The organism is Aeromonas lacus (genome assembly GCF_000764665.1).
Lineage (GTDB): Bacteria > Pseudomonadota > Gammaproteobacteria > Enterobacterales > Aeromonadaceae > Aeromonas > Aeromonas lacus.
The window spans coordinates 1-113482 of the sequence record NZ_JRGM01000129.1; the positions used below are offsets into that span (position 1 = coordinate 1).

The 113482-nt window shown below is 60.7% G+C and carries 105 protein-coding genes, 6 tRNA genes, 2 pseudogenes and 1 riboswitch (1 of these 114 cut by a window edge); of the genes and pseudogenes, 64 read left to right on the forward strand and 49 right to left on the reverse strand.

The window, feature by feature from the left end; translation table 11 throughout:
* Positions 1-306: 306 nt before the first annotated feature.
* Positions 307-394: transfer RNA gene (locus LG31_RS0108060), tRNA-Ser, on the reverse strand.
* 197 nt (positions 395-591) lie between these two features.
* Between LG31_RS0108060 and LG31_RS0108065 the strand changes: the two genes are divergently transcribed.
* Entirely contained in the window at positions 592-1341 is a 750-nt protein-coding gene (locus LG31_RS0108065) for a DsbA family protein (RefSeq protein ID WP_033113971.1), read from the forward strand.
* A gap of 276 nt (positions 1342-1617) precedes the next feature.
* Positions 1618-2520: a sulfite exporter TauE/SafE family protein gene (locus LG31_RS0108070; RefSeq protein WP_033113972.1), complete on the forward strand. Its 903-nt coding sequence runs from the start codon at positions 1618-1620 to the stop codon at positions 2518-2520.
* Here LG31_RS0108070 and LG31_RS20455 read toward each other — a convergent pair.
* Together LG31_RS20455 and hemL are read right to left on the reverse strand one after the other, a co-directional pair.
* Positions 2435-3250: a hypothetical protein gene (locus LG31_RS20455; protein ID WP_084059582.1), complete on the reverse strand. Its 816-nt coding sequence runs from the start codon at positions 3248-3250 to the stop codon at positions 2435-2437. The genes LG31_RS0108070 and LG31_RS20455 overlap by 86 nt on opposite strands.
* A 197-nt stretch (positions 3251-3447) precedes the next feature.
* Positions 3448-4734, reverse strand: coding sequence for a glutamate-1-semialdehyde 2,1-aminomutase (gene hemL, locus LG31_RS0108080; protein WP_033113974.1), 1287 nt, complete (start codon positions 4732-4734; stop codon positions 3448-3450).
* A gap of 244 nt (positions 4735-4978) precedes the next feature.
* On the opposite strand from hemL, the gene clcA reads away from it, so the two are divergent.
* The 3 genes from clcA (at position 4979) to erpA (ending at position 7597) form a co-directional block, all read left to right on the forward strand.
* Positions 4979-6370, forward strand: coding sequence for a H(+)/Cl(-) exchange transporter ClcA (clcA, locus tag LG31_RS0108085; protein ID WP_033113975.1), 1392 nt, complete (start codon positions 4979-4981; stop codon positions 6368-6370).
* 93 nt (positions 6371-6463) lie between these two features.
* Positions 6464-7159 carry a DUF6776 family protein gene (locus LG31_RS0108090; protein ID WP_033113976.1) on the forward strand — a complete coding sequence of 232 codons (696 nt, stop codon included), beginning with the start codon at positions 6464-6466 and terminating at the stop codon, positions 7157-7159.
* Between the two features lie 87 nt (positions 7160-7246).
* Positions 7247-7597 (forward strand): iron-sulfur cluster insertion protein ErpA, encoded by a 351-nt coding sequence (erpA, locus tag LG31_RS0108095; protein ID WP_005340225.1) that lies wholly within the window; start codon positions 7247-7249, stop codon positions 7595-7597.
* A 115-nt stretch (positions 7598-7712) separates the two neighbouring features.
* Here the strand turns inward: erpA and nhaC are convergent, their stop codons facing one another.
* On the reverse strand, positions 7713-9122 hold the full coding sequence (gene nhaC / locus LG31_RS0108100; protein WP_033113977.1) for a Na+/H+ antiporter NhaC: 1410 nt from the start codon (positions 9120-9122) through the stop codon (positions 7713-7715).
* 301 nt (positions 9123-9423) lie between these two features.
* Here nhaC and LG31_RS0108105 point away from each other — a divergent pair, with 301 nt between their 5' ends.
* Positions 9424-9630 (forward strand): hypothetical protein, encoded by a 207-nt coding sequence (locus LG31_RS0108105; RefSeq protein ID WP_033114083.1) that lies wholly within the window; start codon positions 9424-9426, stop codon positions 9628-9630.
* Positions 9631-9636: 6 nt separating this feature from the next.
* Here the strand turns inward: LG31_RS0108105 and LG31_RS0108110 are convergent, their stop codons facing one another.
* The 9 genes from LG31_RS0108110 to rsmC all read right to left on the reverse strand — a co-directional run bounded on the left by LG31_RS0108110 (position 9637) and on the right by rsmC (position 14671).
* Positions 9637-9909 carry a late competence development ComFB family protein gene (locus LG31_RS0108110; RefSeq protein WP_033113978.1) on the reverse strand — a complete coding sequence of 91 codons (273 nt, stop codon included), beginning with the start codon at positions 9907-9909 and terminating at the stop codon, positions 9637-9639.
* A 109-nt stretch (positions 9910-10018) separates the two neighbouring features.
* Positions 10019-10104 (reverse strand) — tRNA-Leu (locus tag LG31_RS0108115).
* A gap of 71 nt (positions 10105-10175) precedes the next feature.
* A tRNA-Leu gene (locus tag LG31_RS0108120) sits at positions 10176-10261 on the reverse strand.
* 45 nt (positions 10262-10306) lie between these two features.
* Positions 10307-10392: transfer RNA gene (locus LG31_RS0108125), tRNA-Leu, on the reverse strand.
* A gap of 44 nt (positions 10393-10436) precedes the next feature.
* Positions 10437-10522, reverse strand: a tRNA-Leu gene (locus LG31_RS0108130).
* 53 nt (positions 10523-10575) lie between these two features.
* Positions 10576-10661: transfer RNA gene (locus LG31_RS0108135), tRNA-Leu, on the reverse strand.
* Between the two features lie 162 nt (positions 10662-10823).
* Complete coding sequence (gene glgA, locus LG31_RS0108140) at positions 10824-12284, reverse strand: glycogen synthase GlgA (protein WP_033113979.1); 1461 nt, start codon at positions 12282-12284, stop codon at positions 10824-10826.
* Positions 12274-13491, reverse strand: coding sequence for a glucose-1-phosphate adenylyltransferase (gene glgC, locus LG31_RS0108145; RefSeq protein ID WP_033113980.1), 1218 nt, complete (start codon positions 13489-13491; stop codon positions 12274-12276). The genes glgA and glgC overlap by 11 nt, the downstream gene beginning before the upstream one ends.
* 151 nt (positions 13492-13642) lie before the next feature.
* Positions 13643-14671 (reverse strand): 16S rRNA (guanine(1207)-N(2))-methyltransferase RsmC, encoded by a 1029-nt coding sequence (rsmC, locus tag LG31_RS0108150; protein WP_033113981.1) that lies wholly within the window; start codon positions 14669-14671, stop codon positions 13643-13645.
* Between the two features lie 280 nt (positions 14672-14951).
* Here rsmC and dapA point away from each other — a divergent pair, with 280 nt between their 5' ends.
* Positions 14952-15824: a 4-hydroxy-tetrahydrodipicolinate synthase gene (gene dapA / locus LG31_RS0108155; RefSeq protein ID WP_033113982.1), complete on the forward strand. Its 873-nt coding sequence runs from the start codon at positions 14952-14954 to the stop codon at positions 15822-15824.
* Between the two features lie 56 nt (positions 15825-15880).
* Here the strand turns inward: dapA and LG31_RS0108160 are convergent, their stop codons facing one another.
* Positions 15881-16849: a CYTH domain-containing protein gene (locus LG31_RS0108160; protein ID WP_033113983.1), complete on the reverse strand. Its 969-nt coding sequence runs from the start codon at positions 16847-16849 to the stop codon at positions 15881-15883.
* A 169-nt stretch (positions 16850-17018) separates the two neighbouring features.
* On the opposite strand from LG31_RS0108160, the gene LG31_RS0108165 reads away from it, so the two are divergent.
* Positions 17019-17699, forward strand: a complete 681-nt coding sequence (locus LG31_RS0108165; protein WP_033113984.1) for a TIGR00153 family protein — start codon at positions 17019-17021, stop codon at positions 17697-17699.
* A gap of 25 nt (positions 17700-17724) precedes the next feature.
* Positions 17725-18990, forward strand: coding sequence for an inorganic phosphate transporter (locus LG31_RS0108170; protein ID WP_033113985.1), 1266 nt, complete (start codon positions 17725-17727; stop codon positions 18988-18990).
* Between the two features lie 68 nt (positions 18991-19058).
* Here the strand turns inward: LG31_RS0108170 and LG31_RS0108175 are convergent, their stop codons facing one another.
* Together LG31_RS0108175 and metB are read right to left on the reverse strand one after the other, a co-directional pair.
* Positions 19059-21518: a bifunctional aspartate kinase/homoserine dehydrogenase II gene (locus LG31_RS0108175; RefSeq protein WP_033113986.1), complete on the reverse strand. Its 2460-nt coding sequence runs from the start codon at positions 21516-21518 to the stop codon at positions 19059-19061.
* Positions 21518-22690 (reverse strand): cystathionine gamma-synthase, encoded by a 1173-nt coding sequence (metB, locus tag LG31_RS0108180; protein WP_033113987.1) that lies wholly within the window; start codon positions 22688-22690, stop codon positions 21518-21520. The genes LG31_RS0108175 and metB overlap by 1 nt, the downstream gene beginning before the upstream one ends.
* Before the next feature lie 222 nt (positions 22691-22912).
* Here metB and metJ point away from each other — a divergent pair, with 222 nt between their 5' ends.
* From metJ to LG31_RS0108195, 3 genes are all read left to right on the forward strand, one after another.
* A complete protein-coding gene (metJ, locus tag LG31_RS0108185) occupies positions 22913-23236 on the forward strand; it encodes a met regulon transcriptional regulator MetJ (RefSeq protein ID WP_005343046.1) in 324 nt (107 codons plus the stop codon).
* Between the two features lie 41 nt (positions 23237-23277).
* On the forward strand, positions 23278-24000 hold the full coding sequence (locus LG31_RS0108190) for an AraC family transcriptional regulator (RefSeq protein WP_050513438.1): 723 nt from the start codon (positions 23278-23280) through the stop codon (positions 23998-24000).
* A gap of 83 nt (positions 24001-24083) precedes the next feature.
* Positions 24084-24422, forward strand: a complete 339-nt coding sequence (locus LG31_RS0108195; RefSeq protein WP_033113988.1) for a tRNA-binding protein — start codon at positions 24084-24086, stop codon at positions 24420-24422.
* 68 nt (positions 24423-24490) lie between these two features.
* Here LG31_RS0108195 and LG31_RS0108200 read toward each other — a convergent pair whose 3' ends face one another.
* The 3 genes from LG31_RS0108200 to nudE all read right to left on the reverse strand — a co-directional run bounded on the left by LG31_RS0108200 (position 24491) and on the right by nudE (position 27658).
* Positions 24491-25762: an aromatic amino acid transport family protein gene (locus tag LG31_RS0108200; protein WP_033113989.1), complete on the reverse strand. Its 1272-nt coding sequence runs from the start codon at positions 25760-25762 to the stop codon at positions 24491-24493.
* A 437-nt stretch (positions 25763-26199) separates the two neighbouring features.
* Positions 26200-27012 carry a 3'(2'),5'-bisphosphate nucleotidase CysQ gene (gene cysQ, locus LG31_RS0108205; RefSeq protein WP_005343054.1) on the reverse strand — a complete coding sequence of 271 codons (813 nt, stop codon included), beginning with the start codon at positions 27010-27012 and terminating at the stop codon, positions 26200-26202.
* Positions 27013-27049: 37 nt separating this feature from the next.
* Entirely contained in the window at positions 27050-27658 is a 609-nt protein-coding gene (nudE, locus tag LG31_RS0108210) for an ADP compounds hydrolase NudE (protein ID WP_033113990.1), read from the reverse strand.
* Positions 27659-27802: 144 nt separating this feature from the next.
* Here nudE and yrfG point away from each other — a divergent pair, with 144 nt between their 5' ends.
* Positions 27803-28483, forward strand: coding sequence for a GMP/IMP nucleotidase (yrfG, locus tag LG31_RS0108215; RefSeq protein WP_033113991.1), 681 nt, complete (start codon positions 27803-27805; stop codon positions 28481-28483).
* Positions 28484-28550: 67 nt separating this feature from the next.
* Here the strand turns inward: yrfG and LG31_RS0108220 are convergent, their stop codons facing one another.
* The 4 genes from LG31_RS0108220 to LG31_RS0108235 all read right to left on the reverse strand — a co-directional run bounded on the left by LG31_RS0108220 (position 28551) and on the right by LG31_RS0108235 (position 31151).
* Entirely contained in the window at positions 28551-28763 is a 213-nt protein-coding gene (locus LG31_RS0108220; RefSeq protein WP_033113992.1) for a hypothetical protein, read from the reverse strand.
* Between the two features lie 114 nt (positions 28764-28877).
* Positions 28878-29216, reverse strand: coding sequence for a DUF1294 domain-containing protein (locus LG31_RS0108225; RefSeq protein WP_033113993.1), 339 nt, complete (start codon positions 29214-29216; stop codon positions 28878-28880).
* Positions 29213-29803, reverse strand: a complete 591-nt coding sequence (locus tag LG31_RS0108230) for a sugar O-acetyltransferase (protein ID WP_033113994.1) — start codon at positions 29801-29803, stop codon at positions 29213-29215. The genes LG31_RS0108225 and LG31_RS0108230 overlap by 4 nt, the downstream gene beginning before the upstream one ends.
* A gap of 85 nt (positions 29804-29888) precedes the next feature.
* Positions 29889-31151, reverse strand: a complete 1263-nt coding sequence (locus LG31_RS0108235) for an MgtC/SapB family protein (protein ID WP_033113995.1) — start codon at positions 31149-31151, stop codon at positions 29889-29891.
* Between the two features lie 219 nt (positions 31152-31370).
* Here LG31_RS0108235 and LG31_RS0108240 point away from each other — a divergent pair, with 219 nt between their 5' ends.
* The 12 genes and pseudogenes from LG31_RS0108240 (at position 31371) to LG31_RS0108290 (ending at position 41696) form a co-directional block, all read left to right on the forward strand.
* The gene (locus LG31_RS0108240; protein WP_033113996.1) at positions 31371-32372 is read left to right on the forward strand and encodes a sulfate ABC transporter substrate-binding protein; all 1002 of its coding nucleotides are present in this window, start codon (positions 31371-31373) and stop codon (positions 32370-32372) included.
* Positions 32373-32434: 62 nt separating this feature from the next.
* The gene (locus tag LG31_RS0108245) at positions 32435-33010 is read left to right on the forward strand and encodes an RBBP9/YdeN family alpha/beta hydrolase (RefSeq protein ID WP_033113997.1); all 576 of its coding nucleotides are present in this window, start codon (positions 32435-32437) and stop codon (positions 33008-33010) included.
* Positions 33011-33280: 270 nt separating this feature from the next.
* A pseudogene (gene cysT / locus LG31_RS0108250) lies at positions 33281-34119 on the forward strand (sulfate ABC transporter permease subunit CysT).
* Positions 34116-35006, forward strand: coding sequence for a sulfate ABC transporter permease subunit CysW (gene cysW, locus LG31_RS0108255; protein WP_033113998.1), 891 nt, complete (start codon positions 34116-34118; stop codon positions 35004-35006). Before cysT ends, cysW begins: the two are co-directional and overlap by 4 nt.
* Before the next feature lie 23 nt (positions 35007-35029).
* Positions 35030-36097 (forward strand): sulfate/molybdate ABC transporter ATP-binding protein, encoded by a 1068-nt coding sequence (locus LG31_RS0108260; protein ID WP_033113999.1) that lies wholly within the window; start codon positions 35030-35032, stop codon positions 36095-36097.
* Between the two features lie 122 nt (positions 36098-36219).
* Positions 36220-37167: an HTH-type transcriptional regulator Cbl gene (cbl, locus tag LG31_RS0108265; RefSeq protein ID WP_033114000.1), complete on the forward strand. Its 948-nt coding sequence runs from the start codon at positions 36220-36222 to the stop codon at positions 37165-37167.
* A gap of 195 nt (positions 37168-37362) precedes the next feature.
* Positions 37363-38574, forward strand: a complete 1212-nt coding sequence (locus LG31_RS0108270; RefSeq protein ID WP_033114001.1) for a threonine synthase — start codon at positions 37363-37365, stop codon at positions 38572-38574.
* Entirely contained in the window at positions 38571-39236 is a 666-nt protein-coding gene (locus LG31_RS0108275; protein ID WP_033114002.1) for an amino acid ABC transporter permease, read from the forward strand. The genes LG31_RS0108270 and LG31_RS0108275 overlap by 4 nt, the downstream gene beginning before the upstream one ends.
* 92 nt (positions 39237-39328) lie before the next feature.
* Positions 39329-39463 carry a hypothetical protein gene (locus LG31_RS21770; RefSeq protein ID WP_274518915.1) on the forward strand — a complete coding sequence of 45 codons (135 nt, stop codon included), beginning with the start codon at positions 39329-39331 and terminating at the stop codon, positions 39461-39463.
* Complete coding sequence (locus LG31_RS0108280) at positions 39444-40106, forward strand: amino acid ABC transporter permease (protein ID WP_033114085.1); 663 nt, start codon at positions 39444-39446, stop codon at positions 40104-40106. Before LG31_RS21770 ends, LG31_RS0108280 begins: the two co-directional genes overlap by 20 nt.
* The gene (locus tag LG31_RS0108285; RefSeq protein WP_033114003.1) at positions 40103-40864 is read left to right on the forward strand and encodes an amino acid ABC transporter ATP-binding protein; all 762 of its coding nucleotides are present in this window, start codon (positions 40103-40105) and stop codon (positions 40862-40864) included. Before LG31_RS0108280 ends, LG31_RS0108285 begins: the two co-directional genes overlap by 4 nt.
* Positions 40861-41696, forward strand: a pseudogene (locus LG31_RS0108290) (transporter substrate-binding domain-containing protein). Before LG31_RS0108285 ends, LG31_RS0108290 begins: the two are co-directional and overlap by 4 nt.
* A 151-nt stretch (positions 41697-41847) precedes the next feature.
* On the opposite strand, the gene gbpA reads toward LG31_RS0108290, so the two are convergent.
* A complete protein-coding gene (gbpA, locus tag LG31_RS0108295) occupies positions 41848-43269 on the reverse strand; it encodes an N-acetylglucosamine-binding protein GbpA (protein WP_033114004.1) in 1422 nt (473 codons plus the stop codon).
* 65 nt (positions 43270-43334) lie between these two features.
* Positions 43335-43420: riboswitch (cyclic di-GMP riboswitch) on the reverse strand.
* 264 nt (positions 43421-43684) lie between these two features.
* Positions 43685-45367, reverse strand: a complete 1683-nt coding sequence (locus LG31_RS0108300; RefSeq protein ID WP_033114005.1) for a methyl-accepting chemotaxis protein — start codon at positions 45365-45367, stop codon at positions 43685-43687.
* 288 nt (positions 45368-45655) lie between these two features.
* Between LG31_RS0108300 and LG31_RS0108305 the strand changes: the two genes are divergently transcribed.
* The 5 genes from LG31_RS0108305 (at position 45656) to LG31_RS0108325 (ending at position 53960) form a co-directional block, all read left to right on the forward strand.
* Positions 45656-47500: a M3 family metallopeptidase gene (locus LG31_RS0108305; RefSeq protein ID WP_033114006.1), complete on the forward strand. Its 1845-nt coding sequence runs from the start codon at positions 45656-45658 to the stop codon at positions 47498-47500.
* A 569-nt stretch (positions 47501-48069) separates the two neighbouring features.
* A complete protein-coding gene (pgaA, locus tag LG31_RS0108310; protein ID WP_238567507.1) occupies positions 48070-50454 on the forward strand; it encodes a poly-beta-1,6 N-acetyl-D-glucosamine export porin PgaA in 2385 nt (794 codons plus the stop codon).
* Entirely contained in the window at positions 50454-52412 is a 1959-nt protein-coding gene (pgaB, locus tag LG31_RS0108315) for a poly-beta-1,6-N-acetyl-D-glucosamine N-deacetylase PgaB (protein ID WP_033114007.1), read from the forward strand. The genes pgaA and pgaB overlap by 1 nt, the downstream gene beginning before the upstream one ends.
* Entirely contained in the window at positions 52409-53659 is a 1251-nt protein-coding gene (gene pgaC / locus LG31_RS0108320) for a poly-beta-1,6-N-acetyl-D-glucosamine synthase (protein ID WP_033114008.1), read from the forward strand. The genes pgaB and pgaC overlap by 4 nt, the downstream gene beginning before the upstream one ends.
* Complete coding sequence (locus LG31_RS0108325) at positions 53646-53960, forward strand: hypothetical protein (protein ID WP_033114009.1); 315 nt, start codon at positions 53646-53648, stop codon at positions 53958-53960. The genes pgaC and LG31_RS0108325 overlap by 14 nt, the downstream gene beginning before the upstream one ends.
* A 151-nt stretch (positions 53961-54111) precedes the next feature.
* Here the strand turns inward: LG31_RS0108325 and LG31_RS0108330 are convergent, their stop codons facing one another.
* Positions 54112-54438 (reverse strand): hypothetical protein, encoded by a 327-nt coding sequence (locus LG31_RS0108330; RefSeq protein ID WP_238567508.1) that lies wholly within the window; start codon positions 54436-54438, stop codon positions 54112-54114.
* Between the two features lie 206 nt (positions 54439-54644).
* Between LG31_RS0108330 and LG31_RS0108335 the strand changes: the two genes are divergently transcribed.
* Entirely contained in the window at positions 54645-55949 is a 1305-nt protein-coding gene (locus LG31_RS0108335; RefSeq protein WP_033114011.1) for a ferredoxin reductase family protein, read from the forward strand.
* Positions 55950-55964: 15 nt separating this feature from the next.
* Here the strand turns inward: LG31_RS0108335 and LG31_RS0108340 are convergent, their stop codons facing one another.
* A complete protein-coding gene (locus tag LG31_RS0108340; RefSeq protein ID WP_033114012.1) occupies positions 55965-59132 on the reverse strand; it encodes a S41 family peptidase in 3168 nt (1055 codons plus the stop codon).
* 280 nt (positions 59133-59412) lie between these two features.
* On the opposite strand from LG31_RS0108340, the gene LG31_RS0108345 reads away from it, so the two are divergent.
* From LG31_RS0108345 to LG31_RS0108360, 4 genes are all read left to right on the forward strand, one after another.
* Positions 59413-59889 (forward strand): L,D-transpeptidase family protein, encoded by a 477-nt coding sequence (locus LG31_RS0108345; RefSeq protein ID WP_033114013.1) that lies wholly within the window; start codon positions 59413-59415, stop codon positions 59887-59889.
* Positions 59890-60053: 164 nt separating this feature from the next.
* Positions 60054-61580, forward strand: a complete 1527-nt coding sequence (locus tag LG31_RS0108350) for a YjjI family glycine radical enzyme (RefSeq protein ID WP_033114014.1) — start codon at positions 60054-60056, stop codon at positions 61578-61580.
* 43 nt (positions 61581-61623) lie between these two features.
* A complete protein-coding gene (locus LG31_RS0108355) occupies positions 61624-62475 on the forward strand; it encodes a YjjW family glycine radical enzyme activase (protein ID WP_033114088.1) in 852 nt (283 codons plus the stop codon).
* A 129-nt stretch (positions 62476-62604) separates the two neighbouring features.
* Positions 62605-62928, forward strand: coding sequence for a DUF1820 family protein (locus tag LG31_RS0108360; RefSeq protein ID WP_033114015.1), 324 nt, complete (start codon positions 62605-62607; stop codon positions 62926-62928).
* A 17-nt stretch (positions 62929-62945) separates the two neighbouring features.
* Here the strand turns inward: LG31_RS0108360 and LG31_RS0108365 are convergent, their stop codons facing one another.
* The 3 genes from LG31_RS0108365 to LG31_RS0108375 all read right to left on the reverse strand — a co-directional run bounded on the left by LG31_RS0108365 (position 62946) and on the right by LG31_RS0108375 (position 65579).
* The gene (locus LG31_RS0108365) at positions 62946-63878 is read right to left on the reverse strand and encodes a LysR family transcriptional regulator (protein WP_033114016.1); all 933 of its coding nucleotides are present in this window, start codon (positions 63876-63878) and stop codon (positions 62946-62948) included.
* A gap of 60 nt (positions 63879-63938) precedes the next feature.
* Positions 63939-65135, reverse strand: coding sequence for an amino acid aminotransferase (locus LG31_RS0108370; protein ID WP_033114017.1), 1197 nt, complete (start codon positions 65133-65135; stop codon positions 63939-63941).
* A gap of 168 nt (positions 65136-65303) precedes the next feature.
* The gene (locus LG31_RS0108375) at positions 65304-65579 is read right to left on the reverse strand and encodes a metal/formaldehyde-sensitive transcriptional repressor (RefSeq protein WP_033114018.1); all 276 of its coding nucleotides are present in this window, start codon (positions 65577-65579) and stop codon (positions 65304-65306) included.
* A gap of 71 nt (positions 65580-65650) precedes the next feature.
* On the opposite strand from LG31_RS0108375, the gene dmeF reads away from it, so the two are divergent.
* Positions 65651-66610 carry a CDF family Co(II)/Ni(II) efflux transporter DmeF gene (gene dmeF / locus LG31_RS0108380; RefSeq protein WP_033114019.1) on the forward strand — a complete coding sequence of 320 codons (960 nt, stop codon included), beginning with the start codon at positions 65651-65653 and terminating at the stop codon, positions 66608-66610.
* A gap of 54 nt (positions 66611-66664) precedes the next feature.
* Here the strand turns inward: dmeF and LG31_RS0108385 are convergent, their stop codons facing one another.
* Complete coding sequence (locus LG31_RS0108385; RefSeq protein ID WP_033114020.1) at positions 66665-67078, reverse strand: hypothetical protein; 414 nt, start codon at positions 67076-67078, stop codon at positions 66665-66667.
* A gap of 265 nt (positions 67079-67343) precedes the next feature.
* Between LG31_RS0108385 and pulA the strand changes: the two genes are divergently transcribed.
* The gene (gene pulA, locus LG31_RS0108390; RefSeq protein ID WP_238567509.1) at positions 67344-70988 is read left to right on the forward strand and encodes a pullulanase-type alpha-1,6-glucosidase; all 3645 of its coding nucleotides are present in this window, start codon (positions 67344-67346) and stop codon (positions 70986-70988) included.
* 201 nt (positions 70989-71189) lie between these two features.
* On the opposite strand, the gene LG31_RS0108395 is transcribed toward pulA, so the two are convergent.
* Positions 71190-73628, reverse strand: coding sequence for a zinc/cadmium/mercury/lead-transporting ATPase (locus tag LG31_RS0108395; RefSeq protein ID WP_033114021.1), 2439 nt, complete (start codon positions 73626-73628; stop codon positions 71190-71192).
* Positions 73629-73857: 229 nt separating this feature from the next.
* Here LG31_RS0108395 and tpx point away from each other — a divergent pair, with 229 nt between their 5' ends.
* On the forward strand, positions 73858-74358 hold the full coding sequence (gene tpx, locus LG31_RS0108400; RefSeq protein ID WP_033114022.1) for a thiol peroxidase: 501 nt from the start codon (positions 73858-73860) through the stop codon (positions 74356-74358).
* Positions 74359-74416: 58 nt separating this feature from the next.
* On the opposite strand, the gene LG31_RS0108405 is transcribed toward tpx, so the two are convergent.
* Positions 74417-75235, reverse strand: a complete 819-nt coding sequence (locus LG31_RS0108405) for a type 2 periplasmic-binding domain-containing protein (RefSeq protein WP_033114023.1) — start codon at positions 75233-75235, stop codon at positions 74417-74419.
* Between the two features lie 146 nt (positions 75236-75381).
* On the opposite strand from LG31_RS0108405, the gene LG31_RS0108410 reads away from it, so the two are divergent.
* Complete coding sequence (locus tag LG31_RS0108410; RefSeq protein ID WP_033114024.1) at positions 75382-76602, forward strand: DEAD/DEAH box helicase; 1221 nt, start codon at positions 75382-75384, stop codon at positions 76600-76602.
* Between the two features lie 2 nt (positions 76603-76604).
* Here the strand turns inward: LG31_RS0108410 and LG31_RS0108415 are convergent, their stop codons facing one another.
* The 3 genes from LG31_RS0108415 to LG31_RS0108425 all read right to left on the reverse strand — a co-directional run bounded on the left by LG31_RS0108415 (position 76605) and on the right by LG31_RS0108425 (position 79730).
* Positions 76605-77390 carry a DNA repair protein RecN gene (locus tag LG31_RS0108415; protein ID WP_033114025.1) on the reverse strand — a complete coding sequence of 262 codons (786 nt, stop codon included), beginning with the start codon at positions 77388-77390 and terminating at the stop codon, positions 76605-76607.
* Positions 77387-78703, reverse strand: a complete 1317-nt coding sequence (locus LG31_RS0108420; RefSeq protein ID WP_033114026.1) for a sphingomyelin phosphodiesterase — start codon at positions 78701-78703, stop codon at positions 77387-77389. Before LG31_RS0108420 ends, LG31_RS0108415 begins: the two co-directional genes overlap by 4 nt.
* Before the next feature lie 196 nt (positions 78704-78899).
* Positions 78900-79730, reverse strand: coding sequence for a CPBP family intramembrane glutamic endopeptidase (locus tag LG31_RS0108425; RefSeq protein ID WP_033114027.1), 831 nt, complete (start codon positions 79728-79730; stop codon positions 78900-78902).
* A gap of 119 nt (positions 79731-79849) precedes the next feature.
* Here LG31_RS0108425 and LG31_RS0108430 point away from each other — a divergent pair, with 119 nt between their 5' ends.
* Positions 79850-80590, forward strand: a complete 741-nt coding sequence (locus tag LG31_RS0108430; protein ID WP_033114028.1) for a substrate-binding periplasmic protein — start codon at positions 79850-79852, stop codon at positions 80588-80590.
* 60 nt (positions 80591-80650) lie between these two features.
* Here the strand turns inward: LG31_RS0108430 and LG31_RS0108435 are convergent, their stop codons facing one another.
* Positions 80651-80947: a hypothetical protein gene (locus tag LG31_RS0108435; protein WP_033114029.1), complete on the reverse strand. Its 297-nt coding sequence runs from the start codon at positions 80945-80947 to the stop codon at positions 80651-80653.
* Between the two features lie 65 nt (positions 80948-81012).
* Entirely contained in the window at positions 81013-81387 is a 375-nt protein-coding gene (locus tag LG31_RS0108440) for a YacL family protein (protein ID WP_033114030.1), read from the reverse strand.
* Between the two features lie 195 nt (positions 81388-81582).
* Between LG31_RS0108440 and LG31_RS0108445 the strand changes: the two genes are divergently transcribed.
* The 7 genes from LG31_RS0108445 to LG31_RS0108475 all read left to right on the forward strand — a co-directional run bounded on the left by LG31_RS0108445 (position 81583) and on the right by LG31_RS0108475 (position 89009).
* Positions 81583-82698, forward strand: a complete 1116-nt coding sequence (locus LG31_RS0108445; protein WP_033114031.1) for a sugar diacid recognition domain-containing protein — start codon at positions 81583-81585, stop codon at positions 82696-82698.
* Between the two features lie 118 nt (positions 82699-82816).
* Positions 82817-84079, forward strand: coding sequence for a GntP family permease (locus tag LG31_RS0108450; RefSeq protein ID WP_033114032.1), 1263 nt, complete (start codon positions 82817-82819; stop codon positions 84077-84079).
* Between the two features lie 9 nt (positions 84080-84088).
* Positions 84089-85222 (forward strand): glycerate kinase, encoded by a 1134-nt coding sequence (locus LG31_RS0108455; protein WP_033114033.1) that lies wholly within the window; start codon positions 84089-84091, stop codon positions 85220-85222.
* 229 nt (positions 85223-85451) lie between these two features.
* The gene (locus LG31_RS0108460; RefSeq protein WP_033114034.1) at positions 85452-86015 is read left to right on the forward strand and encodes an NnrU family protein; all 564 of its coding nucleotides are present in this window, start codon (positions 85452-85454) and stop codon (positions 86013-86015) included.
* Between the two features lie 59 nt (positions 86016-86074).
* Entirely contained in the window at positions 86075-86611 is a 537-nt protein-coding gene (locus LG31_RS0108465) for a glutathione peroxidase (RefSeq protein WP_033114035.1), read from the forward strand.
* An 83-nt stretch (positions 86612-86694) separates the two neighbouring features.
* A complete protein-coding gene (locus LG31_RS0108470; protein ID WP_033114036.1) occupies positions 86695-87630 on the forward strand; it encodes a LysR family transcriptional regulator in 936 nt (311 codons plus the stop codon).
* Positions 87631-87812: 182 nt separating this feature from the next.
* A complete protein-coding gene (locus LG31_RS0108475) occupies positions 87813-89009 on the forward strand; it encodes a NupC/NupG family nucleoside CNT transporter (protein WP_033114037.1) in 1197 nt (398 codons plus the stop codon).
* 101 nt (positions 89010-89110) lie between these two features.
* Here LG31_RS0108475 and LG31_RS0108480 read toward each other — a convergent pair whose 3' ends face one another.
* From LG31_RS0108480 to LG31_RS0108500, 5 genes are all read right to left on the reverse strand, one after another.
* The gene (locus LG31_RS0108480) at positions 89111-89530 is read right to left on the reverse strand and encodes a DUF4426 domain-containing protein (protein WP_033114038.1); all 420 of its coding nucleotides are present in this window, start codon (positions 89528-89530) and stop codon (positions 89111-89113) included.
* Between the two features lie 29 nt (positions 89531-89559).
* Entirely contained in the window at positions 89560-89859 is a 300-nt protein-coding gene (yggU, locus tag LG31_RS0108485) for a DUF167 family protein YggU (RefSeq protein WP_033114039.1), read from the reverse strand.
* Positions 89859-90410, reverse strand: coding sequence for a YggT family protein (locus tag LG31_RS0108490; protein WP_033114040.1), 552 nt, complete (start codon positions 90408-90410; stop codon positions 89859-89861). Before LG31_RS0108490 ends, yggU begins: the two co-directional genes overlap by 1 nt.
* Positions 90411-90421: 11 nt before the next feature.
* Positions 90422-91249, reverse strand: a complete 828-nt coding sequence (gene proC, locus LG31_RS0108495) for a pyrroline-5-carboxylate reductase (RefSeq protein WP_033114041.1) — start codon at positions 91247-91249, stop codon at positions 90422-90424.
* 66 nt (positions 91250-91315) lie between these two features.
* A complete protein-coding gene (locus tag LG31_RS0108500) occupies positions 91316-92017 on the reverse strand; it encodes a YggS family pyridoxal phosphate-dependent enzyme (RefSeq protein ID WP_033114042.1) in 702 nt (233 codons plus the stop codon).
* 39 nt (positions 92018-92056) lie between these two features.
* Here LG31_RS0108500 and tapT point away from each other — a divergent pair, with 39 nt between their 5' ends.
* The 4 genes from tapT (at position 92057) to LG31_RS0108520 (ending at position 95673) form a co-directional block, all read left to right on the forward strand.
* Positions 92057-93091, forward strand: coding sequence for a type IVa pilus ATPase TapT (tapT, locus tag LG31_RS0108505; protein ID WP_033114043.1), 1035 nt, complete (start codon positions 92057-92059; stop codon positions 93089-93091).
* A 28-nt stretch (positions 93092-93119) separates the two neighbouring features.
* Complete coding sequence (tapU, locus tag LG31_RS0108510) at positions 93120-94229, forward strand: type IVa pilus ATPase TapU (RefSeq protein ID WP_033114090.1); 1110 nt, start codon at positions 93120-93122, stop codon at positions 94227-94229.
* Positions 94230-94276: 47 nt separating this feature from the next.
* Positions 94277-95050: a peroxide stress protein YaaA gene (gene yaaA / locus LG31_RS0108515; protein WP_033114044.1), complete on the forward strand. Its 774-nt coding sequence runs from the start codon at positions 94277-94279 to the stop codon at positions 95048-95050.
* 194 nt (positions 95051-95244) lie between these two features.
* Positions 95245-95673, forward strand: coding sequence for a hypothetical protein (locus LG31_RS0108520; protein ID WP_033114045.1), 429 nt, complete (start codon positions 95245-95247; stop codon positions 95671-95673).
* 306 nt (positions 95674-95979) lie between these two features.
* On the opposite strand, the gene LG31_RS0108525 is transcribed toward LG31_RS0108520, so the two are convergent.
* Both LG31_RS0108525 and arfB read right to left on the reverse strand, forming a co-directional pair.
* Positions 95980-96471: a methylated-DNA--[protein]-cysteine S-methyltransferase gene (locus LG31_RS0108525; protein ID WP_033114046.1), complete on the reverse strand. Its 492-nt coding sequence runs from the start codon at positions 96469-96471 to the stop codon at positions 95980-95982.
* Between the two features lie 21 nt (positions 96472-96492).
* Entirely contained in the window at positions 96493-96909 is a 417-nt protein-coding gene (gene arfB, locus LG31_RS0108530) for an alternative ribosome rescue aminoacyl-tRNA hydrolase ArfB (protein WP_033114047.1), read from the reverse strand.
* A 201-nt stretch (positions 96910-97110) separates the two neighbouring features.
* On the opposite strand from arfB, the gene glnK reads away from it, so the two are divergent.
* The 5 genes from glnK (at position 97111) to LG31_RS0108555 (ending at position 102441) form a co-directional block, all read left to right on the forward strand.
* Entirely contained in the window at positions 97111-97449 is a 339-nt protein-coding gene (gene glnK / locus LG31_RS0108535) for a P-II family nitrogen regulator (protein WP_033114048.1), read from the forward strand.
* A 193-nt stretch (positions 97450-97642) separates the two neighbouring features.
* Entirely contained in the window at positions 97643-98650 is a 1008-nt protein-coding gene (locus LG31_RS0108540; protein WP_152598358.1) for a Fe(3+) ABC transporter substrate-binding protein, read from the forward strand.
* A gap of 39 nt (positions 98651-98689) precedes the next feature.
* A complete protein-coding gene (locus LG31_RS0108545) occupies positions 98690-100315 on the forward strand; it encodes an ABC transporter permease (RefSeq protein WP_033114050.1) in 1626 nt (541 codons plus the stop codon).
* A gap of 82 nt (positions 100316-100397) precedes the next feature.
* Positions 100398-101432 (forward strand): ABC transporter ATP-binding protein, encoded by a 1035-nt coding sequence (locus LG31_RS0108550; protein ID WP_033114051.1) that lies wholly within the window; start codon positions 100398-100400, stop codon positions 101430-101432.
* Positions 101433-101535: 103 nt separating this feature from the next.
* The gene (locus LG31_RS0108555; RefSeq protein WP_033114052.1) at positions 101536-102441 is read left to right on the forward strand and encodes a Dyp-type peroxidase; all 906 of its coding nucleotides are present in this window, start codon (positions 101536-101538) and stop codon (positions 102439-102441) included.
* Positions 102442-102756: 315 nt separating this feature from the next.
* Here LG31_RS0108555 and argR read toward each other — a convergent pair whose 3' ends face one another.
* Positions 102757-103227 carry a transcriptional regulator ArgR gene (gene argR / locus LG31_RS0108560; protein ID WP_005340378.1) on the reverse strand — a complete coding sequence of 157 codons (471 nt, stop codon included), beginning with the start codon at positions 103225-103227 and terminating at the stop codon, positions 102757-102759.
* A 201-nt stretch (positions 103228-103428) separates the two neighbouring features.
* Between argR and LG31_RS0108565 the strand changes: the two genes are divergently transcribed.
* From LG31_RS0108565 to LG31_RS0108590, 6 genes are all read left to right on the forward strand, one after another.
* The gene (locus tag LG31_RS0108565) at positions 103429-104169 is read left to right on the forward strand and encodes an ATP-binding cassette domain-containing protein (protein WP_033114053.1); all 741 of its coding nucleotides are present in this window, start codon (positions 103429-103431) and stop codon (positions 104167-104169) included.
* A gap of 24 nt (positions 104170-104193) precedes the next feature.
* A complete protein-coding gene (locus LG31_RS0108570; RefSeq protein ID WP_033114054.1) occupies positions 104194-104931 on the forward strand; it encodes a transporter substrate-binding domain-containing protein in 738 nt (245 codons plus the stop codon).
* A gap of 3 nt (positions 104932-104934) precedes the next feature.
* Positions 104935-105585, forward strand: coding sequence for an arginine ABC transporter permease ArtQ (gene artQ, locus LG31_RS0108575; protein WP_033114055.1), 651 nt, complete (start codon positions 104935-104937; stop codon positions 105583-105585).
* 3 nt (positions 105586-105588) lie between these two features.
* Positions 105589-106251, forward strand: a complete 663-nt coding sequence (artM, locus tag LG31_RS0108580; protein ID WP_033114056.1) for an arginine ABC transporter permease ArtM — start codon at positions 105589-105591, stop codon at positions 106249-106251.
* Positions 106252-106471: 220 nt separating this feature from the next.
* Complete coding sequence (gene mdh / locus LG31_RS0108585) at positions 106472-107407, forward strand: malate dehydrogenase (RefSeq protein ID WP_033114057.1); 936 nt, start codon at positions 106472-106474, stop codon at positions 107405-107407.
* A gap of 410 nt (positions 107408-107817) precedes the next feature.
* Positions 107818-108426: a tetratricopeptide repeat protein gene (locus tag LG31_RS0108590; RefSeq protein WP_033114058.1), complete on the forward strand. Its 609-nt coding sequence runs from the start codon at positions 107818-107820 to the stop codon at positions 108424-108426.
* Between the two features lie 98 nt (positions 108427-108524).
* On the opposite strand, the gene hmpA is transcribed toward LG31_RS0108590, so the two are convergent.
* Complete coding sequence (gene hmpA, locus LG31_RS0108595; RefSeq protein WP_033114059.1) at positions 108525-109718, reverse strand: NO-inducible flavohemoprotein; 1194 nt, start codon at positions 109716-109718, stop codon at positions 108525-108527.
* Positions 109719-109831: 113 nt separating this feature from the next.
* Between hmpA and LG31_RS0108600 the strand changes: the two genes are divergently transcribed.
* Complete coding sequence (locus tag LG31_RS0108600) at positions 109832-110302, forward strand: Rrf2 family transcriptional regulator (RefSeq protein WP_033114060.1); 471 nt, start codon at positions 109832-109834, stop codon at positions 110300-110302.
* Between the two features lie 40 nt (positions 110303-110342).
* Here LG31_RS0108600 and LG31_RS0108605 read toward each other — a convergent pair whose 3' ends face one another.
* Both LG31_RS0108605 and LG31_RS0108610 read right to left on the reverse strand, forming a co-directional pair.
* Positions 110343-111623, reverse strand: coding sequence for an HlyC/CorC family transporter (locus tag LG31_RS0108605; RefSeq protein ID WP_033114061.1), 1281 nt, complete (start codon positions 111621-111623; stop codon positions 110343-110345).
* A 34-nt stretch (positions 111624-111657) separates the two neighbouring features.
* Positions 111658-112446 carry a cytochrome C assembly family protein gene (locus LG31_RS0108610; protein ID WP_033114091.1) on the reverse strand — a complete coding sequence of 263 codons (789 nt, stop codon included), beginning with the start codon at positions 112444-112446 and terminating at the stop codon, positions 111658-111660.
* A gap of 203 nt (positions 112447-112649) precedes the next feature.
* Here LG31_RS0108610 and ffh point away from each other — a divergent pair, with 203 nt between their 5' ends.
* Positions 112650-113482, forward strand: the 5' portion of a protein-coding gene (ffh, locus tag LG31_RS0108615; RefSeq protein WP_005341384.1) for a signal recognition particle protein. The gene runs 544 nt beyond the window's last position; 833 of the gene's 1377 nt are visible here — the first part of the coding sequence; the start codon lies at positions 112650-112652; its stop codon lies off the right edge, out of view.

The following is a 113482-nucleotide window of genomic DNA, read 5'->3' on the forward strand; positions in this document are numbered from 1 at the left end:
CATCGATGGTGAAGCCGAGTCGCTTGGCGAGGGTCACCATGCCGCGATTGCTCGGCATGGTCATGCCCGAGAGCTGGCCAATCCCCTGTTCGCTGGCGTAGCGGATGATCTTTTCCATCATTACCTGCCGAGTTTTAATCTCTCTCCTTCAGTTCAGAAAGCAGTGGGGGTAGAAAACAGTGTGTTTAAGTGGTGGGTTATAGTGAGGCGGCATATGAAACGCCATGAAAGGTAAAGTGACGGGATATAGAGAAGGGGTAAAAACAAAAAGCCCACGCAACTTACGTCGCGTGGGCTCGGAATAAATGGCGGAGGAGGTGGGATTTGAACCCACGGATGGTCGCCCATCGCCGGTTTTCAAGACCGGTGCATTCAGCCGCTCTGCCACCCCTCCGCAGCAGTGCGGCGAATATTACCATGCTGATCAGGGTTGTAAATCCCCGGCTGGTTCGATTGCTGGTTAATTGCACGAAATGACCGATTAAATGGGCAAACTGGTTGGAATGAGTGCTTTTTTGGTCTGATTGCTTGACTTGAAAAGAGAGTCCACCACTATAGTGGCCTCCATCATATCCTCTGCAAGATAACGTTATGACTATTAAAAATGCCCTGTTTTGCGCTCTGGCGGGCGTAACCTTGCTGGCATCGCCGGTGCAGGCGAGCGAGCTGACCAAGAGTGATGTCGAGCAGATCGTTCGCGACTATCTGGTCAAGAATCCCGAGATCCTGGTCGAGATGTCCAATGCCCTGCGTGCCAAGCAGGAGAGCCAGCAGGCCGAGAGTGACAAGGCGCTGATCAAGGCTCACTCCAAGCAGCTTTATGCCAACCAGGATCCCGAGATGGGCAATCCGAAGGGGTCGCTGACTATTGTCGAGTTCTTCGATTACAACTGCGGTTACTGCAAGCGGGCACATCCGCTGGTCGAGCAGCTGATGGCTGAGGACAAGGATATTCGCTACATCTACAAGCAGTTCCCGATCCTGAGCGAAACCTCCTATTTCGCTGCGCGCGCCGCACTGGCCGTTCAGCTGGGTCAGCCCGACAAGTACCAGGCTTTCCATGAGAAGCTCTATGCCCATCAGGGCCCGCTCTCCGATGAAGCGCAGGTCAAGAAGGTGGCAGAAGAGGCCGATGTTAACTGGAGCAAGGTAGAGGCCAAGATCAAGGATGGCAGCATCGATCAGAATCTGGGAACCAACCGGGCTCTGGCTGAAGCGCTCGGTATTTCCGGCACTCCCGCCTTTATCATCGGTGACCAGATCCTGCGTGGTGCACCACGGGATTTGGCAAGCCTGAAAAGCTTCGTCAAGGACGTGCGTGCTGGCAAAAGCATCCAGTAACGTGCTTGTATCCTGACGGAATAAAAAGAGGGTCGGTATTGCTACCGGCCCTCTTCTCTTTATGTCCCGAGTCACAGGTGGTCGTCGCGAAAGGACCATAACAACGTGCGCAGGACTCGACCTCTCGGTCTCAGTAACAAGTATTAGCAGAGTCGTTCGACTTCCATTCGTATTTATTTAAGCGTCCCGCAGTCGCTTGTGAGAGTTGCTTAATTCAGGTCAGGATTTTTTCTGCTGCCTGCCTTAGAATCGCGTCCCTTGCAGGAGAAAACCTCGATGTTAGTTGATATTTTACGGCTTGTTTTTATTGCTGGCGGTTTGGTATTCATCTTTATGCTGGTACAAGCGTGCTGGCAAAAACGATGCAATGGGACTTTTGAGTCTACCCCCTTCTGGCCTGTGGCGCTGATCGGCGGTGTCGCGAACTTTCTCGATACCCTGGGGGTTGGCAGCTTTGCGGTCAAAACAGCCTGCTACAAGCAGTTCAAGCTGATCGATGATCGTCTGTTGCCGGGTACTCTCAACGGCCAGTGCGTGTTGCCGACCGTGACTCAGTCGCTAATCTTCGTCGGCGCAGTAGCGGTGGAGCCGCTGACGCTGATCAGCATGATGATTGCTGCCGCAGCTGGAGCTGCCTGGGGGGCGCGTCATGTCGCCTCGTTTGATCGGCAGACCATCCGGCTGGTGATGGCGGTCTCTCTGCTGGTCGTTGCCGGGCTGATTTTTGCCGGCCTGCTCGGCCTCTTCCCGGTCGGTGGCGATGCCATGGGGCTCAGTGGCTACAAGCTGGTGATCGCCCTGATCGGCAACTTTATCTTCGGTGTCCTGATGAATGTCGGGATCGGTCTGTTCGCCCCCTGCATGACGCTGGTCTATCTGCTCGGAATGAACCCGCTGGCGGCGTTCCCCATCATGATGGGCTCTACCGCGGTACTTAGCGTTTTCTCCGCAGGCACCTTTATCCGCAAGGGGGCATTTGATGCCAAAGCGGTGCTGGCGGTTGCCATCTTTGGCCCGGTTGGTGTGGTGCTGGCGGCCATGCTGGTCAAGTCGATGGATATGGCGATGCTGAAGTGGCTGGTTGCCTTTATTGTCATCTATACCTCCTGGACCATGTACGCCTCCTGGCGGGCTGCTCGTCGCCCCACCGCGCAGCTGGCTGCGGATATCGCTGGTTAGCCTGCACCAGTGCCGCTTCCGCTCTGGCCCCGAGAAAGACATAGAGTCCGAGGGCCAGCAGCAATCCCACCGCACACCCCATCACCCCAATCGCAGGCCAGAGCAGTTCGCTCTGGCCGAGCGACCCTTTGAATAGCAGCAACAGCCCTTCGATAGAGACCGCGATCAGAATGGCGGCGATGAAGCGGGTGATGGTGCGTCTTATGGCGCTGTGGCGGAAGATATCCTTATGCAGCAGCACCTCCTCCTCCAGAATGGTTTTGCCGAGATCGAATACCGCCAGTGCCAGCGTCAGGAAGATAATGGCGCTGAGGGCCCCCAGTCGGTTCTGCTGCGCCCCGCATAGCAGCAGATAGAGCTGTTCCAGTCCATGCCAGATGAGCGTCGCAACGATGAGGAACAGCGCCATGCTGAGCACCACATAGATGGTCTTGAACCAGGGCATGGCGCGGCGCCGCTCTCTGTCTCCCATCAGCCAGGCTATCAGTTGGTTGAGGCAGAGGGTCAACTCTCGTCCCTCCCCACGGGCGATCAGTTGCAAGCGGTTCTGCGTGCTCGGGCGTGGCGACAAGATGCAAGCCGGCCCCTGATAGCGGTCGATGCTGATGATAAAGGGGTACTCCTTGAGCGCAGCGAGAGGCGCGCAGAGCAAACCATGGATCAGTGGCGTCAGCTCAACCTGATACTCCTGATAACGTCGCAATACATCGATGGGGCTCATCTCTGCCATATGGACCTCGGTGACGTGGGCTCCTTTAGCGTGTGTGCAAATAGTGGGCCCGATATATGACAGGCTGAGCGGATGAGGTTGCACCATAGGGTGGCAAATAAGTGGGGTAGGAGGTCGGGGGTGCACCAGAAGCGGGCGTAGATTGCAGATATGGAAAAGGGCCCGTGACGGGCCCTTTTGTGACAAGCAGCGGCGATTTAGCCAGCCAGCTTGGCGAAGCTGCGTTCGGCGGCTGCCAGAGTATGTTCAATCTCCTTGTCGCCGTGAGCCAGCGACAGGAAGCCTGCCTCGTAGGCGCTCGGCGCCAGATAGACGCCTTCTTCGAGCATCAGGTGATAGAAGCGCTTGAAGCGTTCCATGTCGCAGCGAGTGACCTGCTCGTAGCGGGTGATTTCGGGCTCGTCGGTGAAGAAGAAGCCGAACATGCCACCCACATAGTTGATGGCGAGCGGGATGCCGTGTTTGGCAGCGGCCGCTTTCAGTCCTTCCGCAACACGCGCAGTCTTGGCGCTCAGCTGCTCATAGAGGCCCGGCTCCAGCAGCAGATCCAGCATGGTGAGGCCGGCAGCCATGGCCACCGGGTTGCCGGAGAGAGTACCAGCCTGATAGACGGGGCCTGTCGGGGCGATGTGCTGCATCACCTTCTTCTTGCCGCCGAAGGCGCCGACTGGCATGCCGGCACCGATGATCTTGCCGAGGGTGGTGAGATCCGGGTCGATGTTGTAGTGGCCCTGGGCACCGCGCAGGGAGACACGGAAACCGGTCATCACCTCGTCCAGGATCAGCAGGGCGCCGAACTCGTCGCAGATGGCGCGCAGCCCCTCCAGGAAGCCGGGTACCGGCGGGATGCAGTTCATGTTGCCTGCGACCGGCTCGACGATGATACAGGCGATCTCGCTGCCGTATTGGGTGAAGGCTTTGCGCACCGACGCCAGATCGTTGAACACGCAGGTCAGGGTGTGCTTGGCGAAATCAGCCGGTACACCCGGGCTGTTGGGCTGACCCAGAGTCAGGGCGCCGGAACCGGCCTTGACCAGCAGGGAGTCGGCGTGGCCGTGGTAGCAGCCTTCGAATTTGACGATCTTGTCGCGGCCGGTATAGCCGCGGGCCAGCCGGATGGCGCTCATGGTCGCCTCGGTGCCGGAGTTGACCATTCGGACCTGCTCCATGGAGGGGACGATCTGGCGCACTTTCTCGGCCATCAGCACTTCGATCTCGGTCGGCGCGCCGTAGCTCAGCCCTTTTTCCACCGCCTTGATGACGGCGGCCTTGATGGCCGGGTGGTTGTGGCCCAGCAGCATGGGGCCCCAGGAACCGATGTAATCCACATAGGCCTGACCATCCACGTCATAGAGGTAGGCGCCATCGGCGTGATCGATGAAGCGGGGCGTGCCGCCGACCCCATTGAAGGCGCGGACCGGTGAGTTGACGCCACCCGGAATGGTCTGGCGGGCCTGTTCAAACAGCTGATCTGATTTTGACATGGATCATCCTTAATGGGATTTTGGTCGTCACGCAGGAGAAAGCAGTCGATCGAGACTCGGCAGGTAGGGGCATCAGGAGTATGCTTTGCGCTCTCGCCACCCGGACTCTCGGTCTGCTCCCGTGACAAAAATTTAACGGGCCGACTATAGCAGAAAGCCCCAGCCCTGGGCAGCCGAGCAACGCGTCGGGTGATCCTGATCTCAGCTAGCTGACGATATGGTGTTTCCAAGTTGGTGTAACAAGATGGCGCAACAAGCTCTCTCTTCTTCCGAACCGTCCGCCTCGCCGCGTGGGTCGGTTTCCCGAATCATTCGGCAAGACAGGATGCCCTTGCTGGTTCTGCTGCTGGCGGCACTGGTCGGCACCTTGGCCGGACTGGTCTGCGGCCTGTTCGAGTCAGGCGTGCACTGGCTGGCAGAGCAGCGGCTCGCCCTGCTGGCTGATCGCCCATGGTGGCAGCTCGGCCTGCTTGGCTTTGGCTTCAGCGCCATGCTGGGGTGTATCGGCTACTTCCTGACTCATACTTTTGCCCCCGAGGCCGGTGGCTCCGGCATTCCCGAAATCGAGGGGGCGATGGAGGACCTGCGTCCGGTGCGTTGGTGGCGGGTGTTGCCGGTCAAGTTCTTCGGTGGCGTGTGTACCCTGAGCTCCGGCATGGTGTTGGGACGGGAAGGGCCTTCGGTGCAGATCGGCGGCAACCTTGGCAAGATGGTGGCGGATATCTTCCGGCTGCCCAAGGAGCATGGCCACGCCTTGCTGGCAGCCGGTGCGGCGGGTGGTCTGGCAGCGGCCTTCAATGCACCGCTGGCGGGGATCCTGTTCGTGATGGAGGAGATGCGGCCGCAGTTTCGTTACTCCTTCCTGGCCATCAAGGCGGTGGGGATCTCTGCCATCATGGCGACCCTGATGCTGCAAAACATGAAGGGACAGGGGGCGGTGATCACTCTGCCGCACTACGATGCTCCAGCCCTCAAGGCGCTCTGGCTGTTCCTCTTTATGGGGGCCAGCTTCGGCGTACTGGGCTTTGTTTTCAACAAGCTGGTGCTGGCCTGTCAGGATGGTTATCTGGCACTGCACCAGAACAAACGGCACCGTTTCGTGGCCATCGGTATGCTGGTTGCCGGTACTTTCGGCGTGCTGTCGCTGTTTGCCCCCTCGGTGACGGGCGGTGGCACTGAGCTCATTCCCCATCTGATGGGGGGCGAGTATGCGATGGCGACCCTGTTCCTTATCTTCTCCATTCGTCTGGTGGCGACCCTGATCTGCTTCTGCTCCGGTGCGCCCGGCGGGGTGTTTGCGCCGACGCTGGCCCTCGGCACCCTGTTTGGCGTGGTGTTTGGTCATCTGTTCCACGCGGCTTTTCCGGAGCTTGGCATCGAGCCCGGCGCCTTTGCCATTGCCGGCATGGGGGCGCTGTTTGCCGCGACGGTGCGAGCGCCCATCACGGGGATCGTGCTGGTCACCGAGATGACCGACAACTACCAGCTGATCCTGCCGATGATGATCACCACCATGGGAGCCACCCTTGTGGCACAAGCGCTGGGCGGTCGTCCCATCTATTCCCAGATCCTTGAGCGAACTTTACGACTTGCCGCGCGTCAAAAGCGGGGTGATGGCAGCGTGGCCACCAGTTAATTTTCATCATCACCGCCTGTGGCTTCGGTTAGGGCGGTATAGTGAAAGGAGGTCGCAGTTGCCGCTCTGAGGCAAATAACGGGAAAGAGGGCTATGTCCAACCTATTGAAGTTATTGGTGGTGTTCGCAGTAGGTGGGCTGGCCGGTTATTTTGCCGGCAACCATCAGGATCTGGCCCAGAGCAGCTTGCTGGGGGTTCAGCAGGAGACGCTGGATCGCCAGAGCAATGCCATCAGCCAGCTCAAGATGGAGCTCGGTCTCAAGGATACCCAGCTCGCCACCCAGCGAGCCGCCTTCGAGCAGCTGCAGACCACCCTGAAGAGTCAGGAGGCGCAGGTGCAGGAGCTCAAGCGCCAGCTGGCCTTTTTCGAGCGGATCATGCGCCCGACTGGCGAGCAGGTTGGGGTGGTAATCGACAACCTGACTCTGCAGGAGAGCAGCATTCCGGGTCGTTACCACTATCGACTGGCCTTGACCCAGCCCGCCAAGAAGCGCGAGCTGTTTCGCGGTCAGGTGCAGATCCGGGTCGAGGGGAGCCTTGGCGACAAGCCAAAAGTGCTGTCCGGGCGGGATCTGGGCATGAAGGTGAGCGAGTGGCGCTACTCCCTGCGCTATTTCCAGCTGCTGGAGGGGAACTGGCAACTGCCGGAAGGGTTTGTGCCGGATCGGATCCGGGTCACCATCAACAAGGATGGCCGGCAACCGGCGCAGGAGCTGCTGGTTGAGTGGGCCGATGCGCTTAAGCCGCTAGTCGCCGCACCGCCTGCTCCGGTGCCCGCTGCAGGTTAAACGTGGTGAATACTTGAACTGAATGGTCGGGTATTGGATAATTTCGCGGTTTCCATGTTTGTGGATCTAATGGTTGTGAGGTCAGTAATGAGTGCAGTAGCAGAAGCCCCGCTGCCCATCCAGATGACGGATGCGGCAGCCAACAAGGTGAAGAACCTGATCACCGAAGAAGAGAATCCGGAGCTCAAGCTGCGGGTCTACATCACGGGTGGGGGCTGCTCTGGTTTCCAGTATGGCTTTACCTTTGATGAGAAGATCAACGACGGCGATACCGTGGTCGAGAAGAATGGCGTCACCATGGTGATCGATCCGATGAGTCTCCAGTATCTGGTTGGCGGCAGTGTGGATTACACCGAGGGGCTGGAAGGTTCACGTTTTACCGTGACCAATCCCAATGCAACCACTACCTGTGGCTGTGGTTCCAGCTTCTCCATCTGATCGATCCCGACGATCAGACGCAGCGGCTCTCGGCAACGAGGGCCGTTTTTCTTTGTGCAGAGGGTTGGAGTGGAAATAAAAAGGCGCCGATGAGGCGCCTTTTTGATTGGTGCAGTTAGCGGGAGCTTGCTGCCGCTACCAGCGGAACCCTGTTCACCGCCTTGCCCATGTAGGCGAGGGTGATGGTCACAATGATGCAGGTGAAGCTCAGCCACATGTAGGGGAGGTAGTCGAGAGTGGCAACCCCCAGAACTCCGGCCATGAAGATGCCATTGTCGCTCCAGGGCACCATGCCGCAAGTAAGGGTGCCACCAAACTCGGCGTTGCGAGAGAGGTTCTTGCGTGCCAGCCCCAGCCGGTCGTAGTTCTTGGCCATGATCTTGGGGGTCAGGATCAGCGACACATACATGGCGGAGCCGAACACGTTGGCCAGGAAGGCTGTGCCAATGGTGTGGGTAGTCAGGCTACCGGCACTGTTGATGCGCTTCTCGAAGGCGCTGGCGATGACGGAGAGGATGCCTACCTTCTCCAGCAGGCCGCCAAAGCCCAGACCGAAGATGATGACAGCTACCGAGCCCAGCATGGACTCCATGCCGCCACGACCGAGGATGTTGTCGATGAAGTCGATCCCGGAGGTGATGGCAAACGGGCTGTAGGCAGAGTGCATCGCTTTCACCGGATCCATGTCCTGGAACAGGATCGCCCAGATCAGGCCCAGCAGGGCACCGAAACTGATCACCGGGAAGGCAGGTTTGCGGTTGGCCAGCAGGCCCAGCACCAGCACCACGGGCACGATGGCCAGCGGGGTGATGTTGAACTGCTTGTCGAGCGCTTCCATCACCAGATTGACCTGCTCCAGGCTGACGTTGCCCGAATACTGCATGCCGACCACAGTGAACAGCACGGCGGTAATGATGTAGGAGAGCAGGCTGATTGGCAGCATCCCCTTGATGTGCTCCACCACGTCGACGTTGGACATGGTGGAGGCCAGCACGACAGAGTCGGAGAGCGGGGAGAGCTTGTCACCGAAATAGACGCCGGAGAGCACGGCACCGGCAACCAGAGGCGCAGGTACGCCGAGGCTGTGGCCAATCCCCATCATGGCGATGCCGGCTGTGGCGGCCGAACCCCAGGAGGTGCCGGTGGCCAGCGAGGTCAGCGAGCAGATGATCAGGGTCGCCAGCAGGAAGATGGAGGGGTGAATTACCTTGAGGCCGAAGTAGATGATGCTGGGTACGATGCCGCCAGCGATCCAGGTGCCGACCAGTGCTCCGACGGAGACCAGGATCAGGATGGCCCCCATCCCCTTGGATACCCCATCAACGGCGGCTTGCTCCAGGGATTTGTAGTCATGACCGAGCTTGATACCAAGCCCCATGATGACGAACCAGGCGATGAACAGTGCCAGCTGGATAGGCAGATCGAGCACGCTGGTGAACGAGAATGCCAGAGCCAGGAAAATGGCCAGGCAGGCAAACACCTGCAACATGCTCGGCAATCGGATGTGGTTTTGTTGGTTTTGCATAGATACTTCCTAAACTCTTGCTCGCCAAGGTTGGCTCCTCTCATCCTGTGGATACGCATATCCCGAGGGGCCAACCCAAAAAGAGGCCGCAATCTACCACAAAGTAGGAGGGTTAAAGCCTAACCAAATTGGCAAAATTGCACTTTTGATTGAAAAAATCACAGAATTGTTGATCTCATAACCCGTTTTTGAGCGCTTTATTGGCATAAAAGCCTATTTTGAGTCTTGCGCTGGAGGAGGGTTGCATCTTCCACTTATGAACATGATAATTATTATCATTATCTTTGTGGGGAGGCAAAACATGAACTGGGTGGTGCGGGGAGTGATGCTGCTAGCCGGGTTGGTTGTGCTCGGATGGGGCCATGACAAAGAGTACGGCATCTGGAGTCTGGGATTTCTGCTGGCTGCCTGGATGATGCTTGAACCCAGATTGAAACCGGCACTGATCCTGTTGCCAGTGGCAGGGCTGACCGGCGTGGTGGCCCTGCTCTGGCAGCATACCGGCTAGTAGGCCTTATGCGTGTTTGACGGGAGCCTGCTTGATCTTCTGTTGGGCCTGCTTGAGCGACTCAACGACATTTTTCTCCATCTCGCTCCGTTTGGCATCGGTCAGGAAGTAGATCATGTCGACATCGTGGCGAATATAGTGGGAGGGGAGCTGGTTGAGGGTAAGGCAGCAGAGATCGGCCATCTGGTCGCTGCTGAGTTTTTGCTGCAGCCCCTGTTTTTCAATCTCTTTGAGCACCAGATGCTCGTAGAAGTTGTGAATGTCGGTATCCAGTATCATATGCGTTCCTTGGCATGACGATGAGCAGTGAGTCGTCAAAAGCATAGCCATAACAAGGATTAAAAACAAAAGGCCCGTCACTTTCGTGATGGGCCTTTTGCGTAATGAATGGTGCGAAGAGAGGGACTCGAACCCTCACATCCGTGGGACACTAACACCTGAAGCTAGCGCGTCTACCAATTCCGCCACCTTCGCACACTGATTTTTTCCAGCTGGTTTTTAAATGCGGTTGGAGCGCATTGCTCTGTTTTTACATGTCAGAATCATGGTGCGAAGAGAGGGACTCGAACCCTCACACCCGGGGGGCACTAACACCTGAAGCTAGCGCGTCTACCAATTCCGCCACCTTCGCACATCGGGTTATCAGTCTGGATTTACATGCTGTCTGATAAAAGCATGGTGCGAAGAGAGGGACTCGAACCCTCACATCCGTGGGACACTAACACCTGAAGCTAGCGCGTCTACCAATTCCGCCACCTTCGCACATTGTGTTACCAGTTTTGATTTACATGCTGTCTGGAGAAGCATGGTGCGAAGAGAGGGACTCGAACCCTCACACCCGGGGGGCACTAACACCTGAAGCTAGCGCGTCTACCAATTCCGCCACCTTCGCACATTCGGGTTTTCTAGTTGGATTTACATGCTGCTGAATCAGCATGGCAGTATTGGTGCGAAGAGAGGGACTCGAACCCTCACATCCGTGGGACACTAACACCTGAAGCTAGCGCGTCTACCAATTCCGCCACCTTCGCATCCTAGCGCGTCTACCAATTCCGCCACCTTCGCATCACTGCGGAGGGGGATTCTATAGAGTTTTGGGGGAGCGTCAACAGCCAAAGGGGACTTTTTTCGCTGTTGACGCTTAAAGACATACCAAAGGGACAAAACTTCAGCAATCTGCCCGAGTGGCTAGCTCAGTAACGGCCCAATGCGCTCAGATACATCTGCTCGTACTGGGTGACCGAGTCGGGCCAGTTGAAGCGGGTGTTCATGGCATTGCGCTGCACCTTGGCAAATTTTTCCCTGTCTTGCAGGAAATAGAGCAGGCTGCGACGCATGGTATCGAGCAAAATGGCGGCGGTTGGGTCATTGAAGCAGAAGCCTGTGGCATGCTCGGGATCGGCATCCCAGTCGACCACGGTATCTTTCAGTCCACCCACCGCGCGCACCAGTGGCAGGGTGCCATAGGCCAGGCTGTACATCTGGTTGAGCCCACAAGGTTCGAACAGCGAGGGCATCAGGAAGAAGTCTGCTCCGGCTTCAACCAGATGGGCCAGTCGGTCATCATAGGCATTGATGAAGGCGAGCTTGTCCGGGTAATCCCGGGCCATGGTTTGCAGTTGCGTGGCGAGCGCAGGATCGCCAGAGCCGACGATCACCACTTGTACCTGATGGTGGAGAAATTTCTCCAGCGCCGGGATCAGCAGGGGGACACCCTTCTGCTCGGTCAGGCGGCATACCATGCCATAGATAGGCAGGTTTGCGACTGGCAGACCAACCTCTTGTTGCAGGCTCTCTTTGCACACCTGCTTGCCGGTCAGATTGTCGACGCTATAGGTTGCGGGCAGGAGTTCGTCGAACTCGGGATCCCAGTCCTTGTAGTCGCAACCATTGAGGATGCCGCAAAGGTCGGCAGCCCGCTGCTGGAAGATGTGTGCCATGCCGTGGGCACCAAGGTGAGTCAGCAGCTCCTGGGCATAGTTGGGGCTGACCGCATTGATCTTGTCAGCATAAAGAACCCCGCACTTGAGCAGATTGACGTGGCCGTAGTCGTAGTTGATGCGGCGCTCGTAGTCGGCGATCTCGGGCATGGCCCAGAACTGCTCCCGCCCGAATACCCCCTGAAACGCCGCGTTGTGAATACTGATCACGCTGCGGGTCTGCTGGAAGAAGGGGTTATGGGCATGGCGGGTTTTCAACAGAAGCGGCAACAGGCCAGTGTGCCAGTCGTTGCAGTGGGCGATGTCCGGGGCGAAACCAAGTTGCTCACAGGCATGGAGGGCTGCTGCCGAGAAGAAGGCAAAGCGCTCGCCGTTGTCCGGATAAGCCTGATTGTTTTCAGCATAAAGCTGGGGGCGGTCGAAATATTGCTGGCAGTCGATGAGATAGATGCAAACACCATCCAGCCCCATCTGGTAGATGCGATAACCGATATCCGGCAGACCCGGGTGGGTGGGCAGCCAGCGCGATGCCACCAGTTTTGCCTCATCCCGGTGTTTTATCGTCTTGTAGAAGGGGAGCATGATTCTGACATCATGCCCCTTCTGGGCCAGATACATTGGCAGTGCTCTGGCTACATCCGCCAGGCCACCAGTCTTGACCAGCCCCTCGACCTCCGAGGCAACAAACAGGATTTTCAGTGGGTTAATAGCCAACTCTTGCTCCCTTAGGTACCACCACGATACCGCCTTCGGATACGGTAAATCGTTCTCTATCGTGGTCGAGATTTTCACCGATAACGGTGCCTGGCGCAATTTCAACGTTTTTATCAATGATGGCGCGCCGGATGGAGCACCCTTCGCCAATCTTCACATCCCCCAGCAGCACAGACTCACTGATGTGACTGCAGGCGCCGATGTTGCAGCGAAAACCGAGGATGGAGCGCTGGATCTGGCTGCCCTGAATGAAGCAACCGGCGGAGATAAGCGAGTTGGCGATCTTCACCTTGCACTCGTCGCTGTCGATGAAGGTTGCTGGCGGTAGGGCCGGGTAGTGGGTGTGCAGCGGCCACTTGCGGTTGTAGAGAGAGAAGAGAGGGTTGTCGGCCACCAAATCCATGTGCGCCTGCCAGTAGGAGTCCAGGGTGCCCACATCGCGCCAGTAGACGTTGGGTTTTTCGCCCGGGATCACGTTGGTGCTGTAGTCGTAGACATAGACTGGAGCCCTTGGGTAGAGGCTGGGGATCACATCCTTGCCAAAGTCATGGCTGGAGTTCTCCTCTGCGGCATCCCGCTTCAGCTCGCGGCAGAGGGCTTCGGTCTCGAAGATGTAGTTGCCCATGGAGACCAGCGCCTGGGTGGGATCGCCAGGTATGTGTTTGGGCTGTTTCGGTTTTTCCTGAAAGCCGATCATCCGTCCTTCGGCATCCACCTCGATTACCCCGAACGAGCTAGCCTCTGCAATAGGCATGCGCAGGGCTGCGACTGTCATTGCGGCATTTTTCTGCTTGTGGAAGCTCACCATCTGGCTCACATCCATCTTGTAGATGTGGTCGGAGCCGAAGATGCAGACATGATCCGGTTCGGCCCGCTCGATAAAGCCGAGGTTCTGGTAGATGGCGTCGGCGGTGCCGTCATACCAGCGCTTGCCCATCCGCATCTGGGCCGGTATGGGGTCGATAAAGCGGTCAGTGATGCCGACGATATTCCAGCCTTTCTTCATGTGCAGATAGAGGGACTGGGATTTGAACTGGGTGAGGACGTAGATACGCAGAAAGTCTGCGTTGACGAAATTGTTGAGGACAAAGTCGATTAGCCGGTAGCTGCCGCCAAAGGGTACCGACGGCTTGCTGCGGGTGGTTGTCAAAGGCTGCAGGCGAGTACCTTCACCTCCGGCCAGGATCATGGTCAAAATGCCAGCCATCGTATTTCTCTCCCTGAATAAACATGTATGAAAAGGTTTTCAACCTTCGGCATAAAAACACCCCTAAAGGGGTGTTTTTGCTGTGCTTCTAGTACCTTATCAGATTCCGGATGGCGCTCTCTAGCGGTTTTATTGTACTGCTTACACTTATTTACACTTTGCTCAGATAGACCTTGAATTTGGCGTCGCTGTTGCTCACTTCCGTCCGTTTGAAGTGTGCTTCCAGTATAGGCTGATAGCGCAGGAATGCGTTGGCAACTATGGTCAGGCTGCCATGGGGACGTAAAAATTCAGGCGCCTTGGCGAGGAAGGTTTCGGTCGCCGCATAGAAGGTCTTGAGCCCGGCATGGAAAGGGGGGTTGGAGACAATCTGGTCAAACGATCCCGTGATGTCGGAGTAGACGTCAGAGGCATGAACCTCCCCTTGGAGACCGTTGATGGCCAGGGTGCGGCGGCTCGATTCCAGCGCCAGCGCATTGATGTCCACCATGGTGACCTTGAGTCCGGGATTGCGTTTGGCCAGCACGGAGCCAATCACCCCGGCACCGCAACCGAAATCGAGCAGTGAACCCTTCATGGCCGGCACGGTTGCCAGCAGCATCTGGGTGCCGAGGTCCAGCTCGGCCGCGCTGAATACGCCGGGCAACGCCAGCACGGTGAGCTTGGTCTCGCCGGCTTTGCACTGATAGCGGCCAAACCAGCTATCCAGATTGAACGGAGCGACCGGTTTGCTCAGCTCGCCATGATAGAGAGAGCAGCGGCGCGCCGAATCGCGCTTGATCGGCTTGTCGCCATAGGGGGCCAGCAGCTTGTCTGCGCCATTGATGCCGCCACGGTTTTCGCCGGCGAGGAACAGGTCGGCGCCCGCCTCCAGCAGGGGGGTCATCATGGCCAGCAAATACTGCGCCTCGGCTTTCGCCTTGGGCATCAGCAACAACAGGGCATCGAAGCGGGGAGCTCCGCCCAGCTGGTGGTCGAACAGAATGGCCTCGCCGAGGGCTGCCTGCTGGCTGCGGTAGTAGCAGTAATCGGTAGTAAAGACGGTCAGAGATTGGGCCAGAGTGGCCAGCTGGCGGGGGTAGTCATCCTCCAGCGCGCCACAGACAAGTAGCCGCTTGCCGACAAAGAGGGCTTGGTTTCGTTCCAGCATCTGGCTGACGGCACTGATTGGGCAGCTCATCGGGTCTCTCCACGCAATTTTGGGCGGCCATTATACATAGCCCCTTTCGCCTTGACATTTATGCTGTGTTCCCGAAATATGCCCAGACACCATTTTTTGAGCAGAGATGAGTCAATGCGGTTCAACGGGTTGAAACGAAAGCATAAAAAAAGCCTGACATTCGGGCCTGCCGACGTTCGCGCGTAACCTCTCATCCCTGAGAAGATTCAAACCCCGGTTGCGCACATCGAACCGGGGTTTTTTATTGCCATTTGAGCGTCAAACCGGAGAAGGAGATCCCATGTTTCAAGGTTCAATCGTTGCGTTGATTACCCCGTTTCGACAGGGAAAGCTGGATGAAGAGGCGCTACTGCGTCTGGTTGAGTGGCATATCGAGCAGGGTACTCACGGCATTGTGCCGGTGGGTACCACGGGTGAGAGCCCGACCCTGACCCACGATGAGCACTGCCGGGTGGTGGAGCTGGTGGTCAAACAGGTCGCTGGCCGCATTCCGGTGATTGCCGGTGCTGGTTCCAACAACCCGGTCGAGGCGATCGAATATACCCAATATGCCGAGCGGGTCGGTGCAGATGCCACCCTGCATGTGGCCGGTTACTACAACCGCCCCAATCAGGAGGGGCTCTACCACCACTTCAAGGCAGTGCACGACGCGACCAGCAAACCCATCATCGTCTACAACATCCCGCCGCGCGCCATCGTTGATGTGCAACCCGCGACCCTGGCCCGTTTGGCCGAACTGCCACGGATTGCCGGGGTGAAAGACGCCACTGGCGATCTGGCGCGCCCCTGGACCGAGCGCCAGCTGATCAAAAAGCCCTTTGCCTGGCTCTCCGGTGAGGATGCCACCGCTGTTGCCTACAACATCGGCGGTGGTCAGGGCTGTATCTCGGTGACCGCCAACGTGGCCCCCAAGCTGGTGGCCGAGGTGCAAAATCTGGCGCTGGCTGGCAAGTGGCAAGAAGCGCGTGAACTGCAAGACCAGCTCATTCCGCTTCATCAGGCGATGTTTGCCGAGCCGAGCCCGGCCGGTGCCAAATATGCCGCCTCTCTGCTCGGTTTCTGCAGTGAAGAGTGCCGGCTGCCGGTGATGCCACTGTCGGAAGCGACCCGCGAGCGCATTCGCAGCGCCATGCAGCAGCTCAACCTACTGTAATGCAAAACGGGTGAGCCAAGGCTCACCCGTTTTGTTTTCTATATCAGATGGGCCGCTCAGCGTGTGCTGTGCAGCCAGTCGGCGATAGCCAGCTGCAGTGCGACATAATCAGCAGAGAGGAAGAGGTTGCCCAGCTCGGCGGGCCATTGGCGATCAGAGACCGGCGCGGCTTGCAGATGTGCCAGCAGGCTTGCCAGCTCTGAACTCCAAAGGGTCGGCTGCGTCAGCTCGGCCGCTCGGCGTTCAATTAGCGCAATCCCTTCACACTGGGCGGCGAATGCCTGCAGGCGAAGCGTTTCATTCTGCGGATTTTCCAGCCAGAGCTGCTCGTGATGCTGCCAGTGACTCAGGCCGGTGGCGATGGCGGTTGCCACATCCATAGCTTCGCTGGTGGCCAGTGATTGCAGTGCCAGCGGCTTGCCGAGCCCGGCCAGTCGATAACCGCGCTGCGCCTTGGACTGCGCCCCCAAACGAATGCCACCCAGCTGGGCGAGGCGCTGCGCCAGTGCAAACAGCACCGTGGTATCGCCCGATTTGAGCTCCAGTTCCAGCTCGTTGATCGCTGTGCGCCCCTGACTGCCGACTATCTCCCCCTGATCCCAGGCCAGCTCGATTTCGGCACCCTCGAAGGTGATGAGCCAGTGGCGGCGCAGAAAGTCGGTACTGAATTGCGCGACCAGCTGTTGCTGGATGCGGTCACGTTCTGTCACATCGGGCCAGATTTCTGCGGGAAAGGCGCTCAATGTCGGCAGATCGCCACCAATAGGCGCATTGTATTCGGGTCTTGCATGCAGGCCACCCACCGCCTGGCCGCGGCATTTGATGGTCTGTTCGGCGTAGGCGTCGCAGCGGCGAATGCGCAACCCCATGTCCAGACGACGCAGGTTGAGGGTCGGCGTGTCGAAATAGACGTTGCCGAGCTGCTGTTGTGATGATTCTTTAATCTCAAAAGAATTCAACAGGTTGGATAAATCTGCCGCAATGTCGCGGGCGACAAAAAACTTTATCTCGATCTCAGTTTGCATACTCATTCCGGGCTGGCAGGCAACTTTGGGGGGCAGGAATCGGGTCGCGGGGATATAATGCCCGCGAAACGACTAGATTAATTCGCGGTTTAATTGAGGGCGCAGTTCGGTTAACATGCGCGCCTCATAAAATCGTATCGAGTGTTTTTTCACCGACACAGGTTTGGCCATGCCAGTAAATACTATTTTGGGGCTTTTTGCCAAGTCCCCCATCAAGCCGCTGCAGAAGCATATCGTCAAGGTTCACCAATGCTCCCAGCAGCTGGTTCCCTTCTTTGATGCCGTTGCTGAAGACCGTTGGGAAGATGCCGAGAAGATCCGGCAGCAGATCTCCCAGCTGGAAAAAGAGGCGGATATCCTCAAGCGTGAAATTCGTCTGAAACTGCCCCGCGGTCTGTTCCTGCCGGTTGCACGCACCGACCTGCTGGAGCTGTTGACCCAGCAAGACAAGATTGCCAACCGTGCCAAGGATATCTCCGGCCGCATGCTTGGCCGTCGCATGGAGTTCCCTTCCGAAATGCGGGAAGGCTTCATGGCTTACCTAAAACGTTGTATTGATGCGACCGCTCAGGCCGAGAAAGCGATCGGGGAGCTCGACGAGCTGCTCGAGACCGGCTTCAAAGGACGGGAAGTGGAAATGGTTGCCGAGATGATCCACCAGCTGGATCTGATCGAGGACGATACAGACACCATGCAGATCGGTCTGCGCCAACAGCTGCAAGCGGTTGAGCAGAACTACAACCCGATCGACGTGATGTTCCTCTACAAGATCCTCGAATGGGTAGGTGACCTGGCTGATCAGGCCGAGCGCGTTGGCGCCCGTCTTGAGCTGATGCTGGCTCGTTCGTAATCGACTGACTGGGTAAACACTATCAATGGACATTATTGCGAATTACGGCACCACTCTGGTGCTCGTGGCGGCCTTGTTCGGCTTTTTGATGGCCTGGGGCATTGGCGCGAATGACGTAGCCAACGCCATGGGCACATCGGTCGGTACCAAATCCCTGACCATTCGTCAGGCGATTATCATCGCCATGATCTTCGAATTTGCCGGTGCCTATCTGGCCGGTGGTGAAGTAACCGCCACCATCCGTAGCGGTATCATCGACAGCAATGCCTTTGCCGATAGCCCGGATCTGCTGGTGCTCGGCATGATCGCTTCCCTGCTGGCTGCCGGTGCCTGGTTGATCCTCGCCTCCTACTTCGGCTGGCCTGTCTCCACCACTCACTCCATCATCGGCGCCATCGTCGGTTTCGCCGTGGTGAGCATTGGCCCGGAAGCGGTACAGTGGAACAAGTTTGGCGGCATCGTTGGCTCCTGGGTCATCACCCCGGCCATCTCCGGTGTCATCGCCTACTTCATGTTCATCAGCGTGCAGAAGCTTATCTTCAACACCGATGATCCCCTGAACAACGCCAAGCGCTACGTCCCCTTCTACATGTTCCTGACCTCGCTGGTGATTTGTTTGGTGACCATCAAGAAGGGTCTGACTCACGTTGGTTTGCACCTGACCGATGGTGAAGGCGTCATGCTCTCCGTGGCCATTTCCATCGCCGTAGCGTTTGCCGGCTGGATCTATATCCGCGGTCAGAAGTACAACCCGCAGGATGACAGCAAGATGCACTTCGCCAACGTGGAGAAGGTATTCGGCATCCTGATGGTGATCACCGCCTGTGCCATGGCCTTTGCCCACGGCTCCAACGACGTCGCCAATGCCATCGGCCCGCTCTCTGCCGTTGCGTCCATCGTTGCTTCCGGCGGCGAGATTGCCAGCAAGGCCTCCATTGCCTGGTGGATCCTCCCCCTTGGCGGTATCGGTATCGTGATCGGTCTGGCCACCATGGGCGAGAAGGTGATGGCGACTGTCGGCACCGGCATCACTCACCTGACCCCGAGCCGTGGTTTCGCCGCCCAGCTGGCCACTGCCGCTACCGTGGTGATCGCCTCCGGTACCGGTCTGCCCATCTCCACCACCCAGACTCTGGTGGGTGCTGTCATGGGCGTGGGTCTGGCGCGCGGTATCGCGGCGCTGAACCTGGGTGTGCTGCGCAACATCGTGGTCTCCTGGGTCATCACCCTGCCGGCAGGCGCCATTCTGGCCATCGGTATCTTCTACGTGCTGCAGGCCTGCTTCTCCTAAGAGAAACTGCGCCAGCAAAAAGCCCGAGTCACTGACTCGGGCTTTTTTATTGTCGCTATTTCCTGCGCTTAGAGCGACGCGCAGATCTGCCACAGATCGTACTGGATAGCGGCGGCCGTCACTTCCCGACCCGCTCCCGGCCCCTGAATCACCAGCGGGTTGGTGCGGTAGCTGTCGCTCTCGATGGCGAAGATGTTGTCGCACGGCAAGAGGTTGGCAAACGGGTGGTGCGGCTCCAGCGCCTCCAGCCCGACTCGTGCCTTGCCGTCATGCTCGAAGCGAGCCACGTAGCGCAGCACCTTGCCGAGGCGCCGGGCTCCCTCGAAGGCGGTTTGGATCGGGCCATCCAGCTCTTTCAGTCTGTCCATGAACTGATCTGCGGTTACTTTGCGCAGCGAGACGGGCACCAGATTCTCCAACTCGATATCGGCGGAGTCGAGCTCGAAGCCCGCCTCCCGCGCCAGAATAAGCAGCTTGCGACGCACATCCTGACCGGAGAGATCCTCGCGGGGATCCGGTTCGGTCAGGCCGTGCTGCCATGCCTCATCCACCAGCTCGGAGAAGGGGCGGCTGCCGTCGTACTGCTGGAACAGCCAGGAGAGGGTGCCGGAGAAGATGCCGGAGACCCCCTGAATGCGGTCGCCGCTCTGGCGCAGCATCTGGATGCTGGACTGAATTGGCAACCCGGCGCCCACGGTGGCGTTGTAGCGCCACTGCACCTGATGGTCACGGCAGGTCTGCTTGATGCGCTGGTAAAACTCGCTGTCGGCTGCGCCGGCAAACTTGTTGGCAGCGATGATGTGAATGCCGAGCTGGGCGAAGTCGGGGTAGTAGCGGCTCACCGTTTCGCTGGCGGTCAAATCGATGGCGATCAGGGTGTCGAAGCTGTGTTGTTCCAGCTGTGCCAGCAGTTCGGGCCAGATTAGCGCTTTGGGGGCAAAGTTGTCCTGTACTTTGAGCGGATCCAGCCCCTCTTCATCGAGCAGGCCCCCTTCCGAGCTGAACACCCCGTAGAGGGTGATCGCCAGATTGAGTTCATGTTCGAGCCGTGCCTTTTCGCGGGCATAGAGGCTCAGCCAATGGCCGCCGATATTGCCCTTGCCGAACACTACCAGACCGACCCGATTCGGGCGGCTGAACAGGGCGCTGTGCATGGCGATGAGCAGGGGTTCCAGCACCACCTGACGCAGCACCGCCACCAGACTCAGGCCATCTCTGGCCACCTGGACGAACTCCAGCGGCTGATCCGCCAGCAGCTGGTAGAAGCGGTGACACTGCTCGGCGTTGTCAGTTACCCCGGCACCTACCAGCGCTACCAGACTGTATCCCTCCTTCTGAATGAGGCCGGTGAAGCTCCCTTGCAGCTGGAAGTCGCGCAGCAGCTCGAAAGCCCCCTGTGCCACTTCGAGGGTATAGGCGAGGCGTAGCACCCGGCGATCCGGCTGGCGCTGCAGGGTGAGTGGGTTGAGGCGGTGACGGGCCAGATGGGCCTCGATGGTGGCCACCGTCTGCTCATAGTTGGTCTGCGACAGCACCTTCAGCTCGATGAGAGCGATCTGATCCACCGAGGAGACGATGCGGGCACCGCCGGAGCGGGGGGCGCGGCGCAGGATATGGGTGCAGCCCTCATCCGGGTTGTAGCTGCAGCGCAGGGTGAGGCGCTGGCGGCTGTCGGCTACCGGTTGCAGGGTGCGCGAGTGCAATACCGAGGAGCCGAGGCGGGCCAGCTCGTTGGCTTCGGCAAGGCTCAGGCGCTCCAGCAGGCGTGCCTCCTTGACCCGGCGGGGGTCGGCGCTGTAGACCCCGGCCACGTCGCTCCAGATGGTGGTGGATTCGCCGTCCGCCAGCAGCGCCAACAGGCTGGCGCTGTAGTCGGAGCCATTGCGACCGAGCAGCAGGGAGCGGCCTTCCATGTCCGCGGCAATAAAGCCGGTCACTACGATACGACCGGCATGCTCCGCCAGTCGCGCCTTGAGCAGCTCACTGGAGAGCGCAGTATCCACCTTGACCAGAGCGCCATCCTCGGCGCGAAGGAAGCTGCGGGCATCCAGCCAGATAGCCTTGTCGCCGCGGCTGGTAAGCAGGGCTGCCAGCAGGCGAGCCGACCACACCTCGCCAAAAGCGAGCAGGCCGTTACGGGCGAAGCGGTCAAACTGCCCCTCCAGGGTCTTGGCGATGAGCTGCATGTCGTCGGCCAGCTGCTTGCTCAGATCAAGCTGCAGTTCACCTTCCAGCAGGCCGTCGATCAGCCCCTGCTGATAGGCGTGGAGAGCGGATATGGCTTCACCGGCGGCCTCATCACCCGCTTCGGCCAGCTCCACCAGCTGGATCAGCCTGTTGGTGGTCTTGCCGGCAGCGGAGACCACGATCAGTTCATCCCCGCCCACCTGTTGTTCGACGATGCTGGCGACCCGGCGATAACAGACTGGATCCGCCAGACTGCTGCCACCAAATTTGTGGACGTGACGTCGCTTCAAGCCAGTTTCTGTTGCCACCGCGATATCTCCTTGTAGATGCTGCTGTTCCATTACTTCGCTACCTGTTCTGCCTGCTGCGCCAGTTCGAAAGCTTGGGCCAGATCGGCCACCAGATCTTCACCGTGTTCAATACCGACCGACAGGCGCAGCAGCTGGGCACTGATGCCTGCTGCCTGTTGCGCCGCCGGGGTCATGGCCCTGTGAGTCATGCTGGCCGGATGGGCCACCAGACTCTCCACTCCACCGAGGGACTCGGCCACCGAGAAGAGGGTGAGGGCCGCGAGGAAGGCACGAATGCCCGCCTCGCTGCAATCGAGTTCAAAACTTAGCATGGCGCCGAAGCCGGACTGTTGACGGCGCGCAATATCGTGGCCCGGATGGCTCGGCAGGCTGGGGTGATAGATGCGTTTCACCAGCGGCTCATGTTGCAGGAAGGCGAGGATGCGATCGGTATTCTCCTGATGGGTACGCAATCTGGGAGCCAGAGTGCGCAGGCCGCGCAGGGTGAGGTAGGAGTCGAACGCCCCGGAAGTGAGCCCCAGACAGTTGGCCCACCACACCAGCGACTCGGCCAGTGCGGCCTCCTTGGCAATCGCCACTCCGCCCACCACGTCGGAGTGACCGTTGATGTACTTGGTGGTGGAGTGCACCACCACATCGGCACCAAGCGCCAGCGGCTGTTGCAGCAGGGGGGAGAGGAAGGTGTTGTCCACCACCACCTGCGCGCCTGCCTCGTGGGCGGCGCTGGCGATGGCGCTGATATCCACCACCCGCAGCAGCGGGTTGGAGGGGGTCTCGACCCATACCAGCGCAGGCTTCTGGGCCAGCGCGGCGGCCAGAGCGGCCTCATCCCCCTGATCGACAAACTGCACCCGGTAGTGGCCCTTGGCCGCCAGATACTCGAACAGGCGCCAGGTGCCGCCGTAGCAGTCGTGAGGGGCGATCAGCAGATCCCCCGCTTTGAGCAGGGCGGTGGTGACCAGATGGATAGCCCCCATGCCGGTGCCGGTGACCACTGCACCGGCGCCCCCTTCCAGTGCCGCCAGCGCGTCCGCCAGATTGGTACGGGTTGGGTTGCCGGAGCGGGCATAATCGTATTGACGGGGCTCGCCAAAGTCGGCAAAGGTGTAGTTGCTGGAGAGGTAGATAGGCGGCACCACGGCACCGTGTTGCTGGTCTGTCTCAATCCCGGTGCGAACCGCCAGGGTGGCCTTGTGGGTCATATTTCTCTCCTTGAACTGTCTCTGGGCGATGGCCGCTCTTCCTGCCACGCTGCTTTTGCCACACGCAATCGTGCCAATGCTGGCATCATGATGAACCACACTACGCCAGCTTAAAAAGGCCGTCAACACTTCCAGACGTCTAAATGGCTTTGCTGTTGGATTGCCATTAATTTCCTTAAGGGTTAAAATCCGCGCTCACGGCTAAATGAGAACAGGTGAGTCATGGGAACAGAGTGGAACGGCGACTACGTCAGCCCCTACGCGGAACACGGTAAGAAGAGCGAACAGGTCAAGAAGATTACCGTCTCGATCCCGCTCAAGGTGTTGAAAGTGTTGACCGATGAGCGCACCCGCCGTCAGGTGAACAACCTGCGTCATGCGACCAACAGCGAGCTGCTCTGTGAAGCCTTCCTGCACGCTTTCACCGGCCAGCCGCTCCCTTGCGACGAAGACTTGCGCAAGGATCATCCGGACAGCGTCCCTGCCGAAGCGCGCGCCATCATGGAAGCGCTGGGCAAAGAGATCGAAGATTTCGACAAGGAATAACACCCAATGACGCGGCCCTGGCCGCGTCATTGCTATCTGCCATGTCCCGTTTCAGCCTGCGCCACTATCACCACCATGTCTGCAGCCATAGCCACGACTTTGCCCAGCTGGTGATCCCCCTCGACGGCCCCCTCGAGATTGAGGTGCAGGGCCGGGGGCGTTGGCTTGCCCCCGGCTCTGCCTGCGTCATCGCTCCCGGCGAGCGGCACGATTATGCCGCCGATCCCGCGCTTTCGTTTCTGGTGCAGGAGAGCGACTGGCTGCCCGGCGATCTGGCGGCCCACCCCTTTATCGAGCTGGATGAGCCCCAGCGCCACTACCTCGCTTTTCTGTACCGCATGGTGGCCGAGGGGCGGCAGGTGGCTGGCATGGAGCAGGTGTGGCTCTCCCTGCTGGCGGAAGGGCAGGGAATGCAGACCACTGCCACCCCACGTCTTGCCGCCCGGATCCTCAAGGTGCAGCGCCATATCGAGGCCAACCTCGCCGCCCCGCTGACCAATCAGCAACTCGCCACCATCGCCTGCCTTGGCCAGAGCCAGTTCAAGCTCGCCTTTCGCCAGCAGCTGGGGGTGAGCGTTTCCCACTACATTCGCAGTCGGCGCATGGCGCTGGCACGTACTCTGCTTGCCGGCACGCAGCTGTCCGTTGGCGAGATTGCCAGCCGCTGCGGTTACCAGAATCAGGGGGCCTTCAGCGAGCGCTTCCTGAGTGAGACCGGGCTCACTCCGTCCCTCTGGCGCCAGCACAACGGCCGCCTGCCGTAACGAAACGGCTGATTGCCGAAGACGGGATGCTCTCTTTGGGCCATGCTGCGGTCATGCAAGATGCACGATAAACAGGAGCCGAAATGGAGACGATTAGCTGGCAGGATTTTGAGATGGTGGAGCTGAGGGTGGGCACATTGGTGCGGGTCGAGCCGTTCCCCGAGGCGCGCAAACCGGCCTACAAGGTGTGGGCGGATTTTGGCCCTGAACTGGGGATTCGCAAGAGCAGTGCCCAGATCACCGCCCTCTACCAGCCAGAGCAGCTGGTGGGCCGCCAGATCATCGCCGTAGTCAACTTTCCGACCAAGCAGATCGGCCCGTTTCAGTCGGAGTTTCTGCTGACCGGTTTCTACCGGCCGGATGGCGCCGTGGTAATGGCCATCCCCGAGCAGGCGGTGGAAAACGGCGCCAAGCTGGGCTGAGTTCACACCTGAACAGAGACAAGAGAGGCGACCCAAGGTCGCCTCTCTTTTTTGCTTGTTGCTCGCCGTTACTTCAACAGGCTGAAGATCAGCGCAGATACCGCCAGCGAACCGGTCAGCAGGATAAAGCCGTTGGTCCAGCCGTGACGGAAGCGGGCCAGCGCCTCCACCTTGTAGATGGCCACCACCGGCATGATGAACAGGATCATGGCGATGACCGGGCCGGAGAGGGTTTCCATCAGGCCGAGGATCCCTGGGTTGATCACGGCTGCGCCCCAGATTGAGAAGAACATCAGGGCGATGCCGACCTTGTCCGCCTTGGCCAGCGGCAGGCCGGTGGGCTTGGCGATCAGGCTTTTGAGGCTCTCGCGGGCACCGAGGAAGTGGCCAAGGAAGGAGGAGCTGATGGCGATAAAGGCAATGAGTGGCCCCAGAGTCACGATCACCGGGTTGTCGGTAATGTTAGCGAGATAGGAGAGCACAGAGACGTTCTGGGCCTTGGCTTCAGCCAGCTGGGCTGGCGAGAGGCTCAGCACGCAGGAGAAGACGAAGAACAGCACGAAGCCCACCAGCATCACAGTGGTGTTACGCAGGATCAGGCCGCTCTTGGCTTCCGCCTGCTCGCCATATTCACGGCGCTGCACGTTGGCAAAGCCGGAGATGGCGGCGGCGTGGCTGAAGGCGAACACGGTGACCGGCAGCGCCAGCCAGACGGTGTTGAGGAAGCTCCCCCCTTCAAACGCAGTCACTTCCGGCCACTGCCACTGGGGAATGAGGTAGCAGGAGAGCGCCGCCAGAATGGCCGCCAGCGGATAGACCATAAAGGCGAAGGCGCGCAGCATTGCTTTCTCCCCCGCCAGCATCACGGCGATCATGGCGAATACCAGCACGCCGGAGAGCATCACCCGATCCGGGGTCGCCATGCCGAGCTGGTTGACCATGAAGCTCTCCACCGTGTTGGTCAGCCCGACCCCGTAGATGAGCAGGATCGGGAAGATGGAGAGGAAGTAGAGCGCCGAGATGAGGCGCCCGGCCATCTTGCCGAAATGCTCCTCCGCCACTTCGGTGAAGTCGGCGTGGGGGCGTGACGAGGAGAGCACGAAGCGAGCCAGCCCGCGGTGGGCCAGGAAGGTCATGGGGCCTGCCAATACCGCGACGATGACGAGGGGCCAGATGCCGCCCAGACCCAGATTGATGGGCAGGAATAGGATGCCGGCGCCAACGGCGGTGCCAAACAGGCTGATGACCCAGTGGGTGTCGTGACGGCGCCAGCGGGTGATGCTGGCAGTGGTGGAGCAGGAACCGGATAGCTCCTTGGTAGCCTCTACAGATAAACTCATTACCAATTCACTTTTTGTCAGTGTTTTAATCTGAGTTTATTGTGGTTTATCGGGATTTAATTCTCAAAAAGCGAGGCTGAAACATATCACTGCCATTGCGGGGGTTAGCCAGCGAGATTGGGAATGGAATCTGGATCACAGAATGAAACAAAACTGAATTTGGTTTGTTTTGTGAAATATAAAACCAAATTTCGATCTCGGCTCGTTTTTTTATTTTGGCCAATTTGGTGTTTTCAGAATTACGTGAAAAATAGCACCATTTCTCGCCGACCGATTGTGATGTTTCACTATCATTTTGCCGCTTTGCCAGCGTATCACGCTGTTCAAGAGTGCCTTGACCAGCGGATCACACCGGCCATCACCCGGGGCAACTTCCCTGAAAAAGCAGGCGGCCATCGGGCCGCCTGCTTGTCTGTTGTGATGATATCGCTACTCGTCTAGTGGGCCAGAATGTTGCCCCAGGCGAGATCCGGATCCCCCATCACGATAAAGTCCGGGTTCTCCAGCGACTCGGTTTCGTTGTAGCTGAGCGGTTGCAACGCCAGGCTGAGGATGCGGCCACCGGCCGCCTCGACGATGCACTGGGCGGCGGCAGTGTCCCACTCGCCGGTGGGGCCGAGCCGCACGTAGCAATCGGCCGCGCCTTCCGCCACCAGACAGGATTTGAGGGAGCTGGAGCCGAGCGGGATCAGCTCGTAGTTGATGGCCGGGTTGAGGCGGCGGGTGAGCTTCTCCAGCTTCTGGCGGCGGCTGATGGCCACCACCAGCGAATCGGGTTGGTCATGCTCGTGGTGCATGGCACTGATGGGCAGTACCTCGCCGTTCACCTCCTTGAAGGCGCCGTAGCCGCGCACCGCCCAGTAGAGCACGTTGGACTCAGGGGCATAGATGACCCCGAGCACCGGCACATTATCCCGCACCAGAGCGATCAGGGTAGCGAAGTCGCCGCTGCCCGCGATGAATTCGCCAGTGCCGTCGAGGGGGTCCACCAGCCAGTACTGCCGCCAGTTGGATCGCTGGCTGAAGGGGATGTCGGCCGCCTCTTCGGTCAGCACGGGAACGTGGGGAGTGAGCGCCGAGAGCGCCTGTTTGAGGTAGGCATCGGCAGCAAGATCGGCACTGGTGACCGGGGTCGCATCCTCCTTCAGCTGACGCTCGAACTGACCGCCGTGATAGATGTCGTGAAGGATCCTTCCGGCTTCGCGGGCAATCTCCTTGACCCCCGGCACCCAGGCCAACAACTCCTGCATCTCGTTATCCTCTGTCTGTTAACTGCCCGTCTGCGGGCTACTCTGCCTGCTCCGCCAGCCACTTCTGGGCCAAGAGCAGGGCACTGATACTGCGCGACTCGGTGAAGTCGGGCCGCGCCAGCAATTCGTCGATTCGATTGAGGGGCCAGGGGATCACTTCCAGCGGTTCGGGCTCGTCGCCAATCCGCTGTTCGGGGAAGAGATCCCGCGCCAGCAAAATGTCCATCCGGCTGGAGAAGTAACCGGGCGCCAGCGACACCTGTTTGAGCAGGGTCAGGTTGTTGGCGCCAAAGCCCGCCTCTTCCATCAGTTCCCGGTTGCCTGCCTCGAAGGCATCTTCGCCCGGGTCGATCAGCCCCTTGGGAAAGCCCAGCTCGTAGGAGTGGGTGCCGGCGGCATATTCGCGCACCAGCAGCAGGGTCTGCTCATCGAACAGCGGCACCACCATGACGGCGCCACGATTGCCGCCGCGCATCCGCTCGTAGACCCGCTCCTCACCGTTGGAGAATTTGAGGTGGAGGGATTCCACTCTGAACAGCCGGCTCTCTGCCACTATCTCGGCCTTGAGGATCTCCGGTTTGCTCTTTTCCTGCTCCAGCTGGTCGATCGAAATCTGTTCGGGGGGGCTTTTGTGGTGCTCACTCATCAGGGGTGACGGCTCGTTAAAAAATCGTGCTTCAAGAGTAAACGACTCCCACACCGAACACCACGGGGCAGGGAGGGGAAAGGGGGAGGAAAAATCCGTTATACTGCCGCCCTGTTTTTCCATGATCCGCGATCAAGAGGCCCGATGTCGCACTCCCGCTCCACTACCTTGCCCTGGCACCAGATAGATACAGTCTTGCTCGATATGGATGGCACCCTCATCGACCTCCATTTTGACAACCACCTCTGGCAGCAACTGGTGCCGGAGCGTTACGCCGAGCGGCTTGGTCTGCCGCTGGATGAAGCCAAAGCGCAGATCGACGTCCACTATCACGCCGTCAACGGCACCCTCAACTGGTACTGCGTGGATTACTGGAGCGAGACCCTGGGGCTCGACATTCGTGCCCTCAAGCAGGAGATCCTGGCGAAGATCCAGTGGCGCCCCCACGCCATCCCCTTTCTGGCCGAACTGCGCGCTGCGGGCAAACAGCTGGTGCTTTTCACCAATGCCCACCCCGCCAGCCTGTCGGTGAAGGATGCGCAGCTGGGGTTGCGCGAGCATCTGGATTTGATGGTGAGTACCCATGAGCTGGGCTGGTCGAAAGAGAGCCAGCACTGCTGGCAGGCACTGGCCGAGCGGCTGGCGTTCGACCCGGCCCGAACCCTGTTTGTGGATGACAGCGAGCGGATCCTGCGGGCCGCCGCCGACTATGGTATCGGCTATCAGTTGGCGATCCAGAATCCGGATAGCTGCAAGCCGGAGCAGAGCATCACCGCTTTCCCAGCGATCCGCGACTATGCCGAGTTGCTGCCGCTGGCAATCTGAATCAGTTCAAACAAGAGAGGGCTGCATCATGCAGCCCTCTCTGTATCTGAAACCTGGCGATGAAACATCACAGCTCCCGAAACGGGCGCCGTTTCTCTTCCTCGATGACGATCGCTTCCAGATTGGCGACCCGCTCCTGCAGCTCCCGAATGACCATATCCTGCCTGCCGAGGCGATCCGTGATGCGGGCATCCCCCATCTGATAGCGGGCCCGCTTGCCGAGATATCCGAACAATACGCTGATAAATACGATCAGGACTATGCCTGTCCACATGGTCATGTCACGACTCCTTGTCGTCTATAGACGGCGAAAACGCTGATGAGATCTGCTCTGTTTTCTCACAGCCGTCAGGCGGCCGCAATGGGGCCCATTGTCCCTTTGTGACGCAGACAGCTATTGCTGCCAGAGTGGTCGACCGACCCAGAGCGCCCACAGGGTGAGGTGCAGCAGCACGATAAACCAAAAGACCAGCCGGTAGCTGCGCTTCTGGGTCTTGTGACGCAGCCACTGGTGGGCCACCAGTGCTCCGGGCCAGCCGCCGCACAGCTCCAGCAGGTGCAGGCGGGATTCGGGAATGCGCCACTCGCCCCGCACCGCCTGTCGCTTGTCCCAGGCGTAGGCCGCCAGAGTCAGCAGGCTCATGGTGAGCAGTGCGGCCAGTGGCCACCATTGCTGGCCGTCGAGGCCGAGCCACAGAGTCCAGCCCAGTGGCAGCAGCGCCAGCGCCATCACTGGGCCAGCTCCCAGCAGCGCTCCTCATCCTGCTTGAGGGTGCGGATCACCTTGGCCGGATTACCCACCGCCACCGAGTCGGCCGGGATGTCGCGAGTGACCACGGCGCCGGCGCCAATGATGGAGCGCGGCCCTATGGTGACGCCGGGGCAGATGATGGCGCCGCCACCGATCCAGCAGTCGTCACCGATCCGAACCGGCTTGTTGTAGGCGGTCCAGTTGCGTCGTTCCAGATAGTTCATGGTGTGGGTGGCGGTGTAGATCTGCACGTTGGGGGCCAGCAGCACATGGCTGCCGATGTGCACTTCGCCCACGTCGAGAATGGTGACGTTGAAGTTGAAGAAGGTCTTCTCGCCGATATGGATGTTGCGGCCGAATTCGCAGGTAAACGGCGTGCTGATCCAGCAGGAGTCGGGGCAGTGGCCAAAGAGCTCGCGGCAGATCTGCTGGCGCAGAGGGGCATCGCCTGCAGGTGAACCATTGAGCCTGGCCAGCAGCGCCTGACCGCGGATCCGGTCGTTGGCTATCTCCTCGCTCTGGCTGTCCAGTGCCCCGCCAGCCAGTACCTTGTCCCAGTCGCTCGCCATTGCTACCTCCTCATGCTGCAAGAGCAGGCAGTATACGTGACAGTCAAGGGGTCGTCAGTTTGTCACTTGTTGCAGGTGATCCTCGTCAACCTGTGGGCCAGATCAGCGGCAGGATCAGCAGGGCCGAGACGAAGTAGGGCAGCAGCACGCGCAGCCCCAGACTGCGACCGCCTATCCCCAGGGCCAGCAGCCCCTTCACCAGCGAGTTGACCAGCCCGGCCAGCAGAATGCCGCGAGCGGCGACCTCCAGTGCCAGCTCCTTGTGGGAGAGCTGGGAGAGCGACAGCGTGATGGCATCCACGTCGGTGATCCCCGACACCAGCGACAGCAGATAGACCCCGGAGTTGCCCACCTTGTCTTGCAGCAGGGTGGCCATAAAGCCGATCAGCGCCAGCAGCAGGCCGAACTTGATAGCGGTGGCCAGATCGAGCGGGTTGCTGGTTTCCGGTTTGACCGGGCCGTCAGTCAGCTCCTCGCGCTGGCGCCAGAACCAGAAGGCAAAGCCGTAGACCGTGGCCGCCAGCAATACGAGCGGGGCGACGAGGCGCATCGCCAGTTCGCTGTGAATGAGCAGCACCAGCACCAGCAGCCGCAGCCACATGGTGGCCCCTGCCAACAGAATGCCGGTAGCCAGCAGTCGCTCCAGCCCCCCTTGTTCCTTGTTGAGGCGGGCGAACTGCAGGGTGAGGGCGGTGGAGGAGGCCAGTCCCGCCAGTATGCTGGTGAGCACCAGTCCGGCGCGGGTGCCGAGCAGCCGCACCGCGAAGTGGCCACAAAACGAGATGCCGGCGATCACCACCACCATCAGCCAGATCTTGAATGGGTTGAAGGCATCGAGGGGCCCCATCTCCTCGTTGGGGAGCACCGGCAGCAGTACCAGCGAGATGAGCAGAAAGCGCAGGGTGGCGTGGAATTCGGTTTCGCTCAGAAACAGCATCCCCTGCTGGATCTTGCCCTTGAGCCCCATCAGCAGGGCCGCCAGCACGGCGCAGGCGACCGCCTCGCTCGGGCTCAGCAGTACCGACATCAGCCCCAGCAGGTAGGTGAGCAGCATGGCCACCGAGCTGGTGAGGCCGAACTCCCCCTGCCAGCGCTGGGCCAGCCAGACCGAGAGGCCGCAGCCGATCACCACCGCCAGCAGGCCGAGCAGCGGCAGCCAGGGGCCCAGAGTCGGCAGCAGCAAACCGCAGACCCCGCCGAGCAGGCCGATGAGGCCGTAGGTACGCATCCCGGCGATGCGCTGGTTATCCCCCAGTTGGCGTACCTGCCAGCCCCGCTCCAGTCCGATGATGAGGCCGATGGCCAGCGAGACCAGGGCACCGTTGACGGGTTCTGCATTGATCCACATAACGACTTCCTTTTCGTCATCTGCCTGCCTTGTTCCCATGATGGCACAGCGCTTGAGGTCACAGAGGGGCATGGCTCACAGAGTCTGCGTCTGGCTCCTTGTGGCGTGTTGCTGGCTGCCTGATATGAGCAAAAGAGATAAGCAAAGAGTTATTTCTTTCTTCTCGGCATAACAACTCCGCGGCATGCTGCTCTCAACCCAACGATATGGAGTATCACCATGAAACTGCGAATGACCGCTCTCTCCCTCTTCTCCGTGCTGGCCTTTGGCCAGGCCTACGCCGCGGAAGTGCACCTGCTCAACGTCTCCTACGATCCGACCCGCGAGCTGTTTCAGGAGTACAACTCTGCCTTTGCCAAGGAGTGGAAGGCCAAAACCGGTGACGATGTGGTGGTGAGCCAGTCGCACGGTGGCTCCGGCAAGCAGGCTCGCGCCGTAGTGGACGGGCTGGAAGCTGACGTGGTCTCGCTGGCGCTTGCCTATGACGTCAATGCCGTTGCCAAGCAAGGTCTTATCGCAGCGGATTGGCAGAACCGTCTGGCCAATAATGCAGCGCCCTATACCTCTACCATCGTCTTCCTGGTACGCAAGGGCAATCCCAAGCAAATCAAGGATTGGGGCGACCTGGTGCGCAAGGATGTGGCCATCGTGACGCCCAATCCCAAGACCTCCGGCGGTGCCCGCTGGAACTATCTGGCCGCCTGGGGCTATGCCCTGAAGAAGAGTGGCAATGAAGAGGGGGCCAAGCAGTTTGTCGGCGATCTCTACAAGAACGTGAAGGTGCTCGACTCCGGTGCCCGCGGCGCCACCACCAGCTTTACCGAGCGCGGTCTCGGTGACGTGCTGCTAGCGTGGGAGAACGAAGCCCTGCTGGTGCTTGGTCAGGCGGGGGCCAGCGACAAGTTCGAGCTGGTGGTGCCTTCTGTCTCCATTCTGGCGGAGCCGCCGGTTGCGGTGGTGGACAAGGTGGCCAAGAAGCATGGCACCGAAGCGGTATCCAAGGCGTACCTCGACTACCTCTACTCCGATGAGGGGCAGCATATCGTCGCCAAACATCACTATCGCCCCAGCAACCCGGCGATCCTGAAGGAGACGGCGGCGCAGTTCCCGAAACTTGCCCTCTTTACCGTCAAGGATCTGGAAGGGGATTGGGAGAAGGCCCAGAAGAAGCACTTCGCCCAGGGTGGTCTGTTTGACCAGATCTACCAGCCCGGTGGCTGAGGCAGATAACTCCATTTACCCCCTTTGAACTGGCCCCTGTGCCAGCCGATAGGAGCACCAAGATGAACAAGATCCTCCTGGTTCCCGGTCTGCACAACAGTGGGCCGGATCACTGGCAGAGCCGCTGGCACGATCACTTTCCCCAATGGCAGCGGATGACAGGACTGCCGTGGGACAAGCCAGACCTCAGGGTCTGGAGCGCCAAGCTGGCGAGCAAGCTGAAAAGTCGCCGCAGCCGGGTCCATCTGGTGGCCCACTCCTTCGGCGCGCTGACCGCCATCGCGGCGGCCCGATTGCAGCCGGAGAAGGTCGCCTCAATCTTTCTGGTGGCCCCCGCCGATCCCGCCCGCTTTGGCATTGCGGATGAGGCCTTGGCCGGGCCGCTGCAGGTGTCGGCCCAGCTGGTGGCCAGCCGCAACGATCCCTGGATGAGCTTTGAGCGGGCCGAATACTGGAGTCGTCAGTGGCAGGTGCCGCTGTTTGATGCCGGTGAGGCGGGCCATATCAATGCCCAGTCCGGTCATGGGGATTGGCATCAGGGGCTGAATTTGCTGGGTACCCTTTATCGCCGTGGCGAGCTGGTGGTGGCACCGGTCAAGGTCACTTCGGCCCGGCCTGTCGCCCTCGGTTTTCGCTAGTTGTCTGTGAAGTGGTTGGAGGGCTGACGATCGCTCCGTTCGTTGGTTGCTCCATGCCCCGTTCTTTGAATGTTGCGCTCCGTATTGCTCCATTTCTTAGGTCTTTTATTTATATAAAAGACCTTTTTTTATTTGGATCGCTCTAAAAGCCTTGTTCCACCGTTGTTAGACAAAAAAGTAATTAGCAAAGTCGCAAACGGTGTTTGTTGCAGATAGGAAGAGTGCGCAGAATCACCACATCTGAAATTATTCATAACAGATGGATGTGTTATGCGATTTGGTTCTTATTCTGTCTTGCCGGGTTTTGGCCCTACCTTTGGCTTCACTCTGCTCTATCTGGGCGTGCTGGTGCTGTTACCGCTCTCGGCACTGGTGCTGTTCGCGGTGAACAACCTGAGTGCTGCCGAGTTCTGGCAGGTGATCGGTTCGCCGCGAGTGCTCGCCTCCTTTCGCCTTAGTTTCGGCGCGGCCTTTATCGCGGCGCTGCTTAACAGTCTGTTCGGGCTGATCCTGGCCTGGATCCTGGTGCGCTACACCTTCCCCGGCCGTCGACTGGTGGATGCGCTGATCGATCTGCCATTTGCCATGCCGACCCCGTCTCCGGCATCGCCCTGTGCGCCATCTTCGCCCCCAACGGCTGGATCGGCCAGTTGCTTGCGCCGCTCGATATCCAACTCGCCTACAACCCCATCGGGGTGGTGATTGCGCTCACCTTTATCGGATTGCCGTTCGTGGTTCGCACCCTGCAGCCGGTGCTGCGGGAAGCCGAGAACGAGCAGGAGGAGGCGGCCGCCAGCCTCGGCGCCGATCGCTGGCAGACCTTTCTGCGGGTGCTTTGGCCGACTCTGGTGCCGGCCCTGCTCACCGGCTTTGCGCTGGCGTTTGCCCGCGCGGTGGGGGAGTACGGCTCCGTCATCTTTATCGCTGGCAACCTGCCGATGGTTTCCGAAATCGCGCCGCTGATGATCATGAGCCATCTGGAGGAGTACGACTACGCGGGTGCCTCCGCCATCGCCGTGGTGATGCTGCTGATTTCATTCATTTTGTTACTGCTAATCAACAAGTTGCAGGCCTGGAGCTGGTCTCGCATCGGAGGGAGCCGGATATGAGTTCATCTGCTATCGCCATTGAGGTGGCCCCTGTGGAGGCGGCCCCCGTTCGCAAGGCGCCGGTCGTGATCCGCGAACCCCAGTGGGTCAAGTGGTTGCTGATCACGGTGGGTCTAGGCTGGTTTGCCGCCCTGTTGCTGCTGCCGCTGGCCACCGTCTTTATTCAGGCGCTGACGCCGGGGCTCGCCTTCTTCTGGCACGCCATCAGCGAGCCGGATGCCCTGAGCGCCCTTGGCCTCACCGCGCTGGTGACCCTCTGCGCCGTTCCCCTCAACCTGCTGTTCGGGATCGCGGCGGCCTGGGCCATCGCCCGCTTCCGCTTTCCCGGTCGTCAGCTGCTCATCACCATCATCGATCTGCCATTTTCGGTGTCGCCGGTGATTGCCGGTCTGATGCTGGTGCTGCTGTTTGGCAGCCGCGGCTGGTTTGGTGACTGGCTGAGCGAGCATGACATCAAGATCATCTTCGCGACGCCGGGGATCATTCTGGCCACCACCTTTATCACAGTGCCGTTCGTGGTGCGCGAGCTGCTGCCCCAGATGGAGGCACGCGGCCCGGAAGAGGAGGAGGCTGCCATCATGCTGGGGGCGAGCGGCCTGCAGATGTTCTGGCGCGTCACCCTGCCCGGCATCCGCTGGAGCCTGATGTATGGCCTGCTGCTCTGTACCGCCCGGGCGGTGGGGGAGTTTGGCGCCGTGTCGGTGGTCTCCGGCCATATTCGCGGTCAGACCAACACCCTGCCGCTGCATATCGAGATCCTCTACAACGAGTACCAGACCGGCGCCGCCTTTGCGGTGGCAAGCCTCTTGGCTCTGTTCGGGATCTTCACCCTGCTGGGTGAAACCCTGTTGGCCCGGCTGCGTGGTCAGCCCACCAAATCTCACTGAATCACCGTTTTAAAGAGGCAGCCATGAGCATTCAGGTTCAACAACTCAACAAGCATTTCAATCAGTACGCGGCGCTGGCAGACATCAACCTCGACTTTCACGACGGTGAGCTGGTGGCGCTGCTCGGCCCCTCCGGTTGTGGCAAGACCACGTTGCTGCGGATCATCGCCGGGCTGGAGCAGGCCGACTCTGGCCACGTCATCATCCGGGGTGAGGATGCCTCGGATCTCCATGTGCGCGAGCGCAACGTCGGTTTCGTATTCCAGCACTACGCCCTGTTTCGCCACATGACGGTGTTCGAAAACGTGGCGTTTGGCCTGCGGGTCAAACCGCGCAGCGAGCGCCCGGCCGAGGCGGCGATCCGCGCCCGGGTCAAGGAGCTGCTGGATCTGGTACAGCTCAGCCACGTGGCCGAGCGCTACCCGACCCAGCTCTCCGGCGGTCAGCGCCAGCGGGTCGCACTGGCCCGCGCACTGGCGGTGCAGCCCAAGGTACTGCTCTTGGACGAGCCCTTCGGCGCCCTTGATGCCCAGGTGCGCAAGGAGCTGCGCCGCTGGCTGCGCGAGCTGCACGACGAGCTGCATGTCACCAGCCTGTTCGTCACCCACGATCAGGAGGAGGCGCTGGAGGTGGCGGATCGGGTGGTGTTGATGAATGCCGGACGAGTCGAGCAGATCGGCACCCCGGCCGAGGTCTACGACCAGCCCGCCAGCTCCTTCGTCCACAGCTTCCTCGGCAGCGTCAACCAGTTCCGCGGTCGGGTGGCCGAGCAGGGATTCGGCATCGGCGAGCAGCTGCTCGGCGGGCCATCGGCTTCCCATCTGGCCCACGGCAGTGCTGCCATCGCCTATGTCCGTCCCCATGAGCTGGAGATCTTGCCAGCCGATGCACCGGGCGGGATCCGCGCCACCATCACCCGTCTGCTACCCATGGGGCCGCGCATTCGGGTGGAGCTGCGTGGCGATGGCGAAACGAAAGGGGCCCACTACGAGGCGGAGCTGACCAAGGAGGCGGCCAAGCTGTTTGCTCCGGGTCAGGGGGTGAAGCTGGTGGCCAGACAGGCGCAGTTCTATCCCGATTACCAGATTTGATGCTGTGTTGCGGGCGGTGTGGCCGCCCGGTTCAGGCGCTCTGCCGGGGCATGATCCGGCCAAATAACAAAAATGAGGGGGTGACCAGATTGTGTCGCCCACCCTTCGCAGGAGGCGACAAGGTGAATTTTCAGCAGTTACGAATTATCCGGGAGGCAGCGCGGCGGGATTACAACCTGACCGAGGTGGCCAACGCCCTTTTTACCTCGCAATCCGGGGTGAGTCGCCATATCCGCGAGCTGGAAGAGGAGCTCGGTATCGAGCTCTTTATCCGCTACGGCAAGCGGCTGCTCGGTATGACCGAGCCTGGCAAGGAGCTGCTGGTGATTGCCGAGCGCATTCTCAATGACGCCAACAACATCCGCAAACTGGCCAGCACCTTTGCCAACCGCGACTCGGGCCGCTTGCTGGTGGCGACCACCCATACCCAGGCCCGCTACGCCCTGCCGCGGGTGGTGAAGGCGTTTCGCGAGCAGTTCCCGCTGGTACAGCTGGAGCTGCGTCAGGGCAGCCCGGAGGAGATAGTGCGGCTGGTGCAGACCGGCGAGGTGGATATCGGCATCAGCAGCGAGCAGCTCGACAAGAGCGAAGGGGTGGTGGCATTTCCCTACTACCGCTGGCACCACAATATCGTGGTGCCCGAGCAGCACCCTCTCGCTGGCGAGAGTGAGCTGACGCTGGCGGCGCTGGCCAACTGGCCCATCATCACCTATCAAGCAGGGTTGACCGGGCGGGTGCGGGTGGACGAAGCCTTTGCCGAGGCGGGCATCGAGCCGCAGATCCTGTTGACGGCGCAGGACTCAGATGTCATCAAGACCTACGTCGAGCTGGAGATGGGGGTCGGCATTCTGGCCGATATGGCGTTCGATGCCCTGCGGGATCAGGGGCTGGTGCAGCTCGACGGCAGCCATCTGTTTGCCCCCCACACCGCCTGGATTGGCCTCAAGCAGGGGCAGTTCCATCACAACTTCGCCTGGCAGTTTATCCAGCTCTGCAACCCCGAGCTGGCGCTGGCGGATATACAGGCCCGCGCCATGGGCAGCGAGCCCGCCATCGACTTCCAGATTTGAGTTCGGAAGAGAAGAGAGAAGGGGAGCCAATGGCTCCCCTTCTTCATTGCTGTCAGGTGATATTGCTAGCGAAAACAGACGGCTTCATATGAATTTTTTCACTTAGATTTGCCAGTTAATTTTGTTTGTTATCCGGTAGTTGGATTGCAGGATGGAATAAGTGACTGACCAAAGTCGATCCATTCAGGATAAAGCATGCCGTATAGCTACCTATCACATCTGCGTTGCAGCAAGAGTGGCGAGATCCATGATGCCGACCAGCCCTGGCAACTGAGCCGGGCAGGTGCACCACTGCTGGCCAGTTACGATCTCGATGCGCTGAAGCGAGTCTGGCAACCGGCGGTATTGTCGGGTCGCCCGGCCAGCCTGTGGCGTTATCACGAGTTGCTGCCGGTGCGGGATCCCGCCCATGTTGTGACGCTGGGGGAGGGGTTCACCCCACTGCTACGGCTGCCCACGCTGGGCAAGCAGATCGGCATTCCGGATCTCTGGATGAAAGACGAGAGCGTCATTCCCACCGGCTCTTTCAAGGCCCGTGGGGCTGCGGTGGGCATCTCCCGTGCTCGTGAACTCGGCGTCACCCACTTTGCCATGCCGACTAACGGCAACGCAGGGGCTGCATGGGCGCTCTACGGTGCCCGCGCCGGACTGCGCAGCACCATCGTCATGCCGCAGGCAGCCCCCGCCATCACCCGACTGGAGACCTCCCTCGCCGGTTCCCGTCTCTATCTGGTGGATGGCCTGATCAGCGATGCCGGTCGCCAGGTGGCGCAGGCGGTGGCGGAGCACGCCCTGTTTGATGCCTCAACCCTGAAGGAGCCCTACCGGATTGAGGGCAAGAAGACCATGGGGCTGGAGATTGCCGAACAGCTGGGCTGGACCCTGCCGGATGTGATCCTCTATCCCACCGGTGGCGGGGTCGGCCTTATCGGTATCTACAAGGGGCTGCGCGAGCTGCAGGAGCTGGGCTGGGTCAAGGGTGAGCTGCCCCGGCTGGTGGCCGTGCAGGCGAGCGGTTGTGCGCCCATTGTACAGGCGTGGCAACAGAGAGCCGCCGAGTCGAGCTTCTGGCCCGACTCCCGGACGCTGGCATTCGGCATCAATGTACCCAAGGCGCTGGGGGATTTTCTGGTGCTGGACGCCCTCTATCGCACCAATGGTTGCGCCATCGCGGTGGATGACAAGGCGATCCAGAGCGAGATCCGCCAGCTTGCCTCTCGCGAAGGGAGCTTTGTCTGCCCGGAAGGGGCCGCCGCGTTTGCTGCCGCTCGTCAACTGCGCGAGGCTGGCTGGATCCGGGAGCAGGAGCGGGTGGTGGTGCTCAATACCGGTGCCGGTATCAAGTACCCGGATGCGATCACTGTGCTGCCCCAGCGTCTGCAGCGCGACGGGAGGATCCCGGCATGAATCTGGATCTGCCCTTTATCCTTACGACGCTGCCCGCCTTCGGCAAGGCGGTCTGGGTCACCTTGCAGCTGGGAACCATAGTGATCCTCACTGCGCTGGCGGTCGCCCTGCTCAACGTCGCCCTGCTGAGCCTGCACAAACGGCCGCTAACCGCACTGATCCGCGGATATGTCGAGCTGGCTCGCAACACGCCGCTGCTTATCCAGCTCTTCTTCCTCTATTTCGGGCTGCCTGCGCTCGGCTTGTCGCTCTCCGGGTTTACCACCGCGGTGATTGCCATGACCTTCCTCGGCGGTGGTTATCTGACCGAGGCGCTGCGTGCAGGCATTCAGGCGGTGCCCGCCAGTCAGCTGGAGGCGGGCCGGGCCATCGGGCTTTCTCGCTGGCAACTGCTGCGCCACGTGCAGTTGCCCCAAGCCTGGCTCGCCACTCTGCCCGCGCTGTTTGCCAACTTCATCTTCCTGCTCAAGGAGACGACCGTGGCTTCGGCGGTGGCGGTGCCAGAGCTGCTCTACACCACCAAGAACTACATCGCCCTCTACTACAAGACCTACGAGATGCTGGCGGTGCTGACCTTGATGTGCGTGCTGATCTTTCTGCCGCTCTCTCTCGCTCTGCGCGTCGTTGAAAGGATGCTGCAACATGGTCAGTTCGGTCACTGAATCGCTGATGCAGGCGAGGATCCCGATGTGGGCAATTATCTTCCTGCGGCCGCAGTCACTCGCCAGCGAGGCGCAGGAAAGGAGGGATCAATATGGTCAGTTCGGTCACTGAATCGCTGATGCAGGCGAGGAGCCCGATGTGGGCAATTATCTTCCTGCGGCCGCAGTCACTCGCCAGCGAGGCGCAGGAAAGGAGGGATCAATATGATGGCCAGCTCGATCTCTGAGCAGCTGACGCAGGCGCTGCCACTGCTGGCGGTGGGCGCAGGCCAGACCCTTGCGATCTCGCTGCTGGCCATCCTGTTTGCCACTCTCGGCGGTGTCGCTTACGGCGTGTTGGCACAACAGGGCGGCCGGTTGGTACGGGGGCTGCTGCGGCTTTATCTCGAGCTGTTTCGGGTGGTGCCGGTACTGGTGTGGCTCTATCTCTTTTTCTTCGGGTTGCCGATCTTTTTCGGCCTCGATATGCCGGCCTTCTGGTGCGCCGTGCTGGTGCTGGCCCTGTGGGGCGCCAGTGAGGTAGGCGAGGTGGTGCGCGGTGGCCTCAACTCCCTCGCCCGTGGTCAGCAGGAGGCCGGCTTGGCGCTCGGGCTCTCGACCTGGCAGCTCTATCGCCATGTGTTGCTGCCGCAGGCGTTGCAGCGGCTGACGCCGCCGACCATCAACATCTACACCCGCATCATCAAGACCAGCTCGCTGGCGGTGCTGATCGGGGTGGTGGAGGTGATCAAGGTGGGCCAGCAGATCATCGAGCGCACCTACGCCTCGGTACTTATCTACGGTCTGCTGTTTCTGTTCTTTTTTCTGGTCTGCTATCCGCTCTCGCTCGCCTCGCGCCGGCTGGAGCAACAATGGGGTAATGCGGTATGACACCTCTGCTTGAACTCGGTTCTGTCAGTAAACAGTTCGGCCCGAATCTGGTGCTGGATCGGATCAGCCTCAGCGTGCGCGCCGGGGAGGTGATCGTCATCTTGGGGCCGAGCGGCTGCGGCAAGAGTACCTTGCTGCGCACCCTCAACGGGCTCGAGCCGATTCAGGGGGGCGAGATCCGCTTTGATGGCGTGCTGCTGGATGGTGCCACCGACTGGCAACGGGTACGCCAGCGGATCGGCATGGTGTTCCAGAGCTATCACCTCTTCCCTAACCTGACGGTGCTGGAAAATGTGCTGCTCGGCCCCCTGCAGGTGCAAAAGCGGGAGCGGGCAGAGGCGCTGCTGCAAGCCGAGCAGCTGCTGACCCGCATCGGTCTGTGGGAGCGGCGTCACGACTATCCGCGCCAGCTCTCCGGCGGCCAGCAGCAGCGCATCGCCATTGTGCGGGCGCTGTGCATGAACCCCCAGGTGATGCTGTTTGACGAGGTAACCGCTGCGCTGGATCCCGAGATGGTGCAGGAGGTGCTGGAGGTGATCCGCGATCTCGCTGGCAGCGGCATGACCCTGCTCATCGTCACCCACGAGCTGGCTTTCGCCCGGGCGGTGGCGGATCGCATCGTATTCATGGATGGCGGCCACATTCTGGAGCAGGCCGCCCCCCACCAATTTTTCGACAATCCCAAGAGCCAGCGTGCGCGCCAGTTCCTCGCCAAGTTTTCTTATACAAATGTCATCAAACGAAAGGAGTCAGCATGAAAAAAATCACCTCGGTTCTGCTTAGTGCCTTATGGGACTGGGTATCGCCAGCGGCGCTGCCCATGCGGCGGACGGTTCCCTCGACAAGATCAAGGCGCGGGACAAGCTCATCGTCGGCGTCTTCACCGACAAACCGCCGTTTGGCTACGTGGATGAGAAGGGGAACTATGTCGGTTTTGACACCGATCTCGGTCGCCGCTTCGCCAAGGATCTGCTGGGGGATGAGAACAAGATCGAGTTCGTGGCGGTGGAGCCAGCCAGCCGCATCCCCTTCCTGCAGAGCGACAAGGTGGATCTCATCCTCGCCAATATGACGGTGACCCCGGAGCGGCGCGAGGTGGTGGATTTCACCAACCCGAACCTGCGAGTGGCGGTACAGGTGCTGGTGCCACAAGGAAGCCCGGCCAAGAAACTGGATGATCTGGCCAGCAAGACCCTGATCGTTACCACCGGCACCACGGCCGATATCTGGCTGACCCGCAACCATCCGGAGTGGAAGGTGCTCAAGTTCGAGAAGAATACCGAATCCTTGCAGGCGCTGGCGCAGGGCCGTGGCGATGCCTACGCCCAGGACAACCTGGTGCTGTTCAGCTGGGCCAAGGAGAACCCGGGCTATCGGGTATTGCCCGAAAAACTGGGCTCGGAAGATCCCATCGCCCCGGCGGTGAAGAAGGGCAATATCGAGCTGCGTGACTGGGTCAATGACCGTCTCGCCAAACTGGGTGAGGAGAAGTACCTGCTGAAACTCTATGACCAGTATGTGCGTGACAAGCTGAGCCCTGATACCGATCCGAATGATGTGATTGTCGAAGGAGGAAAATGGCAGGGTTAATGGACAAACCCTGTTTTGAAGAGTGTGTTGAGTGTGTGAAGTAAGTGAAGAGTGAGGTCTTGGTTCCGTTGGTATGCAAACCGCAAGGTTTGATTTTTCCGGGCGTCCCCTGCTAGAGAGGACGCCCTTTTTTTATGTGGCCAAGCGTGGGTTAGTGCACTTCATCCCACGCCATCTGCCAGTGGGAGCCGATGCCCGGCTCGTACTGGGTAGCGGTGGTGGTCCACTGCTGGCAGTAGCCGCTGTAGGGGAAGGGCTTGCACTGATAGACCTTGCCATTTTTCGGCTGCTGCACCTTGGTGCCGGCGGCATAGGATTTGAGCGAGTTCGGGAAGACGAAGTCGTATTCGCCGCTGCTCTGCTCCTTGAACATCAGATCCATGGTCTGCTGGATGGTCTCGCCGCCCGCTTTCGGGGTGGCCTTGATCACCAGCTGGTGGTGACCTGCCTTGAGCCCTTCCAGCGCCATGGTGAAGGTGTGGCTGCTGTCCCTGATGTCGGCACTGCTTTCACCCTTGGCGACGCCGCCGTGGTCATAGAGGGTGTTGGTGACGGCCAGATCGCCCTGCGCGGTGACGGTGAAATCAAGGGTTGCCTTGCCGTTGTCCAGCACATAGTCGCTGGCCAGACCGCTGACGCTGATGCTGTCCACCACCGGCGGTTGCAGCTGTTGCAGGTCAATCTCGACCCGTTCCAGCTTGCTGTCTCGCTTCAGATAGACGGGGTTCATACCATAGACCGGATTGAACTGGCCATCGGCTCCTTGCTGGCCGGCGCGGATCAGGCTCTGCTCGGCGTTGATCTTGCTGGCGAGGGCGTGGGCCCAGCTGTTCTTCTGGCCCTGCTCGGCGGTGGTTATGGTCAGCACGGTCTGCAACTCGGGGCGTTCGCCGTTGGCATCGAATACCCGGGTCATCGCCTTGTCACCCACCGCGAGGTCGATGGAGGGGTAGATGGTGCCCTCCTGGCTCCACTCCAGCGGCGGCTGGCTGCCATCTTTGAACTTGGCATCGATGATGTTGTAGAAGCTGTTGCTGGTGTCGCCTACTTCCCACACGCCGAGGATCACTTGATAACCGGTGCGCTCCGGCAGGATACAGTTGTGGGTTACCTGCTTGGGCGGCTGCACCATGTTGCCATCGATGACGCAGAAGGGGGTCAGGTCGAACGAGGCGCGGGTGAGCGGCTGGTTGGGGTTCCAGTCCTGCTTGGTGAGGTAGTAGCGCCAGTTGCGGGTGACGTGGTTGGCGGTGAAAGTCCAGCTGATGGCAAAGGGGCCGGGCTGTACGTCACGCTTGGCCCAGCGGTCGCTGGTCTGGATGTTCAGCTCGCTCCAGCGCGGGCTGCCCGCCGAGGCGATTTGACCATCCTGCGGGCCGGTTTGCGGGAAGCCTGAGGGGCCCTCCACGCTCTGGGGCTCCCACTGCACGCCACCACACTGGCTGTTGCCGCCGGTTTTGCACAGGTAGTTGCGGCTCTCGGGCTGGCTGATGTAGCCATGAGCCAGGGCGCTGCCGCTGGCCAGCAGGGCCAGCACCGTTGCGATGTGATTGAGTTGGATTTTTGCTGCCATACATTCCTCTGTTCGATAGATGTGGGCAGTCAGTTGGCCGGGGAGTTCCCCGATGCACACTTGCGTGTGGCAACCCCGCTATCCTGGACAAAACGTCTGTAGACCGGAGGCTTTGCGTCCCGACCTTTCGGTCAGTTTGCCAAATGACTAGATGGTTACTGATGGGCCAAATGTTTGGCCATCAGCATTGTGTACTGCATTGATTAATTATTTGAAGTTAAATGTTTAAATGCACCGTTTAACGGCACGTGAATCATTCTAACTGACTGTTTTTAAATTGTTATCTTGTTTCTGAATGGCGTCGAATGCCGTTGAATATGCCGATAAGGTGCATGCTTCTTGCGTGTTGTCGGCGTAAAAAAACCTGCCAGCTGAGCTGGCAGGTTGGGTGACAAGGCGACACGGGTTGACGCCATCAATGACGGGCGCGCTGCTCTCCGGAGGGGGGAGACACAGGAGCCATCATTGGCGCTGTAGCTGACTCCTTGCCCAGTTTGAACACCGCAAGCCGCTCATCCAGGCTGCGGGAGAGACCGGCCAGCAGTTCGCTCTCCTGCGCCAGTTGCGAGGCGGACTGTGACATCTCCAGCGCCGAGTCGTTGATGCCGCTGACGTTGCGGTTCATATCCTCCGCCACCATGCTCTGCTGCTCGGCGGCGGTGGCGATCTGGGTTGCCATGTCGCTCACATGCTGGATGTGGTTGACGATCAGGGTGAGATCCTGGCCCGCTTGCTGGGATTGATCGACGCTGCTCTCCGCCAGCTTGCGGCTGGCATCCATGGCATTGGCTGCACTGACGGCCCGTTGTTGCAGCTGGGCAATGGTGCTCTGGATCTCCTCAGTGGACTGGCGGGTGCGGCTGGCCAACTGGCGCACCTCGTCGGCCACCACGGCAAAACCACGGCCCTGCTCGCCGGCGCGGGCTGCCTCGATGGCGGCGTTGAGGGCCAGCAGGTTGGTCTGATCCGAGATGGCACTGATGACAGCCGTCACCTCGCCGATCTGCATGACCCCCTCTTTCAGCTGATTGACCTGTTGGGTCGCCTGCTCCACTTCGCTGGCGAGCGCCTTGATGCCGTTCACGCTGGCGTGCACATCCCGGTTGCCGAGCCCGGCCTCGCCGGTTGCTTCCTGGGTGTCGCGCGCTGTGTTCTCGGCATGGCCCGCTACGTCAGAGATGGTGGTACTCATCTCGTTCATCGCGGTGGCGAGCTGGGCCAGTTGATCCCGCTGGTTGGTGACCGCCTGATTGGTCTGCTCAGCGGAGGCGGCGATGCGCAGAGCAGCATCGGCCACGTTGCGGGCCCCCTGGCTTGCCTCGAGCAGCGCGTGGCGGATGGCATCGAGACTCTGGTTGGTGCAGCGTGCCACCATGCCCAGCTCATCCTTGCCCTGCACCGGAATGGTAACCACCAAATCGCCCCTGGCGACCCGCTGCATGGCGTGATTGATCTGGTTAAGCGGGGAGACGATGGAGCGGGTGATGCGCCAGCCCAGCAGTCCCATCAGCACAATGACGATGGCGGTGGCACTGCCCATCTTCATGTATTGGGCCCAGATGGTCTGGTGGATGTCCTGCAGCAGCATGCCGGTGCCGAGGATCCAGCCCCAGGGCTGATAGCCCGACACCATGGAGAGTTTGTCAGCGGTTTCCCCGGACGGGCCGGTCCAGATATATTGCAGGGTTCCCTGCTTGCCACCACGGGCGATGTCGACCATCTGGAACCAGAACTGCCCTGCGGTGGCGCCCGAACCTTCTCCCATGGTCTGGCCGACCAGCTCGGGCCGGATGGGATGCACCAGCATCTTGCGGCTCTCATCGATGACGAACAAATAGTTGTTGCCATCAAAGCGTATGTTGGTCAGCAGCTTGCGCGCTTCCTGCTGTGCCTGCTCTGCCGGCAGGGTGCTGGCCAGAAACTGGATCTGGCTCATGGCCTGTCCCAGCACGGCATTGAGTCGCGCTTCCCGTTCACTCATCAGATTGCGCTGGAGTGCGTTGGCGGAGATGAGCAGCAGTGACACGAAACCGACAAATGCAAGTGTGAGCAGCAAGATCAATTTGCGGCTCACGGTGATATCACCGAGCTTGAACATGACTAAACCCTCGTTATCCCGTTGATGTTATGGTGGCTCGATACAGCGGTAGCCTCTATCTCTCTTACTCAATTGCTCATTTAACAATTCATTTACTTTCAGTGGCTTGGCGAGCCTGTTTAAATGAGCGTTTTAACATCAGTATAGTCAGCAGAGGTTACAGCCCGCTTTCGGGTAACATGCTGAAAAGGGTTTCTTCGCTCAATTTGCCGAAAAATGTGAATAGCTTGGCATTTAACCAACCAGAATAGGGGCCATCCGGAGCGCTCCTGCGACAAGAGGGAATTTATGAGTTCGATTGCCAGAGAGTATTTTGACCAGCTCAATCGCGACTATCTGCATGCTCACAGATGCAAGGAGGATCTGTTCTGGGCCACCTACATGGGCACCAGCGACGATCAGGCCGGGTTTACCGCAGCCGAGCAAGCCTACAAGGCCTTTTGCGCTAATCCGGAGCGGTTGCCGGAACTGCGCAAGATGTACGCCCTTGCCGAAGATGAGGAGTTAAAACGGGGTCTGGCGGGCTGGATCGCCTTCTTCGAGTGCAACGTTATCGAGGATCCCGCTGCCGCCGCTCTGATGGACCAGCTGGTGGCCGCCGAGGCGGATCTGTTTGCCCGCCGCAAAGGGCTGAAACTGACCCTGCTGGATGAGCAGGGCCAGCAGGTGGCTGGCAGCCTGCCTGCCGCCAGCACCTCGCTGGCCGCCAGCCCGAACGAGGCGGTGCGCCAAAGCGCCATCGCCATGTTCCACACCCTGGAGCAGTGGGTGGTCTGCAACGGTTTTCTCGAGGTGGTGGCGCTGCGCAACCGCTTTGCCCGCGCCATGGGCTATCGCGACTACTTCGCCTACAAGGTGCGCAAGAACGAACAGATGAGCCCGGATCAGCTGTTCGCCATCCTCGACGACTTCATTGCCCGCACCGATGCCCGGTTACAGCAGAGTCTGGCCGAGCTGAAAGCGGCCAAGGGCGAGGCGGCTCTGCTGCCCCACAACCTGCGTTACAGCGTGAGCGGCGATGTGACCCGCCAGCTTGACCCTTACGTGCCCTTCTCGCGGGCGCTGCGAGATTGGGTCGAGAGCTTCCGTCGGCTCGGCATCCAGTATCGCGGTGCAACCCTGACGCTGGACTTGCTGACCCGGGAGGGGAAATACGAGAACGGCTTTTGCCACGGCCCGGTACCGAGCTTCTTCCAGCAAGGGGAGTGGGTGCCTGCGGTGGTCAACTTCACCAGCCTGGCCGATCCGGCACAAGTGGGCAGTGGGTGGAGTGGCCTCAATACTCTGTTCCACGAGGGGGGCCACGCTGCGCACTTTGCCAATGTCACCGGCAACGCGCCCTGTTTCTCCCAAGAGTTCCCGCCCACGTCGATGGCCTATGCCGAGACCCAGTCGATGTTCTGCGACAGCTTGCTGGACGATGCCGACTGGCTCAAACGCTACGCCAGAAATGCGGCAGGAGAGTCGATCCCCGATGCGCTTATCAAGAAGATGATCGAAGCGCGTCAGCCGTTTCGCGCTTTTAACGAACGCCAGATCGCGCTGGTGGCCTACTTCGAGCGGGATCTCTACGCAATGGATGAGGCTGAACGCACCCCCGAGGCGGTGCTGGCGCTGGCCCGCAAGTGGGAGCGCAAGATCCTCGGGGTAGAGAGCCCGCGCCCGTTGCTGGCCATTCCGCACCTCCTTAATCAGGAGTCGGCCTGCGCCTATCACGGCTACCTGTTGGCGCTGATGGCGGTGGAGCAGACCCGCGCTTACTTCCTCAAGCGCGATGGCTACCTCACCGACAACCCGCGTATCGGGCCGGATCTGGCCGCCCACTACTGGGGGCCGGGCAACGGCATGACTCACGATGAGACTTTGCGCAGCCTGACTGGCGAGGGGTTCAGCGCAGTGCCGCTGGCCGAGGCATGCAACCTGAGCGCGGCTGAATCATGGCTGCAAGCGCAAGCCTGCATGGCCGCCGCTCAGCAGCGCCCCGCGGCTGGCGAGGGACGCCCGCTCGATGCCCATATCCGGGTGGTACACGGCGCCGAGCTCATCGCCGACAACCGCGAGTCGGAAGCCCGCATGCTGGCCGATTTCGAGGCGTGGATCCTGAGCCACAGCGCACGAGCCTCTGTTGCGTAAGCTGGAATGCTCCCGGTTCTTGAGCCGGGGGCACTCTTGGCGTGGTTCTGATGTATGTTCGCGGCGATGGCTGGTGCAGCTGTAGAAATGTTGACGACACAGACTGTCGCATGATGGTTTTGGTATGCGGATTCCAGATTAAATATGTATTCATATGAATAAGCCTGTGCAGAGTAGGCCACAAGCTCATGGAACCTTATCGCCTCGCGTTTTTGTTTATTTTGTTAATAATGTTTTCTGTAGTTATCTTTGTGCATAAAGATTGTTCTATTCACCCGCTTGAGAACCATTCCCATCTGCCTGTGTTGACTAAATTGTCCACAGTTGCAGAATCGCCCTCCTTGCCACCCCCGATGTGAATCGGGTTCGGAAAGCCTCAGATCTCCGCCCGGAGATGGCTGGGCCGCACATAGGAAAGGTGCTGGCCCATTGCCCGCCTTTCACCCTCGAAATCAGCACACAAGTCAGGAAGCCCTCTTGCTCGTCAGGCAGGAGCGGACGGGTGTGTATATCCGCATGGCCGTGCAGGGACGATACGACCAGCGTTTGTTATGGGTGGTATGTTGCGAATGAATCGCATCTTTTTGATGTTGGCGCTGCTGCCCCTGCTGGTGTGCGCCAGTGAGGTGGACAGAGTGCGTGAAGCCTGGGTGATCAAGGCCCGGGGTGGAGAGCTGGATGCGGCAGCGCACGGGCTGGATGCTCTCTATCGACAAAGTGGTGATGGCAAGGTGCTCGATGATCTGATTGCCGTGCTGCTGTGGCGGGGTGATCGCAAGGGGGCGCTGGCCGCCTGTGAGCCGTGCGAGCTCAGCCCCATTAGCAACAGTACGCTGGAAGGGGTAGCCCGTGCCGCCCGCGACGAGAAGCGCTACTCCGAGGCGATCAGCTATTACCGCATCCTGCAGGGACGCGATCCCGCCAACCGCAATGGCTGGCTCGGGCTGTTTCTCACCGCCAGTGATCAGGGCAACCGCGAGCTGGCCCGCCACGCTGCGGGTGAATATGAGGCCAATTTTGGCCGCGATCAGGCGATCCTCGAAGCCCGCATCTATGCCGCCCGTCAGGGTGAGGATCCCATGGGCGAGCTGCTGGCCCGCCAGCAGTGGCTGGAGCTGGAACCGGATAATCACGAGCAGGTGCTGGCGCTCTATCGGGTAGCCGTTAGCCTGGGGGCGGGGCCTGCCGCTGCGGATCTGATGGGTCGTTACCCCAAGCTGTTCAAACCGGTCGACCGGCTCTGGCTCGACTACTACCAGGTGGTCAATTTGCTGCGGATCTCGGCCCAGACCGAAGATCCGGCGCTGGCCCGCAACTCCCTGACCCGCACGCTTGCGCTGCAAGAGCGGATTCTGGCCCGCGCCCCTCACGATCATGTGCTCTATATCAGTGCCCGTCGCGATGTAGTGGTGACGCTGGTGGCCCTTGGCGATTTTGCCCGGGCCGAACGGGAGTCCGCTACGCTGCAGGCCGAAGGGCCGCTACCCGACTATGTGCTGGAGGCGCGCGCCGATGCACTGGCCGGGCTGGGGCGGGTGGATGAGGCCTCCCTGATTTACCAGCAACTGGCGACCCCGGCACGGGCCAAAGACAAGCGCCTGCTGGAGAAGCGCTTCTACGCCTATTCGGATGGTGAGCGCTATGGTGCGGCACAGGGTCTGCTGGCCGGTTGGCAGGAGCCACCGACTCGCTGGGATTTCACCGGCAACATGCGGATGGCCAACGACGACTACGAGAAGGTATTGCAGCTGAAAACTTTGCTGCAGGCCTGGCGTGGTGAGGCGGGTGCGGCAGAGCAACAGCTGGAAGGGTGGCTGAAGAGCGCGCCTGCCAATCCCTGGCTCTGGCTGCAACTGGGGGATATCCGCCGCTGGCGGGGTCATCCCGACGGGGCCGAGCAGGCTTATCAGCAGGCGGTGCGCTGGCTGCCTGCCGGACGCACCGTGCTGGCTGAGCCGGGTCGCCTCAACGCCCGGCTCGACAAGGGCGACTGGCAGGGCACGCCGCAGGCCGTGCGCACCCTTGGCAACCTGACCCGGGATCGTCAGGAGTTGCAGCAGCGGCTGACTCTGGAACAGGCGCCGCAATTTGTCACCGACCTGACCCATGGCCGCAACGAAGGGGGCTCGGTACAGGCCAGCCGTGACTGGAGCTACGACAGCCGCCTCTACAGTGCTCGCAGCGATGGTGGTGATCGGCTGTTTGTTCGCCGTCAGGGCAGCTTTGGCGAGTTCGACCAGCAGCCCGAGCGCGCCGCCTATACCGGGCTGGGGGCCGAGATCTTTTTCTACCCGCTGCAACTGACGCTGGAGGGGGGCGCGGGCAGCGAGCTCAACCACAAAGGCTATCTGTGGAGTCGCCTCGACTGGCGGCTCGATGATCACTGGACGCTGGGGACTGCCATCAATCTCAACAGTGCCGACACCCCGCTGCGGGCGCTGGCACGCGGCAACTACGCCGATCAATACCAGCTCGATCTGGGCTGGCGTCAGGATGAGACCCGCGAGGGGGCACTGCGGCTGGAGCGGATGGATATCAGCGATGGAAACCGGCGGCTGACCGCCTCCGGCTGGCTGCGTCAGGATCTTTGGCGCCGGGATCGCTGGTGGTTCGATACCACCTTGCGCGGCGCCACCTCCCGCAACGAGGCGGTGGAAGTCGACTACTTCAACCCCCAGCAGGATCGCAATCTGGAGCTGGAGCTGGCGGGGCGCTATCGACTGCCGCTGGATGGGCGTCGCTCTTTGCTGCAGAGCCTGACCATGAGTGGCAACCACTACTGGCAGCAGGGTTATGGCAGCGATCAGGGGTGGCAGCTCAGCTATCGCCACGACTGGATCCTCTCTCCCGCCCTCAGCCTGGGCTATGGCCTGGGCCGCCGTCAGGCCATCTATGACGGCAACCCCGAGTTCGGAAATTTCATCTTCGCCAATCTGCAATGGAGTTTCATGTGATGAAACGCTGGCTTGCCCCTTTCGTTTTACTGCTTGCGCTGCTGCCTTCGCTGACGCAGGCGGCCCGGCAACCCGATGACTATGTGGTGCTCTGCTACCACGATATCGTCGATCTGAAATTGACCCCCAACCTCAAGCTCTATCCCCAGACCATCCGGCGCGACACCCTGATCCGCCATTTCAACTGGATCAAGCAGCAGGGCTATCACCCGGTCAGCTTCCAGCAGATCCTGGATGCCAAAGCGGGCAAGGCACCGCTGCCGGAGAAGGCGATCCTGCTCAGCTTCGATGATGGTTACGAGAGCTTCTACCGGCTGGTCTATCCGCTGCTCAAGCTCTACAACTATCCGGCGGTTTTTGCGCTGGTGGGCAGCTGGCTGGATGTAGCCGATGACAAGATGGTCCCGTACGGCAATGACAAGCTGCCACGCAGCTACTTCGTCGGCTGGCCGCAGATCCGCGAGATGCAGGACTCCGGACTGGTGGAGCTGGCCTCCCACACCTTCACCTCCCACTACGGGCTGCTCGCCAACCCGCAGGGCAACGTGCAGCCGGCGGTCACCACCGCAGGCTGGAGCCAGAATGGCTACGAGAGCATGGCCGACTACCGGGCCCGGATAAAAGCCGACTTTGACGCATCGGCCAGCCAGCTCCGGGAGCAGACCGGTCGGGCACCACGGATCCTGGTCTGGCCCTACGGCGCCTTCAACCAGACCGCGCTGGAGCTGGCCAGTGCGGCGGGGATGCCCTACACCTTCACCCTGGCGGAAGGGCTCAACAAGCTGAGTGACTCGGGCAGCACGGTGCGCCGCTATCTGCTGGAGGAGGACACCAGCCTCGAAACTCTGGACGAGATCATGGGGGGCAACACCTGGGAGCGACAGGTGGAGCGCTTGGTGCACGTGGATCTGGACTATGTCTACGACAAGGATCCGCAGCAGATGAACAAGAACATCGACATGCTGCTGGATCGGATCAAGGGCTACGGCATCACTACCGTCTATCTGCAGGCCTATGCCGATGACAACGGCGACGGGGTGGCGGAGGCGCTCTATTTCCCCAACCGTCATATGCCGGTCAAGGCGGATCTCTTCAACCGGGTGGCCTGGCAGCTAAAGACCCGGGCCGGGGTCAAGGTGTTCGCCTGGATGCCGGTGATGGCCTACGACATGGGGCCGAACCACGCCTATGTCACCGACAGTCGTACCGGCGCTCCGGCCAAGGGGCAGTATCTGCGCCTCTCGCCCTGGGATCCTGCCAGCCGCCAGATCCTGTTGGATATCTACGAAGATCTTGGCTTCTACACCAAGTTTGACGGCCTGCTGTTCCATGACGACGCCTTCCTCAGCGACTACGAGGGGCCGATGCCGCTGGCTCGCACCCCGGATGCGCTGCAGGCGCAAGGGGAGCAGAAGACCGATCTGCTGATCGATTTCACCATGGCGCTGCGCGATGCCGCCGCCCGCTATCGGCAGGGGGGCGCCGACGGTCTCAAGACTGCCCGCAACATCTATGCGGCGCTGGTGACCGAGCCGCAATCCCAGCAGTGGTTTGCCCAGAGCATGGCGGCGTTTGCCAAGGCCTATGACTACACCGCCGTGATGGCCATGCCGTACATGGAGCAGGCGGAACACCCCGATGAGTGGCTGGCCAAGCTGGCGGAGGATTCGCTGGCGCAGGTGCCGGCCAATCGACTGGTGTTCGAGCTGCAGAGCCGCAACTGGCGTACCGACCAGCCCATCCCCGATGCCGAGCTGGCGCGCTGGATGGAGATCATCCAGCGCAAGGGGGTGACCAACTTTGGCTACTACCCGGATGATTTTCACAACAACCATCCGGATCCGGCCGTGCTCAAGCCGGTCTTCTCGGTGCAGACCCAGCCTCAGCCAGCCCAGCTACCGGCGACGCAGGTCGCTGTCAGTGGCGCTGCAGCCACCCAAGGGGAGGCGATGCGGTGAAGGCGCTTCTGGAAGGGATAGCCATCTTTACCCTGGCCTATCCCAGTTTGATGGCCATGGTGTGGGTCTGTGGCGGTCTCTATTACTACTTTCAGTGGGAGCGAAGGGATATCGCGCTGGCCAAGCGGGGGCTGGAGCTCCCCTATTACCCCAAGGTGACGTTAATGGTGCCTTGCTACAACGAGGGGGCCAATGTCGAGGAGACCATCGGCCACCTGCTGCGCCAGCGCTATCCCGATTTCGAGGTGCTGGCCATCAACGACGGCAGCAAGGATGACACCGGCGCACGGCTGGATCGGCTGGCGCTGCAGGATCCGCGTTTGACCGTGCTCCACCAGCACAATCAGGGCAAGGCGATGGCGCTCAACAACGGGCTGGCGGTGGCCAGCGGGGAGATCCTGGTCGGCATCGACGGCGATGCGGTGCTGGACTATGACGCGGTGCGCTGGATGGTGAAGCACTTCATCGAGAGCCCGAGGGTCGGGGCGGTCACCGGCAATCCGCGGGTGCGCACCCGCTCCACCATCATCGGCAAGATCCAGACCGGCGAGTTCAGCTCCATCATCGGCCTCATCAAGCGGGCCCAGCGGATCTACGGCACTGTCTTCACCGTCTCCGGGGTGGTGGTGGCCTTTCGCAAGCAGGCGGTCGAGGCGGTCGGTGGCTGGAGCAATGACATGGTGACCGAGGACATCGACATCAGCTGGAAGCTGCAGCTGGCCGGCTGGCTCATCCACTATCAGCCGCAGGCGCTCTGCTGGGTGCTGATGCCCGAGACGGTACGCGGTCTCTACAAGCAACGGCTGCGCTGGGCGCAGGGGGGGGCCGAGGTGTTTCTGCGCTACGGGTTGCAGGCGATGCGCTGGCGCAACCGCCGCTTCTGGCTGCTGTTGCTGGAGTATCTCTCCAGTGTTGCCTGGTGCTACAGCATGTTGCTGCTGGCGCTGATCTGGCTGATTGAGCCTGACGTGAGCGGACTGGCGGTGGGTCACCTGTTCCAGTGGACCGGGGTGATGATGACCGCGATTTGTCTGATGCAGTTCGGGGTCAGCATCCTTATCGACAACCATTACGACAAGCGCATGGCCCGCAGCTTTATCTGGTGTGTCTGGTATCCGCTTATCTACTGGCTGCTCAATCTGGTGACCGTGGTGGTGGCGGTGCCCAAGGCGATCCTGCGTCGCCGTGGCCAGCTGGCTGTTTGGGAGAGTCCTGACAGGGGAGAGTCGTTCCGTGACAAAACATAAGCTGGCGAACGAGATGATCATCAGCAACGGCGCCCGGCGCAGCTGGAAGTACCGGCTGCGGGATCTGCTGATCCTGCTGGTGACCTGGGGGGGCTGGCTGTTTCTGGCGCTGCAACCCTGGTTCAACTATCTGGAGACGGAGGAGGATGAGAGCTTTATCGGTTCGCTGGATGCCATCGAGGTGGGGCAACTGTTTCTGGTCCTGCTGTTCGGCATCTTCCTGCTGATCCACTCCTGGGCGAAATACAACAAGCTGCTGCACCGGCTGGTGGGCAAGCGAGCGGCCTCGAAAGCGCCGTGAGCATGAGGGGCCAGTCGGCCCCTCACTTTTTATCACCGGTCACGGGCTGCGAAGCGGGCGGGGTATCCGGAGCGTTTTTTCCGGGTTGGTTTGCCATCGTGATGTCGCCACCCCCCCAAAAAAAACAAGTCGTTTTACTCCTCATTCTTCATTAATCAATGACTTTATTTCCACAATTTTCACAGATGGCGTGGCGTTCAAAGCGATCCATGTTGGCCAGAAAGGGGCCGGCGGCCCAGCCGGTAATGAAGTCCTTGATAAACGCTTTGCGCTTTTGCTCCGGTGTCAGCTGCTGGCCAAAGGATTTGTCGACCAGCACCACGACATGGTTGGTCTCGCGCTGACAGCTTGAGCAGAAGCGTTGTTCGGTGGATGAAAGCAAGGGGGGCTCCTGGTCCGGGGGAGTGGGCAGCAGGTTTCCCGCCGCAGATATGTGTCGTCCCCATTTGATTCCTTTTGCAGGCAGATCGTCAATCACGGCAGAGGTGGATTTTGCGCCATCCCTGATGAGAAGGGATACCCGCAAGGGTGACCAGAGAGGCCGGCGGGCCCCTCTATTGTTTCCGTTTGTCACACATTGCCACACAAGCTTCCCCCTCTGGCAAAGTCTTGTGACCGGACGGGAGTGTAATGGCGCCATGAGCAGGGGCGAGGCCCTGCCGCGATGGAACCAGGGAGCATGTTATGACGAGTAAACGGGTGTGGTGGCTGTTGCCGCTGCTGGCGGTCGGAGTCTGGTGGCTGGGTTATGCGGGGGATGCCAACGGGGTGTGGCCCTGGCGCCATGAGATGTTGCTGCTGACGGGCCTGTTGGGGATGGCCTATATGGCCATTTCGCTGTTGCTGGCGTTGCGTCTGCCACAGCTGGAGGTGTGGTGTGGCGGTCTGGATCGGATGTTGCGATTGCACCGCCAGACGGCCATCGGCGGCGCATTGGCACTGACCGCTCACTGGCTGCTGGTGGAGGCGCCCAAGTGGGCGGTCTCGGCGGGTTGGCTGACCCGTCCCGCCCGGCGTGGGGCCAACGCTGCCGCAGCTGGGACGGGCGCTGGTGCCGGGAATGGCATCTCGCTCCATGCCCTTGGCAATACCCTGGGGGAGTGGAGTTTCTATCTGCTGATTGCGCTGGTGGTGGTGAGTTTGCTGGCGCTGGTGAGTTATGGCCGCTTTCGACTGATCCACCGGCTGGCGCCACTCATCTATCTGGCGGGCTGGGGGCATGGGCTCTGCCTGTTGCCTCAGGTGGGGGCCATGACGCCTGTTGGGGTGTCGATCTGGTTGATCGGCGGGATCGGTGCTATCGGAGCCCTCTACTCCTTGCTGGGGCAAGTGGGGGCGCGGCAACGCCATCCCGGCCGGGTCATTGCAGTGCGCACGCTGGCGGATCAGACTTGCGAGCTGACCATGCAGCTGGAGTGGCCGCTCGCCCATTACCGCCCGGGTCAGTTTGCCTTCTTCGAATTTGACGCCAAGGAGGGGCCGCACCCCTTTACCCTGGTGCGGGTGTCAGTGGATCGGCGCCAGCTGGTGATCGCGGTGCGGGCGCTCGGGGATCATACCCGCCAGTTGGTGGCAGAGGCGCGCGTCGGGGATGAGGTGGTGGTGACCGGCCCCTATGGCGCCTTTGTCGCCCCGCAAGGGGGAGGGCGAGCTCTCTGGCTGGGGGCCGGGATCGGTATCACGCCGTTTGTGGCCTGGCTGGAGGGGCTGGCGGCCCGTGGAGAGCGGGGCGAGGGGATCACACTGATCCAGTGCGCGCCTGATCTGGCGGGCGCCGTCTACCACCAGCGGTTGGCCGAGCTCTGTCATCGCACTGGCGTGCGCTATCAGCTGCATCTGGACAAGGCGGCCGGGCGGCTGGATCTGGCCCGCATCGCGCAGGATGCACCTGCGCAGGTGTGGTTTTGCGGGCCGGAGGGGATGGCAGATGCCCTGACCCGGCTGTTGCCGGACGGGCATCTGCATCGAGAGCTGTTTCGCTTTCGGTGAGCTCGATGGGCGCCGTTATTTGGCGCTGGCGGGCAGCTGCTTGAGGGCGGCCTGTACCGCGGCTTCCAGTTGCGGATCCCGCCCGGCCAGCATGTCAGCCGGAGTGAGGGGCACCTGCAGATCCGGGATCAGCTCCTGATTTTCGTAGAAGGTGCCGTCCGGTTTGCGCAACCCCAGAGTCGGAATGCCGTAGGAGAGGCCGGGCACGAGGCGGGAAGTATGGCCATAGACCATGGTGCCGGTGCCGGGAACCGGCTCGCCGACGATGGGGCCAATCTTGAGTGCGCGGTAGTACTCGGGGAAGGCGGAGCCCTCCGAGTAGCTGCCGGCGTTGACCAGCACCACCGAGGGTTTGGTCCATTGACGGGTCGCGGCATCGCTGGCCCCTTGTCCCGCCTTGGGATCCGAGATGGCCATGCCGTGGGCGCTGCTGCTGCCGGTGAGGAAGCCGACCAGGGTATTGGCCAGATAGCCCCCCTTGTTGAAGCGCACGTCGACGATGAGCGCCTCGCTGCTGCGCAAGCGGCCGAGCGCCTCCGACACCAGCTCCTCATAGACGGCGCTGTTCATCTCCGGCAGATAGACGTAGCCGACCCGGCCCTTGCTCAGCTTGGCCACCAGATCCCGCCGTTTGGCGATCCAGCTGTCGAGCTGCAGCCGGTACTCCTGCTGCTGATCGATGGCGGTCACCTCCACCTCGTCCGGCTCCTTGTTCCCCACCTGCTGGAAGGTGAGGGCAAGCCGTGCCCCGGCCTTGTGGTTGAGGGCGCGATCGAGCTCTGTCCGGGTGGCGACCGGATTGCCGTTGATGGCAAGCAGACGGGCACCGGCGGCGATGTCGCTCTCCTGATCCAGCGGCCCGCCGGGCAGCAGATGGGTCAGCACTACCCCCTCTTTGCCATCCTGCCAGTAGCCCCCGAGACTGGCGGTCTCATCCGCCATGTCGGGATAGCGAGTGGGGCCATAGCCCCAGGTGTGGGAAACGTTCAGCTCGCCCGCCAGCTCCGCCAGCAGGTCACCGAAGTCGCGGCCGTTGTTGATGCCGGCAAGCAGCCGGCGATAGGTGGCGACATAACCGTTCCAATCCACTCCGTTCATGTCGTCGCGATAGAACTCGTCCCGGGTGAGGCGGGCGATCTGGTCAAAGGCGGCCACCATCCGGGCGTGCTGGCCCCTGCTCTGCACCAGCTCGAAAGCGGAGCTGAGCGCCTCGCCGGAGTCGAGATTAATGCGGGTGATCTCTCCGTCCCGCACCAGAGTGGCCAGGGTCGCCTCCCGATTGAGGGTGGCCATGGCCGGCCCCGGCTGATCGCCAAACAGCTGGCGGGTCTCCCCCTTGCGCAGGTCGAGCGAGTAACCCTTGATCTCGCTCTCGTTGTTGGGGCCCCCCTCTTCCACCAGATAGACGAGCTGGTCGTGAACGACCCGGCTGGCGAGCAGCGTGCCGCTGGGGAAGAGTTGCAGCGCCTCCCGATGGGAGAGGCGATCGGTCTCGAAGCCATACCCCTCCTTGGGCGGCGCCACTTCGGCCAGAAAGTCCGCCTTGGCCGCCCGGCTGCTGTAGATGCCGAGCAGGTTGCTGCCAAGGGGTTCACCATCGGCATCCAGCACTCCGTAACGGGTCGATTGCCAGTAGAGGATGCCGCCATCCTGACTCCAGGCCGGTGCCCCGTCCTGATAGCCGTTGAGGCTGACGTTAACCGGTTTGGCTTTGGCATCGGCCGTATCGAGCACAGCGATCTCCTGCTGGGCCGAGTCGGGGCGGAAGGTGAGCGCCAGATGGCGGGAGTCGGGAGCAAAGGCGAGCATCACCTCGTGGCGCGAGGGGTTGAAGCTGGCGGGCACCAGCTCGCGCTCTTTGTTGCTCGCCAGATCGAGCAGATGGATGGCCTGACCGTCGACCACGAAGGCGAGCTGCTTGCCATCGGGAGAGAGCACCGGACGGCTGATCCCCTTGCCGGGAATGGCCAGCAGCAGGCTCTCCTGCAAGGGGCCCGGATCGCTGAAGAGACGATCCGGATCCGCTTTGCGCAGGCGATAGAGGGCGGCCGGCCCATCCTGTTCGGAGAGGTAGATAAGCGAGCGCTCCTTCTCGGCAAAGAGAGGGCTCGATTGCTCACTGGGGGAGTCGGTGAGCTGGCGTACCCGCTCCCGCTCGGGATCGACGGCGAACAGGCTCCCCTCGCTCACCAGGATCAGCTCCTTGCCCTCCTCGCTGACCAGGATCTCGTCAGCCTGATTGTTGGAGTGGTTCTGCTCGTCCGGCTCGCTCACCACCTGCGGCGTGATGGCGAGCTTGCGCGGCTCGGTGCTGCCGGCATCGAGGCGGTAGAGCTCCCCGAGCCACGACCAGACCAGATCGCCGCTGCGCGAGGCGCTCAGCCCCCGCACCGGATTGCCCTTGTAGTGGGTCAGCTGCTGCTCCTTGCCGCTGGCCAGATCGCGGCGCCAGACGTTGAAGTCACCGCTGCGCTCGCTCAGGTAAAAGAGGGTATCCCCCTTGTCGCTCCAGACCGGATCGGTGGCGGCGATGCGATCCTCGGTCAGCTGGCGGTGCTGCTTGCCATCAAACAACCAGAGGCGGGGGACGGCAAACGAGTGCTGGTGCTTGCGAAAGGGTTGATCCATCGACGGCATCTGATAGGCGAGCTGCTGCCCGTGCGGGCGGGCGAGGATCGCTGGCAGTGGCAGATCGGCCTGCAGCTTGCCCCCCGTTACCGGTGCCCAGTAGAGGGCGCTGACCTGCACCCCTTCGGCCACGAAGTGATCGGCATTGGGGTCGGCCAGCCGCTGGCTGCTCAGCAGCAGCTGCTTGCCATCGGGGCTGAACGCCTGCGGCAGGTCGTTGCGCGAGTCGCGGGTGAGCCGCACCATCTTGCCGCCGCTGGCGGGCACCACGAACACATCTTCGTTGCCATAGAGGTTGGCGGCAAAAGCGATCTGCTTGCCATCCGGCGACCAGATGGGGCGCTGGCTCAGGTAGCTGCTGCCGGTAAGGGCACTGGCCGGCCCCCCTTGTGCGCTGGTGATGAAGATCCGTCCCTGCCAGGTGAAGGCAAGCTGCTTGCCATCGGGGGAGAGGGCGGGGTCGCGCAGCCAGAGTGCATCCGCTGCGTGAGATGCGGGCAGCCAGAGCAGCAGGGGTGACAACAGCAGGTGGACGAAGCGGCATGAAGAGCGCATGGCATGATCCTGTCGATGGATTGAAAAGTAATCATCGCCGATCATCAGGTCATACGCCAGAACTGATGTTTGACGCTATCTTATTGTTTTGAATATTAATTATTGAAGTTTGAATGACGTGCGCGGGGATCAGGCGAAACCGGTGCCAAGATATGTTTTATCGCGCATATTGAGTATTGATGGCGATCCAATATCATGGCGCTCGCTCGCCAGCAGGCGAAGATTATTCAGATGATTTGGCAACACCAAAGCCCGTATCAGAGGCTTGTCGAGGGATGGAATGAGAGCCGTATTACTGTGTTTACTGGGGCTGTGGCCCGCATTGAGTTTTGCCACCCTGTCTGCCGACATGGTGGTGGTCAAGAAGTCCACCTATAGCCTGACCCTGATGAAGGATGGCAAAGAGGTCAAACGCTACTGGATCGCGCTGGGCCCGGCGCCCAAGGGTCACAAGCAGCGGGAAGGGGATCAGCGCACCCCGGAAGGTCGCTACATCCTCGACTACAAGAAGACCAACTCCGGCTATTACAAGGCTATCCACATCAACTACCCCAATCTGGACGACATCAAGGCGGCCAACGAGAAGGGGGTAAACCCGGGTGGCATGATCATGATCCACGGTCAGATCAACAGCATTGGCAACCGCAGGGTACAGCCCTCCAACTGGACCAACGGCTGTATCGCCATGCTCAACCACGATCTGGATGAGGTGTGGGAGGCCGTCAAGCCCGGCACACCCATCATTATCGAGCCCTGATTGATGAACGGGGCCCGCTCCATCGAGCGGGCCCCGTTGGTTTGTAGCGGATGTGATCCCGCCTTTCGGATGTCTTTTATGGACATCCACCATGTTATGAATGTCAATTCCAAAAAAGCCTGCAAAAGGTGAGGATATGGGCTCAGCCAGTGAAGGAGCTTGCCATGTCTTTGACCGAAACCTGCCAGCGCATCGTGCGCGATCCCCATCTCTCTCCCGCCCAGAAAAGCCACGCGCTGGCGCTGGCCGCCGAGAATGCGCTGCCATACCCCGACCTGCCTGCCGCAGTGGCCGAGGCGATGGCGCAGGGATTTGTCTGTGACATGTTCGAGGGCCACGCCCCCTACAAGCCGCGCTATGTGCTGCCGGACTACGAGAAGTTCCTGACCCAGGGCTCAGCCTGGCTGGAGCTGGCAGCGCCGCGGGATTTCGATGAAGCGCTCGATGCCCTGCGCATCCTCTATCACCACGCTCCTTCCGTCACCGGCATGCCGGTCTGGCTGGGACGGCTCGATCAGCTGCTGCTCCCCTTTGTCGGCGAGCTGGATGACGAGACTCTCTACCGCAAGCTGAAAGGGTTCTGGATCTATCTGGATCGGGTGCTGCCGGACGCCTTCATGCACGTCAACATTGGCCCCGATGACAACCGGATCTGCCGCCTGATCCTGCGCATCGACAACGAGCTCAAGCAGGTGGCCCCCAACCTCACCTTCTTCCACGATCCGGAGCAGACTCCCGACGATCTGCTGCTGCTGGCGGTGAAGAATATCGCCGAGTGCAGCAAGCCGCACATCGCCAACTACCCGATCCATCGCGATACCTTCGACCAGCGTGGGTTTGGCATCGTCAGCTGCTACAACTCCCTGCCGCAGGCCGGTGGTGCCAACACCCTGGTGCGCATCTCCCTCAAGCGGGTCGCCGAGCAGGCACAGGGGATCGATGACTTCCTCGGTTGCCTGCTGCCCCACTACTGCCGTCTCACGTCCCAGCTGATCGCGGTGCGCGCCGCCTTCCTGCACGAGGAGTCCGGTTTCTTCGACAGCTTCCTGGTCAAGGAGGGGCTGCTGGATGAAGAGCGCTTCGTCCCCATGTTTGGCATCTACGGCATGGCGGAAGCGGTCAACATCCTGATGGATAAAGAGAATCTGCCGGGCCGCTACGGTCACGACGAAGAGGCAAATCAGCTTGGCTATCGCATCTCGGCCCAGCTTTCGGAATATGTCACTACGACGCCGCAGGCCCATGCTTGGGGTGGGCACGCTCTGCTGCACTCACAGGGCGGCCTCAGCATCGATGTGGCGGTGACCCCGGGGGTACGGATTCCCTACGGGCAGGAGCCGGATCCTGCCAGCCATGTGCTGGCGCTGGCGCCGCACCACGGCTACTACCACTCGGGGATCAGCGAGATCCTGACGCTGGATCCCACCATCCGCCAGAATCCGCAGGCGCTGCTGCAGCTCTGCAAGGGGGCGCTCGCCATCGGTATGCGCGAGTTCACCGCCAACGTGGCCGACAGCGATCTGGTGCGGGTGACCGGCTACATGATCCGCAAGAGCGACGTGGCCCGATTTGCAGAGGAGGGCTCGCGGCTGCAGACCACCTGTCTTGGTGCCGAGGCGAGTGAAGTGACCGCCATTCGCCAGCGGGCACCGCGAGTGGTCGCCAATGAGTCGACCATCTGCCAGTACTGAGCCAAGTCTGATGGATGAGGCTCCGCTGGCGCGCAGCGCCCTGGTGAGCAGGGTGCTGCCTTTTTCCTGTGTTGACGGGCCGGGCAACCGGCTGGTCTTGTTTCTGCAAGGGTGCAACTTCAGCTGCCCCGGTTGTCACAATCCCCACACTATCGGGCTGTGCGACGATTGCGGCGACTGCCTTGCGGTCTGCCCGAGTGGCGCCCTCACCATGAGCGAGGGCAAGGTTAATTGGCAGGAGGCGCTCTGCACCGATTGCGATGCCTGTCTGGAGGCCTGCCCGCGCAGCGCCAATCCCAAAACCACTACCATGACGGTAGCCGAAGTGCTGGCCCTGCTGCGCCGCTACGGCCCGCTGCTGAGCGGCATTACTGTCTCGGGCGGTGAGGCGACCACCCGGCTTCCTTTCGTGGTGGCCCTGTTTCGCGCCATCAAGGAGGCGCCGGATCTGGCCCATCTCAGCTGTCTGCTCGACAGCAATGGCTCGCTCGCGGAGACAGGCTGGCGGCGGCTGCTGCCGCAGCTCGACGGTGCCATGATCGACCTCAAGGGGTGGCGTGACTCGGTACACCTCTCCCTGACCGGCTATGGCCGCGATCGGGTGCTGGCTTCGCTCAGGTTGCTGGCAAGTCACGGCAAGCTGGCCGAGTTGCGGCTGCTCCATGTGCCGGGCAGGAGCGATTTTCTGGACGCAGAGGGGAGGCTCGATCGCGGTCTTGCCGATTTTCTGGGCCAGCTCGGCGCTGTGCCGATCCGGCTCAACGGTTTTCGTCACCACGGGGTGAGGGGTGAGGCGACCCGCTGGCCCGAGGCCACTCGTGACGAGCTGGAACTGCTGGCAAGTCGTTTGCGTGAGGCCGAGCTGGGGCCAGTGACGCTGCCGCCGCTAATCTGATTTCGGAGTCATGCCACAATACGACAGGCAGCGCCGCCAAAGCGGACAACTGTGATTTCTGTCTATTGGAGGGGGCGAGGGGGACGGCTAGAATATCGGGCATCCTCTTCCCTGCAATGACAAAGAATCATGAGTGAAAGCAAGGCGTTATATCGGGTTCAGTTTATTTGCCACAGCGAGCGCTACGAAGTGTATGTACGCGAGGTGAATCAGGGCCAGCTGTTCGGTTTTATCGAGATCGCCGATTTTGTGTGGGACAACCACACGGCGCTTATCGTCGACCCCAGTCACGAGAAGCTCAAAAACGAATTTGCCGATGTCCGCCACACCATGATCCCCATGCATCAGGTGCTGCGCATCGATCAGGTGCAAAAGCAGGGGGCGGCCCGCATTACCGAGCTGGGCAACAATGTCTCCCACTTTCCCAGCCCCATCTATACCAAACGCCCCTGATGGCAGGGCCGCCCGGTTCAGGGCGGCGTCAACTCCCGACCCAGTTGCAGGATCCGCTGGCGGAACCAGTGACGAGCCGAACCATCGCCGGCCGGGCCATACCAGACCAGACTGTGGCTTACCTTGCCGTAATCGAACGGAACCGGCCTGATCACCAGATCCTGCTGGCTGGCCATGCGTGTCGCCCAGCCACCGATGGCGGTGAGGATGAGATCGCAGTGAGGTAGCAGGGCCGCGGCGCTGGCAAAATCGGGCAGGGTGGCGCCAATCTGGCGGCGTACCTGCTGCTGGGCCAGACTCTGCTCGAAGAAGGGGTTGGCCAGCTCGCTGTCGCGGATGGCGATGTGGCGCCAGCTCAGGTAAGCATCGAGATCCCATGGCTGTGCCAGCGCCGGATGATCCTTACGCAGCAGGCAGACCAGCTGCTCTTCCCGGAGTGTCTCCCACACCAGCCCTTGCTGGCGCGGCAACGGCTGGCTCTGATCGTGAGGCAGGATGACAAAGTCGAGCTTGCCCGCCGCCAGTGCCTCCAGCCCCTGTTCATCCTTGTTCCAAATTTCCGGCACCATGCCGGGCACCTCTCTCATCAGCTGCCCCAAAATCGGCCCCACCGGCCAGCTCATCACGCTCTCGCGCAATCCCAGCCGCAGGGTGCCTTGCCACTGCAAGGGGTCGAAGGCGTTCTGGCGAGTCAGTCCGCTCAGTTCGCTCAGCAGTCGGTGCAGGGTCGGGGCCAGCCGTTCGGCAAAGGGGGTGAGCAGCAACTGGTTGCCCTGGCGGTAGAGCAGCTGATCGCCGAGCTGCTCACGCAGCTGGTTGAGGGTCTTGCTGACGGTCGAGGGGGTGGTGCAGAGCCGTTCGGCGGTGCGGGTGACGCTTTGGTTGTCGAGCAGCAGGTGCAGGGTGACCAGATGGCGACCGCCCAATCTCGAGAGTGCGATCAGATCCATAAAGACTCCACAAGCGAATGAAACAGACAAAAAGCCCCGCCAAAGCGGGGCTGATGCGGATTAGCCCTTGAGCACCGCCGCCATGGCGTCAGCCACATAGTCGACGTTGCGACTGTTGAGGCCCGCCACGCACATGCGGCCGGAGCGCACCAGATAGACGGCGAACTCCTCGCGCAGGCGATCTACCTGCTCCGGGGTGAAGCCGGTGTAGCTGAACATGCCGCGCTGGTTGATGAAGTAGCTGAAATCGCGGCCCGGCACCTTGGCGCTCAGCACCTCGAACAGCTTCTGGCGCATCGCCTTGATGCGGGTGCGCATCTCGGTCACTTCATCGACCCACATGGCGTGCAGCTCGGGCTGGCTCATCACCGCCGCGGTGATCTGGCCACCGTGGGTGGGAGGGCTGGAGTAGTTGCGACGCACGGTGGCCTTCATCTGGCCCAGCACTCGGCTCGCCTCTTCGGCATCTTTGCAGATGACCGACAGGCCACCACAGCGCTCGCCGTAGAAGGAGAGGTTCTTGGAGAAGGAGTTGCTGACGAAGAAGCTGACACCGGCGGCCACCATGGCGCGGATGGCGTAGGCGTCCTCTTCCAGTCCATCACCGAAGCCCTGATAGGCGATGTCCATAAAGGGGATCAGGTTCTTCTCGACCACCAGCGCAATCACCCGATCCCACTGGGCGCGGGAGAGATCCACCCCGGTCGGGTTGTGGCAGCAGGGGTGCAGCAGCACGATGCTCTTGGCCGGCAGGGTGCTCAGGCAGTCGATCATCGCATCGAACTGCACGCCGCCGGTGGCCGCATCGTAGTAGGGGTAGTCGTGCACCTTGATGCCGGCGCCCTCGAACATCGCCTTGTGGTTGTCCCAGGTCGGATTGCTGACCCACACCTCGGAGGTCGGGAAGTAGCGCTTGAGCAGGTCTGCGCCAATCTTCAGCGCGCCTGAGCCGCCGATGGTCTGGATGGTGGCGATGCGACCCGCCTTGACCGCTTCATGGTCGGCACCAAACAGCAGGTGCTGCACCGCAGTGCGGTAGTTGGCTGCACCCTCCATCGGCTGGTAGGGGCGTGGCGCCGGGGCTGCAGCGCGCTGTGCTTCGGCCTGCTGCACCGACGGCAGCAGCGGAATACGCCCCTGCTCGTCGTAATAGAGGCCGATCCCCAGGTTCACCTTCTGCTCGCGGGTGTCTTTGTGGAAGGTCTCGACCAGGGTCAGGATGGGGTCGCCAGCATAGGCATCGACGTGTTCAAACATGGGGGGTCCTTGCGAAATGGAATCCAGAGTATGGCGATCAATGATCGGCGCTCATCATGGCGTAAAGCCGGCGAGGGCTCAAGTCAGAAAGGGGTAGGGCTGGCGGGCCGACACTGGTCTGCTGTAAACGGGATGATGCGGAGCTGCCCGCAGCCCCATTCTGAGGCCTTACTTCAGATAGGATCGCAAGACCCGCACTACCTGATCCAGATCCTCCAGCCGCTCGGCGTGGGTCGCCTCTTCGGCGCCCAGGTGTTCGCGCATGTGCCCCTCCAGCACCTCCAGCATCAGGCCGTTGACGGCGCCGCGGATGGCGGCGATCTGCTGCAAAATGGCTGCGCACTCGCTCTCCTGCTCCAGCGCACTTTCCAGCGCCCCGGCCTGTCCCTTGATGCGGCGCACCCGTGCCAGCAGCTTCTTCTTGTCGTGGATGGTGTGTGACATGCAGGATCCTTTCGATCAATAAAACTATACTAGGGTATAGTATATTGTATTGTCGTTCTCAGGAGAAATTCATGTCATCCCTCGCCTCATCCCACTGCCACCAACCCGTTGTGCACGAAGGCAATCCGCTGGCCGAACAGAAGACCCGCTGGGCCGTGCTGCTCACAGTCATCATGATGGTGGCGGAGATCGGCGGCGGCTGGTTCTACAACTCCATGGCGCTGTTGGCCGATGGCTGGCACATGAGCTCCCACGCACTGGCCCTCGGTCTCTCGGTATTGGCCTACCGCGCCGCCCGCCACTTTGCCCGTGACCACAGATTCAGCTTCGGCACCTGGAAGATCGAGGTGCTGGGTGGCTTTACCAGTGCTCTCTTGCTGGTGGGGGTGGCCGGCATGATGCTGTTCGAATCGGTGTTCCGGCTGCTGGATCCCAGCCCGATCCACTACCAGCAGGCTATCGCCATCGCCATCGTCGGCTTGCTGGTGAACCTTGCCTGTGCCTGGCTGCTTAAGGATGATCACGGTCACCACCATCATCACGGCCATGGGCATGGTCACCATGATGATCATCACGACCACGATCACTCGCACGATCATCACCACGGCCATCAGGATCTAAACCTGCGCGCCGCCTACATCCACGTGCTGGCAGATGCAGCCACCTCGGTGCTGGCGATTCTGGCGCTGGTGGGGGGCATGCTGTGGGGGGCCGACTGGCTCGATCCGCTGATGGGCATAGTGGGGGCCGGACTGGTCGCTGTATGGGCCTGGGGACTGCTGCGCGACTCCGGCCGGGTGTTGCTGGATGCCGAGATGGATGCCCCGCTGGTGGCGGAGATCCGCGAGGTGATTGCCGAACTGCCACAGACCGAGATCCGTGATCTCCACGTCTGGCGGGTAGGTCAGCAGCAGTATGCCTGCGTGCTCTCCCTGCTGATGATGGCGCCCCTGTCGGCCAATCAGATCCGCGAGCGGCTCGCCATCCATGAAGAGCTGGTACATGTCACCATCGAGATCGCTACCGAATAAAAGCAAACAGGGGGGCCTTGGCCCCCTGATTTCAGCACCGTTGGCTCTCTGATGTCAGTGCGGTTGCCCGGTGATCTCCTCCTGCGGCTTGTGTTGCCAGACCGCGCCCAGCAGCAGCTTGAGCAGCAGTTGCGGCGGGTTGTCGAGCAGTTTGCCTGACTCCAGCAGCAGCTGTCCGTCGGCACCAAAGCCAAGGCTTGCATCGACGGTGCCATCTTCGGCTACCACCTGGAGCAGACCATTGAGGGCACCGCGCTCGCCGGGCTGGCAGCGCAGCCGCAGTTCGCGGGGCTCTCCCAGCAGAGTAAATGCGCGGCTCAGGGGAGGTGAGTCCTCATAGTCGGGCCAGTTGAAGAAGTGATACTGCTCGGCCAGGGTGCCAGCCTGCTGGCAAAACTGGTCGAACAGCAGCCCGATCGCCTGGTACTCCAGATCCAGCCGTTGCGCCTGTTCCTCAATCCTTTTCATCACCTGCTCCTTCTCTATCCACTTGATCGAAAATTGCTTTTCCCGACCCAGTGACAACCGTTAGTCAGATATGAAGCCAAATTGCCGCGGGGTCTGTGAGCCGGATCCAAGTTTCCATCTGAAAACGTTATCTTGTTGAAAAAGTTTGGCTTTTCTGCCCGTCTGCTCACATTTGCAACGATTTTCGCTGATTAAGATGGCACCACCTGGCAATGACCGGGGGCTCGACTATCGAGACTAACTACACAGCGGGAATTATAAAAATATGGATATGAAAAAGACCAAAGTGGCGCTGGTAACAGCCTCACTGCTCGCGCTTTTGTCTGGCTGTCATGACAACACATCACCCTCCAACCCCAAGCCCCCGGCCGAGCCTGTCGCTCGCCTGCCCAAGATAGATCCCCCCAAAGAGCTGCTGATGGCCGGTAACAATCAGGCGGTGATCGCCCTGGTTGATACCCAGACCGTGGCAGCCAGAAGTGCCGAAGGGCCCTTTGCCAGCTACAGCCTTCATCTCTGGAACAACGAGGCCTGCTCTGCCACCGAGGCGAGCGGCCTGAACAGCGGTTGGGATGACAAGAGCAAGAGTCCCGCTGCGGCTGACAGCTTTGGCCCGGCCTGGGTGGTGCCGCTCAGCAAGCTGGAAGGGTGCATCAACTTTATCGCTCGCAACGGCGATCTGGCCAACCTGACCGGCAGCGACATGAAGGTGATCTTCAAGGATCATCCGGATCGCACCGTAGCCATTGTGGCGGGCAAGAAAGAGGTGTTTGGCAGCCGCGCCGACGCCTTCACCGCCGCGTTTGGCGTGGCAGGGGCCAGCGCTCATCTGATCGATGGCAACACCCTGATTTGGCAAGGGGGCAAGGACAAGCCCCATGTTCGCCTCTACTACGCAGCATCAGGGCAGATCACAGCGAATAACAAGGGGGTATTTGATTTCCCCTATATCAAACTGACTCCTACCACTCTGAGCGCCGAGCAGCATGCCAAATATCCGCACCTCAAGGATGCCGCTGCCTTTGCCCTGCCCAGCGGCAAGGATCTCAAGCCCCTGCTCAAGGGGGAGCTGGTGGCTATCGGTACCGATGCTGACGGCATTTTGCTGGGTGCAACTCTGGTACAGAGCGCTGGCGCCCTCGATGCCCTCTATGCGACCGAGGCAACCAAGCTCAGCTATGGTGCCGTGGTAGATGGCAACCGAGTTACCTTCCGTCTCTGGGCGCCGACCGCCAAGTCGGTCAAGCTGGCTCTCTACAATGCCAATCACAAGAAACGTCGCAAGGTGGCGATGACCTTTGACAGCGCCAGCGGCAGCTGGAGTTACGAAGGGTGCAGCGAGCTGATCGGCCAGTTCTACCGCTACGACATGGAGGTTTACCACCCGCTGAGCCGCAAGGTCGAGCACTATGAGGTGACCGACCCCTACTCCCTGAGTCTGGCGATGAACTCCGAGTTCAGTCAGGTGGTGGATCTCGATGATCCGGCCCTCAAGCCGGAAGGGTGGGACAGCCTGAAGGCACCCCACAGCCAGCAGAACCCCGCCGACATCACCATCTATGAAGCCCATGTCCGCGATCTGACCGGCAACGATGATTCCACCCCGTTGGAGCATCGCGGCAAGTTCCTCGGCCTGGCCGATACCGATACCGCACCGGTCAAACATCTGCAGGAGCTGGCCAAGAGTGGCGTCAGTCACTTGCACCTGCTGCCGGTGTTCGACATCGCTACTGTCAACGAGGATCCGGCCAAGGTGGCCAATATCGGCGATGACTTCAGCAAGCTCTGTCAGGTCAATCCGGATGTGAAAACATCCAGATTTGGTACTTACTGCGGCGGTGGCCAGACTGTCGGCCAGGTGTTGGATACGCTCAAGTCGGGCGACACCAGGGATAACCCGCAGGTGCAGGAGCTCTCCGGCTATCTGCGCGGCGTCGACTCCTTCAACTGGGGTTATGACCCCTATCACTACACCACGCCGGAAGGCTCCTACGCCACCAATGCCGAGGGCACCCAGCGCATCCTTGAGTTCCGCGAGATGGTCAAGGCCATCAAGCAGAACATCGGCATGAACGTGGTGATGGACGTGGTCTACAACCACACCAACGAATCCGGGCTCGGCCCCAAGTCGGTGCTCGACAAGATAGTGCCCTGGTACTATCAGCGCCTCAACCCGGAGACCGGCTCGGTGGAGAACTCCACCTGCTGCTCCAACACGGCGCCGGAACACGCCATGTTCGCCAAGCTGATGGATGATTCGCTGGTGACCTGGGCTCGCGACTACAAGATCGATGCCTTCCGCTTCGACCTGATGGGCCACCACCCGAAAGCTCAGATGGTGCAGGCGCTGGCCGCAGTGAAGAAGGTCAACCCGGATATGTACTTCTACGGCGAGGGGTGGAACTTCGGCGAAGTGCAGGATGACAAGCGCTTCGTGCAGGCGACCCAGAAGCATCTGGGCGGCACAGGCATCGGTTCCTTCTCCGACCGCTTGCGCGATGCGGTACGCGGCGGCAGTCCATTCGACGGCGGCGATACCATTCGCGAGACTCAGGGCTTTGGCAACGGTGCCTTTGTCTACCCCAATGAAGCGAGCAAGGTGACCAGGGATCAGGCGCTCCATCTGGCGGATCTGGTTCGTCTTGGCATGGCGGGCAACCTCAAGGATTTCGTCCTGACCGACAAGGACGGGGTGCCGAAGAAGGGCTCCGAGATCGACTACAACGGCCAGAGCGCCGGTTATGCCAAGGATCCGGGGGAGGTGCAGAACTATGTCGACAAGCACGACAACCAGACCCTGTTCGACAACCTGATCTACAAGGCGCCTGCCAGTGCCGATCTGGTGCGGATGCAGGGGGTATCGCTGGCTACCGCCATGCTGGGACAGGGTATTCCCTTCACCCACGCCGGTGTCGAGCTGTTGCGTTCCAAATCCATGGAACGGGACAGCTACGACTCGGGCGACTGGTACAACAAGGTTGACTACACCTTGGCTGATAGCAACTTTGACAAGGGGTTGCCGCGCAAAGACAAGGATGGCGACAACTACCCGCTGATCGAGAAGGTGCTGACGCTCAATGGCAAGCCAAACGGCACCGATATGGAGACCATGGTGAGCTTCTATCAGGAGCTGGCGGAGCTGCGCAAATCATCGCGTCTGCTGCGTCTGGGGAGTGGTGCCGAGGTGATCAAGCGGGTCGATTTCCGCAATACCGGCCCGGATCAGGTTCCCGGCCTGATCGTGATGACGGTGGATGACGGTGTCAATGCGGGGGCAGATCTGGATCCGGCTATCGACGGTCTGGTGGTCATGATCAACGCCACCAACCAGAGCCAAAGCATCGGCGACTTCCGTGATGGCAACGATCAGCCGATCGACCTGAGTGGTTTGCAACTGAGCTCAGCTCACCGCGCTGGCAACAGTATCGCCCGTGATGCCGCTGTCAGTGGCGGCACCCTGACGCTGGGGGCCTGGTCGGCCGCGGTGTTCGTCAAGCCGCAGTCCGGTGCGCAGGGGGCGGGTCTGCCGCTTGGCAAGAAAACTGACCTGAGCACGCTGCCACCGTTTGGCAACACGGGCATCTTTGTGCGTGGCTTCCTGGGTCAGTGGGATGTCGTCAACCAGATGAGCTTTGATGGCAACTACATGTACGGGCTGACCGTGCCGGTCACCGATGGCCAATTGGGCCAGACCACCCTGAAGATCGCCGATGCCAGCTGGAACATCGCCAACTACGGCAAGTGTGCGCCGAGCGATGTGCTGACCGTTTCAGCCCCTCTTACCCTGTGCAAAGGGGGGAGTGACGTCGGTATGACCCTGAGCAAGGCGGGTAACTACAAGTTTGTCTTTACCGCCATGGACAAGGAGAAGCCGACCCTGAGCGTCAGCGTGGCGGATGCAACACCCTAGGCAAACCCATTGAGCTCGGGGGATGGCTCGGCGTCCCCGGGTTGAATTCCACCTCGCCAAGGGTGGGATAATCCGAGAGAGTAAGCAAAGCGCGACTGCCGACCGGCAGGCGCGCTTTTTCTTTTACGAGGAGTCGTGAGAGGAAAAAGAAAAGCCGTCCCGGTTGGGGGACGGCTTTTGGCTGGGATGCTATCGGCTGGCTTAACGCTTGCGCAGCAGGCGCAGGGCGTTGGCGGTGACCAGCGCGGTGGCACCGGTATCGGCCAGCACCGCAATCCACAGGCCGGTGATGCCGAGCAGACTGGTGACCAGGAAGATGGCCTTCAGTCCCAGTGCCAGCGCGATATTCTGGTGAATATTGGCCAGCGCGGAGCGGGAGAGGCGGATCATGGCAGCGATACCGCCGAGCTGGTTGTGAGTCAGCGCCGCATCGGCTGTCTCCAGCGCCACGTCGGTGCCGCCACCCATGGCGATACCGATGCTGGCCCGCTTCATGGCCGGGGCATCGTTAATGCCATCACCGATCATCGCGACTTTCTGAGTGCTGGCGAGCTTGGCGATTTCATCGACCTTGCCCTCCGGCAACAGGCCGGCGCGCCATCCCATCCCCAGTTCACCGGCGATGGCCTCAGCGGCGCGGGGGTTGTCCCCGGTCAGCATGATGCTCTGCAGGCCGAGCCGGTTGAGCTCTTGCAGCGCCTCTGCCGCTTCCGGCCGGATCTGATCTCGCAGCGCCAGCAGGGCAACCGGCAGAGCCTGGTCGCTGCTGCTCTGGCAGAGCACGACCACCGTCTTGCCCTGTTGCTCCAGCATGGCGATCTGGGCGTGTTGGCTTTTGCTCAGCGTAGCGACGCGGCTCGGTGCCAGCAGTTGCCACAGCTCGCCGTTGATGCGCCCTTCAACACCCATGCCCGGCAGGGCGCGCAGATCGCGGGCTTCTACCTGTGCCAGCCCCTGCTCGTTGGCGGCGGCGACCACGGCGCGAGCCAGCGGGTGGTGGGAGCCCTGCTCGATGGCGGCAGCCAACGTCAGCAGTTCGCCATTGCTCTGACCATTGAGACTCACCAGCTCGGTCAGTTGCGGCTTGCCCAAGGTCAGAGTACCGGTCTTGTCAAACGCCACGGTATCGATATGGGCCAGTCGCTCCAGTGCGGCACCACCCTTGATCAGGGCCCCCTGTCGGGTTGCCGCCGCCAGTGCGGAGGTCACCGCTGCCGGGGTGGAGATGACCAGCGCGCAGGGGCAGCCGATCAGCAGCAGCGCCAGCCCACGATAAACCCACTCGTCCCAGCTCTGGCCGAACAGCAGCGGCGGCACCAGCACCACCAGCAGGGCGATCAGCATCATGGCCGGGGTATACCAGCGGCTGAAGCGGTCGATAAAGCGCTCGATAGGGGCGCGCTGACTCTCGGCTTCCTCAATGAGGTGCAGGATGCGGTCGATGGCGTTGTTGCCCGGTTCCGATACCACTTCAAGGCGTAACACCCGATCGGCAGCCAGACTACCGGCCGGCACCTTGTCACCCTGGCGGCGCTCCACCGGAATGGATTCACCGGTCAGGGCGCTCTCGTCAAACGCACCGAGGGCGTCGAGCAGGCGGGCATCGGCCGGGAGGCGGGCACCCGGAGCGATTTCGATGATGTCGCCGGGACGCAGCTCATCGGCGCCGACCTCTTCCCGCACTTCGCCCTCGGCAGTGGTACGGATGCGCAACGCCTTGTCAGGCACCAGCGCCATCAGGGCGGTGACCCCGGCACGGGCGCGGCCGGCGGCGTAGGCCTCCAGATGCTCACCCAGCATGAACAGCAGCAGCACCATGGCCGCTTCGGCGGTTTCGCCGAGGAATAGGGCACCCACGGCGGCGACCGTCATCAGGGTCTCGATGGCGAAGGGGGAGCCGCTCTTGGTCAGCGCCCACGCCTTGCGGGAGATGGGCCACAGCCCCCAGAGGGTGGCCAAGGTAAACAGCGGCTGACCGATGTCACCCGGCAGCAGGGCGGCAACCAGCATCAGGCCAGCCAGCGACAGGGGCTGCCAATATTTATTGAGAAAGTTGCCGAGCCGGGTCGGCTGCGGAGTGTGCTCGCGGCCAGCTGCCTGCTTGCCAGTGCTTTCCCCTTTGAGCTGGAAACCGGCGGCCAGTACGGCGGCGGTGACGGGATCGGGGGAGAGGCCGGGGGCCAGATCCACCACCAGCTTCTCGGTGGCAAACAGCACGCGCGCCTGCTGCACGCCGCTCACCCGGCTGACGGCGGTCTCGATCTTGCGGGCACAACTGGGGCAATCCATTCCCATGACTTGCCAGCTGTGGCGACTGTTGCCTTGCGCCGGTGCGGTCAGCGGCTCGACAGGAGCCTGTGCATCGTGGTCATGATGGTCATGGTCATGGTCATGGTCATGGGATGAATTGGCTGTGCAGCAGCTCCGGGAGTGCGCGCCGCCTAGGGGGGGCTCTTCATCTCCCGGTGAGTCGCACTTCTCGTGATCCTGATAATCATGAGAAGCGGCGCCGCCACAGCAGCTGACCGGCGCGGCATTGTCACAGCAGTGACTGTTATGCTGGTGCTCGACGGGGCTGGTCTTGCTGACAGCCTTGATGGGGGCCGCAGCATGCTGGGTGGAGCAGCAGGATTTGCTCATGGTGTGTTCCTCTTGGCTGGATCCCGCCCCTGCGGGATCCTGAATAACTGAATCGAGTGTAAACCTTGGTGTTATATCCAAGGTCAACCCCCTTTTTATCGCGTTGATGGATCGGCCGGGGAGCAGCCATTTTCCCGTTATATCCCTGTGGTTGGCGGGTGTTTGTGTACCTCGGGCACGCCTATACTGGGAAGCCTGATTTTTACAACACCAATAAAGGACATGACACATGAGCAACTCAGTCACTCTGCAAGGCAACCCGGTTTCCGTCGCTGGCCACTTCCCGCTTGCCGGTGAGCAGGCCAAGCCCTTCTCCCTAGTAGCCAAGGATCTCTCCGACCTGACCCTGGCGAGCTTCGCCGGTCAGCGCAAGATCCTGAATATCTTCCCGAGCGTCGATACCCCGACCTGCGCCACCTCGGTGCGCAAGTTCAACGAGCAGGCCAGTGCTCTGAACAACACCGTCGTGCTCTGCATCTCCGCCGACCTACCGTTCGCCCAGTCCCGCTTCTGCGGCGCCGAAGGGCTGGACAAGGTGGTGACCCTCTCCACCCTGCGTGGTGCCGCCTTCCTGCAGGATTACGGCGTAGCCTTCTCCTCCGGCCCGCTGGTAGGTCTGGCTGCCCGTGCCATCGTGGTGCTGGATGAAGAGAACAAGGTGCTGCACAGCGAGCTGGTTGGCGAAGTGGCCGACGAGCCGAACTACGCCGCCGCGCTGGCTGTGCTGTAAGAGACAGAACGTAAAAAATCCCGCCAAGGCGGGATTTTTTTATGGGGAGAGAGCCTGTTCAGGGCTTGGTGGTTAGCGATTCAGCCTTGGCGAGCGGAGATGGTTGCCAATCAACATAGGGTCGGTGGATTTTCTCGTAAATCTCGGCCAGTTTGCCGGAGGCGGCGAGTTGCTCGATGGAGCGACTTAAAAATTCGTCCATTTCATCTCCGTTTTCCCCTTTCTGGATGATGAAGACATCCTCGAAATCACCAAAGAATTCACGGTGAATATTGGTCAGTTTCAGATTTTTCAGCATGAGATCCGCCTCTTCCTGAGCCCAGACAAAGGCGTCGATGCGACCCCGAGAGAGCTTGCGCAATGACTGCTCGATACTCATCGAGCGCTGTACCGGGAAGGGCATATAGTCGGGCACGGCTTCGATCAGCAGGTCCCGTTTGGTGGGAACTATGCCATAAGCCATGTCAGTGGTGACCGGATTGGCGGTATTGCTGTAAATCACATGGGTCACCTTGCCAAAGCTGCGGGTGCTGAAGCGGTAGGGCAGCATGTCGACATCCTTGAGATTACGGATGGCGGGCAGGCCGAGATCGGCTTTGCCGGCGATCACCCCAACCATGGCCCGTGCGATGGGATAGATAGTGATCTTGATGGTCACATCGGGGTAGAGATCGTCGATGGCGTGCACCAGATCGACAAAAGGACCCGTCTTGTCGGCATTGATCAGCCCCGGTAACTCGCCAAGGTGGGCATTGATGATGCGAACCGGTTTGCCCTGAGCGGTGGTTGTGTCGCTCGCCGTGCTGTGGGAGAGGCCGAGGGTGACGCTGCCGGTCAGGGCGGCAGCCAGCAGCAGGAGGGGGATGTGTCTGATCATGGCTTCTCACTCTTTGCACAGGGTCAGGACAAGTGTAGCCATCCCCCTCTCCCTGCCGTGCCATAACGGATTGGGTTTTACTTATCTCTCCCTGCTCACTAGACTTCGCCTTCCCCTCTTCATTCAGCCGATATCTGCGTAACGCCATGACCTTTAACGAACTCGCCCTCGCCCCCGCTCTGCTGGCAGCCCTGCCAACCGACCTCAAGTGCCCGACCCGGGTGCAGCAACTGGCCATTCCTGCCGTGCTGGCGGGACGGGATCTGCTGGCGCTGGCCCGCACTGGCAGTGGCAAGACGCTGGCGTTCGGTCTGCCGCTGCTGCAGCGGCTGGATCCCGCCATGCCAGAGGTGCAGGGGGTGGTGCTGGTGCCGACCCGCGAGCTGGCCGCACAGGTGAGCGGTGCGCTGCAAGGTTTTGCCGATGGGCTGGGCGTGCGGCTGGTGACCCTGTGTGGCGGGGTGGCGCAGGAGTTGCAAAAGGCCGAGTTGGCACAGGGGCCGCAACTGCTGGTGGCGACGCCGGGGCGGTTGCGGGATCTGCTGGGTCAGCAACTGCTGACTTTGGCCGGGTTGCGCACCCTGATACTGGATGAGGCGGACCGGCTGCTGGAGATGGGCTTCTGGCCAGACATCCAGTGGTTGATGAATGGCATGCCGGTCGAGCGTCAGACCCTGCTCTTCTCTGCCACTCTGCCGGGCGAGCTCGAGGAGTTGGCGACCGGTCTGCTGAAGGATCCGGAGCGGGTGGAAGCGGATCCCCGCAACAGCGTGGCCGACGATATCGAGGAGCGGCTCTATCTGGTCAACAAGAGCAGCAAGGTGCCGGCGCTTATCAGCCTGCTCAAGGCTCACGAGTGGCCGCAGGTGCTGGTCTTTATCAGTGCGCGTGATGATGCCGACGGGGTTGCCAGAAAGCTGGCCAAGGCGGGCATTGCGGTGGCCGCCCTCCATGGCGAGAAGGAGCAGGCGGTACGCGAGCAGGCGCTCGGCGATTTCAAGGAGGGTCGGGTGCGGGTGCTGGTCGCCACCGACCTGATGGCGCGCGGCATCCATGTGGAGGCGCTGCCGGTGGTGATCAATCTGGATCTCCCCGCCAGCGCGCCTGTCTATGTGCACCGTATTGGCCGTACTGCCCGGGCCGGGCGCAGCGGGCTCGCCATCTCGCTCACCTGCCACGGTGAGGCCGAGACGCTGACTGCGATCCGCACCCTGACCGGCCGTGAGCTGCCGTTGGGTGAGCTGGCCGGATTCCCGGTCACCGACCAGCCTGCCAGCGGGGAGGGCAAGCGCCCGGCCCGCGACAAGCAGGCCAATCGCCGTACTCAGGCCAAGCGCAGCGTCAAGCAGTTCCAGGGCAAGCGCTGACCCTAGGGTTTTCCTTGCTCCCGGGCGAAGAAGTCACGGCGCCACTGGCTCAACACCTCCTCTTTGTGTTGTTGCCATAGCGCGGGATCCATCTGCTGTTGGCTGGCCGCCAGTTGCTGCTCCAGCGCGGCCAGCTCTTGCTGGTAGCGGCTGCGTTGATCCAGCTGCTGCTGGCGCGCCCCGGCAAACGCCAGCGTGGCGTCGGCCTGCTCTGTGGGCAGGAAGTGGCGGGCCAGGGTGGCCAGCTCCTCATCTCCCCACAGCTGACGAGCTTGCTGCAGGCGGGCATCCGGGTTGAACAGGTCCACTGCTAGGTCCGGATGATCCGCCGCCCACCGATCCTGCAAGCGGCTGAGGGCGTCCAGCCGTTCGGCCAGCGGCAACTGCTCGCTCTCTTGCGCCAGTTGATCCAGCGCCAGGGCATAGCGCCCCTGTAGCCGGATCAGGCTCTCCCCCTCGCTCAGCCACCCGGCCTCTGTTGCCTCCAGATTGCTCAAGCGCTGCGCCAGCGGCAACTCGCTGTCGCTGATCTCGCTGGCAAGCTGGCGGATCAGTTCATCCGGCATCGCCAGCCAACTGCTGGGCACTCCCTTGCTTTTGCCATCCATCCCCTCCGCGTGTGTCATGCGGGGAGGCGGGCTCCCCGGTGCTGCTGGCAACTGCGCATCGGCCAGAGAGGGGGTCGTCGGCCGTTCTGGCGATATGGAGGACGGCTCTTCCTGCCAGCCCAGATTCACCAGTAAAAGCGTCAGAATTGCCAGCGCCAGCAAGCCGTAGTGACGCTTCATCGGCTGATCTCTCCCTTGATCGGGAAGTGGTCTGAGAGGTTGCTGGCTGGCCAGAGGCTGCCATCACTGCTGCGGGGGATCCAGACGCTGTTGAGGTTGCGGCTGGTGCTGCCGTACTCCCGGCTCACCACCAGATAGTCCAGATACTCGACGTTGGCACCACCGGAGAGCGGGCCACCGGCATAGGGGTTGATCCTGGGATCGAAGGTGGCTTCGGTGTAGCCGCCGTAGGTGGGTTCATGGGCGTTCAGATTGGCCAGCATGCTGGCGTAGTCATCGGCAAACTTGCGTTTGTTGACGTTGAAGTCGCCGCCATAGATGACGGTGTCGCTGGCGGGGATCTTCAGGCTGGCAGCCAGCGCGCGGATCTGGCCGAACTGGATCTGGCGCAGCTTGCGCGCCTCGTCGGTGTCGAAGCTGGCGGTGTGGGTGGCGAACAGGTGCCACGCCTTGCCCCCCTTGATCACCTCTGCGTACATCACCCCCTTGTCGGCGAAGCAGTCGGTGCCGGTGCATTGGGGATAGACCAGCTGTGCCTCCCGCACTATGGGATAGCGGCTGACGATCACCACGCCGCCGTCGTGGACGTTGACCCCTGGCTTGTCGAGCACCTTGGTCTGGTAAGGGTACTCTTTTGCCAGTGCCTGTAAAAAGCCCTCGCGACGGCCATCGAATACCTCTTGTAGCAGCAGAGCGTCATAGCCCTTGAGATGCTCTGGCAGCAGAGCCAGCCGCTCACCGATGCTGGAGGCGATCACCGGCAGCGCCCAGATGTTGTAGCTGGCCACCTTGAGCCTGTTTTCTGCCGGTTCCGGCTGCTCCCGTTTTGGGGGGGGCGTGATCATATAGTGCAGATCGTCGTAGCGGCCGGTGAACTTGGCGGCAAAGGCCAGCTCTTGTGGTCCCGCAACGCGATGGATCTCCCGATCGTTTTGCCAGCCGGATGCGCTGGTCGGTGTCTCGCCACCGTGCTGCAAGGTGGTGTTCCACCAGGTTCCCTCCATCAGCTGGTTGAGGCGATAGACGTCGCCACTCGCTGTAGTCACGCGGGTTTCGAACAGATAGCTCTTGCCCGCCTTGACCCCCTCATAGCGATTGAAGCTGAGCACCATGGCACTCTCCCAGGGGCCCAGCTCGGTGCGGTGCTGAAGCCACTGACTGCCGGGTTGCAGCTGGCCGCTACCGCTTTGGCGGATGTCGATCTGGAGCGGTTCAGGACTGTTGTTGGTGAGATAGACATCGGTATCGGCCAGCACCAGTTGCGGGAACTGGCTGACCAGCAGCAGGGCGGCATAACTGAGGGTTTTCTGCATCACAGGATCCTTTTGGTTGCAGGGCAATGGAAAGTGACTGTTATGGCGAATGCAGAGGTCAGTTTGTTTACATTTTGGTTACAAGTAAATGAATTGGTTTTGTTTGGAGCTTTATGGAGGTGTAAAGCGAGCAAGGCAACACGCTTGAAGAGAGGGCGGTTCGAGAGAGGGCGCCCGTGTCGGGCGCCTGCAGGAGTTAGTGGTGGGCCAGCGGATAGGTGAAGAGCGCCAGATGCGCGAAGTTGAAGGCGAAGTGCACTGCGATGGCTACGCTGAGGCGGCCGCTTAGCTGGAAGGCCAGACCATAACAGCAGCCTGCAAGAGTAGCGAAGAGCGCCAGCAGGGGGCCACCGGGCAGGTGGATGGCGCCAAACAGCAGGGCACTGATCACAATGGCAAACCAGGGTTTACTGCGGCTTGCCAGCTCCTGCTGGATCGCGCCGCGAAACAGCACCTCTTCCGCCACACAGGTGAACAGCAGATTGTTGAGGGCAAACAGCCACCACCAGTGGGGCAGTCCCACCTCGGGGCGCAGAGCTCCCAGTTGCCACGCAATGCCGAACAGCGCCGCCAGCGGCAGGATCAGCAGAGCCAGCGGACGCCAGCGAATGACCCCTCCTTTACCAAACAGGGTCGGGAAGGCGAGCAGCAGGGCAAAGATCAGCAGCGGCTTGTCCAGATTGAGGTACATGTTGAACGGCACGCTGCCGGGGCCGGCGAGCACCTTGTCCAGCACCTTGAGATTGCTGAAACCCGGTATGAAGTGCAGGGTCAGCGCAATCGACCAGACAATCAGCACAACTCTGGCCGTGGTCGCCCAGCGGGGGGGCAGGGCGGGTGTGCGCCACGCCAACAGCAATCCCGCCAGCGTGATGATCAGCGCAGGCAGCGTGATGCGGCCAAGCCACAGGGCCAGCAGCAGAGAGAGGCCCAGCAGGCCAAATGCGGGAAGACGCTGGCGCAGCAGGGCAAACAGCACGGCCAGCGCCAGCGCGCCCCAGATAAGCGAATCGGGCAGGGGTAACATTGGATCTCCTTGGTCGAGGCAAACGGCAACCTTAACAAGGGGCCGCAGCGAGAACAACCGCGCAGCAGGTGGTCGGGCCCCTTCTCTATACTCATCACAGGGTGAAGGGAGAGTCGGTGATGAAGCACTATCTGTGGTTGTTCTGTTGTTGGTGCGCCTGGTTGCAGGCAGCCCCCGTGTTGCTGGCGACCGGGGAGTTTGCTCCCTACAGCGGCAAGGAGCTGGCGGATGGCGGGGAGAGCACCCGGCTGGTGACGGCGCTGCTGCGCCAGGCCGGCTATGACGAGGTGAAGGTGGATTATCTGCCCTGGAACCGGGGCTATGAGCTGACCCGCAATGGCCTGATGACGGCCACCTACCCCTACGCCTGGACGAGCGAGCGGGCCAAACTCTTCTACTACAGCGCCCCGCTCCATATTGATCACCTCTCCTGGTTCACCTATCAGGGCAGCGATGCGGTGCTCGATGGCAAGTGGCAGGGGCTGCGGGTCTGCATTCCGGCGGGCTGGAGCACCAGTCATGCCGACGAGGTGATCGCCCGCTTTTCACTGCAGCTGATCCGTCCCGCCACTCTGGCGCAGTGCCTGCAGATGGTGGCGCTCAAGCGGGTGGAGCTGATGCCGATGAACGATGCGGTCACCGCCGATGCCAGCATGCGGGTCTTTGGCGATCCCAACTATCTGCAGCCGCTCCCCTACTTTCGCCAGACCGATAGCTTCTATCTGATGGTCTCGCGCAAGGCACCCGATGGCCGAGAGCTGATCGATCGGTTCAACGAGGCGCTGGCGGCGAGTCGTGCCAGCGGTCATTACGACAAGCTGGTGCCAAGAAGCATGCCCCGCTCGCCTCGCTGCAAGTAAGGGGGTCAGAAACAACAAAGCCGGAGCAGTTGCTCCGGCTTTGTTCATTCAGGGGCGCGATTAGCGGCCTGATTCGGCGATGACGCGGGCGATGATATCGGCGCGCTGGTTGGCATCCAGCTCACCCAACGCGATCAGGCCGGCCTTGAAGATGACGTTCTTCGGCAGACTGACATCATCCAGGGTGGTGATTGCTTCAACGTGCATGCCGTTCAGACGGCTGGCATCGCGCGGGCTCAGGTTGACCTGAGTGTTCAGCACCTGCTTGCCTTTCTTCTTGGCGGGAGCAGCTGCTTTCTTGGTGGATTCCTGTTCTTCGTCTTCCGGCAGTTCGTCATCAAAATCGTAAATAGACATAGTCAATCCTGTTGGTTTGGATGGTCGACCGCAGTGGCCGACCAGAATAAGCGAAACGGGGTCAATCAGCCCATATCCTCATTGCGGATAAAGGCGCGCCAGGAGGTGAGCACCTGGGCAAAATCTTCCAGCCCGCACATGGCCAGCTGTTCATCATCGTAGTAGGCGAGATCGTCGAGATCCTCGCCCAGTTCGATATTGAGGACGTTGGCCTTCACCTCCGCCTCTTCGTGAGTCAGCAGCAGGGAGTAATCCCCGCCGGTGAGCCGGTATTCGGTGCGACTCCGACTGGAGAGCTGGTCGATGATGGCGAAGAGCTCGTCAATCTTCTCCTCATCTTTGCCCACTTCGTCGATCAGCCACTGGCCGATGGCTTCATGGCCCATGGAGAAGCGGGCGCGATAACCACCGAACGGGTCGCGGCGAAATTCATAATCCATAGCGCACTCCAAATCGGGGGGATGGGCCTGCACGAAGCCGGGGTGGCAGCACCAAATCCTGCTCCATGGCGGGCTTACATCGGGTAAAGTGGCCTATTCTAGCGATCCCCCTCTCGCTTGTCTTGATGATGTGGCATCTTTGCCCCGCAGCAGGTGCTTTCCTGCGGGTTGCCGAGTCCCTTCTTTGGAGATGTTATGCAGCTAAACGATACCCTGGCGCGCCAGATTGTGAGCCGGGCGATGAAGATCCTTTCGTTCTCGGTCAACGTGATGGACGAACACGGTCTCATCATTGCGTCCGGCAATCCGGAGCGGCTCCACCAGCGCCACGAGGGGGCCGTGCTGGCGCTGACCGAAAACCGGGTGGTGGAGATCAGCGAAGCGACCGCCCGCGAGCTTAAGGGGGTGCGCCCCGGCATCAACCTGCCCATCGCCTATCAGGGGGAGTTGCTGGGGGTCATCGGTATCTCCGGCGATCCGGATGAAGTGCGAGCTTACGCCGAGCTGGTACGAATGACTGCCGAGCTGATCCTAGAGCAGGCGGCGCTCACCGAACAGCTGCAGTGGGACAAGCGTCACAAGGAGGAGCTGGTGCTGCAGCTCATTCGTGGCGAGGGGCGGGTCGATCAGCTGCAGCAGGCAGCTCGCTTCCTCGGGCTCGATCTCGGTCAGCCACGAGTGGTGGCGGTGCTGGCACTGGAGGAGAGCGACCCGGCCCGGCTGCGAGAGCTGGTACATCTGCTGGAGAACCCGGAGCGGGACAATCTGGTGGCTATCAACGGTCTCGACGAGATAGTGGTGCTAAAACCGGCCCAGCTCAGCGACGGCCTCTGGCAATCGGCGCAGGAGCGCAGCCGGATCAAGCAGCTGCTGGCGCGTATCCCTCACTTCAAAGTGCGGATCGGGGTGGGGGATTACTTCGCCGGGATCGACGGGCTGGCGCGCTCCTACCAGACGGCGCGGGATACCTTGCGCCGTGGCATGCGCCAAGCGCCGCGCAAGCAGGTCTACTTCTTCGAGGATTACCGCTTGCCGGTGCTGCTCGGCAGTCTGGCAGACTCCTGGCAGGCGGATCAGCTGCGCACACCGCTGCAGAAACTGGCCCGGGAAGATGGCAAGGGAGCGCTGCAGAAGACCCTGCGCCAATATTTCTTGCAGGATTGTGATCTGCATCGCTGTGCCGAAGCTTTGTTCATTCACCCCAATACCCTGCGTTACCGACTAAGCCGGATCGAGCAGATAACCGGATTGAATTTCAATAAGTTAGACGACAAATTTTTGCTCTATCTCGGCCTTAATCTCGACTTGTGATTGTTAAAATAGACAAATAAATCCTGTTCAATGATCCAATATTTGGCCATTTGGCCAAAGCATTCTGATTGCAGATCTCCATAATGGCGGCCATTCACTCCCATTGAAGGTGTCCGTCATGATCCCGGTTACAGCCCTTGGCGCCATCGCGGCGCTCTCCATCGCCATCTTCCTCATTTTGAAGAAGGTACCGCCCGCATACGGCATGATCGTTGGCGCGCTCGCCGGCGGCCTGATCGGCGGCGCCGATCTGACCCAGACCGTTGCCCTGATGATTGGCGGCGCCCAGGGGATCACCACTGCGGTGATGCGGATCCTGGCGGCCGGCGTACTGGCCGGTGTGCTGATCGAATCGGGTGCGGCCACCACCATCGCCGAGACCATCGTCAAGAAGCTGGGTGAGACGCGCGCCCTGCTGGCGCTGGCGCTGGCGACCATGATCCTGACCGCGGTCGGTGTATTCGTAGACGTGGCAGTCATTACGGTCGCCCCCATTGCGCTGGCCATCGCTCGCCGTGCCGACCTCTCCAAGGCGGCCATCCTGCTGGCTATGATCGGTGGCGGCAAGGCGGGCAACGTCATGTCACCCAACCCCAACGCCATCGCGGCTGCGGATGCCTTCCACCTACCCCTGACCTCGGTCATGGCGGCCGGCATCATCCCGGGCCTGTTTGGTCTGGTGATGGCCTACTGGTTGGCCAAGCGTCTGAATAACAAGGGCAGCAAGGTTGCCGCCGACGAGGTGGTGAGCTTCGAGGGCACCAAACTGCCGGGCTTTGCCGCCGCCATCAGTGCGCCGCTGGTTGCCATCCTGCTGCTGGCCCTGCGTCCGGTTGCCGGTATCGTGGTGGATCCGCTGATTGCGCTGCCCCTCGGTGGTCTGGTCGGTGCCCTGATGATGGGCAAGTTCAGCAAGGTGAACCAGTTTGCGGTCTCCGGTCTTTCCCGCATGGCGCCGGTGGCCATCATGCTGCTGGGTACCGGTACTCTGGCGGGCATCATTGCCAACTCCGGTCTGAAAGATGTGCTGATCAGCGGCCTGACCGCCTCCGGTCTGCCCTCCTACCTGCTGGCCCCCATCTCCGGTGCCCTGATGTCGCTGGCAACCGCCTCGACTACCGCTGGTACCGTAGTCGCTTCCAACGTATTCAGCTCCACCCTGCTTGAACTGGGTGTCAGCGCGCTGGCGGGTGCTGCCATGATCCATGCCGGTGCCACCGTATTTGACCATATGCCCCACGGCTCCTTCTTCCATGCCACTGGCGGCAGCGTCCACATGGGCGTGGGTGAGCGACTCAAGCTTATCCCCTACGAAACCGCAGTCGGTCTGACCATTGCAGCTGTCTCCACCCTGATGTTTGGCGTGTTTGGCCTCGCCTAAGGAATTGATATGAAAATTGTTATTGCCCCCGATTCATTCAAGGAGAGCCTGAGCGCCATGGCGGTGGCTGATGCCATCGAGGCCGGTTTCAAACAGGTGTTGCCAAACGCCACCTACGTCAAATTGCCGATGGCCGATGGCGGCGAGGGCACGGTGCAGTCGCTGGTCGATGCCACCGGCGGCCGCATCCTCCCGGTCGAAGTGACCGCCCCCCTTGGCAACAAGGTACAGGGTTTTGTCGGCCTGCTGGGTGATGGTCAGCGCGCCGTTATCGAGATGGCCGCCGCCTCCGGTATCCATCTGGTCGCTCCCGAGCAGCGCAATCCGCTGCTCACCTCCAGCTTCGGCACTGGCGAGCTGATCCTGGCTGCGCTGGAGATGGGGGTGAAACACCTCATCCTCGGTATCGGCGGCAGCGCCACCAATGACGGCGGTGCCGGCATGATCCAGGCGCTCGGCGGCAAGTTGCTCAAAGCCGATGGCTCAGCCATCGAGCTGGGCGGTGCAGGTCTGGCAGAACTCGCGACTATCGACCTGAGCGGTCTGGATCCGCGTCTGGGCGATCTGGTTATCGAGGTGGCGTGCGATGTGAACAACCCGCTGTGCGGCCCGAAAGGCGCCTCAGCGGTGTTTGGCCCGCAGAAGGGGGCGACCCCGGAGATGGTGCAGCAGCTCGATGCTAACCTTTCCCGTTATGCCGACTGCATCGAGCAGGCCCTTGGCAAGCAGGTGAAGGATATTCCGGGGGCAGGCGCCGCCGGTGGCATGGGGGCCGCACTGGTCGGTCTGCTTGGTGCCGAGCTCAAGCCCGGTATCCAGATCGTCATCGAAGCCCTGAAACTGGCCGATGAAGTGGCCGATGCGGATCTGGTCATTACCGGTGAAGGTCGTATCGACAGCCAGACCATCCACGGCAAGACGCCAATCGGTGTCGCACGCTGTGCCAAGCAGTTCGGCAAGCCGGTGATCGGTATCTCCGGCTGTCTGACCGATGATTGCGGCGTGGTGCACGAGCACGGGCTGGATGCGGTGTTCGCCGTGGTCAACCGTGCCATGTCCCTGCCGGAAGCACTGGAGACCGCCAGCACCAACATTCAGCTGACCGCGCGCAACGTCGCGGCACTCTATCAGCTCAAGGGCTGATCCGGTTCGGCCGATGGGCGCCATCGGCCACCCAATATCCCCGTATGGGGCATCTCTCATCCCGCGAGATGTCTGGCTGCCCTGGCACTTCTTTGCCGATCCTCCGTGATCGGCTTTTTTCTTGTTACATCCTCCAGCTCCATGTTCGATGCCATGGGGCCGCGTGGTTTCTATAGGCGCATCCCGCCCTTTCCGGCATAGTGGTAGCCACACGAACAAGGAGAGACCCATGATCCTGCTGACTCTGGGCGTCGCGCTGTTTACCCTGATCCACCTCTACCCCTGTTTTGCAGCGGCGCATCGGGCACGGCTGCGCGAGCGGCTCGGGGAAAATCGTTACAAGGGGCTCTTCTCCCTGCTGGTGTTCGTTGCCATCGCCTGCATCATCGCCGGCTGGCGCACCGTCCGGCCATTTCCGCTCTATTTCCTGCCGGATTGGGGGCCGCTGGCCATGATGGGGCTGATGCCCATCTCCCTCATTCTCTTTTTTTCGGGGCAGGGTCCCAACCATTTGCGGCGCTGGCTGGTTCATCCGCAGCTGCTCGGCACCCTGCTCTGGGCCATTGCCCACCTGCTGGTCAATAGCGAGGCGCGTTCACTGGTGCTGTTTGGCGGTATCGGGCTGTGGGCGTTGGTGAGCATCGTCTGGATTTCGGTGCGGGACTGGCAGAAATATCCACGGCCCGAGGCCAACTGGACCGGTACCGGCATCAGTGTCGGGGCCGGACTGGCGGCCACGGCGCTGCTCATCTTCTGGGGCCACGGTTGGCTGACCGGCATTCCTCTCCATTGAGAGTGAACCGCCCCGGTGCAAGGGACGTATCAGAGAGAAAACCACAAGGAGTGTTGCCGATGAAATGGTTAGCGCTGTTGTTGCTGCTTGGCAGCGGCATGGCATCTGCCGCCTGTCCCGACTATTTCAATGTGGAGATGCGCGAGCTCAACAGCACCCAGCGCCACAATCTCTGTCAGCTGACCGAGGGCAAGGTGGTGCTGGTGGTCAATACCGCCTCCTACTGCGGCTATAGCGGCCAGTTTCGCGATCTGGAGAAGCTTTATCAGAGCTACAAGGACAAGGGGCTGATTATTCTCGGTTTCCCCTCCAACGACTTCTGGCAGGAGGCGGGCAACGAGAACAAGACCGCCGAGGTGTGCCGTCGCGACTATGGTGTGACCTTCCCGATGTTCAACCGGGTGGCGGTACGTGGTTCTGATGCCGTGCCGCTGTTCAAGGGGCTGGCGGCGGCCGCAGATGGCGATGAACCGAACTGGAACTTCCACAAGTATCTGGTGGGGCGCGATGGCAAGCTGATTGCAAGCTACGGCGCCAACCAGAATCCGTCCGATGATCCCCTCAAGCTACAGATAACCCGGGCGTTGGGGCTCTGACCCTACCCCTTGGCGAGGAGCTCTGGAATAATGGGCTCCCGCCCTTTCAACCCGGTTATCCTGTGCTGCAACGTCTTCCGCAAATGGTGATCTTCGACGCGCTGGTGCGCGAGCAGGGTATCTCTGCCGCCGCCCGCCGTCTCGGGGTCTCCAAATCTCATATCAGCAAGCAGCTGGCGCTGCTGGAGACCGCCCTCGGCGCCCAGCTGGTACAGCGAACCACCCGTCGCTTCGCCCTGACCGAGCTGGGTCAGGAGTATGCCCGCCACTGCCATGCGCTGGTGGCGGTCGCGCAGGAGGCGAACTCGATGATCGCCGAGCGGCGCGGCAAGGTGAGTGGCGTGCTTCATCTCGGGGTGGGCCAATCTTTCGGCCGTCTGCATGTCATTCCTCATCTCAAGGCGTTTCAGGACCGTTATCCCGAGCTGGAGCTGGAGGTCTCCCTGTTCGACCACAAAACCAATCTGGTGGATGAGGGGCTGGATCTCTGGCTGACCACCTATGAAGACAAACCGGAAGGGCTGGTCGGGCAGCGGCTGGCCGATATCGGCTTCGTGCTGGCGGCTTCGCCGGATTACCTGTTGAGCCACGGTACGCCGCTCCATCCGAAAGAGCTGGCCCAGCACAACTGCATCACCTATCAGAGCCGGGAGCGGCGCTATCACCAGTGGTCATTCCGTCAGGGCAAGGAGCGCCAGACGGTGCAGGTTGCTGGCAACTATCGGGTCGATATGGCGGAGGCGGTGCGCGATGCGGCGTTGGCCGGGCTTGGCATCGCCTACATCGCCAACTACTTGCTGGACAAGGAGCTGCAGAGCGGCAAGCTGATCCCGTTGCTGCCCGAGTGGCGGCCGAACCAGCAGATGGCGGTGCATGCCGTCTATGCCCGGCGCGAACATCTGGATCCCAAGATCCGTCTCTTCATCGATTTCCTCAAGGCTCGCTTTGGCCCGGAGCCCTACTGGGAACAGCGGCTGGCCCCCTGGCTTGGTGGTCGATTGTCCGGTAGTGAGGAATGATTGTTTTTAAGTGGAAACACTTGATTTCTTCTGATACTAAAATCGAGCCAAATCAGCCAGTTGGCGCAACCGGTATCGTGCAAACGTTTTTTCTAACAGAGCCGTAACCAAGTGGACTTGCAGTGACGGGGGGAGAGGCGCAGAATCCGCGCCCATCTTTTTCCCCACCTGATGGAGTCCCTATGATTGCCCTGCTCGGCATCCTGAGTATCCTGGCGCTTGCCGTGATCTGCTCTGATAATCGTCGTCGTATCCCGTTGCGAACAGTTGGCCTTGCCCTCTGCCTGCAGGTCATGTTTGCCGCGCTGGTACTCTGGCTGCCTGCTGGTCAGCACGTGCTGAACGGGGTGAGCGAGAGTGTCAGCAGCGTGATTGGCTACGGTCAGGAGGGGATCGCCTTCCTGTTCGGCGATCTGGCAAAGTTCAAGCTGGGTTTCATCTTTGCCTTCAACGTGCTGCCGGTCATCATCTTCTTCTCCGCGGTGATCGCCATCCTCTATCACATCGGCATCATGCCGCGGGTCATCGCCCTGCTGGGCGGCGGTCTGCAGAAGCTGCTGGGCACCGGCCGTGCCGAGAGCCTCTCCGCCACCGCCAACATCTTCGTCGGCATGGTGGAAGCGCCGCTGGTGGTCAAACCCTACCTCTCCAAGATGTCCGACTCCCAGTTCTTCGCAGTGATGAGCTGTGGTCTCGCCTCCGTCGCCGGTGGCACTCTGGTGGGTTATGCCAGTATCGGGGTTGAGCTGAAATATCTGATTGCGGCCGCCTTCATGTCCGCGCCGGCCGGTCTGGCGATGGCCAAGATCTTGGTGCCGCCGAGTGTTGAAGAGGTGGATCACCATCAGGATGTCGAGATCCCCCGTGCCACCAACGTGATTGAAGCGGCTGCCGATGGTGCCATGGCCGGCCTCAATATCGCTGTGGCGGTCGGTGCAACCCTGCTGGCCTTCGTTGGCGTGATCGCCATGCTCAACGGTCTGCTCGGCTGGGCTGGCGGTCTGGTGGGTCTTGATCTGAGCTTCCAGATCATTCTGGGCTGGCTGTTTGCCCCGGTATCCTGGCTGATCGGTGTGCCCTGGGAGCAGGCACAGGCGGCCGGTGCCCTGATTGGTACCAAGATCGTGGTCAACGAGTTCGTCGCCTTCATCGCATTGGTGCAGGATCAGACCCTGAGCGAGTCGAGCAAGGCCATCGTGACCTTCGCCCTGTGCGGCTTCGCCAATATCTCCTCCATGGCCATCCTGATCGGCGGTCTGGGCGCCATGGTGCCGGAGCGCAAAGGCTTTATCGCCCGTTACGGTATGCGTGCCATCCTCTCCGGCGTGCTGGCCAACCTGATGAGCGCCTCCCTCGCGAGCATCTTCCTCGCCCTGTAACAGGCCTGGATAATTCATAAAACAAGGGCGCCATCATGGCGCCCTTGCTGTTTTTCCCGAACAAAAACCCCGACCTGAGTCGGGGCTTTTTGCTGCGCTATTCAGTCCACGTAGAAGGTTTGCTGGAAGGTGAGGATCTGCTGCTGACCGCCCCCCATGATCTTCAAGGTGAACTGGTAGGTATCTTCATTGCGATATGGGAGGGTTGCCAGATAGTAGATGGCATCCCCCTCCTTGACCTCCTGGAAGCTGAGGTTGCGGATGGTGCCGGTGAGGTTCTTGGCTTCGCCGGTGACGGAGACCGCCTGGGCCTTGGCCTGCTTGTCCTGCACCGCAATGTTGATGATGCCGTTGTAGCGGCTGCGCTCCAGACCGTAGGTCTTGGCTACCTCGGGAGTGAGGAAGCTGGAGTTGAAGGCGTTGTAGTGCACCTGCCATGGGCCCAGCTCCTTCATCTGTTCAGCCCGCAGGGGCAGGGTCATCAGCAGTGCCAACAGGCAGCTCATCCAGGCTGTTTTCATGGTGTCATCCCTCTCGTATCAATGTTGGCTCAGGCCGGATTGTCCAGCAGAGCGCTCACTTCCGGTGGCAACTGTTTGGGGCTGTCGATGGCGACCGTCTTGTGTCGCCCCAGCTCGCCCCGCACTATGGTGACCTGCCCCTTGGCCACCTTGAACTGCTTGGCCAGAAACTTGATCAAATGGCTGTTGGCCTGGCCATCGACGGGCGGTGCCGTGATGGCCACTTTCAACTCTTCTCCGTGCAATCCGACGATCTGATCCCGGCTCGCCTTGGGCTGGATCATCAGATGCAGTACCAGTTCATCCCCCTGTAGCAGGACGGCAGGCATCAAATCATCCACCACAGCTGGCCGAACAGGTCGCCCAGCAGATAGTTGATGGCCTGCAGCCCGATAAAGGCAACCAGTACCGAGAGATCCAGCCCGCCCAGCGCCGGCAGTACGCGGCGGATCGGAGAGAGGAAGGGCTCGGTCAACTGGTACATCACATATTCGATGGGGTTGCGGCCCTGGCTGACCCAGCTCAGGATGGCGCGGATCAGCAGTACCCAGAAGATCATCGAACCGGCTTTCTTCAGCACGGTCAGTGCCGCGAACAGGCTGATGCTGAGCCAGTCGGCCAGCAGTACGTTCATGCTCTTGAGCAGGGCCAGCTTGAGGAAGGCGACAGCCAGCGCCAGCACCACGGAGGCGAGATCCAGCCCCCCCAGACCCGGGATGACCCGGCGCAGCGGCACCACCAGCGGGTTGGTCAGTTTGACCACCATCTGGCTCATGGGGTTGTAGAAGTCGGCGCGGGCCCACTGCAGCCAGACGCGCAGCAGAACCACCATCAGGTAGAGATCGAAAACGGTATTGATCAGAAAGTAAGCGGTGTTCATCTGGGCTCCTGTCAGAAAAGAGTTTCCATTTCGGCGGCGCGAGCGACGGCTGCCTGCATGGCGTTGGCAGTCAGCGGCATCAGCCCCTGCTGCTGGAATGTCTTGATGGCTTCGGCGGTTGTGCCGCCCTTGCTGGTGACCTGCTCACGCAGGGTTTGCAGCGACAGTTCGGGATTTTGCTCCACCATGGCCGCCGCACCGAGGGCGGTCTGCTGCACCAGATGGCGTGCCTGCTCGGGGGAGAAGCCCATCGCTTCTGCCTCTTCGGCGATCGCCTGCATAAAGAGGAAGAAGTAGGCCGGGGCGCTGCCGGCTGCGGCGATGATGCTGTTGATGCCAGACTCCTGCTCCACCCAGAGGGTCTTGCCGACCGCCTGCATCATCTGCTCGGCAAAGTCGCGATCGCTGGCGGCAATATGCTTGGGGGCGTAGAGGCCAGTCATACCCAGACCCAGCAGGGCCGGGGTATTGGGCATGGTACGGATGATGCGGTCGTGACCACCGGCCATCTCGCCAAGGCGAGCAACCTTGATGCCGGCCGCGATGGAGACGAGCAGCTTGCCCGCAAGGGAGCCCAGCTCGGCAACAAGTGCTGCCAGCATGCCGGCCATCAGCTGTGGTTTGACCGCCAGCACGATCACCTCGGCATGGCGGGCAGCCTCGGCATTGGACCGGGTGGTGCGAATGCCGTAGTCGTTGGCTAGCGCATCCAGTTTGGGCTGGCTCGGGTTGGCGGCAGTGATAAGCGTTGCCGGATAACCCGCTTTGACCAGACCGGCGATGATGCTGCGGCTCATGTTGCCTGCGCCGATAAAGGCGAGCGTCCTGTGCTGTTGCATTAAAGGCTCCTGTTGCTTGGTGGGGCGCTGGCACGCGGCGTGCGTTGCATGCGCTCGCGCACCGGCTTATGAGTAGTCGCGGGCGCCGAAGATAGCGGTGCCGACCCGCACCATGGTGCTGCCGTGGGCGATCGCCAGTTCAAGATCCTCGGTCATCCCCATCGAGAGGGTATCGACGCTCGGGTATTGTCGCGCAAGCTCGGTGAACAGAGTCTGCATACGGGCCATTTGGGCGGCCAATATGGTCTCGTCACTGGTGTGTTCGGGAATGGCCATCAGCCCGCGCAGCACCAGCCGCTCACTTTGAGAAACCAGTTCGGCGAGGCGGAAAATCTCTTGTTCCGACGTTCCGGATTTGCTGCTCTCTCCGCTAATATTGATTTGCAGACAAACATTTAGCGGTGCCATGCTGGCAGGGCGCTGATTGTTCAGACGTTCGATCAGCTTCTCTCTGTCCACGCTTTGCACCCAGTCGAACCGTTCGGCAACCAGCCTGGATTTGTTCGATTGCAAAGGGCCGATAAAGTGCCACTCTATGTCGTTATATTCGGGTTGCTGGCGCAGGGTGTCGATCTTGGTGGCCGCTTCCTGAGCGTAGGATTCGCCAAAGCAGCGCTGGCCGGCAGCGTGAGCGGCCATCAGGGCCTCAAGGGGTTTGGTTTTGCTGACCGCAAGCAACCGGACCTGCTCCGGATTGCGGCTCGCCCCTCTGGCTGCTAGGGCAATACGTTCTTTTACCTGAAGCAGGTGCTGGGCAATCTGGTTCATGTTTCGTTAGTGATCTTGTGATGGGAGAATGACAAATCTATGGATATCACAGAGTTATTGGCTTTCAGTGTAAAGCATAAAGCGTCGGATCTACACCTGTCAGCCGGGGTTCCCCCGATGATCAGGGTTGATGGCGAGGTTCGCAAGATCAATTTGCCCGCCCTCGAACATCGGGAAGTGCACGCCCTCATTTACGACATCATGAACGATCACCAGCGCAAGGAGCTGGAGGAGAATTTCGAGGTCGACTTCTCGTTCGAGGTGCCCAATCTGGCCCGTTTCCGGGTCAACGCCTTCCAGCAAGCGCGTGGTTCGGGCGCGGTATTTCGTACCATCCCCAGCACAGTGCTGAGCCTCGAAGATCTCGATGCGCCGGAGATCTTCCGCAAGATCGCCGAGTTCCCGCGTGGTCTGGTGCTGGTGACCGGGCCGACCGGTTCCGGTAAGTCGACCACGCTGGCGGCCATGGTCAACTACATCAACGAGAACTTCCATCACCATATCCTCACCATCGAAGACCCTATCGAATTTGTGCACGAGAACAAGCGCTGTCTGGTGAACCAGCGCGAAGTGCACCGCGATACCAAGAGCTTCAGCAATGCCCTGCGCTCGGCACTGCGGGAAGACCCTGACATCATTCTGGTGGGCGAGATGCGCGATCTTGAAACCATTCGCCTCGCCATGACCGCAGCCGAAACCGGCCATTTGGTGTTCGGTACCCTGCACACCTCGTCGGCGGCCAAGACCATCGACCGTATCATCGACGTCTTTCCCGGCGCGGAGAAAGACATGGTGCGCTCCATGCTCTCCGAATCCCTGCGGGCGGTTATCTCCCAGACCCTGCTCAAGCGCATTGGCGGCGGTCGGGTGGCCGCCCACGAGATCATGATGGGGATCCCGGCGGTGCGTAACCTTATTCGGGAGGACAAGATTGCCCAGCTCTACTCGGTGATCCAGACCGGGATGACCCACGGCATGCAGACCATGGATCAGAGCCTCAAACAGCTGGTCAGCCGTGGCATGGTCGCGTCTCTCGATGCCAAGGCCAAGGCGGTTGACCCCAACAGCATCTGATGATGCCGGATCCAGGGAGGGATCGATGATGAATCTGGATGAACTGCTGGGCCAGCTGGTGGAGAAAAAAGGGTCGGATCTCTTTGTGACGGTGGGGACGCCCCCCACCCTCAAGGTGAACGGCCATCTGCTCTCTTTGGGGGGCGAAGTGCTCGATAAAAAGGCTGCCTTGACGCTGGTGAGGGAGACCCTGAGCCCCGAGCATTTCGAGCGCTATATCCGCACCAAGGAGGCCAACTACGCCATCCATCGCGAAACCTTGGGTCGGTTTCGGGTCAGCGCTTTCTGGCAGCAGGAGCTGCCGGGCATGGTGGTGCGGCGTATCGAGACCCGCATCCCAACCTTCGATGACCTGCAATTGCCTGTGATCCTGCAGGAGGTCGCATTGGCCAAGCGCGGACTGGTGCTGTTTGTTGGCGCCACCGGGGCGGGCAAATCGACCACCCAGGCGACCATGATTGGTTATCGCAACCAGAATGCCGACGGCCATATTCTGACGGTGGAAGACCCGGTGGAGTTTGTCCATCAGCATGGCCGCAGCCTGATCACCCAGCGGGAGGTGGGGATCGATACCGAGTCGTTCGATGTGGCGTTGAAAAGCTCGCTGCGTCAGGCGCCGGACGTGATCCTGATCGGCGAAATCAGAAGCTCTGAGACCATGGAGTTTGCCCTGCAATTCGCCGAGACAGGTCACCTCTGCCTCGCGACCCTTCATGCCAACAACGCCAACCAGGCGCTGGATCGCATTTTGCATCTGGTGCCGCAGGAGAAGCATCGCCAGTTCCTGTTCGATCTATCTTTCAACCTCAAGGCTATTGTCGCCCAGCAACTGGTGCCGAGCGTGGATGGCAAGCGGCGCTGCGCCGCATTCGAGATCCTGCTCAACACCCCGCTTATCACCGACATTATCCGCAAGGGGGAGATGCACCGTCTCAAGGAGGTGATGACCAAATCGACCGAGCTTGGCATGCAAACCTTCGATCAATCGCTGTTCAACCTGTTCTGCTCCGGCCAGATTGGCTACAGTGAGGCCCTTGCCCATGCCGACTCGGCCAACGACCTGCGGCTGCTGATCAAGCTTTCCGGCCGAGATCAGCTTGGTACCGGTACGCTGGACAATGTGACGCTGGATGAATGAATCATGGGGCCGCTCTGCCGTTCGGCCCCTCGCCATAAAGGAACCTTATGCTGATTGTGGTCTCCCCGGCCAAGACGCTGGATTACGAGTCACCGCTGGTGACAACCCGATTCACCCAACCCGAGCTGCTGGATCACTCTGCAGAGCTCATCAAGCGGGCTCACCAACTGAGCCCGGATCAAATTGCCACCCTGATGAAGATCAGCGACAAGCTGGCGGGTCTCAACGCCGCTCGCTTTGCCGAGTGGCAGCCTGATTTCAACCCGACCAACGCCCGTCAGGCATTGTTGGCCTTCAAGGGGGATGTCTACACCGGGCTGGCAGTAGAAGATTTCAGCGAGGCTGATTTTGACTTCGCTCAGGCGCATCTGCGAATGCTCTCCGGTCTCTACGGTGTGCTGCGCCCCCTCGATCTGATGATGCCCTACCGGCTTGAGATGGGAACCAAGCTCGACAATGGCCGCGGCAAGGATCTCTACCAGTTTTGGGGTGAGGTGATCACTCACCACCTCAATGAGGCATTGGTGGCACAGGGGGATGAGGTGCTGATCAATCTGGCCTCCGACGAGTATTTCAAGTCGGTACGACCCAAGAGCCTGAAAGGGCGGATCGTCACCCCGGTGTTCAAGGATGAGAAGAACGGCCAGTTCAAGATCATCAGCTTCTACGCCAAGAAGGCGCGTGGCATGATGGCCCGCCACATCATCAAGCACCGCCTGACCGAGGTGGAACAGCTGACCGGTTTCAACGCCGATGGCTACTACTTCGTGCCGGAAGAGTCAGACGCCAATACCCTGGTGTTTAAACGCGCCGAAAATTAATTACAAAAAGAGGGAACCAATCTTTCGACCCGCGGGTCTGAATATGTGAATCCTCTGTTGTAAGCACTTTTTATTCGCCGACGTTTGATACGTCGGCTTTTTTATTGCCGTTTTTATTGTCCATCGATTGCCTTCGCGGGGACTATGTGGTTCAGATAGACTCAAGACAGGGAGTGAGTCGTCGCGAGGTTTGTATGGAACAGAAAAATGCCATTCGGCAGGTTGCCGTACCTTGGGCTCCGTCCCGCCAGCTTCCACCCGGACTGGTCGTTGCCGAGCTGCATCAGGATCTCTGGAGCGACTCCCTGACCATCATGCTGGGTCGGGCGCGCAGCATCGATCTGCCTCCGCAAATCCTCTGCCGGGTCTATTTCCGCCATATCTACGCCCTGCGGGTGATCGAAGATTGCGATCTGGCGGAGGGGAAGGATAGCCACGCCATCGAAGAGCAGATCCAGCTCATCACCCCATCCCGTTTCGCCAGCTGGTTTCATCAGGAGTCGGACGGTCTGCATCTGGACGAAGATTTGCAGCACTATCGCATCTCGACCTGGGATTACTGCGCCGACGTGCTTACATCTTCGGCACCTGAGCTGCAGTTTGTCGCTCCGCGAGAATCCTGATCCGGTCATCGTCTGGTAGCAACAAGGGGGAAGGCCGTTTCAGCCTTCCCCCTTCTCTTTGCAGACGAATACTTCCGGACACAAAAAAAGCGCCTCAAGGGAGGCGCTGGGGAAAAAAGACAGATTGGAAGCGTCACATGGGTGCTACTTGGAGTGGTGAATGAGCCGTGCCACTCAAGTATGGAGCCATCATGCCAGCTTCTATCTGAAGTAGTTCTGAGACAATTCTTCATCCTCTGTTCATCTTGTCAGCAAGGTGACCAACGTCGGTTGCCGTAACATTTGGCTATTGTCAGAGCAGGAGACTCACGGGGTAAGAACAAACGGTGCGTGACGCTGCTCCAGCTCCAGCAGCCAGCGTTTGATGGGAATGCCGCCGGCATAACCGGTTAGCTCGCCGCTGCGGCCGATCACCCGGTGGCACGGCACTATGATGCTGAGCGGATTGCGGCCATTGGCGGCTCCCACGGCTCTGACCGATTTGGGATTGCCGATGGCCCGGGCGATATCGAGATAGCTGACGGTTTCGCCGTAGGGGATGTCACAGAGGGCGCGCCATACCGCCTGCTGGAATGGCGTGCCACGGACGGCCAGCGGCAGGTCGAATTGCTGCAGACGACCGGCGAAGTAGGCGGCGAACTGCTCGACGAAGGGAGCCAGCGCCAGATCATCCCGTTGCCACTCATTGGTCGGAGTTACTGGTTGTTCCCCCCGCACGAACTCCACATAGCGCAGACCATCCCGATCGATGGCGATGAGCAGAGGGCCATGGGTGCTGTCGCAAAAACTGTATTTCATGCTGTCATCCTCGGGTCAGGGTTAGTCCAAAACCAGCTTGCCGCGGGTCGATTTGATCTCCCCCTTGCGCTTCTTGGCATCGACCCGTTTGCGTTGGGAGCTGCGGGTCGGCTTGGTTGCATGGCGGGCCTTGGGGCGCCACGCCGCCTTTTTCAGCAGTTCCACCAGACGGCTCATCGCCTCCTTGCGGTTCATGTCCTGACTGCGATGGCTCTCGACCCGGATCAGGATAAAGCCGTCGTGCACCCGGCTGTCGCTCAGCTTGTCGAGCCCCTCCTTGTAGAGCGGGGTCAGGCTGGGGGAGTTGCGGTAATCGAAGCGCAACCAGACGGCGGAGTCGGTCTTGTTGACGTGCTGGCCACCGTTGCCCTGGGCCCGCATGGTCTGGAATTGCAGCTCATGCCAGGGGAGGGTAACGCTGTTGGAGATGACTAACATACTGCTGTGCTCTTGTTTGGTGCAGAGGCGCTGGCCGCCACAGCGTGGTGCCTCATTATGGGGCGCGTGGCAGGCCGATCCTGGCTCGCTTTGGGTGTTGCTCCGCAATTAGACGCTATCTTTATGAAATTTAATAATAAAAATACTTGGCACAAGAATTGATTCCCGGTTTATGACACACCATGGATTGGGAGCAACCAGATGAAACTGATTAGTGCGATTATCAAACCGTTCAAGCTGGACGATGTCCGCGAGGCCATTGCCAACCTGGGGGTGGAGGGGTTGACCGTGTCCGAGGTCAAGGGATTTGGCCGCCAGAAGGGACACACCGAATTATACCGGGGGGCCGAGTATCAGGTCGACTTTTTACCCAAGGTGAAGCTGGAGATCGCCACCACGGATGACAATGTGGAGGGGGTGATCGAGGCGATCTGCAAGGCTGCCTATACCGGCAAGATCGGTGACGGCAAGATCTTCGTATACGACCTGTTGCAGGCGGTGCGTATTCGTACCGGCGAGAACGACGAAGAGGCGCTCTGATCGCCGGTTTGTCACATCACTTGCCATGGCAAAACCCGATTGGGGCTGGATGGGATTCTATCCGGCCCTTTTATTTATGGCGCGTTTAAATATGTGAACTTCCCCCGCCACTCCTCCTTGATCTCGCAATTGGAATATGCAGAATGCAAACGGAAATTGTTCTCACTCGGTTTAGCAACTCAAGGAATGGATGATGAAAATGAAGATGCTGGCACTGGCTTTCTCTGCATTGGCAGCCCAGTCTGCGTTGGCGGCAGGAGAGGTGAATGTCTACTCCAACCGGCAGGATGAGCTGATCAAGCCCATCATCCAGCAGTTCGAGAAGGAATCGGGCATCAAGGTGAACGTGGTGTTCGCCAAAGAGGGGCTGAACGAGCGTCTGGAGCGGGAAGGCAAGCTCTCTCCGGCTGACCTGATGCTGACGACCGATATCAGCCGTCTGACCGATCTGGTAGACAAGCGGCTGGTGCAGCCGGTGGACAGCAAAATCCTGCAGGAGAACATCCCCGCCAGCTATCGCGATCCGGAGAACCGCTGGTTCGCCCTGACCACCCGGGTGCGTGCCATCTACTCCAGCAAGGATCGCCTCGGCAAGCTCGACACCATCAGCTACGAAGATCTGGCAAAGCCGGAATTCAAAGGGAAAATCTGCACCCGCAGCGGCAAGCATGAGTACAATGTGGCGCTGGTCTCCTCCATGATCGTCCATCACGGCATGGCCGAGACCAAAACCTGGCTGGAAGGGGTCAAGGCCAACCTGGCACGCAAGCCGCAGGGCAACGACCGGGATCAGGTCAAGGCGATCAAGGATGGCATCTGCGACGTGTCGCTCGGCAACAGCTACTATCTGGGCGCCATGTTGAAAGATCCGGCGCAGAAGTCCTGGGCGGATGCGGTCTACATCAACTTCCCGAACCAGGCTGACCGCGGTGCCCACGTCAACGTGAGTGGCGTGGCCATGACCAAGTATGCCAAGAACAAAGAGGCCGCCCAGAAGCTGATGGAGTTTCTGGCTGGTGACACCGCCCAGCACATGTATGCCGACGTGAATGCCGAGTATCCGGTCAAGGCCGGGGTCGAGCCTTCCGCCATGGTCAAGTCCTGGGGCAGTTTCAAGTCTGACGCGCTACCGGTCAGCGATTACGCCAAGCACCGCAAGGACGCCTTGCAGTTGCTGGATGAAGTGAAGTTCGACTTGTAATCAGATGGGGCCAACGGCCCCATCAACCTCTGTGGTCTCATGAAAAATTTTGGATGGATTACCGGCAGCTGGGCCACCGCCCTGCTGCTGGCTTTACCGGTTATTGCCCTTGTTTTCTCTGCCTTCTCGGCTGAGGGAGATCTGTTTCGCCACCTCGCCGATACCGTGCTGCTCGACTATCTGGCCAATACCCTGGGGCTGGTGGTTGGTGTGGTGCTGCTCAGCCTGCTGTTTGGCGTGCCCACCGCCTGGCTGGTGGCCATGTGCCAGGTGCCGGGGCGCCGTGCCCTGCAGTGGGCCTTGATGCTGCCAATGGCCATGCCCTCCTATATCGTCGCCTACGTCTATACCGACTTGCTCGACTACTCGGGCCCGCTACAGGCCGGGTTGCGCGCACTCTTTGGCTGGAACAGTCCGGCCGATTACTGGTTTCCGGCCATTCGCTCCCTTGGCGGCGCTGCCTGGGTGCTGGCGCTGGTGCTGTTCCCCTATGTCTATCTGTTGACTCGCGCCTCTTTTCTCGAGCAGTCAGTCAGCCTGATCCACTCCAGCCGCCTGCTCGGCTGTACCCCCTGGCAGAGCTTTCGCCGTCTCAGTCTGCCGCTGGCGCGCCCCGCCATCATGGTGGCCGTGTCGCTGGTGGCCATGGAGACGCTGGCAGATTTTGCCACCGTCCACTTCTTTGCCATCAACACCCTGACCACGGCGGTCTACGACACCTGGCTCGGCTACGGCAGTCTGGCCACCGCGGCGAAACTCTCCTGCCTGATGCTGCTGGCTGTGGTGCTGTTGATCGCGCTGGAGCGACGCTCTCGCAGTCGGCAGCAGGTGTTCCAGAAGTCCATGGGTCATGAGCAGCCGCTGCGCTATCCGCTCAAGGGGATGGGCCGTTGGTTGGCCGGTCTCTGGTGCTGGGGGTTGGTGCTGGCCGGTTTCGGCCTGCCGTTCGTCATCCTGCTCGATTACGGGGTGCGCTACTTCGAGTTGTCGTGGACACCGGAGTTCGTCCGCTTCGCTGGCAACAGTCTGCTTATCTCGGCGCTGACCGCCCTGCTGGCGATGGGCATCGCCCTGCTGCTCGGCTTCTTCCGCCGCCTCGATGGCGGGATAAAGAGTCTGTTGCCCCTGCGCCTCGCCGCCATGGGTTACACCATGCCGGGTACCGTGCTCGCCATCGGGGTGCTGGTGCCACTCACCGCCCTCGACTTTGCCATCAACGATCTGGCCGAATGGTTGGGGCGTCAGGGCCCGGGCTTGCTGCTGACCGGTACCATTACCGCCATCGTGTTCGGCTATCTGGTGCGCTTCGTGGCTATCGCCATCGGCTCGGTGGAGAGCAGCATGGGCAAGATCTCCCCAAGCCTCGATATGGCGGCCCGATCCTTGGGGCAGGGAGATGGCGCCATGCTGCGGCGGGTCCATCTGCCGCTGGTGCGGCGCGGCCTGTTTGCCGGTGCCATGCTGGTGTTCATCGAGTCCATGAAGGAGCTGCCTGCCGCCCTGCTGCTGCGGCCGTTCAACTTCGATACCCTGGCGACCCACGTCTACCAGTTCGTCTCGGACGAGATGCTGGAGCGCGGCGCGCTGGGGGCCATCGTCATCGTGCTGGTGGGTCTGTTGCCGCTGATCTGGGTCAATCGCAGTCTGGACAGCCCGGGCCACTGAGTCGCCACGTCGGCCAATGAAATTGCATGCGGTGTGCTTGAGCGAAAGGTAGTGCGCCGCCAGAAACAAGAGGAAGTCAGCCTTGTCCTGTTTGCAGGTTGAAAATGTCAGCTGCCGTTACAACGGCCGCAATGTGCTGGAACAGCTCTCCCTGACGGTGGCAGACAACGAGATCGTCTGCCTGCTGGGGGCCAGCGGCTGCGGCAAAACCACGCTGCTCAAGGCCATCGCCGGGCTGTTGCCGTTGGCAGAGGGCTCGATTCGCCTCGGCGATACCCTGTTCGATGGGCCCGGTGCCAGCGTGCCGCCCGAGGCGCGCAATATCGGGATGATCTTTCAGGATTACGCCCTCTTCCCCCACCTGACGGTGGCCGACAACGTCGGTTTCGGTCTGACCAAACTTGAGCGCCGGGCCCGCCAGCAGCAGGTGGACGAGGCGCTGGCGCTGGTCAATCTGCAGGGGCTGGGGGATCGTTATCCGCACCAGCTCTCCGGCGGTCAGCAGCAGCGGGTGGCCATCGCCCGGGCGCTGGTGTGCAAGCCTCGGCTGATGCTGCTGGATGAGCCCTTCTCCAACATCGATACCCAGGTGCGGATGAAGCTGATCCTGGAGATCCGTGCCCTGCTCAAGCAGCAGGGGATCGGCGCCATCTTCGTCAGCCATAGCAAGGAGGAGGCGTTTGCCTTCGCCGATCGGCTGGCACTGTTTCGCGCAGGTCATATCGAGCAGGTGGGCCAGCCGGAGCAGCTCTATCGCCGCCCGCAAAACCGCTTCGTGGCGGAGTTTCTCGGTGGGGTCAACTATCTGGCGGCCGAGGTGGTGGACAGCCACTGCGTGCAGACGGTGCTCGGGGTCATCTGTGGCAGCGAACCCCATGGTCGGGCGGTGGGTGAGCAGTTGCAGCTGATGCTCAGACCCCAGCAACTGCTGCTGGAGAGCGCCGCGGAGGGCGAGCTCAAGGTGGTGGAGCAGCAGTTCCTCGGCCATCACTGCCGGGTGCTGTTCGAGTGTGGCGATCTGCAGCTGGAGGCGAGTATTGGCGAGCCTCTTGAGGGAATGCGGGCCCGCATCCGGGTGGCGCCTCACACGCTGGTGTTGTTTGACCCTTTACCCTGAACGCGTGATATCGTCGTGAAATCAAAGAACTGGAGCTGCTCTGGTTTATAATCGCGCAACGCTAATAGCCCATAACGCTAACGCCTACTCAGGGGAGAGATATATGAAAGCCCAAGCCGGGATCTGCGCAGAGCCGAATCTGCACGCCCTCTATCTGATGTTCAATCGCACCGGCGATGCCGCCGAACTGGTCGGCCGTCTGGCCAAACTGCCCGCCTTGTGGCAGGCGGTCGCCGCCGATTTCCCCGAGGCCGGTTTCAGCGGTCTGGTTGCCGTCGGCGCCGATGCCTGGGATGGTCTCTACCCTGCGGCCCGTCCGCCCCAGTTCCGCAGCTTTATGGCGCAATCCGCCAACGGTCAGGAAGCCCCCAACACCCCGTTTGATCTCTTCATTCAGCTGCGTGCCGATCGGGTCGACGTGCTGCACCACGCAGGTCACCGCGTGATGGCGCTGTTGGCCGGAGTGGTAGAGCTGGCCGAAGAGGTGCGCGGTTTCCGCAATCTGGATTGCCGTGACCTGACCGGTTTCGTCGACGGCACCGAAAACCCGCAGGATGAGCACCGTGCCGAAGTGGCGCTGCTGGCCGAGGGCGAGTTTGCCGGTGGCTCCTACATTCACGTCCAGCGCTGGGTCCACGCCATGAGCGACTGGGAGAAGCTGGCGCAGAAAGAGCAGGAAGACATCATTGGTCGCACCAAGCCCGACAACATCGAGTATGAGTCTGCCGCCAAGCCGCTGACCGCCCACATCAAGCGGGTCAACCTCAAGACCCCGAAAGGGGAGTCCATGGAGATCCTGCGCCAGAGCATGCCCTGGGGCACCATGACTGAGCAGGGGCTCTACTTCATCTCCTGCTGCCGCACTCAGCAGCACTTCAACGCCATGCTGGCCAGCATGTACAAGGGGGAGGGCAGCCACTTCGACCACCTGCTGCGCTTCACCAAGGCAGTGACTGGCGCCGCCTTCTTCGCCCCGTCGGAAGGTTTTTTGATGGCGCAGGGCAAGTAATAGCGGCTGTGACAGCGCCACCTTCCCCCTCGTGCCGCCAAGTGCGCAGAGAGCGTCCGGTTGCCAAGAGATCGGGCGGTGGGGGTGGCTTGTCATGCTCCGAGAGCTGCTGACGCTGCTGGCTAGATTGTTTCGCAGATGCAACGAATATCAATTTATGCCAGTGAGAAGTGCAACAATCTCGATCAACATCGCGAGGATGGGCGCAGAGAGAGGGGGCAGAATAGACTCCCGATCTGCTGGCTCACCAAACAAAAATCCCGGCCTTGGCCGGGATTTTTCGTTCTGGCGTGACCGCGATGACGCGGTAGACCATTACGGGGTCTGTTCGAACAGCTCGAGGGCGGAGAGGTAGAGCTCTTCGATATCGGTGTCGCTGGTCGGGGTGATGAAGATGGTGTCGTCACCGGCGATGGTACCGAGGATCCCCTCTGCCTTGCCGAGGGAGTCGAGCAGGCGGGCGATCAGTTGGGCTGCGCCCGGGCTGGTGTGGATCACTACCAGTGCGCCGTTGTGGTCGACATCCAGCACCAGATTCTTGAGCGGACTGGAGGTGGTGGGCACGCCCAGTTCCACCGGCAGGCAGTAGACCATCTCCATCTTGGCGTTGCGGGTGCGAACGGCGCCGAAGCGGCTCAGCATGCGCGATACCTTGGACTGGTTGATGTTCTCGAAGCCCAGTTCTTGCAGGGCAGTGACGATCTCTGCCTGGGAGCCAAAGCGCTCTTCTTTCAGCAAGGCTTTAAAGGCCTTGGCCAGTTTTTCTTGCTTGTCGTTGTGTTTCATCTTGGTCTCACGAATGAGGAGGTGTGGCGGCCTGTGCGAGACAGGCGGCAGATACGAACAGCGAGGCCATTTTGCATTCATATGCCGTTTTTTGCAAGGAAGCGGCGCTTGTTCTGCATATTGATTCAAAAATGGCTTGCATCAACCTCTATTAGGGATAGAATCGGGATGAAATTTTGAAAACTTATTCAATTGGGCTGTATGGGTATTGAATTAATAGGTATCGAGAAGTCCTGGCACAAGGTGCCGGTTCTGCAACAGGTCAGCTTTCGGACATCCCCCGGTGAAACCTTGGTGTTGCTGGGCCCGAGCGGTGCTGGCAAGAGTTCCCTGCTACGGATGATGAACCTGCTGGATACCCCGGATGCGGGTGTTTTGCGGATTGGTGAAAGTGAATTTTCTTTCCCGAACTCCCTCTCTGCTGCCGAATTCAACCGCCAGTGCCAACTGCTGCGCCGCAAGGTGGGCATGGTGTTCCAGCAGTACAATCTCTGGCCACATCTCACCGTGATGGAGAATCTGATTGAAGCGCCGGTCAAGGTGCTTGGAATGAGCAAGGAGGCCGCCATCGAGAAGGGGGCCTATCTGCTGGCCCAGTTGCAACTGGCCGACAAGCGCGATGCCTGGCCTGCCCGTCTCTCCGGCGGCCAGCAGCAACGGGTGGCTATTGCCCGTACCCTGATGATGGACCCGGAAGTGCTGCTGTTTGACGAGCCGACCGCCGCCCTCGATCCCGAGATCACCAAAGAGGTGGCCGAGATCATCCGCAACCTGAGCCAGACCGGCATTACCCAGGTAGTGGTGACCCACGAGGTCGACTTTGCCCGCAAGGTGGCCAGTCAGGTGATTTATCTGGAGAAGGGGCGGATCATCGAATCCGGCACCGCTGCCATTTTCCAATCCCCGCAAACCAGCCGGTTTGCCGAATTCTTGATGCATTGATATTGAATCGATAAGGAAGCTGTCATGAAAAAGAGTCTGTTGTTGGTTGCTGCCATGGGCCTGTTGAGTACCTCCGTCATGGCCAAGGAGATCAAGTTTGCCACCGAGGCTACCTACGCGCCGTTCGAATACCTGGATGACAAGAACGAGTTTCAGGGGTTTGACATCGATCTGGCTCGCGCCATCTGCGAGCAGGCCAAGCTGGAGTGCAGCTTCCACAACCAGGCTTTTGACAGCCTGATCCCCAGCCTGAAATTCCGTCGCTACGATGCCGCCATCGCCGCCATGGACGTGACTCCGGAGCGCGCTGCTCAGGTCGATTTCTCCGACATCTACTACGAGAACTCGGCGGTATTCGTCGCCAAGAAAGGGGCCTTCAAGGGGCCGGAAGAGATGGTCGACAAGACCGTTGGCGTGCAGAACGGCACCTCTCACCAGTCCTATCTGGTGGATAACTGGGTGAGCAAGGGTCTGCTGACCGTGCCGTACGCCAGCTACCAGAGCGCTTTCCTTGACATGATGAATGGCCGTACCGACGGTGTATTTGCCGATACTGCGGTCGCTGCCGACTGGCTGAAGCAGCACAAGGAGTATGCGGTAGTGGGTACACCGGTGACGGACACCAAGTACTTCGGTACCGGCTTTGGCATCGCAGTGGCCAAGGGTAATCAGGAGCTGCTGACTCAGCTGAACAAGGGGCTGGCCGAGATCAAGGCCAACGGCACCTATCAGAAAATCTTCGACAAATACTTCGCGCAGTAAGCCATGTTGAGCCTGTTGTTGGATGCAGCCTGGATGACCCTCGGGCTGGCCTTGGCATCACTGGTCGGGGGCATGGTATTGGCACTGGCGTTCAGTGCCGCCGAGCTCAGCAAGCAGCGTGCACTGGTGTGGCCGGTGGCCACCCTGACCACGCTGATCCGTGGCCTGCCCGAGTTGCTGGTGGTGCTGTTCATCTACTTTGGCTCGACCCAGGTGTTGTTCCTCATTACCGGCGAGTATGTGGAGTTCAGCCCGTTTGCTTGCGGCGTGCTGGCGCTCTCCCTGCTGTTCGCCAGCTATGCGACCCAGACCCTGCGGGCGGCGCTCAATGCAGTGCCCTCAGGGCAGCGGCTGGCGGCGCTGGCGCTCGGCCTTGGCAAGAGTCACATCTTCTTTCGCATCGTGTTGCCGCAGGCGTGGCGTCACGCCCTGCCGGGCCTCGGCAACCAGTGGCTGGTGCTGCTGAAAGACACCGCGCTGGTGTCGCTTATCGGGGTGAACGAGATGATGCGTCAGGCGCAGATGGCCTCGGCCAGTACCTATGAGCCCTTCACCTGGTATGCCGCCGCCGCCCTCATCTATCTGGCCATCAGTTTGGTGAGCGAGTATGGCCTCGGTCTTGCGGCCCGCTACACCCGTCGCTACGGAGGCTAATCGATGCAAGAGTATCTTGTAACCCTGCTGGGTGGGCTGCTCACCACGCTGGAGCTGACTCTGTTCAGCCTGCTGCTCGGCTTCGTGTTGGCGGCCCTGATGACCTGGGTGCTGGAGTTGCGGCTGCCGGTAGCGACCCAGCTGGTGCAGCTGTGGGTGTTGCTCTTTACCGGTACGCCGCTGCTGATCCAGATCTTTCTCATCTACTACGGGCCGGGTCAGTTCGAGTGGCTTAAAGAGAGCCCGCTCTGGCCGCTGCTCAAGCAGCCATGGTTCTGTGCCGTGCTGGCGCTGGGCCTCAACACAGCGGCTTACTCCACCCGGTTGTTCAAGGGGGCGCTCGACGCCATTCCGGCCGGTGAGGTGGAGGCGTGCCGTGCACTCGGTTTTAACGGTCGTCAGACCCTCTGGATGAAGGTGCGCCATGCCGCCCGTCATCTGGTGCCCGCCTACTCCAACGAGGTGATCCTGGTGCTCAAGGGGAGTTCCCTCGCCAGTACCATCACCATCATGGACATCATGGGGCTGGCGCAGGGGCTCAATGCCCAGACCTATGACACCCTTGCCGTCTTCGGCGTCGCGGGGGCCCTCTACCTCACCATGAACGGATTGTTAACAATTGGTTTTCGCTGGTGTGAAAAGCGGGCGTTGGCATTCCAGGTCTGAGTCGGCATAACTACCTCTTTATGGGAGGGTGAAGTGCAGAAAAACTGTGCTTCCCCTCCAATTTTTTGGATTTTTCCCCATTTTTATTCGCTGCCTGTTTCTTGGCTCACAGAACCCGTGACTGCAACTGTTATCAGATTGTTTTTTATGGGGGGATCCATTAAGGTTGGGCGCACAAGAACAAATAACCTTAAACCTACGCTTAAACATGGAGTTGATCATGAAAGTTGCCGTTCTGGGTGCCGCTGGTGGCATCGGTCAAGCCCTTGCTCTGCTGTTGAAAAACCGTCTGCCGGCCGGCTCCGAGCTGAGCCTGTATGACATTGCCCCGGTCACTCCGGGCGTAGCCGTAGACCTCAGCCATATTCCTACCGACGTCGCCATCAAGGGTTTCTGCGGTGAAGATCCGACTCCTGCGCTGGTTGGTGCCGATGTGGTGCTGATCTCCGCCGGTGTGGCGCGCAAGCCGGGTATGGATCGCTCCGACCTGTTCAACATCAACGCCGGTATCGTCAAGAATCTGGTCGAGAAGTGCGCGGCAGCCTGCCCGAAAGCGCTGATCGGCATCATCACCAACCCGGTCAACACCACCGTCGCCATCGCCGCCGAAGTGCTGAAAAAAGCCGGAGTCTATGACAAGCGTCGCCTGTTCGGTGTCACCACTCTGGACGTGATCCGCGCCGAGACCTTCGTCGCCGCCGCCAAAGGGCTGAACGTGGACAAGGTTCGCGTCAACGTCATCGGTGGCCACAGTGGCGTGACCATTCTGCCGCTGCTCTCCCAGATTGAAGGCGCTTCCTTCACTGCCGAAGAAGTGGCTGCCATGACCAAGCGTATCCAGAACGCCGGTACCGAAGTGGTTGAAGCCAAGGCCGGTGGCGGTTCCGCCACCCTCTCCATGGGTCAGGCTGCCTGCCGTTTCGGTCTGTCGCTCATCAAGGGCCTGCAGGGCGAAGCCAATGTTATCGAGTGTGCCTATGTTGAAGGCAACGGCGAACACGCTACCTTCTTTGCACAGCCCATCCTGCTGTGCAAGAACGGTGTTGAAACCGTGCTGGACTACGGCAAGCTGAGTGCCTTCGAGCAGGAAGCGATGGAAGGGATGCTGGCCACCCTGAAAGCCGATATCCAGCTGGGGGTCGACTTCGTCAAATAAGCGGCATGACCGCATCAAAAGGGAGCTTCGGCTCCCTTTTGCATTGTTGGGCTCCCGCCAGCTTAAGGAGATGGGGGTTGTGGCCGATAACAGAGAGCAGCAGGAGATCCCTTATGATGAAACCCCTTACCCTTCTCTCCCTTATCTGTCTGGCTGGCGCGCCTCTTTATGCCGCCGAGCCGGTGCCGGCTGCCCCGGCTGCTCCCGCCACCGCTGGCGAAACGGCGCCAGCATCAGCGGCGACTGCTACTCCGGCTCCCGTGTTGTTGCCAGCCGACGCGACGGCACCTGCTCCCGCAGCTACCGGTGAGGCGGCTCCGTCGGCAGCTGTGACTGCGGCCCCTGCGCCTGTGCTGCTGCCAGTCGATCCTGTGGTACCAGCTCCGGCTACAGAGCCCGCTTCAGCCCCCGTGCCAGCCGCGCCACCTGCCGAACCGGCGCCTTCGGTGGCACCTTTGAATACCGGCGACCTGCAGGCGGTGGCCATCTATCGTCAGGACGAGCTGCTCAACTGGATCGAGCAGGGTCGTCACCTCACTCAGGTTAAACAGGATCGCTGCCAGTTGACTCAGGATATCGAGGCGCGGGCGTCGGTGATGAAGATCCCTGCCTACCAGTTTCTCTGGGGGGATATGCTGGCCTGGGGCGTCTGTACCAAGTCCAACGCCGAGCTGGGTGTGCAATATATGTGGGAAGCGGCCAATCAGGGGCTGGCTCCCGCGCTGGAGCAGCTGGGCCGCTACTACTGGAAAGGGACGCTGGTGCAGAAGGATCTGGTTCGCGCCGAGACGCTGATGCGTGAGGCTGCCAGCCTCGGTTTTCTGCGGGCTCGCATGGAGTGGGTCGAGATGCTGCTGCAGGGGATGGGGAGCCCGCTCGATTACGAGGATGCCTACCGTTGGCTGCACGGCTCCGTTATCGGTGATAAAGCCCTGCACCAGAAGGCAGCCAGTCTGTTGAGTCGGCTTGGCAACCGGATGCCGGCCAACGTGGTGGCCCGCGCCAAGGCGATGCACTGACCCAAAAAATGACCCACAGGTCTGCACCTGTGGGTCCGGTTCCTGCCGCCGTGCCATGACAGGCTGGAACCTCCTTTCGTTATATGGCTACCCGGCTGTTATAGATCTTGGTGGGGGCCAAAAACTTCGTAATGGAGCTGGCTTGCGGGGATCCCGGCCTCAGTCAGCTGTCGCTTCACCTCCTGCATGAAACCGAGCGGGCCGCAGAAGTAGTAGTGGGCCTCTGGTGTGATGCGCTCCTTCACTGCGTTCAGATCCATGGTGCCGCTGAAGTCGTAATCCTCTCCCTGCTTGTCGCTCTCTGCGGGCTCCCGATACCAGACCCGACTGACCAGATTGGTGTGCTGGCTGATTTTGCTGCGGATATCTTCCCGGAAGGCGTGGACACGTCCATGCTCGCAGGCGTGCAGCCAGGTGATGCCGGCCAGATGCCCGCTCGCCAGCAGCTGGTTGAGCATGCTCATCATGGGTGTGAGACCGACCCCGGCCGAGAGCAGCACAACCGGCGTCTGGCCATCCGCTTTCAGGTAGAAATCGCCGGTGGGGGGCATTACCTCGATTTTGTCGCCCGCTTGCAGCCGGTCGTGCAGCAGGTTGGAGACCTGACCCTGCGGCTCGCGCTTGACGCTGATGCGATAGTCGCGGCCATTTGGCGCATCCGAGAGCGAATACTGGCGGATTTCGTGATGTTCGAGTTCGGGGTGCACCAGCTTGATGCTGAGGTACTGGCCCGGCTGGAAGGTCAGCACCGGCTTGCCATCTTCCGGTGTCAGCAGGAAGGAGGTGATAAGCTCGCTCTCGGCTCGCTTCTCCTTGATGATGAAGCTGCGGGTCCCTTGCCAGCCGCCGCTCTGGTTCGCCTTCTCCTGATAGATCTCCCGCTCGCGGCCGATGAAGATGTTGGCCAGCACGCCATATGCCTTGCCCCATGCCTCCAGCACCTCGTCAGTGACCGCACTTCCGCCCAATTCTTTGAGCGTGGCCAAGAGATGACTACCTACAATGTGATATTGTTCTGGCTGGATCAGGAATCCGGTATGCTTGTGGGCAATCCGCTCGACCGCGCCGGCCAGCACCCCCAGATTGTCGATATTTTTGGCGTAGGCAGCGACGGCGTTGAACAGCGCCAGTGGCTGACCACCGCTGCGCTGATGGGCCAGATTGAAGATATCTTTCAGCTCCGGGTTATGGCTGAACATCCGTTGGTAGAAGTGCTGCGTCAGCGCCGGGCCGGCTGATTCGAGCAGAGGAATGGTGCTTTTGATGACGGCAATGGTGGTTTGGTCTAGCATAGGGAGCCTCGTCGTTAATTAAACATCTAAAATGCCATTTAATAAGTGGCATCCTAGATGTTTATTTGATTTGAATCAATACTCCACTTTTCGCATCGCGCTAATCAGGCTTTATGAGACTAACCAGTTATACAGATTTCGGATTGAGAGCCCTGCTCTACCTTGCCACCCTGCCGGAAGGGGAGCTCTCGAGCGTAGCCAAGGTCTCTGCCTTGTACGACGTTTCTCGCAACCACATGGTGAAGGTGGTCAATCAGCTGGTGAAGCTGGGCTATCTGCAATCCCAGCGTGGCAAGAATGGGGGGATCCGCATGGCATGCGATCCCGCTACCATCAATATCGGGCAGGTGATCCGGGCGCTGGAAGGGAATCTGGACGGGATAGATTGCGGCTCGCCCGCCTGTCACATCGTCTCTGTCTGTCTGCTCAAGAATGCGCTGAAAGAGGCGATGGATGCGTTTCTGGCGGTGATGGACAGCTACACCCTGCAGGATTTGCTGGCCAATCGTGACGAGCTGCAGAGGGTGTTTGGCGAGTTGATCCCGACGCTGGTACTGGAGCCGGATGACGAAGATGAACAGTGACGAGTTGCAATGAAAAAGGGCTGCCAGTGGCAGCCCTTTTTCAATTCTGCGGTGCAGTTGCAGCCCGGTAGGAAGCCGGCATGATCCGCGCCATTTTGACCATGTTGTTCTCGACTTCGAGGATCTCGATGGGGTAGCCCGCCAGCCGGATCCCGATATTAGGCTGGGGGATCTCCTCCAGATATTCGAGGATCAGGCCATTGAGGGTGCGCGGTCCGTCGATGGGCAGATGCCAGTTCATCTCCTTGTTCAGCTCGCGCACGCTGGCCGAGCCTTCCACCAGAAACGAGCCGTCCGGCTGGGGATGGATTTCGTCGCTCGGAGTCGGCGTCATGGAGGTGGTGAAGTCGCCCACTATCTCTTCCAGAATGTCGTCCAGGGTGATCAGCCCCTGAATGTCGCCATATTCGTCAACGATCAGGCCAATTCGTTCCTTGTTGCGCTGGAATTTGGCCAGCTGCACGTTGAGCGGCGTACCTTCCGGAATGAAGTAGATCTCGTCCACTTCCCGCAGCAGGCTCGACTTGTTGAACTGATCCCGGGCCATCAACCGCAGGGCGTCGCGGGCGTGTAGAAAGCCCACCACGTCGTCGATGCTGTCGCGATAGAGCAGGATCTTGGTGTGGGCACAGTGAGCCAGCTGGCGCTGGATGCTCTTCCAGTCGTCATTGATATCGATGGCATAGATATCGCTGCGGGGCACCATGATGTCCTCGACCAGCATCTTGTCCAGATCCAGAATGCTGAGCAGCATCTCCTGATGGCGCTGGGGGATCAGGCTGCCCGCCTCGTTGACTATGGTGCGTAGCTCCTCGGTGTTGAGGGAGTCATCCTTGTTTGGCGTGATCTTCAGCATCTTGAGCAGACCACTGGTGATGCCGTTGATCAGCCAGACCAGCGGGGAGAGCGGCACCATCAGCCCCTTGAGGATCCAGGAGGCGGGGTAGGCAATCTTCTCGGGGAACATGGCAGCCAGCGTCTTGGGAGTCACTTCACCAAATACCAGCACTACCAGCGTCAGGCCAAAAGTGGCCACCGCGACACCGAGATCGCCGAACAGCCTGATACAGACGATGGTGGCAATGGCGGAGGCGAGGATATTGACCAGGTTGTTGCCGATAAGGATGAGGCCAAGCAGCCGATCCGGGCGTGACAGCAGCTTCTCTACCCGACGGGCCGCCTTGTGTTTGGTCTGTGCCAGATGCCGCAGCTTGTAGCGGTTGATGGACATCAGACCGGTTTCGGAACTGGAGAAGAAGGCGGATAGAAGGATCAAGATAACGAGAACAATCAGTAGTGTGCTCGTTGAGATGCTGTCCAAAAAGGGCTCCTGTAGATGGTGTGACTAACGGTTATCAGCTCAGCAGCACTTCTTTGACGAAGCGGCTGCCGAAATAGGCCAGGGTCAGGATGACGCTGCCGATCAGGCTCAGGGTGACCACCTTGCGGCCACGCCAGCCATAGGTGTGATGGCCCCACAAGAGCAGCACGTAGATGCACCATGCGATGATGGAGAGCACGGCCTTGTGGGATTTGCCCTGGGCGAACATGTCTTCGAGGAAGAAGAGCCCCGAGGCGATGGAGAGGGTCAGCAGCAGCACGCCGGCAGAGATGAGCTGGAACAGCCGCTTCTCGACGGTCATCAAGGGGGGCATGGCTGGCAACTGGCTGATCTTTCTCGACTTGAGCTGCTTGTCCAGACAGGCGAGCTGAAGAGCAAACAGGCAGGCGATCATCAATACCGAGTAGGCCATCAGCGCCAGACCGATATGCAGCAACAGCTGGGGATGGGCCTCAAGGTGGGTGATATAGCGCCCGGGAATGAGGGCACTGGCCGCCAGCAGCAGCGCCGAAAAGCTGTAGACAACCGGCAGCAGGATCCAGCCGTTGAAGCGGCGGGTAATGCAGGTCATGAAGGTGCTGATGATCAGACTCACCAGCGAGGCCACGTTGAGCATGCTCAGGTTCTGGCCGGAGCCTTGCAACACCTCGGTTCCGAGGGCGGTAGCATGGGCGATCAGGGCCAGTCCGATGCAGGCAAAGAGGGAGCGCTGTCCTACCGGCTTGGCGCTCAGTAACAGATGCAGGGAGGCGATGATGGCCAGCAGATAAAACGCCAGGGCCAGAACAGAGATTACGATCATAACCAGGTCGTTGATGCACAAGCTTTTGAGGGTAAGAGGGGCAGTATACCTTGCACGCGAAATGCTCGCCAGTTGTGCAATGGCCGATCCGCCCATATATAGGGATGAAGCATCGATGAGCGGCAGTGCGGCGAATAATCGTCCTCGCGGCTGCTCTGGGTTATAATGCCCCCCATTTACAACGCCAAGAACCGGAATGCGTCATGTTTGAGAATTTGACTGAACGACTCTCGCGCACCTTGCGCAATGTCAGTGGCCGCGGCCGCCTGACCGAAGAGAACATCAAGGAAACCCTGCGCGAAGTCCGCATGGCGCTGCTCGAGGCGGACGTCGCCCTGCCGGTCGTGCGTGATTTCGTGGCGCGCGTCAAAGAGCGTGCCGTCGGCCAGGAAGTGGCCAAATCCCTGAGCCCGGGTCAGGCGTTCATCAAGATTGTGCACGGCGAACTGGTCACCGTAATGGGTGAGGCCAACGAGCAGCTCAATCTGGCAGCCCAACCGCCCGCTATTATCCTGATGGCCGGTCTGCAGGGTGCCGGTAAAACCACCACGGTCGGCAAACTGGCCAAGCTGCTAAAAGAGCGCAACAAGAAGAAGGTGCTGGTAGTCAGTGCCGACGTTTACCGCCCTGCGGCGATCAAGCAGCTGGAAACCCTGGCGGGCGATATCGGCGTCGACTTCTTCCCGAGCGATGCCAGCCAGAAGCCGGTTGCCATCGCGACTGCCGCCATCGATCAGGCGCGCAAGAAATTCTATGACGTGGTGATCGTCGATACCGCAGGTCGTCTGCACGTCGATAGCGAGATGATGGCCGAGATCCAGGATCTGCACGCCACCATCAAGCCGGTCGAGACCCTGTTCGTGGTGGATGCAATGACCGGTCAGGATGCCGCCAACACCGCCAAGGCATTCAACGAGGCGCTGCCGCTCACCGGCGTGATCCTCACCAAGGCGGACGGCGACGCCCGCGGCGGTGCCGCCCTGTCGGTACGCCACATCACCGGCAAGCCGGTCAAGTTCATCGGTATGGGTGAGAA

Bases quoted from the DNA above. Each gene is read 5' to 3' on its own strand.
- LG31_RS0108525 (WP_033114046.1), bottom strand. From the start codon at position 96,471: ATGAAATACAGTTTTTGCGACAGCACCCATGGCCCTCTGCTCATCGCC.
- LG31_RS0108410 (WP_033114024.1), top strand. From the start codon at position 75,382: ATGACCTTTAACGAACTCGCCCTCGCCCCCGCTCTGCTGGCAGCCCTG.
- LG31_RS0108360 (WP_033114015.1), top strand. From the start codon at position 62,605: ATGAGTGAAAGCAAGGCGTTATATCGGGTTCAGTTTATTTGCCACAGC.
- tapT (WP_033114043.1), top strand. From the start codon at position 92,057: ATGGATATCACAGAGTTATTGGCTTTCAGTGTAAAGCATAAAGCGTCG.
- pgaA (WP_238567507.1), top strand. From the start codon at position 48,070: ATGAATCGCATCTTTTTGATGTTGGCGCTGCTGCCCCTGCTGGTGTGC.
- cysQ (WP_005343054.1), bottom strand. From the start codon at position 27,012: ATGCAGGAGTTGTTGGCCTGGGTGCCGGGGGTCAAGGAGATTGCCCGC.
- LG31_RS0108395 (WP_033114021.1), bottom strand. From the start codon at position 73,628: ATGAGCAAATCCTGCTGCTCCACCCAGCATGCTGCGGCCCCCATCAAG.
- LG31_RS0108090 (WP_033113976.1), top strand. From the start codon at position 6,464: ATGTCCAACCTATTGAAGTTATTGGTGGTGTTCGCAGTAGGTGGGCTG.
- LG31_RS0108240 (WP_033113996.1), top strand. From the start codon at position 31,371: ATGAAACTGCGAATGACCGCTCTCTCCCTCTTCTCCGTGCTGGCCTTT.
- LG31_RS0108280 (WP_033114085.1), top strand. From the start codon at position 39,444: ATGGCCAGCTCGATCTCTGAGCAGCTGACGCAGGCGCTGCCACTGCTG.
- LG31_RS0108065 (WP_033113971.1), top strand. From the start codon at position 592: ATGACTATTAAAAATGCCCTGTTTTGCGCTCTGGCGGGCGTAACCTTG.
- tapU (WP_033114090.1), top strand. From the start codon at position 93,120: ATGAATCTGGATGAACTGCTGGGCCAGCTGGTGGAGAAAAAAGGGTCG.
- LG31_RS0108370 (WP_033114017.1), bottom strand. From the start codon at position 65,135: ATGTTTGAACACGTCGATGCCTATGCTGGCGACCCCATCCTGACCCTG.
- LG31_RS0108200 (WP_033113989.1), bottom strand. From the start codon at position 25,762: ATGAGTTTATCTGTAGAGGCTACCAAGGAGCTATCCGGTTCCTGCTCC.
- LG31_RS0108345 (WP_033114013.1), top strand. From the start codon at position 59,413: ATGAGAGCCGTATTACTGTGTTTACTGGGGCTGTGGCCCGCATTGAGT.
- LG31_RS0108285 (WP_033114003.1), top strand. From the start codon at position 40,103: ATGACACCTCTGCTTGAACTCGGTTCTGTCAGTAAACAGTTCGGCCCG.
- LG31_RS0108570 (WP_033114054.1), top strand. From the start codon at position 104,194: ATGAAAAAGAGTCTGTTGTTGGTTGCTGCCATGGGCCTGTTGAGTACC.
- LG31_RS0108275 (WP_033114002.1), top strand. From the start codon at position 38,571: ATGAATCTGGATCTGCCCTTTATCCTTACGACGCTGCCCGCCTTCGGC.
- LG31_RS0108475 (WP_033114037.1), top strand. From the start codon at position 87,813: ATGATTGCCCTGCTCGGCATCCTGAGTATCCTGGCGCTTGCCGTGATC.
- LG31_RS0108435 (WP_033114029.1), bottom strand. From the start codon at position 80,947: ATGTCTATTTACGATTTTGATGACGAACTGCCGGAAGACGAAGAACAG.
- dapA (WP_033113982.1), top strand. From the start codon at position 14,952: ATGTTTCAAGGTTCAATCGTTGCGTTGATTACCCCGTTTCGACAGGGA.
- LG31_RS0108440 (WP_033114030.1), bottom strand. From the start codon at position 81,387: ATGGATTATGAATTTCGCCGCGACCCGTTCGGTGGTTATCGCGCCCGC.
- LG31_RS0108555 (WP_033114052.1), top strand. From the start codon at position 101,536: ATGAAAGCCCAAGCCGGGATCTGCGCAGAGCCGAATCTGCACGCCCTC.
- tpx (WP_033114022.1), top strand. From the start codon at position 73,858: ATGAGCAACTCAGTCACTCTGCAAGGCAACCCGGTTTCCGTCGCTGGC.
- arfB (WP_033114047.1), bottom strand. From the start codon at position 96,909: ATGTTAGTCATCTCCAACAGCGTTACCCTCCCCTGGCATGAGCTGCAA.
- LG31_RS0108365 (WP_033114016.1), bottom strand. From the start codon at position 63,878: ATGGATCTGATCGCACTCTCGAGATTGGGCGGTCGCCATCTGGTCACC.
- LG31_RS0108235 (WP_033113995.1), bottom strand. From the start codon at position 31,151: ATGTGGATCAATGCAGAACCCGTCAACGGTGCCCTGGTCTCGCTGGCC.
- artM (WP_033114056.1), top strand. From the start codon at position 105,589: ATGCAAGAGTATCTTGTAACCCTGCTGGGTGGGCTGCTCACCACGCTG.
- LG31_RS0108165 (WP_033113984.1), top strand. From the start codon at position 17,019: ATGCCAGTAAATACTATTTTGGGGCTTTTTGCCAAGTCCCCCATCAAG.
- glgC (WP_033113980.1), bottom strand. From the start codon at position 13,491: ATGGCTGGCATTTTGACCATGATCCTGGCCGGAGGTGAAGGTACTCGC.
- LG31_RS21770 (WP_274518915.1), top strand. From the start codon at position 39,329: ATGGTCAGTTCGGTCACTGAATCGCTGATGCAGGCGAGGAGCCCGATG.
- LG31_RS0108520 (WP_033114045.1), top strand. From the start codon at position 95,245: ATGGAACAGAAAAATGCCATTCGGCAGGTTGCCGTACCTTGGGCTCCG.
- proC (WP_033114041.1), bottom strand. From the start codon at position 91,249: ATGCAACAGCACAGGACGCTCGCCTTTATCGGCGCAGGCAACATGAGC.
- LG31_RS0108415 (WP_033114025.1), bottom strand. From the start codon at position 77,390: ATGAAGCGTCACTACGGCTTGCTGGCGCTGGCAATTCTGACGCTTTTA.
- LG31_RS0108420 (WP_033114026.1), bottom strand. From the start codon at position 78,703: ATGCAGAAAACCCTCAGTTATGCCGCCCTGCTGCTGGTCAGCCAGTTC.
- LG31_RS0108460 (WP_033114034.1), top strand. From the start codon at position 85,452: ATGATCCTGCTGACTCTGGGCGTCGCGCTGTTTACCCTGATCCACCTC.
- LG31_RS0108245 (WP_033113997.1), top strand. From the start codon at position 32,435: ATGAACAAGATCCTCCTGGTTCCCGGTCTGCACAACAGTGGGCCGGAT.
- LG31_RS0108375 (WP_033114018.1), bottom strand. From the start codon at position 65,579: ATGTCACACACCATCCACGACAAGAAGAAGCTGCTGGCACGGGTGCGC.
- LG31_RS0108340 (WP_033114012.1), bottom strand. From the start codon at position 59,132: ATGCGCTCTTCATGCCGCTTCGTCCACCTGCTGTTGTCACCCCTGCTG.
- LG31_RS0108190 (WP_050513438.1), top strand. From the start codon at position 23,278: ATGTCCCGTTTCAGCCTGCGCCACTATCACCACCATGTCTGCAGCCAT.
- hemL (WP_033113974.1), bottom strand. From the start codon at position 4,734: ATGTCAAAATCAGATCAGCTGTTTGAACAGGCCCGCCAGACCATTCCG.
- rsmC (WP_033113981.1), bottom strand. From the start codon at position 14,671: ATGAGCTGCCCAATCAGTGCCGTCAGCCAGATGCTGGAACGAAACCAA.
- LG31_RS0108195 (WP_033113988.1), top strand. From the start codon at position 24,084: ATGGAGACGATTAGCTGGCAGGATTTTGAGATGGTGGAGCTGAGGGTG.
- LG31_RS0108305 (WP_033114006.1), top strand. From the start codon at position 45,656: ATGAGTTCGATTGCCAGAGAGTATTTTGACCAGCTCAATCGCGACTAT.
- LG31_RS0108230 (WP_033113994.1), bottom strand. From the start codon at position 29,803: ATGGCGAGCGACTGGGACAAGGTACTGGCTGGCGGGGCACTGGACAGC.
- LG31_RS0108160 (WP_033113983.1), bottom strand. From the start codon at position 16,849: ATGCAAACTGAGATCGAGATAAAGTTTTTTGTCGCCCGCGACATTGCG.
- LG31_RS0108430 (WP_033114028.1), top strand. From the start codon at position 79,850: ATGAAGCACTATCTGTGGTTGTTCTGTTGTTGGTGCGCCTGGTTGCAG.
- artQ (WP_033114055.1), top strand. From the start codon at position 104,935: ATGTTGAGCCTGTTGTTGGATGCAGCCTGGATGACCCTCGGGCTGGCC.
- LG31_RS0108465 (WP_033114035.1), top strand. From the start codon at position 86,075: ATGAAATGGTTAGCGCTGTTGTTGCTGCTTGGCAGCGGCATGGCATCT.
- nhaC (WP_033113977.1), bottom strand. From the start codon at position 9,122: ATGCAAAACCAACAAAACCACATCCGATTGCCGAGCATGTTGCAGGTG.
- LG31_RS0108490 (WP_033114040.1), bottom strand. From the start codon at position 90,410: ATGAACACCGCTTACTTTCTGATCAATACCGTTTTCGATCTCTACCTG.
- argR (WP_005340378.1), bottom strand. From the start codon at position 103,227: ATGAAACACAACGACAAGCAAGAAAAACTGGCCAAGGCCTTTAAAGCC.
- glnK (WP_033114048.1), top strand. From the start codon at position 97,111: ATGAAACTGATTAGTGCGATTATCAAACCGTTCAAGCTGGACGATGTC.
- hmpA (WP_033114059.1), bottom strand. From the start codon at position 109,718: ATGCTAGACCAAACCACCATTGCCGTCATCAAAAGCACCATTCCTCTG.
- LG31_RS0108385 (WP_033114020.1), bottom strand. From the start codon at position 67,078: ATGAAAAGGATTGAGGAACAGGCGCAACGGCTGGATCTGGAGTACCAG.
- LG31_RS0108565 (WP_033114053.1), top strand. From the start codon at position 103,429: ATGGGTATTGAATTAATAGGTATCGAGAAGTCCTGGCACAAGGTGCCG.
- LG31_RS0108105 (WP_033114083.1), top strand. From the start codon at position 9,424: ATGAACTGGGTGGTGCGGGGAGTGATGCTGCTAGCCGGGTTGGTTGTG.
- dmeF (WP_033114019.1), top strand. From the start codon at position 65,651: ATGTCATCCCTCGCCTCATCCCACTGCCACCAACCCGTTGTGCACGAA.
- erpA (WP_005340225.1), top strand. From the start codon at position 7,247: ATGAGTGCAGTAGCAGAAGCCCCGCTGCCCATCCAGATGACGGATGCG.
- LG31_RS0108350 (WP_033114014.1), top strand. From the start codon at position 60,054: ATGTCTTTGACCGAAACCTGCCAGCGCATCGTGCGCGATCCCCATCTC.
- yaaA (WP_033114044.1), top strand. From the start codon at position 94,277: ATGCTGATTGTGGTCTCCCCGGCCAAGACGCTGGATTACGAGTCACCG.
- LG31_RS0108335 (WP_033114011.1), top strand. From the start codon at position 54,645: ATGACGAGTAAACGGGTGTGGTGGCTGTTGCCGCTGCTGGCGGTCGGA.
- nudE (WP_033113990.1), bottom strand. From the start codon at position 27,658: ATGAGTGAGCACCACAAAAGCCCCCCCGAACAGATTTCGATCGACCAG.
- LG31_RS0108610 (WP_033114091.1), bottom strand. From the start codon at position 112,446: ATGATCGTAATCTCTGTTCTGGCCCTGGCGTTTTATCTGCTGGCCATC.
- LG31_RS0108175 (WP_033113986.1), bottom strand. From the start codon at position 21,518: ATGGAACAGCAGCATCTACAAGGAGATATCGCGGTGGCAACAGAAACT.
- LG31_RS0108545 (WP_033114050.1), top strand. From the start codon at position 98,690: ATGAAAAATTTTGGATGGATTACCGGCAGCTGGGCCACCGCCCTGCTG.
- LG31_RS0108070 (WP_033113972.1), top strand. From the start codon at position 1,618: ATGTTAGTTGATATTTTACGGCTTGTTTTTATTGCTGGCGGTTTGGTA.
- LG31_RS0108455 (WP_033114033.1), top strand. From the start codon at position 84,089: ATGAAAATTGTTATTGCCCCCGATTCATTCAAGGAGAGCCTGAGCGCC.
- LG31_RS0108110 (WP_033113978.1), bottom strand. From the start codon at position 9,909: ATGATACTGGATACCGACATTCACAACTTCTACGAGCATCTGGTGCTC.
- LG31_RS0108220 (WP_033113992.1), bottom strand. From the start codon at position 28,763: ATGACCATGTGGACAGGCATAGTCCTGATCGTATTTATCAGCGTATTG.
- LG31_RS0108170 (WP_033113985.1), top strand. From the start codon at position 17,725: ATGGACATTATTGCGAATTACGGCACCACTCTGGTGCTCGTGGCGGCC.
- LG31_RS0108600 (WP_033114060.1), top strand. From the start codon at position 109,832: ATGAGACTAACCAGTTATACAGATTTCGGATTGAGAGCCCTGCTCTAC.
- LG31_RS0108480 (WP_033114038.1), bottom strand. From the start codon at position 89,530: ATGAAAACAGCCTGGATGAGCTGCCTGTTGGCACTGCTGATGACCCTG.
- yggU (WP_033114039.1), bottom strand. From the start codon at position 89,859: ATGCCTGCCGTCCTGCTACAGGGGGATGAACTGGTACTGCATCTGATG.
- LG31_RS0108500 (WP_033114042.1), bottom strand. From the start codon at position 92,017: ATGAACCAGATTGCCCAGCACCTGCTTCAGGTAAAAGAACGTATTGCC.
- metB (WP_033113987.1), bottom strand. From the start codon at position 22,690: ATGACCCACAAGGCCACCCTGGCGGTTCGCACCGGGATTGAGACAGAC.
- yrfG (WP_033113991.1), top strand. From the start codon at position 27,803: ATGTCGCACTCCCGCTCCACTACCTTGCCCTGGCACCAGATAGATACA.
- clcA (WP_033113975.1), top strand. From the start codon at position 4,979: ATGGCGCAACAAGCTCTCTCTTCTTCCGAACCGTCCGCCTCGCCGCGT.
- LG31_RS0108450 (WP_033114032.1), top strand. From the start codon at position 82,817: ATGATCCCGGTTACAGCCCTTGGCGCCATCGCGGCGCTCTCCATCGCC.
- LG31_RS0108445 (WP_033114031.1), top strand. From the start codon at position 81,583: ATGCAGCTAAACGATACCCTGGCGCGCCAGATTGTGAGCCGGGCGATG.
- LG31_RS0108300 (WP_033114005.1), bottom strand. From the start codon at position 45,367: ATGTTCAAGCTCGGTGATATCACCGTGAGCCGCAAATTGATCTTGCTG.
- LG31_RS20455 (WP_084059582.1), bottom strand. From the start codon at position 3,250: ATGGCAGAGATGAGCCCCATCGATGTATTGCGACGTTATCAGGAGTAT.
- pulA (WP_238567509.1), top strand. From the start codon at position 67,344: ATGGATATGAAAAAGACCAAAGTGGCGCTGGTAACAGCCTCACTGCTC.
- metJ (WP_005343046.1), top strand. From the start codon at position 22,913: ATGGGAACAGAGTGGAACGGCGACTACGTCAGCCCCTACGCGGAACAC.
- cysW (WP_033113998.1), top strand. From the start codon at position 34,116: ATGAGTTCATCTGCTATCGCCATTGAGGTGGCCCCTGTGGAGGCGGCC.
- LG31_RS0108260 (WP_033113999.1), top strand. From the start codon at position 35,030: ATGAGCATTCAGGTTCAACAACTCAACAAGCATTTCAATCAGTACGCG.
- LG31_RS0108405 (WP_033114023.1), bottom strand. From the start codon at position 75,235: ATGATCAGACACATCCCCCTCCTGCTGCTGGCTGCCGCCCTGACCGGC.
- gbpA (WP_033114004.1), bottom strand. From the start codon at position 43,269: ATGGCAGCAAAAATCCAACTCAATCACATCGCAACGGTGCTGGCCCTG.
- LG31_RS0108540 (WP_152598358.1), top strand. From the start codon at position 97,643: ATGAAAATGAAGATGCTGGCACTGGCTTTCTCTGCATTGGCAGCCCAG.
- LG31_RS0108470 (WP_033114036.1), top strand. From the start codon at position 86,695: ATGGTGATCTTCGACGCGCTGGTGCGCGAGCAGGGTATCTCTGCCGCC.
- mdh (WP_033114057.1), top strand. From the start codon at position 106,472: ATGAAAGTTGCCGTTCTGGGTGCCGCTGGTGGCATCGGTCAAGCCCTT.
- LG31_RS0108270 (WP_033114001.1), top strand. From the start codon at position 37,363: ATGCCGTATAGCTACCTATCACATCTGCGTTGCAGCAAGAGTGGCGAG.
- pgaB (WP_033114007.1), top strand. From the start codon at position 50,454: ATGAAACGCTGGCTTGCCCCTTTCGTTTTACTGCTTGCGCTGCTGCCT.
- LG31_RS0108425 (WP_033114027.1), bottom strand. From the start codon at position 79,730: ATGTTACCCCTGCCCGATTCGCTTATCTGGGGCGCGCTGGCGCTGGCC.